This window comes from Geovibrio thiophilus, from assembly GCF_004087915.1.
Classification (GTDB): Bacteria; Chrysiogenota; Deferribacteres; order Deferribacterales; family Geovibrionaceae; genus Geovibrio; species Geovibrio thiophilus.
On record NZ_CP035108.1, the window covers coordinates 2,587,963 to 2,703,305 of the forward strand.

Sequence of the window (115,343 nt, forward strand, 5' to 3'; positions counted from 1 at the left end):
GGCAGGGTTCATCGGTATCAAAAACTACTTTTTCTTCAGGCAGATAATGCCCGGCGATGAAGCCAGCACCCACGCGCTGGAACTGGCTTCCACAGGGCTTACAGTCTCCATAATATGTATTCTCACTTCTGTTGTTCTGGCATTTGTGATCCCATTTACGGCTTTCAGAAGAGTGAGCTGCGGAGTCAGGGAATTCGGACTTACGCTCAAGGCGGCTCTCAGCGGCGACCTCACCAGAAGGGTTCCCGTCTCCGAGTGCGCAGGAGAAATGAAGGAACTGGGAGCCGGACTCAACGAGCTGCTGGACAAACTGGACAATACAATCTCCGAGTTCTACCACGCCGCAAACAACATCAGAAGCCTCGCCGACAACCTCTCCTCTGTGAATGCCGAAGTCAACGGGCAGATCAACATTATCAATGACAATGTTAGCAATGTTTCCAGCGCCGCAGAAGAACTAACCTCCACGGGACAAAGCGTTCTCTCCACATGCAAGGTATCCTTCGAGCTTGTTGAGGATTGCAGCGGCAGGGTTAAAACAGGCATAAACATAATCACCAGCAACCGCAAAAGTATGGAGAACATATCCTCCAGCATCTCATCAATATCCGCCGTGGTTGAGGAGTTTCTCAAGCAGTCCGAGAAAATAGAAAACATAGTAGTCTCCATAAAAGAAATCGCCGATCAGACAAACCTTCTGGCGCTCAATGCAGCAATCGAAGCCGCCAGAGCGGGCGAACACGGACGCGGTTTCGCCGTTGTTGCAGACGAGGTGCGCAAGCTTGCCGGAAAAACCACCGACTCCACAGAGCAGATCGGCACGGTTATCAGAGAGCTTCAGTACAAAATAAACGATGTTTTCGGCAAGGTTCAGGAAGGTGTTGAAAACGTTGAGAAAGGCATTGAGTTCTCAGGAGAATCAGTAAACTCCATCAACATCATTGCGGGCAGCATCAACGAACTCACAAGCCAGCTTAACGGAATTGTACGCGCTATGGAGGAAGAAAACCTCGCTCTCGGCGAAGTATCAAACAGCACAGTCGAAATATCCGATATGTCTTCAAACATTCTCCACATGGCAAACGAGTCCGTAATAGCGGGCAGCAACCTTCTGGATGTCACCAAAGGACTGACGGAAAGTGTTTCCGGATTCAAAACATCCGGCGGGGACGAGTTCATAAAATGGTCTTCAGTCCTTGAAACAGGCGTTCACCAGTTTGACGACCAGCACAAAAAGCTCGTCAGCATAATCAACAACCTCTACAACGCCATCAGAGAAAATAAAGGCAGGCAGATGCTTGAGCGCACGCTGAACGAGCTTGTGGAATATACTGTCTATCACTTTGACTCAGAAGAAAAAGCATTTCAGAAATACGGCTTCCCCATGAGCGCAAACCACATAAAATCCCATGAGAAACTTAAGGCTGCCGTCGGGCAGTTCCTTGACAACTATAAGAAAGGAAAAGAGGTAATAGGCTTTAACCTTATGAGCTTTCTTCAGGATTGGCTGAAAAACCACATAATGCACGAAGACAAGGAATACGGCAAGCATCTTGCCGCGAAAATGAACGGAAGATAAACCCTGCATCCCGTTTTTAAAGCGTGGTTTTTTATTAAGTCTGTTAACAGAAAAGACGGTTTAAATATTTGAAAAGTTTTTTAAATTTTATTGTTGACACGAAAGGATAAAGCTGATAAAAATTCGTTCTCGCTTGAGAGATTATAACTCGCCGAGGTGGTGGAATTGGTAGACACGCAGGACTAAGGATCCTGTGGGAGTTAATCCTGTGGGGGTTCGAGTCCCCCCCCCGGCACTAGGTTTCAGAGCCCCGCACATTTGCGGGGCTCTTTTTTTACACTCGTATTACACTTACTACAGCGTTCAATTACAGCGTTCAATCAATTTTGCGACCAAATTCAATATAATCTGCGACCATCTTAAAGGCAGAATCAGCCGAAAATTCAGCCAATTCTGCGACCTTTTTACATTTTCCCGAACCTCGCCTTCACTTCCGCCACGTGGCTTTCCCAAGTTCCGGCATACTGCTTATCAAGCTGCTGTTGCCAGCTTCCGTATGCCCCTCTGCGGAGCGCGGCATAATGCTCAATGCGCACAGCCTCCACAGCCTCCGCTGTCGGTTCGTAAGTAACGTTCCCGTCATCGTCATATTCAGTCAAATGCGCTGCTACCGCCCCATTTATCTTTTCATCCGTCATTGACGCCGCAAGACTCTCAAACCATTTTTCAAAAGCTTCCATATCTCCTCCCTACAGTTTGTTGGTGTATGCGCTCAGTGCCCACCACTGCGCACCGTGCGCACCATGCCGAACAGCCAGTACCTTTTCATGGTTGTTCGGCACACCAAGAACAACTCCGTTCGGAGCCAATACGCAGCCCCACCATTTTGCACTGCCGCTGAAACTGCCCATGATCTCGGTAGAGTTGTCTGTCGGATTGATAACCAAAATCTGCTCTGCATTATAAGGCACACAATATATCTTTCCGTCAGGAGCGAGTACCCCGCCGAACCACCTTGCTGAACCGCTGAAACTGCCGAAAAGCTCGGTGGTGTTGTCCGACGGATCAATGACCAGAATTTGAGAAGCCCCGCCCGGGACACAGTATATCTTTCCGCTCGGGGCGAGAACGCATCCGTACCACTTCGCCGTGCCGCTGAAACTGCCGATGATTTCGGCGGAGTTGTCTGTCGGGTCGATAACCAAAATCTGTGCTGAGTTCAGCGGAGCGCAGTATATTTTCCCGTTCGGTGCTAAGGCTCCTCCGAACCACTTAGCACCACCTTCAAAACTGCCGATAAGTTCAGTTGAGTTATCTGCCGGATTTATAACAAGTATCTGCGCTGCATCGTAAGGAATGCAGTATATCTTCCCGTTCGGAGCAAGCACCGCACCAGCCCATTTTTTTGTACCGCCGAAACTGCCGATAAGCTCAGTTGAGTTATCTGCCGGATTTATAACAAGAATCTGCGTGGAGTTATAAGGCGCACAGTAAATCTTCCCGTTAGGCGCAAGCACTCCGCCGAACCACCTTGCTGAACCGCCGAAACTGCCGATAAGCTCGGTGGTGTTGTCTGTGGGATTGATAGCAAGAATCTGCGTGGAGCTATAAGGCGCACAGTACACTTTTCCGTTCGGAGCCAATACCCCCCCTCTCCATTTCCCCGTGCCGCTGAAATCCCCGAAAAGCAGCCCGCCGCTCAATGCACCCGCCGGATCCGTTGATGCGTATGCTTCGAGAGGGTTAGAATGCGGCGCACCGCCGACAGCCCCTTCCAGATTAACCTTAAGCCTGCCGGACTGCTGATCAAAAACAAGGTTCAGCACCTCATCCTCTGTTTTATATTTTGCTTTAAGGCGGGAATCAGCCGAGTCGAAAACGCTGTTCAGTATCTCCGCCGATGTTTTTCTTTTTGACATATCTTCCCCCTAGAGCTTCTTTTTCACTTCGCCGAGATCCACCATACCAAGCGAGGCGGCAACCTCGTTAACTATGCGGTCGTCTATCGCTGTTTTTGTGGATGCGGCAAGCTCCTTGAGCACTCCGATCACAACCATGGTAATTATCTTTTCCGTCAAAAAAGCCTTCGCGACGCCGAGCATTGCGCCCGAAAACATCTTAACCAGTATCGAAATCATTTTCCCTCTCCCGCGTGTTTATACGCTTTTTCAAAACTCACATACTCACCGCCTATCCTTCCCCAGCGGGCACTGTAGCCTCTTATGTCCAGATGAAAGCCCGGCGTGTTCCAGTCCGGGTAGATCCCAAGCCCAACGTACGCCGCACTGACCTGCCCCAGAAACTCAGTCTCATGCAGCGCCCTGAGCAGGCAGTCCACCGCCTCAGGGAAGCTCATTCCATCTATATGGAAGTCCGCCGCGTCTCCTCTGTAATGCCTGCTGCCTGAGGCATGCCCGCCCTCTTCATAGCCGCAGTGGATGGTAAACGGTTTTCCCGTCTTTTCTCTCAGTTTGTCCAAGAGCAGCAGCAGTGCAGGGTTCATCCTGCCCGCGTCCCCCCATTTTTCGTTTTCGGTAAAATATTTAAGGTTTTTCCAGATCATCACTCCCTCCCCCGTTTCTCACCTTTATCAGAACAGCCGAAGCCGAAGCCTCACCTATGCCAAAATCAGCCCTGCCGTCCGAGCAGGGAAACACCTGTTTCTGAAGTCCGTTTCTGCCGTACATATAAACGGTAAAACCAGTATCCTCCGTGTTTGTTCCGGTGACGCAGGAAGTGAGGAGAAACTCCCCACCGCTGTTTCTGCCGCCGTAAAAGCCGCTGAATGAGCGGATCTTCTCACCGCTGTAGACAGGATATACGAACCAGTCCTCCCGCAGATGCGCCGTTTCGTCATAGTCAGACCCGAAACCGAGGCGGTATGAACGCTCCACAATCCATCTGTCGCCGTCTATGATTTCCTGAGCAGTATGCTCGTAAATACAGGCGCTCAGTCCCGCATAGCCTCCCTGACTGCTGAGAGTAAGCCGCCCTCCCCATGTATCAAGCACGCAGAAGTCGTAATACTCCTGCTCCTCTGTCAGAACAGTTCCGTTCAGGATGAGTTTGTGCGAGGTAATGCTGAGGCAGGCGTCAACCTCTGTTTTTACAGATTCAGTTGCGTATCCGCCGCTGTCGGCAAGGGGTTCAGCCCTTGTATAACCGCTTTCAAAGTCCTCATCCGAAACAAACTCATCGGGAATAATCTCCCCGTCCTTTGCTATGTACCAGCCGCCGTCAGCCTGATATGCCGTCCGGTACGTGAAGCAGGGTCTGGCGCCTCCGGTGAAGCCGATTACAAGAGGAATACCTCTTATAAAGCAGACAATGACATCATCCCCCGCTGTAAAAACCGCAGCAGAGCCCCTTACCGAGCCGTCAGGATATGCTTCCTCAATGCCGGTGCATTTATAGAATACCGGCACCGAAGTATATATATCTCCGTCCACATCAACTTCAGCCTTATCCGTTTCAGTATTTACTGAGAGAACCACTCCTTTTCTGAACTCTGTGCCCGAAACTGCGGCGCCTATGTTTTCCAAAGGATATTTTTCCATCAGACCCCCCCGTAAAAGACGAAAGGAACTATCATGTCCCCCTCCTCCAGCACATCTCTCACGGAACCGGAAGATGCCTTGCCCGTGGTCGGGGCGCTTCCGCCCAGACCGTTTTTCACCACCGCCGCCCGTTCGTTCATGACAAAACGGGTGAAATCGGCGGCTTTCAGTGCATACGGCATGCCCCTGAACTCCACTGCCCAGCGGAAATCCTCATGGGTGAACCTTTCCCCGTCAAACTCCGCACCCTCTCCCCCTTCGTAGAAGGCATCGTCTTTATAAAGCCCGCAGCCTGTAATCTTTGCAGAAGTCCAGACGGATGTTTCAAATACTGACGATCTGTACATGAGCTCCTCTCCGCCTCCAAGAAGCGTGAATGAAACAGAGGCGGTTTCACCCGGAGCTATGCCTGTGTCCGTGAACCTCAGAGTGAGCGTTTCGGGGCTTGAGCCTGTGAAGCCGGGCGCTGTTCCCGTTATCTCTCCGATGCGGGCGGGTGTGAGATAGCTTACGGAAGCCGCACCGAAACGGATTACATATCTGCTGAGCCCGCTGAATGCCAGCCTCGGAAAACTGAAAACAAGCTCGCCGTCCTCCGCCGCGTAGCTCAGAGAGCCTTTACGGACAGGCGATTTGGCGCATGGCGGATTATGCAGAAGAAACTCGTCACTCTCCGTTCCGTCAGAAAGGAGAACACTCATCGAATCCGCATGGGCAGTGCCGTCAGAGTCCAGATAGACATCCAGAATTTTCGGCAGTGCAAGACTCCCTTCCGCTTCACTGAACTCCGTTCCGTCGCTGCGTCCTCTGACAGTGCAGAGCCCTTCCGGCTGCCAGTTTTCCCTGCTGAGATAGACATTAAGCTCCATCACTCCACCCTGAAACTGTCGTTTTTCAGATTGTCCTTATCCGTGTCCAGATAACCGTCCCTGCGCACAAAAAGACTGTATAATCCTTTTTTCAGTCTGCCGAGATTCAGCATCCCGCCGCCGTCTGTAACCCCTCTGAATGTACCGTTGAGAAAAACCTGAGCATAGGGAATGATCTCCCTTGAGGCTGCGTCTCTGGCGGTAAGTATCACCATGCGGGAGGAGAGATCCGTCTCGTCACCCGTATAATCCAGTTCAAGGTAATCCGTTCCTGCGGCGCTGACTGCCTTAACAATCACATAACCTGCCGAAAGACCTGTTACCTCTATGAGATCGTAGAGCGTTTCATACTCCACGGACACGCAGTCCAGCCTGCTTTCCCTGAACCTCACAGAACGTCCGCCGACAAACGGTGCCGTGCCGTCCGCCGCACGGGATACGCTGATCACTCTCACCACCGGATATTTCAGCTTGCCTGCGGACTGATCGGCAAAGGGGATGTATTCCCTGTGAGTCTCGCTTATGCCCCTTGCGGCGTATTTCCATGTTCCGCCGGAGACGGTGACTTCCACGTCCGCACCCGCCGGATACACCCGCACGTAGGATTTTTCCCCTGCGGCATAAAGGCTTTTGTTCCCGCCGCGCTCGTAATCCTCCGCAAGCATGAGCGTTTCTTCCCCGCTGCCTGTGCCGAAACTTACTGAAAGCAAAGCCATGACTCTATTCCTGAAAAACGTAGATAAGCACTGGATATTCCGCCCTGCTTTTCTTGGGCAGGGTTATCCCGAACCGTTTGAAGCCCGATGAATACGACAGCTCAAGCAGCCCGACCCCGCTCTCTCCCGCAGCGTCCGGCACAATTTCGCAGGATACGGAGTAAGCGCCGCTCTTCTTCACGTTGCCCAGACTTTTCCCCAGCCAGACAGCGGAGACTATGTCCCGCACAGGGTACTTTGTTCCCGCCTCATTTGACTCCGTGAAGGGAATGAACTCCACGTCCGGAGCCGCCGTTCCGAGACCGTGCTCGGTGACGACCCCGTCGGACGATACAGCCCGCACTGAGGCAGGCAGAGGGGAATATACCCTGAAATACGCAGTTTCACCGTACCGGAAAAACTTCTTCGCGCTGCCGGAGGAATCAAGGTTCATTTCATCGTCCAGTTCTATTACCGTCTTCTCCCCGCCCCTTGCGGGTGTGACAAAACTAACTGTAACTTCAGCCATTTATCTTCTCCCTGATATGAAGTTTCGTTTTCTGGATTATTTTCAGCGGGCTTGAGGTTATTTCCACGGAAGATGCTATGCAGTGTCCGTCTCCCGCTGGCGTGCGCATGAACAGGGCATCCCCTGAAGCAGCCGCAGGGCTGAACAGATGCGTTATCTCCAGATAAGAACCGCCGCCATATGTCCGGTGAAGGTTTTCCGCCCTCAAAGCCGCGGCGGACGGATCATCGGTTAAGCTCTGCCCAAATTCCCTGATTGCGGTTCCCGAACCTGCGCAGTGGAGTGTCTTAACCGCTTCCGCCCTCAGAACGGAGTCCCCTTCAGTGCCTTCATAAAGGAGGCAGTCATGCCTTACGGTTTCATATCTGACAGTGCGTACAAAGCCAGCTGTATCACGGACATAAACACTGCGCCCTTCCGCTGCGTCCGCTCCGCTGATAACCCTGAAAACAGGATAAGAGGTTTTCCCCGCACCGTCTGAAAAACGGACTTTTTCTTCCGTTTCAATCACTCTGCCTCCGGCTGATTTAAGCAGGGAGGCGTCCGAGCTGATACTCACACTGCCGTTCACATAAACGTGAGCGGAGGCGAAGCTGCCTTTTGCAACCTTCTTCTCCTCAAGCTCAAGCACAGGCTCCGCAGAGAAACCGGACAAGACTCTGATCCCGCTGTATTTAGGCGCCTCAGATGTTTTCACAGCCTCAAAAAAAGTGTTAAGAGTCATGGTGTTCTCCGCTGAATAAGGATTCACCGCACGGGTTATTCCGTCTGCGCAGATGCGGACGGAAGCTCCGCACTCCTCAGCAAGCTTTTTCAGAATCCCGGTTTCTGACCAGCTTCCACGTATCAGCGGCACGGAGTAGTCCCGCAAACCCCAGAGGGCATCCCCCGCCAGAGCCGAGGCTGTGGTATCTGTCTCAAAAACGGTCATCTGTCCCGCGTACGGCGATTCATAAAGCGCCTGAACCGCCCGTCCGCTGATTTTCACGGTGCTTCCGCTCCTCTTTGTCTTTTCAGTTACGAAAATGTATGAACGACCCTCAATGACAAATTCAGCCTTTGACCCGCGCACGGCGGGCTCCGCAATAACTGCGCTGAACGACGAAAACGATTCCTTGCCGTAGAAACTGATTGCGGCACTTGCGAGTCTGTCTGTAAGATCCTTTCCGTTCAGGAGAAATCTGAGAGAGCATTGAATGACTCCTGTTTCCTCATCCGCTGACGATTTCAGAAAAACAGAGCCGCAGAGAGCATTTAAAGAGATTTCACCCCGAAGGGCGATCCCGTCGGCAAGTCCCGAATCACCCACTGTATTCACGGATTTGAGAGCCCCCGAATAACCGCCTGAGATACTCAGCACAGCCACCAGAGCGCCATCAGAGGACACGGAGCCTGCCGATTTCAGATTTCCGGCAGCCATGTCAGTAATTGCGCCTGAAAAGATGATCTCATTTCTCAGTTCTGCGCTGTATTGAGCTGATACATAACAGTAATCATCAAATCCGCCGGAATTGACCGCATCCACGGAAGCGCTTATAGACAATGAACCGCCCAGCAGCCGGAATGAGCCGCAGCCCAGTGCCAACCCCAGAGAAACCCCGCCGCTTACACCCGCTGCCGATGCTGAAAAGCCGTCCGTTCCGGGAACAAGAGCCCCCGCCACCCTGTACATGGCTTAGTCCGTCATCCAGTCAAGGCGGATGAAGTTGTCCGCCTCACGTTCGGTTCCCGCTGGCACAACCTCTTTCAGCCAGAAGCCCTTTGCGGAGGCACGGGTGCTGAACGTTAGCCTGTCCCCTGCCTGCCACGATCCGCCCCAGCTCTGGTAGGTTATGGCGAAATAATAATCCCCTGCGGCGGTGTTCATCGCCTGATAATTGGCGGACGTGCTCCCCGCCGGAAGGCTGCCTGTGAACGCCCCTGAGACAGTGAACGCTGACGGGGATATGAATATTACTGTCCAGTCATCCTCTGCCGCTCCTGCGTTGGAAATGATCAAGCCGTCCGCCGAGAAGGTTCCCGCTGCGGAGGTAAGGCTTATGTTTTCCGCTTTTGCTTCCAGATTCCCAAGCTCAACACATATCCCCGCATGGGTTTCTGATGCGGCAAAATTGTCCGACGCCTGTGAGGAAAGTTCTATCTCCGCCACATTCCCCGTCCACTGCACACCTGCTGTCCTTGCGGAAAACATCGCCCCCGAATCCGCCTTGACCATGAGAAGCGCGCCCTCCGGCACCTCATAGTCGATGCCCTCAAAAAGCACCTGCACGGAGGTGTCTCCGGCTGTTATGTCCGCATACAGCCTGCCGCCCCCTGTCCATCCGTCTGAAGTAAGCTCTCCTTCGGTCTCGGCGTGGCTTGAGGCAGCTTTTATGTAAAACCTGTCGCCGCCCGTGCTTGGAACTGTGAGAGCGACCGCCGCATCAAAAGCAGGCTCCGCTCCCGCCGCCCTGTTCGCCATGTATGCCTTGCGCAGGCGTGTCTTGCCGTTTGTCCGCTCAAAAGATGTAACTCTGGGGAAAAGATTAAACTTCACCCCGCTTATGATCTCTCTTGATATATCCATGTGTCCGCCGTTATCCGCCGTGTCCGTTACGGTTTTTGAGCGGTAGAATCTTATGTCCTCAGTCTGCATCATTCCCCCCTAAACTGTTTTCAGCTTTATCTTTCCGTAGAAGCAGTCCTTCTCCCCGTAACCGCTTGCGGGGCGGACCGGTGTTAGAATCAGCGCTGGTTCATCCTCATGCCGAAAGCGGACCCTGTATTCTCTGTCCCTGAAAACGAACAGATATACAGCACCCGCCGCCGAAGCCGCCTCCCTGAGAAGCTGAGCCTCAGCAAGAGTAAGCCAGCCTGAGCCTTCGGCGGATTCGAGATCAATGGCGAAGCCTTCCGCTGTCTGCGTAAAAACCACCGTGGTTCCGTCCGCACAGGGCACAGCCTCCGCAGAGGGAGCACCGGCAGAAAATTCGTTCGTCCACACCATGCCGTCAAGGAATATGCCGTTAAGATAAATCATCACCGCACCTCCTAAACCGTGTACCAGTCGGTGCCGTTTGAGATAAGCTGCACCCTGTCCCACTGAGAAGGCAGAAGAATATCCGCGCTCTGTGTATCTATGAGCTCGCCGGACTTGGCAGAAACCCGCACCTCGGCTGCGCCGGCGTCTATGCGCTTCACGATGAAAACCCTTCCGGTGTTCGCTGCCGGCTCCGGCAGAGTTATCCTCACTGCCGATGCTCCGGCGTTGACGATCACAGCCCTTTCCGCACCGTTCATGGAATAGTCTGCGCTTTTAACGCTGACTGTGCCGATCCTCTCCGCCGATGCTGTGTCCGCTTTCAGCCCTATCTCCGCCTCAAGCTCATCGAGCTTTCCGGCGGTTATCACATGCGCTATCCTGCTGCCCGCTGCCCAGTTTCTCTTCTGTGTCCCCTCTTTGCCGCCGTAGCAGTTAAAGGTGCTCTCAAACCCCGGAAACCCGAAGGGGACAAGCTCCACTATCTCCCTTTCGGGATCGTCCAGAGGGGAAGCCGTGCCTCCGCTCCATATCACCGCCATGAATCTTCCCGATTGGGAAAAGCCCGTATAGTCAGTCACTATGAGCTGCGCAGGCTGCCCTGTCTGGTCAAGATCATATGCCAGAGCGCTCACGGCAAAGTTGGTATTTTTCAGAACAATTGACATATCATCATCCTTTCAGTCTCAGACTGAGGTCTATCCGGTACAGGCTTTCTCTCCCGCCGGAGGAGAGATCCGTCACCCGCCAGAAGGCAGGGGAGAGTCCCCTGAGCGCTTCCAGAACTCCGTCAAGAGCATCTCCCGAAGCCTTCATCGCATTCTCTCCCCTGCCCAGTGTAAGGGTTTTCAGAACCACGGAAAAAACAGGCTCACGTCTGAGCGCGCTGCCCGCAGGCTGCCCCTCCTCCCCCGTGTAGATCACGGCTGCCCCCGGTTCCCTTAAAATCTCCTCCGCCGCCTTCTCAGGCGGTCCGCCGTGAATAAACACCTGTCTGAACAGACCTGTCGCTTCCAGAAGCCCCGCTATCATCCGTGCCGTTTCGTAAACCATAGTTCCTCAACCTTTTCCTTTATCAGTCAAAACCTTTCCAGCTTTCAGACCCGGCGGCGGATGCCACCTCCGGATATACTGCGGGGGCGAGAGGCTTCAACACTGACGCCGCCTCGTCACGGTAGCTTTCCGCTGTAACCCAGTCCGCCGAGTATGAATAAAGCTCGCTTAGCGCCGCTTTAATTACCGCAAGGCGTATCACAGTGTCCGATTCGTCATACTCCACGCCGTAGCCTGTGAGCACAGCCTTCACCCTGTCTCTGCCGTTTTCAAGGAAGGTCTCAGCGGCTGTGTCATCTCCGCCTGTCACAGCGTCGTAGTCCTCCGGCTGGATATGCTGTCTGAGTTCGTCAACCGTTATATCCATAGCCCTAACCTGTAACTGTCGCCCAGTTGATAGCCTTTGTATAAGGCACGGGAAGCGGTTTGCTCTCCGCAACAAGCTCTATTGAGGATGTGCGCTTGTCCTCCACGGGCTTCACGAAGAAGGGCATGGAAACAAGGTTGCTGTCCAGATCATCCAGCACGGCGTAAATGAGCTCGAAGGGAGCGTCCATGGCAACTGCAAGGAGCTTTCCGTCATCCACCACCTTGATGGGACTGCCTGTTGCGGGGTCGACGTAGGCGGAGTTCATAAGCTCTATTCTGTAGCCGCCTATGAGGATCGATTTTTCATCCATGGAAGCGATAACGCTTCTGCCGTCAAATTCCTGAACAAGCTTGGAAAGTGCCATAAATGACTTTTTCCCTGCCCAGAATTTGACACCTTCGCCGTACCTGCTGGTTTCCTGAATGCCCGCTTCCATTTCGATGAGAGTTTCAAGAATGTCGTCTATCGCCACCTGAGAATCGTCCCAGAGGACTGACGGCGTGTAGGAGAGTGTGGAGCCGAAATCCACCTCATATGTGCCGTAGCCGCCGTCCATCACCATGGGATAGCTTATCTTTCCGGTGAGGCTCTGAGCGGCGAGAGCTTCCGTGGATGCACGTATGACCCTTCTGAGTCTGTCTATCTTGTTGTTGATGAGAAGCTGAACCCCTGTCCTGTCCAGAAGCTTGAAGTTGTTCACCTCAACACCGTTAAGCCTCTCGGAAGGTCTGAACGGCTGGGGCTCTATGTGGGTTATCTGTCCGCTGTCGCCGTAGAGCGGCGTGGGGGCGGAGCCTCTTCTGCTGACCGCTATGTTTGTGATCGGCTGCTGAAGGTCGCTCACTGCCACCGTGGGCAGAGGATGGTTTCTTCTCTTATCCGTTTTATAAACGGAATCAAGCACGGGCGACTTAAGCTCAGGCATGTCCGTGAGGGTTCTGATCAGCGAATCCCTCGAAAAAAAGCTGTTTATATCAAACTGAAGCATGTTTCAAACCTCCTAAAACGCCCATATCTGCGTATTTGTTTCCAGCACCTTAACAGCCGCCGCTTCCGCCTTTATGCCGTTGTTTTTAAGCGCGCTTCTGATAACAGTGCCGTGTACAAGGACGCTGCCGAGACTGTCCTTGCCCGTATCCACGGTGAAGATGCTCACTCCGACGGGCTCTCTGAGTGTGCCTTCGTCTTCCGCGTCATAAAAGTCAGCCTTGCCTTCGCTGTTGAGGGCGATTATCTCCCCCGCTTCGATTTTTCCGTTGTCGGGCATAAAGGGCATTACCTTCACCACCGCAGGGTGGCGTCCGTCGATTACTCCGGCGGAACCCATGTCGCGCCTGTCGATTACTCCGTCAAACTTTGCCATTTTCTCCTCTCCTTAAATTTTTCCGAAGATTCCTTTCGTATCCGCCGCCGCACGGGCTTCGGGAAGATTCATTTTCCCCGCCCTCACCGGTTCCGGCAGTGACGAAAACACGTCCTTAAGCACACTCACAGCGTCCGCTCCGTGTCCGTCGGAGAAGTTCACCGTACCCTCAAGGTTTTCCGCAAACTCCATCACAAGCTCCAGCTTTGCGGCGGGGATTCTCCCTTCGCATGCAGTTCTCAGCTCGGTGAGCCTCTTTTCCCTCTTCTCCCGACGGAGCGCCTCAAGCTCGCTGAAATAGGCGGGTATCTCGCCGGAGAAGGTAATCACACCGTCGCAGTCGCCCATTTCAACAACTTCAAGTCCCCGTATCTTGGGCGGCAGAGCGCCCAAAAACGCAAGATGATGCAGGTAAAGCCTGCCGTCGGCGTCTCTCTTCGCTCCGATTGACCAGTTGCGGTACTCACCCCTGCCGTACGCTTCCTTCAGCCAGTCACCCAGCTCTGCCTCACCCATGAGGATGCCGCTCTCCGCCCAGATATTTTTTACCCATCCGGCGGCGGGCATATCTCCGGCTATTTCGTGTCCCACAGTCACGGGAACCTTTCCGCCGAAGCTTTTCTCCATCTGCTCCAGATCCGCCTCGGTCAGGGTTACCTCGCCGTATCTTCCTGTTTTAGCCATTTCAAGAATCATCACATTCCTCCTTAGCCGATGAGGGAATATAAACGTTCCACAAATATTACTTGTTATTATGTGTAACAACTACAAAGAAACATTGTTGAATTTCTTTTAAAAAACTTCTGTTATTTGTGAACGAGGGGTAATATTATTAATGAAGCTGAATAGGAGATATTATGAGACTTTATGTATTGATCCTTGCCGCCGCTCTGGCTGCGTGCGCGCCTAAGGCGGCTCTGGAATTGCAGAAGAACGGTCGGGAGGCGCTTGCCGCCGGAAACGCGCCATTGGCGGCGGGCTATCTGGAAAAAGCCGTACAGGAGCATGACTCAGGTGAAAACAGAGCTCTTCTCGGCGATGCCTATTTCGCCATGAAGGAATACGACAGGGCTTTCTACGAATACACCAGAGCCGTGAACAGGAATAAAAACACAGCCTACCTGCATTATAAAAGAGGCGAGATTCTCTTCATCCTAGAGAAATACAATGAAGCGATTATGGAGCTGGATGAAGCCCTGACGCAGAAGCCCCTGAGCTTCGCCCGCGCCAACACTCTCATTGGCTTGGCATACGCTGAGCTGGGGAACACCAAGCAGGCTTTCTTCTACCTCAACAGAGGAATAGAGGCTCAGGAAAACAGCACGGAGGCATACCTCGGCAGGTCAAAGGCATACATGAAAGCAGGCAGCCCTGAGCAGGCAATAGTGGATGTGACCCGTGCGATACAGCTTGATCCGAAAAATGCCGAAGCCTATTTTCAGCGGGCGCAGATACTGTTTGCCGTATCAAAAACCGGAGACGGCATAAAGGATCTGGAAACTGCTCTGATCCTCGATCATAACATGGAAAAAGCCTTCTCTGAGGCGGCTTGGGTTCTCTCCACTCACCCCGATCCTTATTTCAGAGACGGAGCAAAGGCGGTAATCTACGGACGCAAGGCGTATGCCCTCAAACCGGATAACGAAAACGCTGTGCGCCTCGCCGCCGCCTTCGCCGAAAATGATCAGTTTGACAAGGCAGTCTCCGTCATTGATGAACAAATCTCCAAGGAAAAAGATCTTGTGGAGGTGGACGGACTGAGGGTCTGGAAGGAAATGTACGGTAAGGGAATAAAATACAGACGAGATAAATAGGGTTGCCCGAAAAGGCAAGGTATGTTAATTTTCAGACTGTATTATTTTCTTCCGTAAGATAATCTGCTGATAAGGAAATCTAAGCCGTATGTACAATCTTTTTAAAGAAGATTTTCTGGTTACGGGCGAAAAAGCCGATGCGCTCCGGCAGAAAATGTGGGGCAAAAAGGTTTTTTACGTTAATAACCTCCATATAAACTATACTGATATATGCGTGAGCAAGTGCCGTTTCTGCGCCTTTGCGAAGGATGAGGGCGACGAATCCGCCGTGTTCATGGATGTTGACGACATCATAAAATATGTCGCCGCCAAGGCTCCGAACGCCAGCGAGCTTCATATAGTCGGCGGTCTGCACCCCTCCAAAAAATTCAGCTACTACACAGACATGGTTAGGGGGCTTAAAACAGCCTTCCCTGAAAAAACCATCAAAGCTTTCAGCGCGGTTGAGATAGACTATTTCGCCTCAATCTCAGGACTCTCTGTTTCAGATGCGCTGAGTGCCCTCAAAAAAGCCGGGCTTGAGATGATGCCGGGCGGCGGCGCCGAGATCTTCGAGCCGAGAGTGCGAAAAGAGATCTGCCCCGAAAAAATTCCCGCTGAAAAATGGCTTGAGGTGCACGAAACCGCCCATAAGGAAGGTATTCTTACCAACGCCACAATGCTCTACGGTCACATAGAAACCGGAGAGGACAAGATGCGCCACCTTGAAAAAATCAGGGAGCTTCAGGAGAAAACCGGAGGGTTTCTTGCGTTTATTCCCCTCTCCTTCCACCCTCAGAACACCTTCCTCAGCCATATAAAACCCGCAACAGGCATGGATGACCTTATGACTGTTGCCGTCAGCCGCCTTGTGCTGGACAATGTGCCCCACATAAAGGCATACTGGGTTATGCTCGGCGAAAAAACAGCACAGGCTGCCCTCCGATTCGGCGCTGACGATCTGGACGGAACAATAATTAAAGAGAATATTACCCATGCCGCCGGCGCGAAAAGCAGTGCCGGACTCACGGAGGACGAACTGAAAAATATGATAACCTCAGCGGGGCTTGAGCCTGTTAAGCGGAATGCCTTCTACGGGACTATAAACTGATTATGGCAGAGTTCATATTCCTCAACCCCACCCCGAACCTGCTGAAAGTGGCGGATTATGTGAAATTCTCCGGCAGAAGCGTGCGGATCGCCTCCAATAACCAGTTTCCGCCCATTACCTCCGCTAATCTTCATATATTCCACGGCGGAACCTACTCAACAGCCAGAAAGAACGCAAACCCTGAGGAAGTTCCCGCCGATTTCTGCATGAAAATGAAGAAGAACATCTTCAACTTTCTCTACGGAGGGAAAATCCGGGGTGAGCTCGCGAATCTCGGAGAAAGCTTTGAGCACGGAAATATAACCGACCTCTGTCTCATGAAAACTCTGGGAATATACTCCCACGATATAAAAAGCACACAGGATGAGTCTGTAACCCACCAGACTCTCCTGAGTGAATATCCCAAGTCGTTCATCGTCACAGGCTATATGGAATCACTGAGCGGAACCGAAAAAATGCAGATGTACGATACGGATTTCGATCTTAAGGAAGCCTTCGGGAACGATTTTTTTGTTGTTTTCACAAAAAACGACAGGCTTGAGGTCTGCGCCCACGGGAACAGACTGATAACCATAGGCAGAAAGAACACCGAGCATATCAACACACTGGCGGAATCATTCCCCATGCTGAAACAGTTCTCTTTCAAGAGAGTTAAAGAACTGGTAATATCAAGAAACAGGCAGCCTTGGGCATATAAGGTGATAGACAAACGTATAATCCTGCTGAACGATTTCAGCTACTTCAGCCTTTCCCTTAAGCTGCCCGATTTATGGTATGAAAAGGCGGGTAAGCTGTTATGTTCAGAAAAGCTGCGGTAAGAGGGCTCTTTTATCCCGCGTCGCCCGAAGAGGCGGAAGGGTTTATTTCAGAAAATATGTCCGGCGCTCCATTGTGTGAGGCTCTCGCGGTTATGCTCCCCCACGCAGGATGGATATACTCAGGCAGAACAGCGGTAAACACCGCTTCAAGAGTGAACATCCCCGATAAAGTTATTCTTATGGGTCCCAACCATACAGGGCTGGGCGCGCGTATCTCTGTTTATCCGGAGGGAAGCTGGGAAACTCCATTCGGCGATGCGGCTATCGACTCGGAAACTGCGTCAAAGCTCACAGCCTCGCATCTCTGCACGGCAGACACCGCGGCGCATATCAATGAACATTCTCTGGAAGTCATTGTTCCTATATTAAAATACTTAAATCCGAACGTGAGAATAACCCCGGTGACAATGATGGGGCTGAGCACCGAGACATGCAGGGCTCTTGGTGAGCTGCTCGCGTCAGTTTGCGATGATAAAACTCTTGTGGTTGTCAGCTCGGACATGAATCATTTCGAGAATGCGTCCGCAACCGAAAGAAAGGACGGAGCCGCTCTTCAGGCTGTTCTGGCGCTTGACGAAAAAGCGCTTGCGGTAACTGTGTCAGGGATGAATATTTCTATGTGCGGGGCAGTGCCCGCCGCCGCCGCGATCAGCTACTGCAAGCTCAGGGGCTGCACAAAAGCGGAGCTCACCGAGCACACTCACAGCGGTTTCGTCAGCGGAGATTATGACAGAGTTGTCGGCTATGCCGGCGTTATTTTTCATAAATAAATCAAGGATGATGCGATGAAGGTAAAAAGCGCGGTTTTCCCCGTGGCAGGCTTCGGAACAAGGCTCCTGCCGGCAACAAAGGCTATCCCCAAAGAGATGGTGACGCTTATTGACAAACCCCTGATTCAATACGGGGTGGAGGAAGCCCTGAACGGCGGCATAGAGCGGATTATCTTCGTGACGGGGCGCACAAAAAAGTCCATGGAAGACCACTTTGACCGTGACCCGAACCTTGAGACTGCACTTGCGGAAGCCGGAAAGGAAGAACTGCTGAAAGAGGTTCGCAAGATTTCTGATATGTGCGATGTCGTGTACGTTCGTCAGAAAGAGCCCAGAGGATTGGGACACGCCGTACTCTGCGCTAAGGATATTGTCGGGCGTGAGCCCTTCGCCGTTATTCTGCCGGATGATATAATACTCGCGCGGAAATCTGTGATAGGGGAAATGACAAGGGAATTTGACAAGGTGAAGGCGCCGGTTATCTCCATAATGCAGGTCCCAATTGCCGATACCCACAAGTACGGAATAGTCAAAGTGGAACAACAGATAGATGAAAGGCTGTACAGGCTCGGCTACATGGTGGAAAAACCGAAAGCAAATCCGCCCAGCGACCTTGCCATAATAGGCAGGTACATTCTTACGCCGGAAATAATGGATGAGCTGGAAACAACAGCGGCAGGCGCCGGCAACGAAATCCAGCTAACGGACGCTATACACGCGGTTGCGGAAAAAAGCGGCGTCTACGGCTACCGCTTTGAAGGGCAGAGGTTTGACTGCGGCAACAAGCACGGACTTATTGAAGCCACAGTCCATTTTGCCCTCTCAAGGGAAGACACCAAAGACGCCATGATGAACTTAATGTCGGTTCTTTGCAGAACAAGGTGAAATAATGAGCAGTGAAGGCGACTCTATATCGAAGATACGCTTCATCCACGGACTGATGAAGAAGGAAGTGGAGGAGCTTCTCAAGCTTATGGAGCGTACCAAGAGCCCCATAGCAGAAACGGGAACCCCTCCTCTGGATGCGATGATCAGAGGAGAGGAGGTCATAATCACAGCGGAACTGCCGGGTTTGACCTCTGATGAATTTACTGTGTATCTTTACGAAAATCTTCTTATAATAGAAGGAATAAGAAAAAGGTACTGTACGGATAAGCAAATCTTCTTCATCCGCGCCGAAAGGGAGTTTGCGCCTTTCAAGAGGATAATGCAGCTTCCTTTTCCCGTGGATAAGGACAATACTCAGGCGATGCTGAAGAACGGTGTTCTTACGGTAACGCTGATAAAAACAGAAAACTGAAATACAGGAGAGGGTGAAGTGGAACAGTTTGAATCGGATATAAAAATACCGGAACAATTACCCTTGCTGCCTGTGAGGGATATAGTTGTTTTCCCATATATGGTTCTGCCTCTCTTTGTAGGCAGAGAAAGCAGCATAGCGGCAGTAAATGACGCTCTCAGTGCGGACAGACTTATATTTCTCGCCTGCCAGAAGGACGCCTCGCAGGAGGAACCGGCGGAGGATGAGATAAACCGTATAGGCACTGTGGCGGTTATTCTGCGCATGCTGAAACTGCCTGATGAAAGAATCAAAATTCTTGTTCAGGGTGTAAAAAGGGCAACAGTTGAAGAATATGTGCAGATGAAGCCCTTCGCGAAGGTGAGAATAAGCACTTTCAGTGAGGAGCCGGGCGAAGACAACCTCGCCTCGGAAGCGCTGATAAGGCACGTAAAAGAGCAGCTTCACAACGCTGTAAGCCTCGGCAAGCCCATGCTTCCCGACCTTCTGGCCGTGATCGAAACAATAGATGACGCAGGCAAACTCGCCGATATAATAGTCTCCAACCTCGGTCTCAAAATGGATGAGGCGCAAGAGGTTCTGGAAGAGGACGATACCATTGAACGCCTGAAAAAGGTCAGCGAATTTCTCACACGTGAGATCTCGATCCTTGAGGTTCAGCAGAAGATCATGAATGAGGCTCGGGGTGAAATAGACAAAAGCCAGAAGGAATACTTCCTCCGTGAGCAGCTCAAGGCTATCAAGAAAGAGCTCGGCGAAGAGGACGACTTTCAGATAGAGATAGAAGAATACGAAAAGAAGATTAAAAAAGCCAAGATGCCAAAAGCAATAGCCGAAGAAGCGGATAAGCAGCTCAAACGCCTTGCCCGCATGCACCCTGATTCCGCCGAATCCACAGTGGCGAGAACCTTCCTCGACTGGCTTGTGGAGCTCCCTTGGAGCAAAGCCAGCAAGGAAAAGCTGGATCTCAAAACCGCCAAACAGATCCTCAATGACGACCACTTCGGTCTGGAAGAGGTGAAGGAGCGCATTCTTGACTTCCTTGCCCTGCGTAAGCTGAAAAAGGATATGAAAAGCCCCATCCTCTGCTTCGTGGGACCTCCCGGAGTGGGTAAAACGTCTCTCGGAAAATCCATCGCCAGCGCCATGGGCAGGGAATATGTCCGCATGAGCCTCGGCGGTATGAGAGATGAAGCGGAAATCAGAGGACACAGAAGAACATACATCGGTGCCCTGCCCGGCAAGATAATTCAGAGCATGAAAACCGCAGGCACAAACAACCCGCTCATCATGCTGGATGAAATAGACAAGCTCGGCAGCGATTTCAGAGGAGACCCTGCGTCCGCACTTCTTGAGGTGCTTGATCCTGTGCAGAACGTTAATTTTGTAGATCATTTCCTCGGCGTGCCGTTTGATCTCTCCAAGGTGCTGTTCATAACCACGGCGAACTACCTTGACCCCATTCCTCACGCCCTGCGTGACAGGATGGAGATTATCCAGCTCCCCGGCTACACAGAGGAAGAGAAGCTGAAAATAGCAGAAAAATACCTTGTCCCCAGACAGATAAAGGATAACGGGCTTACACCTGAGCAGATAAAATTCTCTCAGGCGGCGATAATGCACATTATCAAAAGCTATACCAGAGAATCCGGCTTAAGAAATCTTGAGCGCAGCATAGGAACAGTCTGCCGCAAGGTCGGACGCAAAATTGTGGAGGGGAACGGCAAGGTTTTCCACATTACCCCGAAAATTGCCGAAAAATTTCTCGGAGCAGTAAAATACATCGGTGAGGACGAGCTGAAGGAGAACGAAGTCGGCACGGCGACAGGTCTTGCGTGGACACCCGTCGGCGGTGAGGTTCTTTTCGTGGAATGCAGCAAATATCAGGGCAAGGGAAACCTTCTCGTCACTGGACAGCTTGGGGATGTTATGAAGGAATCCGCACGGGCGGCATACACTTACGTGAGAACAATTGCCGGCAGATACGGCGTTGATCCGGAAGATTTCAATAAGTTCGATATACACGTGCACGTGCCCGCAGGCGCCATCCCCAAAGACGGTCCATCAGCAGGCATCACCATGGGAACCGCCCTGCTCTCAGTTTTCACGGGGAGGCAGATTCATAAATCCGTAGCAATGACAGGAGAGATAACCATCACAGGCAAGGTGCTCCCCATCGGCGGGCTCAAGGAAAAACTCCTCGCCGCCAAAAGACACGGCATAACCAAGGTAATCATTCCCAAAAAGAATGAGAAAGATATTATCAGCATGCCTAAATATGTTAAAAGCTCTCTGGAAATAATTCCTGTTGAGAAGTTTGAGGAAGTGACTGAAATAGCTCTGCTTCCCGCTCCGCCCAAACCTGCTGAGGAAAAAGAGGCTCCGGCGGAGAAAAAACCGAGAGCAAGCAGAAAGACTGCCGAAAAGCGGGCTTAAGATAACGCATGGAGTGGATTGCTTCGCTTCATTTGCAATGACAGCAAGTTACGTCACCGCAAGAAGCAAAGAGGCAAGGCAGTCTCAGATTTTGCGCCTTTGACCAGAAATCAGAAGCCCCCGGTTTTTCGGGGGCTTTTTTGCTTTACTTCGCTTCAATCTGTATTTTCTTCTCTTCAGCCACAGCTTTCAGAGGAATTCTGACTTCTAGAACTCCTTTTTTGAAAACTGCCTTCACATTCTCAGCGTCTGCACCCTTGGGCAGCGCAAACTGCCTCACAAATTTGCCGAACACCCTCTCACGCCTGTGAAAGCCCTTTTCGGTTTCTTCTTTTTCCTCGGTTCTCTCACCTTTTACGATGAGCACACCTTCATTGATGACAACTTCGATGTCTTTTTCCTCCATTCCGGGGAGATCCGCGGTCACTACAAGCTGCCCGTTCTTTTCCACAATATCCACATCGGGTCTGAACCCACCGGGCATGGACTCACCGTCACCGAACCTGTCCATAAACCTGCCCATCTCCCTGTTGAGATCCAGAAGGCTTCTGAAGGGAGAGAAGAAAATTTCATCACGTTTTTTAAGCATTTTTCCACCTCCATGAGCATTGTGCTTTTACAATATAAAAAATATATCTTAGCCTACTCGTGTCAAGTTATTTTATACAAATAAGTCATGCTGATTTTTATCGGAACATATAATTATATTCTGGCTAATTCTGTGCTTTTCTCTATATTACGTAATTTGGGTAATATGATATTTACAAATAATAAGTTAGCGTGTATCTAACTATCCGATAAGAAACGGAGCATTTCATTGAAAAGCGACACGGAGACAAACGATTCCAGACATGCCGATAATATGCCGGAAAACTTCGCAGCGGCGGCTGCGGCTGAATATTTCCGTCTGTTCAGTCCGGCTTTCTGCGTTTTGGATGAAAAAGGGAACATACTCCGCTCAAACTCAAACTTCCGTAAGGTGTTCGCCCAGAAGAAAAACTCCCTCACATTTGACAACATAATGAACCTGCTCACTCCAAAAAGCATTCCGACAATGAAAAAACTGCTGAAAGAACCGGACGGAAAAACGGCAAAACTCAAGGCTCACAATGTCCATGAGGAAAAGCTTTATCTGAAAGTCTGTATTTCGGAGCTGAGCGTCAGCGGTAAGCTTTTCATTGCATTCTTTGAGAATATATCAAAAATTAAAAGACTTCAAAATAAACAGAAAAAACAGGAAAAACTCCTGATACAGCAGTCTAAAATGGCTGCTATGGGAGAGATGCTCGGAGTTATAGCCCACCAGTGGAAACAGCCGCTCAATACTCTCGCCATAATAGCGCAGACCATAGGGGACGACTTTGACCACGGCGAGCTGAACGCCGATTCCGTCGAAGAGCATATAGACGCCATCAACTCCCAGATCCTTTTCATGAGCACCACAGTGGATGATTTCAGACGCTTCTTCATCCCCCAGAAAACACCGCATAAATTCAGAATAAAGGACTCGGTGGAGGAGATTATCTCCATAATCGATCCGCAGCTTAAAACCTGTAATATAACTGTATGCCTGACTTCAGAAAATGACAGCGCAGAGACCATAGGCTACCGTAACGAGCTCAAACAGGTTATCCTCAACCTTATAGTGAATGCAAAGGACGCAATAACCCACAGAAGGGAAAAGGATGAAAAATTCAGGACGGAAAAAGGAATTATCGAAATTAAAATCTCAAGTATGGCAAATATATGTACCATCAGCATCGGAGACAACGGAACAGGCATCAGCTCCGGAGTCATGAAAAAATTGTTCAAGCCCTATTTCACAACCAAAAATGATAACGGAACCGGAATCGGGCTTTATCTTTCCAAAACCATAGTCGAAGACAAAATGCACGGAACCCTCAGTGTGGAAAACTCCGCCACAGGAGCCGTGTTCACAGTCTCACTTCCCCTGACCTGAAAACAAAAAAAGCCCTCTCTCCGTGGCGGAAAGAGGGCAATGTAACGGTCAGGTAGTCTGCCCTCAGGCAGACTATTCTATGCTATTCTGTTATTTTATAAGTGATTTAGCGTATTCAGGGTAAGCATCCACACCATGTTCGTGTTTATCAAGACCTTCAAGTTCTTCAGTTTCAGAAACTCTGACTTTGATGAAGATGTTGATGATTTTGAAAACGATGAAGGATATGCCGAATGCCCATACGAAAGCGGCTACTATGCCGATTATCTGAGGCAGTATTACAGGGCTGAGTCCGCCTGCTTCAAAGTCATAGTTGAAGAGACCTGCCGCAAGAGTACCCCACACACCGCATACGCCGTGTACCGAGATTGCGCCCACCGGGTCGTCAACTCTGATTTTATCGAAGAAGATTACGCTGAACACAACAAGCAGCCCGGCAACAGCACCGATGAGCACCGCATAAGCGGGCGTGACGTTAGCGCAGCCTGCGGTAATTCCCACGAGACCCGCAAGAGCACCATTGAGAGACATGCCAGCGTCAAATTTTTTGAAAAGAATAACTGTGGTAAAAAGAGCAACAAGAACGGCTGTCGCAGGAGCGAGAGTGGTGTTGACAGCTATGAGAGGCAGCGCTGTGTCCGCGGCGGTTTCCGAGCCCACGTTGAATCCGTACCAGCCGAACCAGAGTATGAAAACTCCTATTGTAGCAAGAGGTATGTTGTGCCCCGGGATGGCTCTTGCCGAACCGTCCTTAGCAAATTTACCGATCCTCGGTCCGACAACTATCGCACCGGCGAGAGCAGCCCAGCCGCCCACGGAGTGAACAACTGTGGAGCCTGCGAAGTCTATGAAGCCGAAGCCTTCAAGCCAGCCTTCACCGTGGAAGAGCGAGCCCCATGCCCAGCTTCCGAATATGGGATAGATTATTGTAGTCATTGCAAGGCTGAAAAGGAGATACGCCTTAAGGTTAGTTCTCTCTGCTATAGCTCCTGAAACTATTGTAGCCGCTGTGGCGCAGAAAACTGTCTGGAAAATCCAGAAAGCGAGTGTCCAGTGATCCTGCATGTCCCAGTTTGAAAGGAAAAAGCCTTCAGTACCGAAAAAGCCTGTAGTAGTCGCACCGAACATAAGAGCGAAGCCCACTGCCCAGTATCCGATCGCGCCCATGGAGAAGTCCAGCAGGTTTTTCATAATTATGTTAACGGCGTTTTTTGCTCTGGTGAAGCCTGTTTCGACCATAGCGAAGCCAAGCTGCATAAAAAAGACCATGAAAGCGGCAATGAGTGTCCAGAGCCAGTCTGCGTTTGCCTGTACCGCATCTACGGAAGCCTGAACCCCTTCAAGAGTGAGAGGTTCGTCGTCTGCGAAGCCGGACGCTGCCATAAGCACCAGTCCGAGCATTATAATAATTTTTTTCATATATCCTCCTTGCACCTGTATGCGCAAATTAAAGCGACTCTATTCCTGTTTCACCTGTTCTGATCCTTACGGATTCCTCAACAGGGATTACGAATATTTTGCCGTCACCGATTTTGCCAGTTTTAGCTGAATCGTTTATGGTTTTTACGACCTTCGCCGCGATGTCGGAGGAAACCACTACTTCCATCATAATTTTGGGAACGAAATCTATACGGTATTCCGCGCCTCTGTAAAGTTCGTTGTGCCCTTTCTGTCTGCCGTAGCCTTTAACTTCGTATACGGTCATACCAGTAATTCCAAGCTCAGCGAGAGCTTCCTTAACTTCTTCAAGCATGTGAGGCTTGATGATCGCTTTTATCAGCTTCATAAAAACTCCTCCTTATTCCGGTGATACTCTTAAAGAAAGCAACAGGTATGCCAAGATAGGTTTTACGATTAATAACAGATGTTTAAGGATTATTGAAAAAACTGAACGGGAAGGTGGTGATTATTTTTTAATCACCTAGTGACTAAAAACAGAACTGAAAAGGAAGTTATTCATTAAGCATGAAATAAACCGCGCCCGTTTTGCCCAGCTTGCCGATATTCGGCAGAAACATAGCCGTGTCTCCCTCGCCGTAAGGGTATTCTCTGTATGAGACCTTCACTTTTTCCGTGCCCTGAGGGATAACCAGCCTGTATTCCCTGACGTCCCCGGGTTCCAGAGCAAGACCCACGCTGGTGAAGGAGCCCACGACATCCTGACCTTTTACATATTCAGCGCTTATCTGAAGTCTGGAAACCTTTTCAAAGTAAGTGTTTTTCACAGAGAGAACGCCTTCCTCAAGCTTCAGCTCAAAGCCGCGAATATCGTAGACAGAGCCCTGTTTAATAATCTCAGGATCCTTCGGGGCGCATGACATAAGCATTAAAAATACGGATAAAAGTATTAAATTTTTCATAAGAATAAAATAATACCTTTGCTGTCTTTTTCAATAGGTGTTTTGAGATTATACTCTTTAAGGATATTGCAGTTTTAAATAATGAGGAGTATGCTTCTCAACTTATAATATAACTTCAGGTGCAGGTATGGACAGGACATCACTAAAACCCAGTCTGCTCACCGAACTTAAAAAAGGTTACGGCGCAGAAACACTGAGACGGGACTTATTCTCCGGACTCACTGTAGGCATCGTTGCGATCCCCCTTGCCATGGCGTTTGCAATCGCCAGCGGAACCACGCCCGATAAAGGGCTCTTTACCGCAGTTATCGCAGGTTTTTTCATCTCACTCCTAGGGGGCAGCCGCTACCAGATAGGCGGACCCACCGGAGCGTTTGTCATTATTATATATGCCGTGATAGAGAAGCACGGCTACGACGGACTCGTACTCGCTACTGTGATAGCGGGGATACTCCTTATTATACTTGGACTTATCAGAGTCGGCTCGTATATTAAGTTTATCCCTTATCCCGTCACCACAGGCTTTACCGCGGGCATAGCCCTTGTAATCTTTTCCACTCAGGTTAAGGACTTCTTCGGGCTTTCCATTGAGAAACTGCCTCCGGAATTTCATGAGAAATGGATGGAGTATTTCTTCAGCTTCCATACGCTCAATCCTGCGGCGACGGGTGTCGGGATAGCCACAGTGGCAATAATCGTCTCTGTGCGCAGGTTCGCGCCGAAGATTCCCGCCCATGTCGCGGCGATCTTCACTCTTACCGCGGCAGCGTGGATATTCGGCATCCCCGCGGAAACAGTGGGCGACCGCTTCGGCGCACTTCCCACAAGCTTTCCCATGCCTCAGATACCCTCATGGAGCATAGAAAAAATTCGCGCCGTGTTCCCCGATGCCATAACAATAGCCCTGCTCGCCGGAATAGAGTCACTCCTTTCCGCAGTGGTGGCGGACGGTATGACAGGGAGCAGGCACAGGTCAAACACAGAGCTTGTCGCGCAGGGCACGGCAAACATCATGTCCGCCTTCTTCGGCGGCATGCCGGCAACGGGAGCCATAGCCAGAACGGCGACAAACATAAAAACAGGAGCGAGAACTCCTGTATCAGGCATTATTCACGCATTTACAGTCCTGATTTTTGTCCTGTTTCTCTCTGACGTTGCCGAAAAAATTCCTCTTGCCGCCCTCTCCGGCGTGCTGTTTGTGGTTGCGTGGGATATGAGCGAACTTAAGAGCTTCCGCAGGCTGCTCAATGCTCCCAAAAGCGACAGCGGCGTGCTTGTGCTCACATTCCTCCTCACTGTGCTGGTTGATCTGACAGTCGCCGTTCAGGTCGGCGTTGTTCTTGCCGCACTCCTTTTCATGAAGCGCATGAGCGATGTTACCCATGTGGATTACCTCACGGGCAACGGAGGAAATGAGGACAAATACGATCCCGACAGAATTTCTCTTTATAATGTTCCCGACGGTGTTGAGATATACGAGATAGACGGTCCCTTCTTCTTCGGCGTGGCGGACAGGCTGGCGGGGATGCTCGCCTACCTCCAGAAATCTCCGAAAGTATTTATATTAAGGATGCGCAAGGTTCCCGCTATAGACGCAACCGGCATACACGCACTTGAGGAATTTCATCACAAGTGCATGAATCACAATGTGCCTCTCGTGCTTTCCGGTGTTCAGGAGCAGCCTCACAAGGCTCTGAGAAAATTCGGCTTTCTGAATGAAATAGGCGAGAAGAACGTCACTGACCATATCTCCAAGGCTCTCATCAGAGCCGAAGAGATCATGAGTAAAGAATAGAGCGCCTCAAAATAACCGCAAATGCCGCTCTGAGAAGGGCGGCATAAAAAGCGGTTGACAGACCCGCCCCTTTCACATATAAATTTTAGTTCCCGCATCCACACGGGAAAGGTGCGTATTTTTGCGCCCTAAAGTGTCAGGAAGGTAAAAACGGACAATGTTCAACACTTTGAATGAGAAACTCACCGCTGTATTTAAGGGTATGCGCAAGCAGATTCGCATATCTGAGGAGAACATTCAGGATGCCCTGAAACAGGTGCGCATCGCTCTTCTGGAAGCGGATGTCAACTTCAAAGTAGTGAAACGGTTCATAGAAAATGTTCGCGAAAAAGCCCTCGGTGAAGCGGTTCTCAAAAGCCTCACACCCGATCAGGTTTTCATAAAGATAGTCCATGACGAGCTTGTTAATGTTCTCGGCGGCGACGATGCCGCCGCCAAAATAAACCTCAACTCTAAACCGCCCACAATTATTATGATGGCGGGTCTTCAGGGTGCGGGTAAAACAACCACCTCAGGCAAGCTGGCAAGGTTCTTCATGAAAAGCGGCAAGTCTGTTCTTCTTGTCGCTGCGGATGTTTACAGACCGGCTGCGATCGATCAGCTTGAGATTCTCGGCAGGCAGATCAAGGCTGATGTCTACACGGACAGAAGCACTAAGGACGTGGTGAAAATCGCCTCGGACGCCCTCGCCTACGCGAAAAAAACAGCAAAAGATCTTATGATTATAGACACCGCAGGTCGTCTCCATATTGATGAAACGCTCATGGACGAGCTTGTGCGTACCAAAGACGCTGTTAATCCAGATGAAATCCTTTTCGTAGCAGATGCTATGACCGGACAGGACGCTGTGACTGTCGCCAAGACCTTTAATGACAAGCTGAACGCCACAGGCATCATCCTCACCAAAATGGACGGGGACGCAAGAGGCGGCGCGGCGCTCTCTATCAAGGAAGTTACGGGCAAACCCCTTAAATTCATAGCCATAGGCGAAAAACTGGAAGACTTTGAACAGTTCTATCCGGACAGAATGGCATCCAGAATCCTCGGCATGGGCGACATTGTCTCCCTTGTTGAAAGAGCTCAGGACGCCATAGACCCTGATGAGGCGGACGACCTCGCCAGCAAGATCCAGAAGAAAGGTATGGATTTTGAAGATATGCTGAAGCAGTTTAAGATGATAAAACGTATGGGCTCCCTCGAAAGCATTATGCGGCTCATACCCGGACTCTCGGCTGCGGGTCCGATGAACGTGGACGACAGGCAGATTAAACGCATAGAGGCTATCATCCAGTCAATGACTCCTCATGAGCGCAAAAACGCGAAAATCCTCAACTCCAGCAGGAAAAAGCGCATAGCCAGAGGAAGCGGCTCGTCGGTGAACGAAATCAACAAACTCTGCACACAGCTTGAGCAGATGAACAAAATGATGAAGCGAATGAAACAAAAATTAGGCTCCGGCAAAGACCTGAGCAAAATGAATATGAAAGATATTTTTAAAAATATGTAAATCACGGAGGTACATCTAGTGGCAACAAAGATCAGACTCATGAGAATGGGTCGCAAAAAAAGACCTTTCTACAGAATAGTGGTAGCAGACAGCAGAGAGAGAAGAGACGGAAACTTCATCGAAATCCTTGGGTACTACAACCCCGTTACTGAGCCCGCGGAAGTTAAAATCGATGAGGAAAAGGCTCTCAAATGGCTTAAAGTTGGCGCAGTGCCCACAGACACCGCTAAAAATCTTCTTTCAAAAGAAGGTATTATAAAAAAATTCCACGAAACCGGTGCCTGAGTAAATTTATATCAGAAGAGGTGAAGCCGTGAAGGAACTTGTAGAATTCATCGTCAAATCGCTCGTGGACAAACCGGACGCCGTCAGAATCGAAGAAGTTGAAGGGGAAAAAGCTTCTATCATTGAACTTCGCGTGGACAACGGCGACCTCGGTAAGGTAATCGGAAAGCAGGGCAGAACCGCAAAAGCCATAAGAACTATCCTCAATGCCTCAGGCGTTAAGGCAGGCAAAAAAGTGGTTCTGGAAATCCTCGAAGATTAATACCGGAAACATCCTTGTATAGTCAGTCGGCGGGACTGATGATAAAAGGAATACGGCATTTGAACAACAACGGTAATTCAGCCGGAGAAAACTCCGGCTGAATTTTTTCCTTAAAAGCGGCTTCCTCTTTTGAAAACATAAGTCTTTTATATTCCAAGGTTAAAAATGAATTTTATCAGAGTCGGGTTTATAACCGGTTCGCACGGACTGGACGGAACAGTTAAGATAGCTCCCAACACGGATAATCCGCAGATTTACGCGGATATGGAATATCTTATGACCGCCAAAAGCGGAACAGTCAAAGGCTCATACGAAATAACATCCGTACATGAGCACGGCAGCGCCATACTCATGCAGCTCAAGGGCGTGGACACAAAGGAAAAAGCCCAAGCTCTCAAAGGGCTTGAGGTTGTTATACCGGAGAACGTCCTGCCCGAAGAGGGTGAAGGCGATATATACTGGCACAAAATCGACAACGCCGAAGTTGTTGATGAAAATGGAATTTATATCGGAAGACTCACAGATTACCTAGAAACCGGAAGCAACGATGTTTTCGTAATCACCGAAGGCGGCAAAAGCTGGATGATTTCAAACAACGAGCATCATGTGCTTAAAATAGATACAGCAAACAGACGGATCACCGTCGACAGAGCGGGACTTGTAAGTGAAGATATATAACATCCTCACAATCTTCCCGAAAATGTTTGAGTCCGCCCTCTCCTTCGGAGTCGTCTCCAAGGCGGCGGACAAGGGCATTCTTGAAATAAACCCTGTAGACATAAGAGAATGCGCCTACGACAGGCACCGTTCCACTGACGACTGTCAGTACGGCGGCGGACACGGGCTTGTTATGAAAGCCGAGCCGGTTGTGGAATCTGTCAGAGCTGTTAAGGCAAATGACCCTTCCACACGTGTGATCATGCTTGACCCGAGAGGAAAAACCTTCAGCCAGAAGGATGCGGAAAGGCTTCTGGAATATGAAAGCCTCACCTTCATCTGCGGCAGATACGAAGGCGTGGATGAAAGAATCTACGATCTCGTCGTGGACGAATCTATCTCTCTCGGAGATTTCATACTCACAGGCGGAGAGCTTGCGGCTATAACGATAATAGATGCAGTCGCGAGACTTATCCCGGGCGTTCTGGGTGATGAAAACTCTCCCGTTGAAGACTCCTACTCCACAGGTCTGCTGGAATATCCGCACTATACAAGACCCGCTGAATACGAAGGTCTCAGCGTGCCGGAAGTGCTTACTAACGGTCACCACGCTGAGATAGACCGCTGGAGAAGAGAGCAGTCACTCAGACTCACCTTTGAAAGAAGACCGGATCTTCTTCGTGAAGCCCCGCTGAATGATCATGACAGAGCTTTTTTACGCAAACTAACACTTGACAAAATAAAATCCAGAAGGTTATATGTAGCTCTTCTTCATTATCCTATGAAAGATAAGGAGAAGGATGTCGTCGCCACATCCATCACAAATATGGATCTGCACGACATCTCCAGAAGCTGCACCACCTACGGTGTCAGAAAATACTTTGTAGTCACCCCCCTTTCAGCTCAGCGTGAAATCGCAGGCAGGGTCATAGACCACTGGCTGGAGGGCTACGGCGCGACTTACAACGCAAACAGAAAGCAGGCTTTCATGGGCACAGCCCTAAAGGAAAGCCTGATGGAAGTTTTGGAAGAAATCGAGCGTGTGGAAGGGCAACGACCCCGCATTGTTGCCACTACCGCACGAACCGATAGAGCCAATATAAGCTATCCGCAATTGGCGGAAGCCACCCTCAACCAACCATGCCTTCTCATGTTCGGTACAGGATGGGGCTTCACGGAAGATATTTTCCGCATGGCGGATAATATACTCCAGCCTATTGACGGCACAGGTGAGTTTAATCACCTTTCCGTGCGGAGCGCTGTGGCAATAATACTGGACAGATTGAACAGGAACTCAGGAGGTCTGTTGTGAAGAACAAACTGATCGCGTCAATCGAAGCTGAACAGATGAAAAAGGAACTTCCTTCTTTCCGTGCCGGCGATACTGTGAAGGTTAACTTCAGAATCGTGGAAGGAAACAAGGAACGTGTTCAGCCTTACGAAGGACTTGTAATAAGAATCCACAGAAACGGCGCTTCATCCACTTTCACAGTCAGAAAGATGGTGGGCGACATAGGTGTGGAAAGGATTTTCCCTTTCTACTCACCCAGAATCGAAAGCGTTGAGGTTAAACGTGCAGGTAAAGTAAGACAGGCTCGTCTCTACTACATGAGAAACCTCAAGGGCAAAGCTGCGAGAATCAAAGAACGCAGGAAAGGCTTCTAAGCTCCGGCTTGGAAGAAATTAACGAATTTCCGCAAATGCCCGCGATTCTTTTGAGCTGCGGGCGGCTGTAATAAAGAGGATGTAAAAATGAAGAGCTATTGGGCAAAACCTGATGACCTCGAAAAAAAGTGGTTCCTTGTGGATGCTGACGGACTCGTTCTCGGCAGGCTCGCAAGTAATATAGCCATGATCCTTATGGGGAAAAATAAACCCCAGTACACTCCCACTATAGACACGGGAGACTTCATTGTTGTCATTAACGCCGAGAAATTCGCAGTTTCAGGCGATAAAATGGTCAGCAAAAAATACTACAGACACTCAGGCTACATCGGCGGTCTTAAAGAAAGAAGACTTGAAGAAATGCTTGATAAAAAGCCTGAGGACGTTATCAGACTTGCCGTTAAACGTATGCTTCCCAAAACTAAGCTCGGCAGCGCCATGCTTAAGAAGCTTAAAATCTACAGCGGCGAAGCTCACCCCCATGAGGCTCAAACGCCTGAAAAATTAGAGCTTTAGGAGGCAGTTCATGGCTGGATACAACTACGGAACCGGTAGAAGAAAAACCTCTATCGCAAGAGTTTTCATAAAACCCGGAAACGGTGCTGTTACTATCAACGGAAAAGAACCCTCAGCTTATTTCCAGAGGGAGTCACTGATTCAGATCAGCCTTCAGCCCCTTGCAAAACTGAATGTTGAAAAGAAGTTTGACATTCTTGTTACTGTAAAAGGCGGCGGTAAAGGCGGTCAGGCAGGAGCTATCAGACACGGTCTCGCAAGAGCCCTCACTGAATTTGATGCCGAATTCAGAGCTCCCCTCAAAAAAGAAGGCTTCCTCACAAGGGATGCAAGAGCCGTGGAAAGAAAGAAACCCGGTCTTCCCAAAGCAAGGAAAAGCCCTCAGTTCTCCAAACGTTAATCACTGCCAAAAAAAACACTCAGAAGGAGCCGGAAACGGCTCCTTTTTTTTGTGATAGTTCAGAAAAATGAATATCTATGTTGTTTTGCTTCACCCGCAGCAACTCCATTGTCGGAGCTGCAAGGTTTCCCGTGTCATCGCGAACTATTTAATAACATGAAACTGCACATCCTATCAGTTTCATGTACACGCTCGCGGCGGGATAAACCCGCCTTCGCTTCGCACGGCGCAACTCCATCCTTGGAGTTGTATACGTCAGTTTTAATAACATGAAACTATACATCCTGTCAGTTTCATGTACACGCTCGCGGCGGGATAAGCCCGCCTTCGCTTCGTACGGCGCAACTCCATCCTTGGAGTTGTATACGTCAGTTTTAATAACATGAAACTATACATCCTGTCAGTTTCATGTACACGCTCGCGGCGGGATAAACCCGCCTTCGCTTCGCACGGCGGAACCCCATCCTTGGAGTTGTATACGTCAGTTTTAATAACATGAAACTGCACATCCTGTCAGTTTCATGTACACGCTCGCGGCGGGATAAACCCGCCTTCGCTTCGCACGGCGCAACTCCATCCTTGGAGTTGTATACGTCAGTTTTAATAACATGAAACTGTACATCCTGTCAGTTTCATGTACACGCTCGCGGCGGGATAAACCCGCCTTCGCTTCGCACGGCGCAACCCCATCCTTGGGAAGCCGAAGGATCTCACAATTATCCAGCGGCATGATGGACGCATATTAAAAAAAATATTGATTAACCGGCGGAGAAACAGCCGCACATTTTCAAGTCTGTTTCAACAGACAAAAATAATCAGCTTTCTGATTACGTTTATCAATATCCAGACAGACACGGATCCCTGCGGATGCTAAGGAAATATTGGATTTACGTTATTTGAACGCCTGAAAGTATGTAATAATTTTTGTCGAGTTTTCAACAATCCTTATGTGGAAAGCGTGTGGAAAAAAAAGTCTCAACATTACAATAAGTTCTGCTTAACATAACTTAACATGCGTTTTTTCCACATGTTATCCGTAACTTATAACATATTCAATATTACTGCGGGGTTTCCCGTGTCAAGCTTTTTTTTCTCCACAGATTTGTGGAATCTGTATTGAAAATTATGTATGATAAATGTAAAAACCCCTTCAAATCTGGCGTTGAGCTTAAGTGACTCATTTTTAGGCAATCAAAATACGCAAAAAAATAATTACCCTTGTCCTCTAATATTGAGATATTAGAATTATGCGATATTATTAGGTTTTCTAATGATACAATTTTTCATTTAGTTGCATTTCTTTAATGTGTAATTTACCGCTGAACGATGTTGAAACTATGTTGATAATTTTCAGTCCAAAATGCCCTGTATACAGCGATCACAGAATATATCAGATTATATCCTATTGTATCAGCCACATACAATGAGGGCTGATTATCAGGGGGTTTAGCATGTCAAGCTTTTTTTTCTCCACAGATTTGTGGAATAGTTGTTTAAATCAAACTTTTTCATGATGCGGATTTGCTTGTGAAAAGGCTTCCCGCAGATCGGCTAAATTTTAGACAGTTTGAGCCTTCTAAGAAAAATTTTCATTTTTTGGAATCACAGTCAGCAATATTACGCATAATTCCACTCAAAAATACTAAACATCACTTCACGAATACATATTGACAGATGAAGAAAGCTGCTCAGGCTCACGGGGACATGTGCGGTTCGCTAATAAAGAGGGTGTGTTTATTCCATGACACAAGTCAGATCAATTACCTTAAAATCAATTCTCAAAAGCGCTGTGCTGTCCGCAGGCATAGATACCATCGGGTAAACGGAGGTTCTTTTTAAGTCCTAGTTTACGCTGCTTCCGCAAGCGGAGAACGCTCATTCAGCCACGCATAAAAGTGTGGTGTTCTGCCTTCGACCGCATAAAAAAAGCCGCAGGAAGCGGCTGTGGGAATATTGCATTTTTTGAGTGTTCAGTTCAGTCCGAATTCTGCCAAAAGCATATCTATATCGTCCTGCGTGGCTCCGCTTATGCTTTCGCCTGTTTCGTCTTTTTTGGCTTTTATGATGCCGAGTATGGCGCCTATTCTTGCCCCAACTTCTTCAACAGACTTGATCACCTTTCTGAGTTTCTGCTCTGTTATATCCTGAAACTCAAGAGCATGGAGGATGCCGAAACCGAGATTTTCAGCCAGTGATATGTCCGACTCAATATGATCTATGCTTTTCAGCAGTCCTTTGGAATCCTTTTTGTAGACAAGGTCTTCAAAATCCTCAATATCATTGAGGAACTGTGAATAGAAAGCGGTCATTTTGTCTGCCGCCTCCATGAGGTTCATGGTGGCTTCCTCTGTCTTCTCGTTCACCTGCTCAAGGGACTGCACAACAACCGGCATGCTCTCTTTGGACATGACAATCGTGGGGTCAACTTCATCGACCTTGGTTTTAGTATCAAGGATTAATCTGAGGAGCTCGCCGATTTCGCCTTTGATGTCAATGCCAAGATCAACTGCGTCACCGTTGATTATTTTCTTTGAAAGGTGTTTGAGTTCTTCAAGAGAATCCGCTTCAATAAACATCCCTTTCACTGCCTGAGCAGGGGGTTCATCTCTGAATTTGGCAGCCGCAGGTTCGTCTCTGACTTCAAAAGACTCAGCCTCACGGAGAATATCGTCTATATCGTCCGTCTGAACAGTTTCAGGATCATCAAGAGCGACTGTTGTGCTCTGAGCAGTGAGAAGCTCCTCCATGGATGGTCCGAAGAACTCTTCATTAACGGCTTCGGCGGTGTTTTCTTCTGCTTCAGCGACTTCCGCTGCCTGATCAGCGAAGAAAGAGGACACGTTAAACTCCTCTTCCCCTAATTTTTCATTTTTTTTTTCCTGCTCTTTTCTTTGGCGGTTAAGATCGTCAGTCTCTTTTTCCCTTTTCGCAAGTTCCATCGCAATGAGGGCGTCAAGTTCGTCCTGAACCACGTGTCCTTCGTCTCCGCTCACCACATGGTCGCTCTGGCTGAGTGCGTCTTTAAGTATATCTTCAACGTCCGCATCCCCCTCAGCTTCATGGAATTCGGGCGTCAGCTTTTTTTTGTTGAGCTCGTCTGTTTCCTGCTCTCTTTTGGCAAGCTCCTTGGCAATGAGGTCATCAATGCTGTCAAGAGCGTCGTCAGATGAATCATCGTCAGAGGCGGCTTCTTCAGATCCGGTCTCATCCTCATCGGTTATTTCACTTTCAACCGCTTCGGCAACGTCATCATAATTGACAACAGGCTTCGCCTCTATTGCCGCCTGTCCGAGGAACCGTCTTCTCAGATCGCTCTCGGCAACCGCTTTGCCTTCGGCTATAACAGTATCTATATCAAGAAGAATTATAAGCCTGTCATCGTATTTGCAGATTCCCAGAATGTATTCCTGACCGATGGAACCTACAAGAGGAGGGGTGGGGTCAACCATGTTTTTGCTGATGCGGATAACTTCCGTAACCTCATCAACAACAAAACCGATATGTTCTGTATCAAAACGAACGACGATGATTCTCGTCTCTTTATCGAAATCCATTTTGTCGAGATTGAACCTTACCCTGAGATCCACAACAGGAATAACCTTGCCCCTGAGGTTCATCACCCCTAGAACGAAGGAATCAGTCCGCGGGACGGAGGTAATCTCCACTGTGCGGATGATCTCCTGAATCTTGAGAACATCTATGGCGTACTCCTCATCTCCGAGTTTGAGACCTACAAGCTGGATTATCTCTCCTTCTTCAAGTGAATCAAACTCTTCATCCAATCCAGCAGGATTTACCGGCTTAAGATTGCTCATTGAACACCCCTTTACAGCTTTGCGAGAAGCTGCTGTCTTACGTCATCAATGCAGGAGTTCACTTCCCTGCTGACGAGGCTTGTGTAGAAAGGCTTTAAGAGCTTAATGCTCTCGCTTACCTTAACATCATAAGGTATGAAACCTATTTTTTCAATATCTATACTAAGGTATTTTTTCGCAACGGTTTCGAAACCGTAAAAAACATTAAGCTCTTTTTTGGTTTTCAGCATATTCAGGATTATCCCCACCTTATATGAGGAAGCGATCTCCTCCGTTTTCGGCACATAGGCGGGATCAATTTCTCTCACTGCCTCTCTTATTGAGGCGAGGCTGGGGAAGTTCATGCTCTTGCTGCGTATTTTTTTACATATCTCGGCGAAGCGGTAGTCCTTTCTTAAGAGCTGCTCGACTTTTCTGTAAAGAGCTATTTTCAGAAAGCCGTAAGAGTTTTCCAGAGAGGTGGGTTCACTGTTCATTATCATGATTTTTTTATCGGCAGAATTGAAAAAATCTATCATGTTATAACTTGTCCCAGCACCAAGGTCCATTACAACATATTCGTATTCAAGGGTTTTAAGTCTGTTGAGTATTTTCAGTTTTTCGTAGTTGGTTATATGAGCCATACCGAGAACATCTCCGGTACCGCCAATGAAATCAACCCCCGCGGGGCTTTTCTGTATGATGTCGCCGATGCGGAAGCTTTCCTTCAGAAAATTATAAAGCCCTGTTCCCGGAAGCTTAAGCCCGACAAAATCGTGGAGATTCGCGCCGCCCAGATCCGCGTCAACAAGAAGAACCCTTCTCCCTGCCGCAGTGAGCGACATAGCTATATTCGCGGAAAAAAAACTCTTGCCTACTCCGCCTTTACCGCTGGCAACGGAAACTATCTCAGCCATAACTCCCCGCAACAATGTATTTCAGGTGTTTTGTCTGTATTTCACAGCAATATAATATATCACAAAATATGTTATAACGCCAAATATTAATCCTATCAGGTGTGTGCCGGCGAAAAAAGGGAGCAGTATGGTTCTCGCCGCTTCAAAGAGCTCTGTCAGCGAGGTATTGGTCCAGTCAATGTCTATAGGGGTATCATCGCGAAGAATCCATCTGCCGACCTTATAACAGAGAGCGTAAATAAAAACCATTGTAAAAGGATTTGTGATGTAAGCGCCCAAAAGCAGCGGATACATAGGCAGGCTGAATATAAAGGATATGCCTATGGCAAGAGCGGTGTGGAACCCCACATACGGGGAGAACCCAATCATTACCCCCACTGCTGACGAAATAGCAAGAATCTGAGGAGAGCAGTCAAGCTGGAACAGCTTCCTGAGTTTCTTGCGAATCATATTGAACGCCATATATATTAACCGCCGCTTTATATCTCTGTGAAAACTGCGTGCATACACAGCCTCAGAGATTATAAATGAGCGGAGCGGAATTTAAAACTATATTTTCTGCGGCAGCAGAGACTTTTTGCTGAATACCTCTGTTACTGTGCCGACATGGCGCACAGCAGGATCGTCCGCTTTCAGAACTTCATAGCCTCTGTTCTCAGGAACAAGAAGCCCCTCTCCGTCAGCAAGAAGGTATTTGCGTATGAACGGTCTGCCGTCCGAGCCGATGAGGAATACAAAGCTTTCGTGCCTGAGTATTCCGTCATCCTTGATCCATAAAGCTATATCCCCTTCAGAGATCACGGGTTGCATGGCGTCGCAGACCACGATATGGGCATATCTGTCCGGATTGTTAAGCGTAAAGGGAGTTTTGATAATTTCCGCTGCCGGCAGGAAAATATCCGAATCAGATTTTCTGAAAAGCGGCTGAAACATTTCTCCCGTGCCTTGATAAATCCAGTCTGCCGACACTCCGTACTCATCAATAAGAAGGCGAAGATTGCTTTCGCTGATGAACCTGTCACCAGATTCCCAATTCTGGACAGATCTGTATGACGAGTAGATTCTCTCGGCAAATTCCCTCTGAGTAAGCCCCAGAAAATTCCTTAGCTGCCTAATTCTTTTTCCGATTTCCGTATTTTTTCGACACATCTATTCGTTTTATTCCTTGACACCCTACACTCATGGGTGTACCTTATACACATTAGTTCTATAGCAGAAATATATATTATTGCAAAATGAAAACTTTTACAAGAGAATAGCTTGCGGTATGAGAAAAGGATATAGTCTGTTCACATTTCAGGAACCGTTAAGCAGAAATAAGCCGGAATTATGGCAGTGTTAATTTTAATAAGAAGCGGAAGATTGCCAGCTTAGCCAAAAAATAATCGGATTAATCGGGATGGGGGGATTTGAACCCCCGACCCCTGGTTCCCGAAACCAGTACGCTACCAAGCTGCGCTACATCCCGTACGATTGATAATTTAGCACATTTTCTCTTTCTTTTGCAAGAATATATACGAAGAAACGACTGGGTGTAAATATATATTTGATATTGGCGGCACAAACAGAAAAACTTTTTTTGTTTATCTGATGTCTTCATCCCGGTTCCTTTTGCGTGATTTACACTATGTGGATGCAATCGGCTGCCAATAACAACTAGTATATTTACACAAAAAATATTATAAGGTAATGTTAGGCTATGATCGGAGAAAAACTTAGAAGACTTATTAAACGTAAAGGAATCAAGCAGGTTGAGGTATGCAGAGCCGTGGGGCTTTCCCCGTCCAGACTCTCCAATTATCTCAGCGGCAGCAGAGAACCGGATCTCGAAACCCTTTCTAAAATTGCCCGCTTTCTTGAAGTTAAGCTTGATTACTTCGCCTTCGGCGACTCCATCAAGAATACCAAGGAAATAGGCGAAAGAATCAAAAAAATCAGAGAGATGAGAGGGCTTACGAAAAAAGACCTCTCCGATTCCACCGGCTATGACCTCACTTTTTTCGCCGCCCTTGAACTCGGGCACGGCGAATTTGAGAGAGAAACCATTGAGACTATCTCGCAGATACTTAAGTACGGCGCTGATGAGCTCATCGGAACCAACGAACAGAACACGGAAGCTCTCTCGGCAGTTATGGAAAATGAAGTTGTGGATTACTTCCCCGCTTCACCGGAAACCCAGTACCATCTGGACGACATAGCATCCGGCAGAACGGAGGCTCTCAAAACCCCCTTCTGGACTGTGGTTACTGACGGCAGATTCGCCCCGAAAATAAACGAAAACGAACTGGTTTTTGTTGAAAAAATCATCGGCTTTCCCGAAGACAGGGAATCAGTTCTGTTCGCTTCGGAAGGAACGCTCAGGCTTATGCGCTGTTTTGAATACCATGATTCTGTGCTTCTCGCGCCTGAATCAAAAGCCGGAGAACCCATCAGCCTCAACAAAAGTGAGGAGATGAAACCCGGAAGCCGCTGCTACAAAATCCACTGGATTGCCAAAAAACCGGACTGATAATCAAGGAGCCTCAGGGCTCCTTTTTTTGCATCCCAATGATTCACACTAAGAGAATCTTTATTGACAAAAGGTCTATCCTGCGCCATAATCCATCCATGATTGGGAAAAGACTGAGACAGTTGTTAGCATTACACAACATGACGCAAGCCGAGCTTTGCAGAAAACTGGGTATCTCGCCGGGGAATATGTCTAACTTCATAAATGACCAGAGAAACCCCAGCCTTGAAACATTATCCCGCATTGCGGGTTATTTTTCTGTTAATATTGATTCTTTTGTTTCGGAGACTCCGTATGTTCATTCCGGACCAAAACTTCTTTCCTCTGTTAAGGAAAGCAACTTAATATCCTCCGGCAGACTTTGGATTAAAATTGACACAAACGCTTTTTCGCCCGCTTTCAGGGAGCAGACTCTCATATTCGTTGACAGAGCAGCATCAGTTCACCACAGGGACTGTGTTCTTATATACAGAAACGGGAAACCCGAGATCTACAGGTATCTTGTGAAAAGCAGAGGTTCTATTCTCATACCATTCAGGAAAACAGAAATGCCTCTTGAAATAAATAAACAGAGTAAGGAAAAGCTTTATAAAATAACTTTTTCCGCCTCAGCTCCCTAAACCACTTCCGTTCCGCTGCCCATAAGAAAGCCGGCTAGAAACTTGGTGAAAATTCTCCGATCCCCCTCCTCAAAGCTGACAAACTCCAAGGCTGCAAATCTTGATATATCATTGTTCTTTTCGGTATCGGGCTCGATACGCCAGACCTTTGCCTTCGCCGCGATTCCTTCGGGCTCAGAGCAGCCGTGAAAGCAGATTTTCAGATCATAAAAGTCATAAATATTTATCACTTCATCGGTGCGGATTTTTATTCCGCCAATGCTTATGTCTTTAATTTCCGCATCGATAGACGCGAAGCACTCTTCTTTTCTCAGCCTTACTCTGACCGGAACATCTTCAAATCTGTGAAACCTTCTTCTTTCGATCATACCGCACCCGATAACTGTTTAGAAATGATACCCCGATCCTGTACGGACTTCAAGAGCATAAGCCCTTATCTGCTCACGCAGAAGCAGCTTTCGCTGTTTTTGTCTGCGAGCCTGACGATAAGACTTTTGCCGTCCGGAACGGTAAACCATTCGCAGCAGTTAATCTCATAGCTTCCCGTTATAAGCTGCGCACTGATGCTCAGCCCTCCGCCCGTGTTTTTCATGCTGACGGACTGCTTCGGCTTAACCAGCACGTAATTTTCATTTCTGTTGGACTGACTCTGCACACGTACTCCCAGAAGCAGCTCGGTTCTGTTTTCAAATCTTACATCAGCAAACGCCCCGACAGAAAAAAACAGGACGCACACCGCGCAAAAAGTAATGATTTTCTTCATAATCACCCAAAATTAGCATGACGGCGGCATATTGTGAAGAAAAAAAGTCCTCACTCTGTCTTATTTCAGCGGTATTCCGAATCTTCTTGCCGCTTCGGTGAAATCCACATCCATTCCAGCCTGCGCCGCTTCCCTGATTGTAGTCCAATCCGCGTATTTTTTCTCCTCAAAAACAAACGACGGAAGCTTGCATCCGCTGCCGAAGTTAAGCTCCGCTATCCATCTGACCAGAGTGGAATTTACCGTACCCGCCAGTGAGGCGGCGGTCTTTGCCGCTTTTATACCGAATGTTCTGGAGTGCTCCTTAGCAAGGGCGTATGATGCGCCTGAGCCGGTGTCGCTGGTGAGTATTTCTCCTGTTACTGCCTTTGAGATCTCTCCGTTGCAGACCTCAATCAGCTTTGCGAAATCCTCCGAACTTCCCCTGCTTTCAAGCACCTGAACCTTTTCCACGTTGGCTAACGCCACTGCGGCATCGTTCTGTATGCCGCTTAAGGATTCAGCCAGAGCCTGCGCCCTGCGCCTCGTTTCCTCTCCTCCGTCCGAATTGAACATGGCAAGGACTGTCGGAACACCGAATTTCTCCGCAACGGTGAGCCAGAAGCGAAACCCTGCCTTCTTGAACATCCACGGCCAGTAGCATTTGGACAGAACCGGGCTGCCGTAGGGGTTTTCGTTTCTGGGCATATGCCTGTGGATTATAAACTTGTATTTTTCATCAAGTTCTGTCTTCCCTCCTCCGTCCGCCATGAAAAGACCGCCTTCCGAATCAAAAAGAAATCTGGCTGGATTCCGGTTCAGAAGCTTTTCCGCCAGCCAGTGAGCCCCCTCCTTCCTCCACACTATTTCCGTAACGGAAAAACCGTATTCCACGGCGGAAAGCATCTCCTCAAGCTCCTGAAGAAAGTTCGGCATGTCTTTGAGATTTCTCCGCACATAATCAGCGGTCTTAGCCGCTTCCTTTGTGGAGTCTGCGGGAATTATGCTCCACTCATACGCAAGCACGCCGTGCCTTAGCTGCTCAAGTTTTGCGGAAATATGCGCATCCGCCAGCATTTCATCAAAGATCGACAGACGGAGACCGTTTTTTGACAGTATAACGTCAGGATTCGGCATAAAGCTTAAAAATGTTGAAAATTCCGCCGCTGAAGAAACGGCTTTTGTAAGATTATTCATAATGTTCCCCCTTAATATCCTCTGAATATGGCGCCTGCCTGTCTGGAGGTTCCCGAATGAACCCCTTCGGGCATTGCCCTTGCTCCACCCTCACTCAGCGCCTGAGTGAGAGCGTCAACCATGTCGTCATGCCTGCCGAAGGGGAAAGCCGCAGCCTCCTCCACCAGTTCAGCGCTGAAAGCCTTGTCCTCCGGCAGATAAACATTTCCCGCCTCAAGGAGGGGCTGAACCGCATAAGCCCTCGAAATCTTTGAGCCTTTCGGCTCCACGGCTATCATTCCCTGAATCTCCTTTCTGAGAGCCGAAAGAACAGCAGAGCCGTTCGCCTTGTCCTCAACATATTTCGCCCCCGCCTGCGGCCATCGGACAGTGAGGTTTTTTACCGCTCTTACAGTTGCGGAAAAATCCATTCTGTCCCGCACCATATCGGCAAGGTATCTGCACGAGCCCTTAACAGCCCAGACCTGTCCCACAACATAGTCGGCTCCTTCGTTACCCTTGAAGCTCATGTCCCATGACTGAAACCAGCAGTCCGGATCGGCTGGAAGGGTTCGGTAATAACGCCACCATTCCCGTTTGAGCACTGTTCCCGAATCAGGCGCCGGCTCCTGCATATAGAGAGCGTTCCACACCCTTGAGCCCACGGACTGCCTTATGCGGTTCAGTTCTTCCTCCCCGTATTTCGCAGCCCAGAGAGGCTCACCATGTTTTCGGAAGGATTCGTCCGCTTCGGCGACAGCGGGGAGCTTAAGAATCCTCCATTCCCCCGGGTATTCCTTGAGGAGCCTGCCCGCAAGATCGTCCTCGTGCCATCTGGTCTGCACCAGAATTATCCGTCCGTTTTTTTCCAGCCTCGTAAACAGCGTAGAGCGGTACCAATCCCACAGCTTGTCCCTGTAAAGGGCTGAAGACGCCTGTTCGGAGTTTTTAACAGGATCGTCAATGATGATCAGATGCCCGCCCTGACCGGTTATTGAACCTCCGGCACCCGCGGCGAGATAACGTCCGCCCTCCTCCAGCTCCCATCTTGACGCGGAGCGGGCATTCGCTCTCAGACCTTTTCCGCCGAATACATTTAAAAAGAGTCTTGACGCTGCAAGATCCCTCACCCGCCTGCCGAAACTCTCGGCAAGCTCAGCACTGTATGAACACGCGATAACGTTCAGCTTGGGATTCCGTCCCATGAACCATGCGGGAAAGCGTACCGAAGTAATTTCGCTTTTGCCGTGTCTGGGCGGCATCATCACCATCAGTCTGTCCGTTTCGCCTCTTTCCACAAGCTCAAGCTCACGGGCAAGCAGCCTGTGGTGCCAATTCGGGAGGAAGTCTCTGAAGCTCAGCATGCAGTAAGAAATAAGCGACTTTTCCGCCTTCCGGCATGCAGCGGCTCTCGGATCAGTCTTCATCATCCTCCGTTACCCTTGCGGCGTCCTCAAAAGAGATGTCGTACAAATCATCCAGAGCATTGTTGGTTTTGACGGTGCCCATTATTTCCTCAGGCTTTGTCAGTCCCACATCCCTGTACGCCTTCAATGTTTTGGAATGAGTTTCCAGATCCTTCATGTTCCCGCATTCATCCAGCATGCTGTCCGCCTTTTCTATCCCCTTAAGCGCAACATCCTGCACAGCCTTAAGAATCCTGATCCGTTTCCTGCGTCCGGTTTCAAGACTGTTCTCCCATTTTTCTTTTTTTGCTCTTTTTTTAATCTCAACGGAACTGCATCCGAATATCCCTGCGAGATTGTCCGGATCTGTGTTGCCGTTTTCATATTCTTCTCTGATTTTTACCCAGTCGAACCCCATCTCCCCACCGAAACAGTCATTTTGTTACGGACAGAAATATAACGCATAAAGGGGAAGGCGTTGTTACGCCATGTGACTGATAAGGATTTTTTTAAGGAATGATTATTTTGAAAAGAGTGCCCCTGTCGGAAGGAACAGCCTCCACCCTGCCGCCGAAGTTTTTCTCCAGAAGCTTGTTGGAAATATAAAGCCCCATGCCTTTTTTCAGGCTGGATGTGCTTAAAGGATCCTCAAGGGCGGATGTGCACGCCTCCCTGAACTTGCCGGTACTGTCTTCAATGGTTATCACGCAGGCTCCGTTTTCCGTGACCATGCGGAGCACTATAGTTCCCACGCCCACACCGTTTGTTTCCACCAGCTCACGGGAAACCATGAGAACATTAAGCAGAACCTGCTTAAGGACAGAGGCTGAGCCTGTGACCTCCGTTTTTGAGTTATCGCTGTGGAATACAAAGCCGACTCCGTCCTTTTCATAATATGTGGAAACAAAGGAATGCACCTCATCAAGCAGGGGCATGACCTCAAACCTGTTGTTCAGTGTCTCCTCTCCGGAGACAAAACCGAGGAACTTATCCACAGATTCCTTCATAAGCTGTATCTGATTCCGGCATGCTTTTATACATTCGGCAAGGTATTTCTCGTCCTCAATGCCGGAGGAAATCTCCTCTTTAATATTCTGCATGTTTATATGCACGAGACTCAAGGGCTCACGCCAGTGGTGGGAGACCGAAGCCACCATTTCACCTATGGAGTACAGCTTCATTTGCTGAATCATGAATTCCTTCTGCTTTTCAAGCCTTTCAGCCTCGCCTTCGGATCTCTTTTTCAGCTCCTCCTTGTAGTTTTCAAGGCGTTCGAGCACATTTTCAGTTTCCTCAAGATGCCTGTTGTATTCATGGACAAGCTCCTCAAGCTCCGACACGTAGCCGCTGTCCGGCTTCAGGCTGATTTTTTTCGACTCGCCGAAAAGCCGCATGACCTCAGAATAGGGTATTTCAAACCTGCGGCGGAAAATGCCGAAAACGTAATACATGAACAGAGCGGAGAGCAGCAGAGTCATTACGGCAAGCAGCATAGAGCCCTGCTTCATCCTGTTTATTCCTTCCGGGCTGAGCACGGCTTTGATGCCGATTTTTTCCCACGGGAACAGCTGCCCTGCGTCACATCGGAATGTTTTATATACCGAAGCGTCTCTGAAAACAGCAGTATCCCCGTCCGTGACCCCGAACACGGTAAAATCATCAGGACTCAGTTCCCCGCCGTAAACCGCCGATGACTCCCTGACGGAAGCACCCAGAGAATATATGCCTATATCGGTGAACAGGCTGCTTGCGCTCTGTATGTTTTTAATCCGTGAGGCAATCTCATCACCGAAGGAGTATTCCGTCATAACCGCAACGTATTTCCCCCTCTCCGGAGACCACTCAAAGTTCATTATTTCGGAAGACTGTTTGGAATACGAATATCTTATGCGGTTTACCCCGCCCGGGTTCTTTCTTGCGAAGTCAAGATCCTTCGCTGAGGGGGTAATCGACCACCTGTCCGAGGCGCCGCTGCTTTTTCCGCTGAAAAGCATGCGCCCTTCCGTATCAAAAATCATCACTGCGTAAGGTCTTTTTGTTGAAGCGGCGTAGCTGTCAGCCAGAAACGCCGCCTCCCTTTCATCTGCCGGAAAACTGTGCAGAACATCATGTGCGTGATGCTTTGAAATATCCGAAATTGAGTTCAGCCGCATGCTGAAGGTGTCCGCAGCCGACTTCACAGTCTCCTCCAGCAGTCCGGCCAGCCCCTTGTATGTGTCCTCTGTTTTGGCGACAGCCAGACGGACGCTGAGGTAATGATCCGCAAAGACAAGACATACAAGGAAAAAAAACAGCAGGATAAAACTGTGAACCAGAAGCTTCTTCAGCGGTATCTTCATTTAGGCACGCTCTTTTCAAGCCCGCAGGCGGACGTGTTTTTATCGAGATAAATATCTATGTCCAGTCCGTCGGCGGAGCTTATTATATCCACCTTGCCGCTCATTATTGTTCTGAAAAGCTCCACAGCCATATAAAGGTTGAAATGTCTCATATTATCAGCCGTGCCGGGGGAGTAGGGATCGTTCACAGCATTAAGATCGGCTGCGCTCATGCCGCCGCTGTTGTCTCTGATCCTGATGCGCACAGCTTCTCCCTCATCGTATAAATCAACATCTATCAGCGGTTCAAACCCGTCGGTTTCCATGCTTCTTTTCTCATCCAGCAACCTCTTGCTGTTGTGGAAAACACTGAGCACGGCAAGCTTGAATTCCGCCGGAAAGCCGCAGACCGTAAAACCGAAGCCGGGGCACTCCGGCACGCATTCCTGATAGCCTGCGCCGCAGCATCTCTCAAGATTTTTAAGCACATCCACCCTGACAGGCTCCTCATAGCCCTGAAGGCGGCAGGTGAAGCTGAGCCGTATATCACCGGAAAGCATATGAGGAGCGACCATCCGCATCGTGTCTTCAAGGGTCTGGCGGAGATCGAAAAGCTTTTTCTCCAGCGAGGGTCTGAAAAAATCTCTCAGCCCCTCAATAGTGGAAGACATGTAAAGAACCTGCTCCATACAGTCTGAGGCTATTTTTTCCAGTCTGTCTCTGTTTTCCTCAAAGTTTTCCGCCATGGAGGAGATGCTTTCCACATATTCGCCAAGCACCCTGAGAGGAAGCTGCCAGAGATAAGCCACAGAGTGGGTCATTTCCCCCATTGTGGCAAGCATCGACTGTCGGATTATCAGCTGTTCGTTGGCTTTTCCCTTGGAAACCTCCAGTCTTACCCGCTCCTCAAGTTCCTCATTAAACTTCTCGGCATATGAAAGCAGCTCAAGCTGTCTGTCTCTGTGTCCGTTGTAAAGCTCCGCCAGCCGCGCCAGATCCTTTTCACCCGCGAGTATGCTTTTCTCGGTGATTTTCTCGGATCTTTTGACTCTCTCAATCATGCTGCCGAAAGGGATCACAAACCGGGAGTTCAGCCTTCTGTAGAAAAGAATAAGGGCAAAAACTGCAACAGCCACGGAAAAAAGTTTGATGAAGAAGCTTAAAATGCCGTAGCGGCGCTCATCCGTCGTATCGAAAATTATGCGGTAGACTATTCTGTGATCAAGGTCCTTAAGATTCTTAGCCGAATCCGGCACACGGGCTATCACATAATAGCTTTTGCTTGTTCCGGTGAACAGGCTGCCCGATGTTTTCTCGGTCATTTCGCCCCGTTTAAGGGTCTCAAGAACTATTTCGGAATCAGTATCCGTCTCGGGCTCATCAGAGCTGATATTGAAAATGAGGTTGCTGCCGCCCTCCATGCTGTTAAAAACAAGAATGGCGTCCACCGACTTTATATACTCCGAGAGAGCGACAATCTTCTCCAGCCTCTCCCTAACCACTTTCAGATCGGCGAGAAAAAGAGCAGTCTGGAGATAAATATCCCTCTCCTTTATGTAAGACATGGTGTAAGCTCTCAGTACCCTGCCTGAGCGCTCATATACAGGGTAATCCAGCAGAATCCCCCCCTTCTCCTTCGCCCTGCGCAGGGTTTCCATGGCGTTGGGAAACCTGCTTATATCAAGCCCCAGTTCCGTTGGGTAGGTTGTGTTGAAAATCACTCCCTTCCCTGTGAGCAGGGCTATTTCTATTTCTGTGTTAAGCTCTTCCTCGTGTTCCTTTTTTCGGTTCATCAGGTATTCATAGGAGGGGATGCCGTACTCGGCTATGAAGTCGTGGAGATTTTTATGGTCATCCACCATATGAAGGCGCACATGTATATTCGCGGGAGATTGAAACTCCTTATAGTAGCCGATATTTTCATCGACCATCCGCACTGCCTCCGCCGTTATGCCGCGAACGTTCAGCTCGAAGTTTCTGTAGTTTAGAAAATAATTGACAAGAATCAGGAATACGGACGCAAGCACAAGAATCAGGCAGTTTACTGCTAAAAGCTTACGAAGACTTATCCCTTTTTTTTCACCCGCAGACATATTTCTCCGAAATAATAAACCTAACTAAAAAACGATAATAAATATTAGCAGATTTACATTTATTTTCTAACCATATTTACAAAAGTATCATAATATGCGACTCCGTTTCCCGAATCCGTCAGAATAACAGGGGTTGCGCAGTTGATATAACCTTTTGTCATTTTACGGTTTTTATAGGCAAAAATGACATTGCCCGCTATGTTTGCGCTCACATTTATTACCCCTGTGAATGAGCCGGAGGGACTGAAAACTTCAACGTTACTGCCGTCCGTGAGCTGCTCTTTTTCCGCAGTTTCGGGAGATATGAATACAAACGCGTCATTTTCACCCATAGACGGCGGAACCTGAGAATTGAGATAAGATGTGTGGGAACCCGTGATAAGCCTGTATCCTTCTGATTCGTGAGGATATGCGCTTTCAAGGGGCTTTTCCGTGTATTTCCTTGAGGGCGGAGCCTTCCTTTCCACCGTTTCGGGATCTGTTATGTCCAGCCTGACACCGAGAAGCCCCGCCAGCTCCGCCGCAAGCTCACTGTCGGATGGGAGAGCGGCGAATTTGCCGCGCACAGACGGTCTGTCATTGAAGAAGTAGCTGCCCATCACGTCATTCTGTGCGAACATGCCCCCCGCGCGGATAAAAACATCGGCATGCTTTGATGTCTCCGTGATATTGGTATCGATGCTTATCAGCTTCACCTTTTCGAGTGCTTTATGCCATTTGTCCGTCTCGGGAAATGTCACGGCGGGGTTTGCGCCGACAATTATCATAAGCGGAAACTGCTCAATAATATCCGGCAAAAGCGAAATATTCACCCTGCGCACAGGCTGCTTCGGTACAGAGGCAAGCTCCGTCTTGGAGCCTCTGGCGTAATACAGCAGGCTTTCATTCCCTGTTTTCACCGCCAGCCTGTTTATCCAGCGCACCATCGCCATTCCGTTTTTATAGCGCTGAAGTCCGAAGCCCGTGATGAATGCTGTTCTTCCCTTTTTTATGTAACCTGCGAAGAGATTATACTCCGCTTCCGTCAGTCCGGTCTGCGCAATGAGCTCTCTGCGTCTGCCTGAATCTTCAGTGAGGTACGCCTCGCAAAGAAGTCCGTCGCAGGCAGGATTGATCTGAATGAAATCAGTAGCGGAAGGAGCCGTTTCCGTACGGATGGGATCTATATACAGAATCCGTTTGCCCGCTTTTTTCAGCCTGAGAAGGTATGAGAAGAAATGCTGACTCACAACCTTGGCGTTTCTGCCGAAGATAATTATGCTGTCCGCATTTTTAAGGTTTTCCGCGGGAGGATTGTCACACACGCCGAAGTCAAACTCGTGGGCGGTTTCGCCCGTTATATCGCACGGGCTGCCCTCTATGAAGACTGCGTCCTTGATGCCGGAGAAGAGGACATCCCACCACCCCATTGCGTAGCCGAGACTGCCGGAGCCCCGCATAAACAGGAACTCGCTTCCGTTCAGCGATTTAATCAGCTCCGCCGCTTTTGAGAGGCTTTCGGGGTCAGACTCAGCCCCGTGGGTTATCTCCCTTTCATAAAAGTCCTTCAGCTTGGAACAGACAAAACCGTTGCGCCCGTTTTTCTCTTCAGCGGATTTGAAAACCGGCTTGCCGTTTTCCTCCTCGATGTAAAAATCACAGAAGTCGGGGCAGTCTTTGGAGCAGAATGTCTTCATAAAATATCTACCTTATGTCAATCACGTATTTTTCGGTTATATTATCCTCGTTCATCCCCATTCCGGGCAGAACCTGAGAACCTCTTATGGCGGCGTCCAGAGGAATGCAGAGCACGCCCTCATCCTCTTCAAAGCGGAGATCAGCGGAAAGAGACGCGGATTTGACCGCCTTAAAGGTGAAGACGGACGCCTTCGCCGTTCTCACACCGATCACGTTCCCTTTCTCTATGTGGCATTTCAGGGTTTCCCCCGTGCTGGCTTCCGCCGAGCAGGCTTCGTAATATTTATAGTCCATATTTCTTGTCATTTTTTCAAACTCCTTCCTGTCGGGGAAGAGATAAAAGTTCAGAGGCTCTCCGGCGGAGAACTCCACTGTGTATTCACCCCTGCCGCTGCCCCCTTCAAAGGTTGCCGCCCATGCGGTGTCGGCGGGAAGAAACGTTCTGGTGTCGGACACTGTGAGACTGCCCGCGTATTCCTGTGTCACAACATTTTCAAACCTGATCCTGTCTATGCCGCATACTCTGGAATACATATGCGTATCGGTCGCCACAAGCTGCGTTTCCACACCGATATTCCAGAGGAGTGACGAAACGAGTATGCTCAAATCCTCGCAGTCCCCCGCCATGAGGGCAAGGGTTTCCTCCGGCTTCTGTATCAGCTCAAAGCCCGCCGGATCACTCAGGTAGCTTACCTTCTGCTGAACAAAGGCATAAACGCGCGCCGCCCTGCACTCTGTGTCATCACAGCCGGCGGTGAGCTCCGAAGCAAGCCTTCTAAGCTGCGGGCTGTTTTTATCCACAGCGCTGACATAAGGCTGAAAGCCCTTCCGCATATATCTTTCAGGTATCTCATCTTTATAAGCGGAGGTCTCCCGCTTTTCGCCGAAAAAAAGAGCGGCGAAGGCTGCAATGAAAAGCAGCATGGAGAGCGCAAGCATCTTCGGGCGCATTAAAGCTCCATATCTACAGTCATTTCTTTTCCGTCACGCCTGATTTTCAGGGAGACCGTGTTCCCCTGCTTCATATAGAAAAGGGCTATTTTCAAATCTTCCAGAGAGCTTACCTCAAAGAAATCTATCCCGATGATCACATCCCCTGCCTTGAGACCCGCCTTTTTCGCCGGAGTATCATCACCGACTTCGGTCACCTCGGGGGACACTTCGGGATCCTTAACACCCACGCCGAGCTTAGGGGCGGAGGCTCCGTCCAGCCTGCCGGGATAAAGCACGAAGTCAGCTATCCCTTTTTCCGCTGATTCATCCTGCACTATGGAAATATATTTCAGACCGTTACGCCGCTTCACCCTGTCCGGCACGCCGTAGCCTCTTCTTATGTGTCCGTTTCCGGCGAGAACAACCATTATGCCGTCATTATTTTTTATGTAGTCCGCAACGGTTTCCGCCATTGTCTCATCCCAGAGAAGCTGCGCCTCAAGAAAATTTTCAAAAACCTGTCTTGAGGGGTGCATGTTGTATACCCATCTGAGATCCTCCCTGTAGTCAGGGTCTGTGTAGTCCAATTCAGACGCCGTGTGCTCCCGCTCAGCGGCGGAGAGCGTGAAGAGCCCGTCAGAAGCGGTCTTCTTTGTCGCCTCCATAGGAGCATTCAACGCAACTACCCTTATCCCGTGTTCTCTGGCATAGGTAAGTATCGGCTTATACAGGTGATAGTCATACCGCCAGCGTTTATAATACTCCGTCTGCTTCAGCATCATCCGTTCATCAATCACGCCTTCAATGTAATCATCCAGAACCTTCTGAAACGGACGCTGGAACATCTCCATTCCTATGGCGATTTTGCCGTATTTTTCATGGAGCAGCTTAATCACGGCAAGCTGACCTGCGTGGTGGGAATGCTGATCGTGGTTTTCACCGATATAGATAAGCCTTGTGCCCTCAGCCTCAGCCGCTATATCCTCCAGACTCATGGCAGAAGACACCCGGAAGGCGTATTCTTTGTTCTTTATTTCATAGATGACGCCGTCTTCAGTGCGTTCGGTTTCTTTTTTCACATTGCGCCCCTTCACAAAAACAAGTTCGCTGTATTTGCCGTAATGCGGCAGCCTGCGGCAAACGCCGTCAAGCCCTTCGGTCTCCCCGCTGACGGAGATCACAGCATTGTCTGCGCTGAAAGGGTTTTTATACGCCTTCACCAGAAGTCCCGCCCCTTTTTCCGGCGCGCGTCCGAAGTATTTGCCGTAAAAGCCTTCCGGCACACCTGCAAGCATCACGGAGTAATCCTTGTAATCCTCAAGCCTGAACTCCTCATAGGGAACACGCTTAACCTCACCCTGCCCGTTTACGTCCGCAAGGCAGTCAAACCCTTCCGCACCTGTTACAAAAACCTTCCTTGATGCTCCTATATAGGTTGCCAGAACAGGCGGAATCTCCGAGGCATAGAGCATTCGCGGCACATCGTAGTACGGATCAATCGCGAAGCTCAGCGGCTCCGTATCTGTGGCAAGCTCAAACATTTTGCTTGCGTTGTCGCTTCGGAGTATGAAATCCTTCTGTCCTGTGATGGTTTTCACGCTCACAGGAACATCGGCAACGAAATCCCCTCCCTTCCTCACAAGGTTAAAGGAGGTTATATAACGTCCGTTTTCCGATTTTATATCGATTTTCTCAGCCGAGTATTCCGGCAGACCCTTAGCTGTTATCCATGTATCGAAAAGCTGCGCCGCATTCTCTCCGGCTACAGTGACAAAAGCTTTTCTCCAGTCGTCCCATGAGGCTCTTCTTCCTGTGTTGTCTTTTACAAAAAGCCGGACAGCGTCTAAAAATTTGTCATTTCCGTAGGTGCGCTTAAGCATATGAAAAAACATCATAGACTTGTTGTAGCCCACAGCGGAACCGGTCTTTCCGTGGCGGGAGCGGAACTCGGTGAGCGGAAAATCCGTTTCATTATCAGTGTATGCGGCGAAAGAGATCAGGGCGTTCCTGCGGTATTCCTTCCCTTTCCACTTAAGCTCGTCATAGTAGTAATCAGCCATGTATGTGGTTATGCCCTCAGCCCAGTTGCCTTTGTCATAATCGATCCCGACAGAGCCGCCGAACCACTGATGCAGTATCTCGTGCCCGAGAGAGGTTTCTGTTATGAAAGGCAGGGGTATAACGGCGGAACCCAATGTTGTGAAGCCCTCAAAGGCGTAGCCAACGGGATAGGGAACCTCAACCGCGGTGAAAGCCTTAAACGGATACCCGCCTATGAACTCGCTGTACATTTTTATATATTCAATGCTCTTCTGTATGTATTCATCAGCGAAAGCTGCGTTTTTCTTTGAGAAAGCAGTGCGTACGGCCACACCAGCCGCTTCAACGGATTTCACGGAAACATCCCTGACGATAACCAGATCAGGCTTTACGACCTCACCCCTGCTGCGAAAGGTATAAACATTATTAAACGGCTCAGATGTTTCCTCCCCTTCAAACAAAGGGAAATATCCTTTGGGAACAGTCACCTTAAGCATAACATAAGCTTTTTCCTCCGGAACGGGAAACCAGTCGCCGAAAATGCTGTGCGGCGCACCCTCAAAGCTTATCTCGCTCCTGCCCGCCGGAAGGGTGAAAGAGCCGTCTGTCACCTCAGCGCCTTTAATATCAAGCCCGGCACTGCTGAACTCAGCCGGCGAATCGGACTGCCACGCCGCCCTGCCCTTGACTTCCGTGCCGGAATAAGTCAGCTCAAGGCTGTATATGTTCGCCGCAAAAGCGTTAACAGACAAAAAAACACAAAAAAGAATCAGAATACGTTTCATTTCCCACCTTTATATCGGTTAATACCTATTAGTTTCACACATTTGAGTGTCAGATCAAAGACAATTTTCATCATATTTATTCTTTGATTTTTTTATTTTTGTTTTGCAGACGGTTATAAAAATAAGCGGGCTAAATTCGGCTTGCAAATGCAAGCTTTTTAAGTAAAAAATAAGTAAAGAAATATTCAATCTTATTCAGGGGTCAAATCATGCAGTTTTTCAGGGATGTTTCCCTTAAGGTCAAACTTCTGGGCATTTACTTTTTCGGTCTTATTCTTTTGGGGGTAGTGGGTTACGGTCTGTTCATCTACACCGAGGTACAGAACTACTACACGGACAAATCCGTTTTCAGCTCACAGGGGCGGTATTTTCAGGAAAAATCCTTCCGCCATATGAAATATACCATGGATCTCCACGGCATACTCACCCGCCTGTACTCCGCCGCGGGGGATCCGGCGAACAATAAGGAAAACATAGTTAAAGAATTCATCAGCAATGTGCTTATTCTCAGTGATGACAGCTACTCCTTCGCCATATTCGATTTCAGCGGGAATCTGGTTGCGGCAAACGGGAGCGATTTCAAAAACCTCATAAACTCCGGCACAACCAACCGCAGCAAGCTTAACTTACTTATCAAAAAAGCCTTTGAAGCACGCATGCACGGTGCGTTCGCGGACTTTTCATCGGACGGGAAAAATGTGAGCTACTTCATAAATACCATGTACTTTGAGCCGCTTGACTACTATATCCTCTCCCTTGATAAAACCCAGCGATCGGAGGAAAACATAGACAGTATTCTCCTTGAAAAGCGCATGCGCATCATAAAATCCGTTGTGATATGCTTCATACTCGGTCTTGCCGCCACCACAGTCGTGGTCGGCATACTCTACACATACCTCAAGGGGATGACAAAAAACATCAACCGTATAACCCGCAGCATAGGGGATCTCGGTTCCGCAGGGGTGATAGAAACCAAGCTGGAGGCAGTGAACAGAGACGAGATAGGACGGATGATAGCCGCCTTCAACGATTATCTCCAGAAGCGTCTGAACATGGAGCAGTTCAAGCAGCTGATAGAAGAGGATAAAAACATTCATGACGTTTATGTCAGGGTTTTCGGACTGCTGAACAGCTTCGGCTTCCACGATTTTGCGATATACGAGGTGGACGAGGCGAAAAATAAAATCAATTATCTCAACCACGAAATCTGCGGTGATGTCTGTACCCTTGAGCCCATGCCCTGCTCTGACGACATACTTATAAGTCCTGAGGAATGCAGGTGCAAGAGGCTGGCGCAGACTGTCTTCGGCTCCGCCGATTTCAGAGCCTGTCCGAAGTTTCTGGGGTATGACAAAAACAGAAAGCACATGTGCATGCCGATCATAATCGCAGGCTCGGTTGGCGAAGTGGTGCATGTCACAGTTAAGCCGGAGGATGAGGAGATGCTGAAAAAAGCCCTGCCGCTGCTTCAGGATTATCTGAAAAACGCGTCTCCGGTTATAGAAAGCAAGAAACTGCTTAAAAACCTCCGTGAAACAACGCTGAAAGATCCGCTGACGGGTCTGAACAACCGCAGGTTCCTTGAGGAGTACACAGAGATTCTCACCGCGGACACCAAGCGCAGGCAGAAAAACATGGGAATACTGATGTGCGACCTTGACTACTTCAAAAAAGTGAACGATGACCTCGGACACGAGACAGGGGACAGAGTGCTCCAGATTCTCGCCACTATAATGAAGGGCTCGGTACGCTCATCGGACATAATAATACGCTACGGCGGTGAAGAGTTCCTCATAATCATCAAGGATGCTGAGGACGACGAAAGCGTTATGAGGGTGGCGGAGAAGATAAGGGAGAACATGGAAGCCCACGAAATGCGCCTGAGCCCGAATGTGACCCTGAAAAAGACACTGAGCATCGGCGTTTCCATATTCCCGAAAGATACGGAAAACTTCTGGCAGGCGATCAAATTCGCCGATATTTCACTCTACAAGGCAAAGGAAGCCGGAAGAAATAAAGTTATGCGCTTCACAAGGGATATGTGGACGCACGATACTGAATATTAACCGTGCACCATGCACAGGGCGGCGGCGCCTAAGAGCCCTGCCCTGTTCTTTGCCGCTGCGGTTTCAATCACGACCTTATCCTTTAGCGCGGGAAAGACTATCTTTGAAAACACCTTGACCGCTGTATGCAGATAAGCGTCGGACATTTCCGAAAGCCCGCCGCCTATCTTTATCTTAAGCGGAGCAAAGAGATTGGCTATGCTCGCCATACCGTGGGCAAGGCTGTTGGCGTATTTATCGAAGGCAAGCTCAGCCACCTTGTCGCCTATTTTAAACTGTTTATATACATCAGCCGCCTTGAGAAACTTCACATCAGCACTGAGCTCGTTGTAGCTGCGCACAAGCCCGTTCATGCTGCAATAATACTCAAAACAGCCCCGTTTGCCGCAGCCGCATTTCTCACCGTTGAAATTCAGCGTGATATGCCCCACCTCAAACGCCGCGGATTCGGATGTAACGAGTGTTCCGTCCAGTATCAGTCCGCCGCCCACACCCGTTCCCAGAGTGAGCAGGATCATGTTTCCCGTGCTCTCCGTTTCGAAGAATATGTACTCGCCCAGAGCGGCAAGGTTCGCGTCGTTCTCCACGCTCACGGGAAGCTCCGTGAGCGCCTCAATATCTGTCTCAAGAGGGTGTCCGTTCAGAACAGGCAGATTGGGGCAGTAGGCGCTGCCGTCGCTGACATTCCCCGGAATACCTATACCCACGGCAGAGCAGGAGTTTCCAAGGGAAAAATCACGGATCCGCTTTATCAGCTCTTCATAGGTATAGGGTGTTTTTTCGGATTCGTACTCAAGGAAGATGCCGTTTTCATCAACCACTCCCATTTTAAGGTTTGTGGCGCCTATGTCAAAGCAAGCGTATTTCATTATTTCATCCTGATAAACGGGAAGAGAGATTCCAGCTCTTCCCTTTCGCCCGGGTCGAAGCCCATAAGCTTTTCCCAGAGAGAGGAATGCTCCATGCAGAAATACAAGAAGGCGTTTTCCCATCTCTTTCTTACAGATCCTACCACACTTCTCAGCATGTGCGCCCGAAGCGGCTTAAAATAGCGCATTTTGCCGTCCAGTCCCTTTGTGTAATCGCCCTTGAGGAGCATACTTCCGCCGAACTTGTCCCGCATTGCGGAGAGCAGTTCCGGCATGAAGCGGAATGTGGAAACACTCACAAACTGAACAGAGGATTCATCCACATACTGCGCCAGCAGCTCTATAAGTTCATCGTAGTCTTTTTCAAAGCCTTCGTAATATATCACCGGATCAAAATGGAAGGAAACTTTATATCCGTATTCGGCAAGCTCCTTCGCCGCACTTAGTCTCGCTCTGAGAGGCGCGGCGCCGTGCTCCTCCATCTTTATCACATGCTCAGGGTTCAGGCTCCAGCTTACCACAATATTCTTAGGATTTAAGTTAAAGAGTTTTGAAACATTCGCGGATTTTGTCTTAAGCTCAAACTGTATATTGTCATATTCATTCACAACGGGCACGAGGATTTCGCTCAAACCAAGCACATTATCCAACGCCAGACTGTCCGACAGCTCGCCTGTGCCCAGACGCACACGCTCACCCTTTGCGCCGAGCGCCCGCATCTCGCTTACTATGGCGTCAGTGTCCCCGTAAACTTTTATGTATGAGTGATTAAGGTATGACTGGAGTATGCAGTACGAACAATCGAACGGGCAGCCTTCGGCGGCATCGGTTACATAATAATTGCAGCAGCGGTATATTTTCGTTGCGGGGCATCTGTGCACGTAGTTGTTGCGTGAGGAGGATATGAGGATGTTCCTTTTGGTGTCCTCCGGCGTGAAGCCGTCCTCAACAAGCACCGCTTCGTTCTCCCTCGCGATTCTGCGGGCAAGGGGCAGATTTTCCGCAGATTTTTCAATATATATCATTTTCTTTCAGAAACCTGAAAAGCCCGAAGACTTTTACCCTGTTTTCAAAAAGCTTTTCGCATTTTTCCATATATTCCTCAGCGGAGGAGGCTGTGAATGACACTGTTATCTCCGGCGTTTCAAAACCTGACACGCTGGATACGCCAGCACAGAGTTCCGACGCAAGCTCCCTGAACTCCGCTCCGAAATCCGTTCTTCTGCTTATGCGCTCTGTTTCAAGCTTTTTCACCAGCGACATATCAGACGGATCTATCTCTCTGTCCGCATAATCGGTGAGGGTTTCAGCGGCATTCCTGAAGGCGGATACGGAGGGCTGGGAACAGGCGTATGAGTGCAGAAACTGCCTGTGGGATTCCGGCAGGGAGGCGTACATACCCACGGTCTTCATAGAAGGCTCCTTTGATCTTATATACTCAAGGAAAGCTTCCGGAGCCCTGCACAGTGTTTTGAGGGATTCGGCGTTTTTTGCGCCTTTGACTCTTGATGAAAGGGCTTTTACTTCCTTCGATCCGCCAAAGGATTCGGCAAGGATAATCATCCGCCCCGTGTCTATCAGATCCGGTTCGCCGTGGATGCTCAGAGAAAGATTAAATGCCTCGTTGAGGCTGAGCGCGCCCGCATGGAAAAATTGCTCCGCATCCCTGCCGAAACCGCTGAGCCTGTATGCTTTTCCCTTTATCTCCGCAACAGCGGGAGGGAAAGGGTTATCCGCCTCTTTATCTTTCCAGCGGAAATCAGCGGGACAGAAATCAGCCTTTATCAGCTTCATTGCCGTCCGTGCGAAAAAGCGCTTCCACAAAGCTTTCAGCGTCAAACGGACGAAGATCGTCCATACCTTCGCCGAAGCCGATAAACTTAACCGGAATCCTGAGTTCATCGATGATGCCTATGATGGCTCCGCCCTTGGCTGTTCCGTCCAGCTTGGTGAGAACGATTCCGGTAATACCCACCTCTTCATGAAACTTTTTTGCCTGCGCAAGGGCATTCTGACCGCTTGTAGCGTCAAGAACCAGAAGCACCTCATGAGGGGCTGACGGCATCTCTTTTTTGATTACCCTGAATATTTTGTCAAGTTCCTTCATCAGATTGAACTTGTTGTGAAGCCTGCCCGCGGTATCTGCTATGAGCACATCAAAACCCTTCGCTTTGGCGGACTGCACGGCGTCGTATATTACCGCCGCAGGGTCTGAACCCTCCGCCTGACGGATTATGGGAACTCCTGCCCTGTCCGCCCATACGGCAAGCTGATCCACTGCCGCCGCGCGGAAGGTATCTCCGGCAGCGAGGACGGTTTTAAGTCCGGAATCCTTGAACATCTTCGCCAGCTTGGCTATGCTGGTGGTTTTTCCCGTTCCGTTCACGCCTACTACTATCACCATGTAAGGCTTTTCTTCAACCTGATTCAGGCTGTTGTCCATGCTGATTATCTCAAGAATTTTTCTTTTCAGGCTGGTTCTGAGCTCCGCTGGATCCTTCAGGGTTTTTCTGGAAACCTCTTCACGAACACTATCTATAATTTTCACAGAGGTCTGCACTCCCATGTCGGAGGTTATGAGAAGTTCCTCAAGCTCTTCAAGAAGGTCTTCGTCTATGGTTTTACGTCCGAGGAAAATATTCTCAAGACCGCCTGTGAACTTGTCGGATGTTTTTGAAAGCCCCGCCTTAAGCTTTCCGAAGAAGCCTCCGGAAGGATCATCAACGGGAGCAGAAACCGTTTCCCGCCCCGTTTGTTCCTCCGGCTGGGGAGTGTCGTTTTTCTTCTTCCTGAATATATCGAAAAATGCCATTAAATAATGCTCCGCAGACTTTTTTATAAGCCCAACAAGTAAAAACTGTTGCCGATTGTTTGTCAATATGATTTATTGGGTTAATTGTGTATTTAAAAAACATGTTTGCTTAAATATTAATTGTTTATAAATCAGACTGCCCGGGGTATAATAAGCTGAATTTCTGTTGCCGGCATTGAAATATCATTCATAATTTATAGATAATCACCTCATGGAGTAGCATATGAAACTTACTATCAAATACAAAATTATTGTTGCTTTCAGCCTGCTTTCGCTTGTAACTATTCTTTTTCTGTCCATGACCACCTACAACAACGCTAAAAAGATGTCCTACTCCATGATTGAAAACGACCTGACACACACCACCGACACATTCGCCTCCATTGTGCTCTCCTCCATAAACTCATCGGCAAAGGGCTATCTGGACGGGACCGTGGATTCGGGCTTAAATATAATAAACCTTACTTATATGAACTCCCTCAGAGGCGGTTACAGCGAAAGCACGGCTATGTATGACGCTTCTCAGGCGCTTCTGGAACAGAATATAATTGAAAAAGGCTACTTCATAATCCTCAGCGAATCGGGCGAAATCCTGTACGACAGAAAGAGAGACAACATCGGAAAAAACCTTTCTTCCTCAGCGGGCTTCACCGAGCTTATCAAAGAGCGCGGCGGTTTTGCCCCTGTGACCCAAGACGGCATGCCCGCACTGGCTGCGGCAGGGTACTTTGAGGAATGGGGCTGGATAATCATTGGAACCGTCCCCGTATCCGACTTTAAAACAATGCTCAACCCCAAGGATTTCAGAGACTTTATCCTCTCCGTAAAAATAGGCGACACTGGCTACGGCTATGTGCTTGATTCTGCCGGAACCCTGATGGTTCACCCCGCTATGGAAGGTAAAAACCTTATGGAGAGCAAAGATTCCGACGGAAGGCTATTCATTAAAGAGATAGTCAGCAACAAAACAGGCAAGATAATCTACCCTTGGAAAAACCCGGGCGAAGATAATGCACGTGAGAAAATCGTTATCTATAAATATATACCGGAGGTTGACTGGATAATAGCCGCCGGAAGCTACATTGAGGAGCTCGAAGCGCCGCTAATCCGCATGAGAAATATAATATTAATCGAAAGCCCCGTTATTCTGGCGCTTTTCATCATAACAAGCTATTTCGCCGCCTCCACGATCACCAAGCCGCTCCTCGGGTTTGTCGCGGTTTTCAGAGAGATAGCCGGCGGTGACCTCACAAAGAAAATTCTGGTTAAATCCGGCGATGAAATTGGCATTGTTGCCCGTGAGTTTAACATATTCGTGGACAATATCAGAGAAACCATGCTCAGCGTAAAGGACGCGACGAATACTGTCGCGTCCGCAACTAACGAGCTTTCCAGCACTGCGGAGGAGCTTTCAGCCACCGCTGATTCCCAGTCCGCTCAGGTGGGTGACATAGCAAACGGAATGAGGGATGTAACTCACTCCGCAGAAGAGGTTGTCCTTCATGTGGAAAGTACGGGAAAAAGGGTTGAGGAAGCCCTTGACGTTACTGAAAAAGGAAAAGAGTTCGTTCAGCAGACCGTCCGCAGAATATCAGGCATCAAAACCACAACGGCCGGGCTGTCTGAAACCATCGAAAAACTCGGCAAATCATCCGAAGAGATAGGAAACATAATAAGCGTAATCAACGATATAGCGGATCAGACAAACCTTCTGGCTCTCAACGCCGCAATTGAGGCGGCCAGAGCAGGCGAAGCGGGAAGAGGCTTCGCCGTGGTTGCGGACGAGGTTCGCAAGCTCGCCGAACGAACACAGAATGCCACCAAAGAAGTCGGCAACATTATAACCTCACTCCAGAAAGAGACAGAAATGGCTGAAAAAGGGATGCTTGAAGCTGAAAAGAGTGTGGATCAGGGCATAGGCGCAGCGGAAGAGACAAGACACGTGTTTGATAATATCGTTACCGCAGCAGAGCAGATTCACCACGAGACATCCTCCGTCATGTCTCTCGTGCAGCAGCAGACCAAATCTACCCTGAATGTCAATGAAAACCTTCAGGGCGTTGCCACAGCGGTTGAGCAGAGCTCAGTGGCTTTTGCCGAAGTCACTCAGACAGTGAACAACCTTCAGGTGCAGACGGAGAATCTCACTATGCTGATAGCAAGGTTTAAAGTTTAGCAGGGCGTCATACCTGCATGTGAAAACAGTTTGAATTTAACGCGATATACTTTACAATCTCTCTATGCGCTTTAAATCCATCACACTCCAAGGTTTTAAATCACTACGCTCTGTAACGGAGCGTAAAAGATACACGGATGTATCTGCGGAGTGCGTACCACAGCGAACGCGAGGAACGCAAGCGGAGCGAGAGCAGCAAGAAGCTATGCTTCGCAGGCTGCGAGTTCGTAAAAACTAAAGGACGTAGGTTTTTACGAACTACATGAATTTTGGATATGAATAGATTCCGGATTGATATAAGATTGTTTCATGCGCTTTAAATCCATCACACTCCAAGGTTTTAAATCATTTGTCGACAAGACCGTCGTGGATTTCCCTGACGGCATTACCTGCGTTGTGGGACCGAACGGCTCCGGCAAAAGCAACATCATGGACGCCATACGCTGGGTTTTCGGTGAGCAGAGCCCAAAAGAGCTCCGCGGGAATGACATGGAGGACGTCATCTTCGGCGGCTCCTCCAAGCGCAAGGCCTCCGGTTTCGCAGAGGTTTCCCTCACTGTCAGCGACCTGCCTGAAAGCGTAACATCAAAATGGGGAACTCTCTCCGAAGTCACTGTCACCAGAAAATTTTACAGAGCAGGAGACAGGGAATACAAAATAAACAACCGCAAATGCCGTCTGAAAGACATCCGTGAAATCTTCTACGACACAGGCATGGGCGCAAGAAGCATATCGATCATAGAACAGGGCAAGGTGGAAAAAATCATTCAGGCAACTCCTGAGGAGCTCCGCCTTTTCCTTGAAGAGACTGCGGGCGTTGTGCGCTTCAAGGAGCGCAAGAAAGAGGCTGAACGCAGACTCCACCAGACTAGAGACAACCTCGGACGTGTTAACGATATTATCAGCGAGATCCGCAGCCACATAGATACCCTCACCAGACAGGTTGAGACGGTGAAAAAGTTCCGCGAGTTTGCGGGGCGTAAAACCGAGCTTGATAAAAATATCATCCTTTATAAATACTTAAAACTCAGAGAAGACTCCGCAGCCCTCACAGAAGAAATCAACCGTGAAAAGGTCGGCATGGCGGGAATAATCGCCGAATTTGAAAACCTTGTCAAAAGTGAAACAGAGAAGGAAAGAAATCTCAACACCCTGCGGGGAAGCTTCAGGGAAACTAATGAGAAGATGCTTTTTCTCGGTGACGCCATTGCGAACATCTCCGGCGATGTGCGGCTTCTGGAAAGCGAAATCGCAGGAGCAGAAAGCACGAAAGAGCGTCTGCACAGAGAGATAGAAGACTATGAGCGAAAATTCAGGGAGCTTACCGCATCCCGGGTGAGGATCCTTTCATCAAAGGAAGAGACCGAGAAAAACAGGAATAAGCTCAAGGAAAACCTTGAGGAGCTTGAAGAAAAAATAGAAGAATATACCCGCATGCGGGATGACCTCAAATATGACATTGACGGGCTTGAGGACGAATACCTTGAGCTTACCCAGAAGCTTACATCCATAAACAACTCCGTGTTTGAAAAGGAAACCACTATCAACCGCCTTGAGGCGGACAGAAAACGCTTTACCCTTGAGAAGGATGACCTTGAGGCTGAGATAGCCAAAGCAGCTCAGAGAGCGGAAGACGCACACCGTGAGTTTGAAGAGACCCGGGATGCCCTTAAGCTGATCACCGATGAGATTAAATCGGTCAGAGCCGAGCTTGCGGAGATTAAAACCCTTGAGGCTGACTCAAAAACGGAAGCGGACAGTCTGCGCCTTGAGAAAAACTCCCTTGAAAGCAGAACCGCTGTGCTTAAAGAGCAGATAGAAAACGCCGCAGTGGGTGACAGCGGGGAGTATCTCAAACGATTTGATTCAAAGCTTCTCATTGATCTGATTGACGAATCCGCCGAACCGCCCATGCACGCGGCGGACATACTCGTTTTCAGTGCGGAACAGAAATCAATGGTTCTCGCTACCGTCCGTGAAATGACAGGCTCCCTCCGATTCACCTTCTCGGGCAGCACGGACGAACTGATAAACGAACTCGGGGAACAGGAAAAAATAACCGAAAATATCATAAAGACCGGCAGCCTCTACCGCAAGATCGGCGACGATGACAAAGGCGTCGTGATCCTCAAGCTCAAGACTGAGCTTAAAACTGCGGAAGACAAGCTGGAGACCGTCACATCGGACTTTGAAGACGCAGAAGCCAGATACGAAGGGCTGGCGGCAAAAACAGCGGAGACGGCGGAAATCCTCACCGAAAAAGAGAACCGCAAATCCACCCTTGAAACCGAGGCAAAAAACAGCTCCCGCATGCTTGACGAGGCTGTCGCCGTGAAAGAAAAGCTCTCCCGTCGGGGAGAGATAATCGACAAGGAAACTGAGTTTGTTGCCCGTGAGCTTGAACGCATGGAAAAAGACCTTTCCTCCCTGCGGGAACAGCGTGAAAAAACCGCTGAGGAGCAGAGAGAGAAAGAAGACGAGAAACAGCTTCTGGATGAGCGGCTTGAGGATATAAACACACTGTATGAGGATGCCAAGGATGAGCTCAATGCCCTCAAGATAGAGGAAAGAGGGTTCACTGAGCAGCTTAACGCCCTTGCCCGTGAGCTTCACTTCACAGACAGGGAGATTGGCGAAACCACACAGAAAACAGGCGATGCCAAGCAGCGTCTGAGCAAGCTGCTCACTGTTGATATAATCAATTTCCGTGAGCGTCTGGAAGCCAAAAAAGGCGAATACGCCTCACTCATGAAGCAGCAGCAGGAGCTCCGAACCAGCGCAATAAGCACTGACAGGGAAGTCGCCGAGCAGGAAAAGGAGCTTGAAGGGCTCAAAAAAGAGATAGAAAAGGCAAACAGAGAGGTGGAAAAGCTCCGCAGCGTGGTTACTGACTCGGAAATAAAGCGTGAACGTGTTCTCGCCGAAATGCAGAGCCTTTCTGAGAACTTCACCGAAAAATTTGAAACGGATATAAATGAGGAAAAGCCAGACCTCTCAAACTTTCAGCCTAACAAAGCAAAGGCGGAGCTGGACGCTGTGACCAAGCTTATAGACGAGCTCGGTCCTCTGAACATGGCGGCAGAACAGGAATATGACGAGGTCTGCAAGCGCAACGAATTTCTCTCTCAGCAGAGAAAAGACCTTGAAGACGCAATTGCCAGCATCCATGAACTCATAAGCGAAATAGATGACAGCACCGCAGCTCTTTTCAGAGACACGTTTGAAGGCGTGCGTGACAACTTCAAAAAGGTTTTCGACATTCTCTTCGGAGACGGAAGGGCGGAGCTGCGCCTCAGCGAGCCGGACAACTTCCTCACCAGCGGAGTGGAAATCTTTGTTCAGCCGCCGGGGAAAAAGCTTGTGAATATGAATCTGCTTTCAGGGGGAGAAAAGGCTATGAGCGCATGCACGCTGCTTTTTGCGCTGTTCCTTTACAAACCCACGCCTTTCTGCTTCCTTGATGAAATAGACGCGCCTCTGGACGAGGCGAATATAGATAAATTTATGAAAGTGGTTAAAACCCTTTCGGGGGACACCCAGTTTGTCATAATCACCCACAGTCAGAAAACCATGGCAGAGGCTGACAGCCTCTACGGAGTGACAATGCAGGAACCGGGCGTCTCCAAGATGCTCTCGGTGCGCCTCAGCGACCTTAAGCTTTAGTATCCCCCGTTTTTCTTCGGGGTTTTCTTCCGCCGGGTTTCATGGGTCTTGCCCCTGCCCTGCCGGAAGTTTTTATCACCGGTCTTTCTTTTTTCTCAGGCTTCCTCACCTGCGCAGGCAGTTCCGCCAGAAGCTCTTCATCGGGGTATATGTAGTTCATCTTAACGCCTGTGTGCTCTTCCAGAGCGGGAATCAGCATTGCTTCCTCTTCACATGCGAAAATCACCGATATTCCGGATGCTCCGGCTCTCGCCGTACGTCCTATTCTGTGGACATAGCTGTCCGGTTCTTCGGGCAGGTTATAGTTGAAAACATGGGTAACGCCGTCAACGTGTATACCCCGCGCCGCCACGTCTGTCGCAACGAGAACCTGAATCGTTCCTGTCCTGAACTCCTCAAGAGTGCTGATCCTTTTGGTCTGGCTTACATCGCCGGAGAGCATTCTGCACTCTATCCCAAGTGAGTAAAGCTTGTCGGTGAGATTGCGGGTCTGGTCTCTTCTGTTGCAGAAGATGATCACGCTCTTGAGATCGTTGTGTCTGATATAGTTGTAAAGCACCTTGAACTTATCGTCACTCTCGATTATGTAGGCGAGCTGCTCGATCCTGATGTTGGTTACGTTTTCGGGCTCTATCTCCACCGTGAATGGTTCCTTGGTCCATCTGGACGCAAGCTCCGCAACAACAGGGGTCAGAGTGGCGCTGAAAAGCATCGTCTGCCTGCTCTCTTTCTGGGGCAGATAGTTGATTATCCTTCTGATGTCGGGGATGAAGCCCATGTCAAGCATTCTGTCCGCCTCATCGATGATGAGAATCTCCACAGCAGAAAGGTTTACCTTGCTGTTCTGGCGAAAGTCAAGGAGCCTGCCGGGCGTAGCCACCACTATATCGACAAGTTTTTCCTCAAGGGCTCTCTTCTGCTTCTCATAGCCCATGCCGCCGAATACCGCCAGCACCTCTGTATCAGTATACTTAGAGAGTCCGAGGGCATCCTTTTCTATCTGGAGCACAAGCTCTCTTGTCGGAGCGAGTATAAGCACTCTGGGGCTGCCGGTCTTGCGGTTTTCCAGCGGATTGCGCTGAATATGCCTGAGAGCGGAAAGAAGGAATGCCGCCGTTTTGCCGGTTCCTGTCTGTGCTTTTCCGCTTACATCCCTATCCTCAAATGCCTTGGGGAGTATCTCTGCCTGAATATCGGTGCAGTACTGAAAACCGAGATCATACACTGCTCTCAGAAGTTGTTCGGAAATATCAAGATCCTGAAATCTTGTTTTTCCTTCTGCGGGCTCAACATTAAAAACCGCAGGATCCCACGGTTCAAAAACCTTGGGTTCTTTTTTCGGTCTGGGCGGAGCCTGAACAGCTCTGATTTTTTCCTTAGGAGGCGCAGTTCTCACCTTCTCCCTTGTCGGCTTTACAGCAGCCTTGTGATGCACTTCGGGCTTACGGTGCTGCTGCACTTCTTTTTTCGTATCCGGTGTGATCTCTCTCACACGGATCGCCGCTGCCTTTTTTGTTCCGAAAAGGGAGCGGATTTTCTGTTTTAAACGTCTTAGCAAATGCCACCTCTATTTTATAGTTCGTGTTTGCCATCCATGGAAACACTCACCACACGCTCGCGCCGTGGTAAACACGGCTGCGCTTCGCACGGCGGACTTTTGCGCCGTACATAAACCATTGTTTTAATTTATTTCATAATCCGGTTAAACCTGATGATCGGTCAAATCACAAAATAATCCAGCAGGAGTTTAAAACTATATGGAAAAAAAGCAAAGACTTTTATCAGATCACGAGTATAATAAGTTTCATAAATATCCTCTTTAAAAAAATAAATAACTTCCTAAACTTATAATTCTGAACTATATCTATCAAAATAACCAATTTTGTGATGTTTAATGACTAATTTAAATGAACTTATAAACACAAACAAGCTGAAAAAACAACTGGAGCAGTTTTCGGAATTTTCCGGACTGCCCGCCAGCATACACGGGGCGGACGGCAACATACTCGTAAAGGCGGAAGGAAACACTTTCGCCGATATGCTCCCATCCGTTTTTAAAAATGCAGAAGCTGAAAATATAATAAAAGGCGTTCTGAAAACAGAAAATGGCGGAATTTTCGCCATAAATTCCATAGAAATCGACAATTTCCCGACAATTTTCTCCGCAGTATACTCTGACAGAGACATGCCTCTGAAAAAACTGAAATCAGCCGCAGCCTACGTATCAACTCTAACAGAGGGCTGTCTCGCTGGCAACCTCGTCAGCGCCGCCCACTCCGACCTCTACTGCGATAATGTCAGAATGCTGCGTACATTTTACGCCACAGTCGAGCAGAGCCCCATCTCAATCGTTGTTACAGACAAAAACGGCACGATAGAATACGTAAACCCCTTTTTCAAGGAGCTCACAGGCTTTTCCAGAGAGGAGATAATCGGTCTCGGCTTCAGCGGGCTTAAATCAGGCGAGCATGACAGGGAGTTTTACAAAAACCTCTGGCAGACGATAAGAAACGGCAAAATCTGGACAGGCAAGTTCATAAATAAAAAGAAAGACGGCTCCAAATACATCGAACTTGCCAAAATTGCCCCGATCATTGAAAGCGGGGAGATAACCCGTTTTATAGGTATAAAAACCGACATAACCGAGCAGGAAAGGCTCCAAGAACTTCTGGAGGAGTCCAACCTAATGCTTGAAGCCACTGTGCGCAAGCGCACGGAAAAGCTCCGCTCCGCCTACATCCGTCTGAAAGAGAACAGAGACCTGCTTAACAAAACACAGAAAGTAGCCAGAATGGGCGGCTGGATGCGTGATATGCGCACCAGAAAGGGCTTCTGGACTGATGAAGCCTTCGCTATATTCGGCATGGAACGCGGACCGGAAGCACCCACAGTAAAAGAAATCCTCACCGCTACGCACCCCGAAGACAGAGACAAGGTGCGTGAGTGGCTGGAATCACTGTTCAGATACTCCCCTGAAAGAGAGTTCAGCTTCAGAATAATCCGTCCGGACGGTGAGGAAAGAATAATTACCTCCATATATTCATACGATTTTGACGCAAGCGGCAAGCCCTACAGAATAAACGGCATCCACCACGACCAGACTGAACGGATTCGCACGGCGGAACGCATTGAAAAACATGAAAAACTTCTCAGCTCCATTCTGCTTTCCGCTAATGCGGGTATATGTGTTCTGGACGGCGACTGCCGTATTGAGATGGTTAACCCTGAATTTGAAAAGATTTTTGGGCACAAGAACCTTACCGCAGGCAGCCTTTTTGTGGATGCCTGCCCTGAGATTTTAAACAGCAGGGACGCCGGGATTCTCAGTGATGCTCTCAGAACAAAAACACCTATGACAAGAATGGAATACTCCTTCTCTCTCCCTTCAGGGAAGGAGAAAATACTCATAATGAACGTTACCGTGCCCAGAGCCGATCATGATCCGGTCACCCTAATAACAGTATCGGACATTACCGAGCTCAGTGAGCTTCACAACAAGCAGAAGGAGCAGGAGGCGATGCTGATTCAGCAGTCCAAAATGGCAGCCCTAGGGGAGATGATCGGCGTGATCACCCATCAGTGGCAGCAGCCTCTGAACGCTGTGGGCATGTTCAGCCAGCTTATCGAAACCGAATTTAAAAGCAGTGAACTGAACGCTGAAAATCTGCGGGAATATATATCAGCTATCATGGGGCAGCTTGAGTTCATGTCTCAGACAGTGAAGGACTTCAGAAACTTTTTCAAGCCCGGTCAGGCTGATGACAGGTTCGAGGTTTCCGCCGCTCTTGAGGAGATTATAAGCCTTGTCGCCGTGCACTATGCCAACAGCCGTATTGAGATACTCCCTGATCTTCACTGCACGGACAAGCCTCTTGTTTACGGCTCCAGAAACGAGTTTAAACAGGTTATTCTCAACCTTCTGGCAAACGCTAAAGACGCGATTACCGATAAGCTGAAGGGAGCCGCGGGCGGCGTTATCCGTGTAAGCTGCACTGAAACCGGCGACGAAGTCATAATCAGAATCAGAGATAACGGCGGCGGCATCCCTGAAGGCGTGAAGGACAGCATATTTAAATCATACTTCACCACCAAGGGCAGCAGCGGAACAGGCATAGGACTGTATATATCCAAGCTGATCGCCGAAACCCATATGAAAGGCAGCATAACAGCGGAAAATGAAGAAGGCGGCGCCGTATTCACTCTGCGTCTCAAAAAACCTTTTCAGGATCTTTAATTTTTTCTGTTATAATTGAGAACTTATGTTTGGGTATGCGGGGAGCGGATGATACGTCAGATAATTACCGAGCGCTTCGAGCGCATCACTTTCAGCGGCAAATACGACGAAGAGGCTGTTGCGTCCCTGATGAAGGAAGCCGACGCGCGGTTCGCCATCCTGAGCAGCCTCCCTGTTACCCCCTATTCCTACTCCTTTCTGGATGAGATTCATAACAAGTGCATTTACTCGTCCCTCACTGTTCAGAAAAATAATATGAAAAGCGAGGACGCGCTGAACCTGCTCAGAATCCTTCAGGACAGCTATCACCGCCCTGCGGCGGAAAAAGCTCTAGCCAATCTGCGGATAGTCTACGGACTGATCGATTCCATAGTGCCCTCTGCCGAGCCTTTTGTACTCACTCCGGACTTTGTAAAACGTCTCCACATGCACATAACCTTTGATGTGCGCACGGAAGGCAACATCCCCGGAAGTTTCAGGACAAAGAGCGCCGATATTAAATATTTCAGACCGCCGGAAAAGGATATAGCAAAACTTATCAAAGAGTTCTGTGACTGGTTCAACACCGAGTTAAGATCAGCGCATCCGCTGATAAGGGCATGTCTTGCTCATTATCACCTCAGTCTGCTCCACCCTTTCGGGGACGGAAACGGGCGCACTGCCCGCAGCGTCGAGGCTGCTATTCTCAGGAAAGCAGGTTACAGATACCTTTACCGCTCCATCGGCGTTTATTACAAAGAAAACAGAACCGAATACTACCGCAGCTTCCGTAAAAGTGAAAAAACCGGAGGCTTTGACCTCACAGCGTTTGTGAGCTTCTTTCTGGAGGGCGCCTGCAAATCCTTCATTATTGTGACGGATGTACTTCTGGCTGGTTTAAGAATCTGCGCGGTCAAGGATTTCTTTGAGTGGCTGAAATCGGAAGAAAAAATAACAGAACGCCAGTACGGGCTGCTGCATATTCTTTTTGAGGCAGACAGAATGATCTCCGAAGAGGAGCTCTTCAGAAACAAGGCATTTGCGGGACTTTATGATGATGATTCAGCCGATGCGCGGGATAAAGACTTAAGGAATCTGGCTGATACCGGAATAATTTTCAGGTTGGAGGGAGGCTTTGAGCTTAACAGGAACCTGCCGCAGAGGTAGATTTCATATGCCTGTCCAGAATGATGCTGAAAACAGCGCCGGCTTTTCCGTTCCGTACACGCACCTCACCGCCCATATTATTTTCCACAATAGCACGAACCATATAAAGTCCTATACCTGAGCCCTGCTCGGAGCTTTTTGTAGTAAAATAAGGGTCGAAGATCTTTTTAATCAGTTCTTCGGGAATACCGCCGCCGTTATCCTCAATGTCTATGGAGATTCTGCCTTCCAAATCGGCTAAGCGAACTGTTATCCTGCCGCTTTCAGTGAGTGTGCCCTGTTTCTTAGCGCTTGCTATGGCATCCTTGGCGTTGTTGAAAATATTGAGAAGAACCTGCATAAACTCGTTGCGGTAGCCCTCCACATATACATCGTTTCGTCCGCAGTTCTCACAATCTACAAATATATTAGAGCTGCTGACACTCTTTATGCGCACGGACATTTCCTCGCTTGCGTCTCTTTTCAAGCCGCATTTCATCTCAATGCTCAATTCGTGGGAAATAGCCTGATGAGAGAATATTTTAAGAGTCGGCCACAGGGCATCTTCTATGGTGAACAGGCTGCGCTCTTTGGACGGACGGAGAAAATCCATAAAATCCCTGACAGTTTCGGTCATATAAGAAATCTGCTCAGAAGCAGTATCATGCACCCAGTCGATATACTCCTTATCGAGCCCGCCGGAGCTGAAAGTACGTGTCATATCCTGAAGAAGCATGCCCACTGCGCTGAGAGGCTGCTTCCACTGGTGGGCTATGGAGCGGAGCATAGCGCCCATCTCCGCCAGCTTTGACTGCTGCACAAGGAGCTGCTCCTGCTCATAACGCTTAAGGGTTTCTTCTCTCACCTTTTCCTCAAGCCCGTCCTGAAGCTGCTTAAGGTCTGAAATATCTATGGTGCTGCCTATGCCGGCAAACTCTCCGTCTATCATCACAGTGTTGGTAGCCACTCGGACTGTTCGTATTTCACCGGATTTGGTTATGATTTTGCGCTCGTGATATTTCTGGTCGAAAACCTCTCCGGCGAGCCTGCGGAGAACATTCTCCTTAACAAACCGTCTGTCGTCCTCGTGAACAAGCTCCCACGGAGACATCTGCTTAAGTTCATCCATGGAATAGCCTGTTTTGGAGAGATACTCGGGATTTGCGTAGATGTATTTGTCTTTGTAAATGTAGATGCCCGCAAATGAGTTTTCTGTGAGAATACGGAAAAGCTGTTCAGTCTCGGCGAGTTTTTTGACCTGTTTGTCGGCGGGAGAGCTAACGTCAAAGGTCACCATACAGGCGCTTCTGCCCTCAAAATCTATACTTCTTATCTCGCTTTTCAGCGCTGCGAGCGCACCTGAGGCGGTCTGGAAATTGAATTCGCCACCCATTTCACAGTCATAAATCTCTTCAAAAAGGCATGAGCTGAGCAGTTTTGAATCAACAGGAAAAATCTCGCTGGGGTCTTTGCCTTCAAGACTTCCGGCAGGATAGCCAAGTGCTTTTTCAGCGGCTGAGTTACAGTAAATAACCTTACCGTTAAAAACAAGAATGCCTTTTCCGATGGAATCAATAACGGAAAGAAGCAGAGCAGCATTATTTCCTGAAGAACAATTTTCACCAATCATTAAAAATGTTCCGTCCTAAAAGCTGATTTCACATTATTATAACAATATTATATATGATGTACAGTGTTTTTAATTGCTTATAATGAATTTTTTGAACCTGATAAAAACTTTTATTGTTAACAAGTACCTTTTTCAACATATGTTCTGTATTTTTTGAATTAAGATTTATAAAAATCAACAAAAAAAAGGGGTGTCCGACGGACACCCCTCTAGGCATAAGCCTGTTTAATCCTACATTGCAGCTTTTGCGAGTTCTGCGCCTGCTGCGAGTGCTTTTCTGTTGAGCTCTTCCGTTCCTTTGGGAACGCGGCTGAGAACCGCTTTCTCAAGAGTGGCAGGGTCAACAAGATTGCAAATAGTGTTGAGCGCACCGAGAGTTACAACGTTTGCAACCATAGCTTTGCCCACTTTTTCAGCGGCTGTGACGATTATGTCGAGACCGATAATCTTGAATTTCCCTTCGGGAGCTTTTTTAACCATGAGGTTGTCAACTATGAGAAGACCTGTGTCTTTAAGGTCTTTGCAGTATTTTTCAGCAGCTTCCTGAGTAAGAGCCACAACAACATCAGGATTCATAACCTTGGGGTAGTAGATAGCCTCATCACTGATGATGACCTCTGCCTTGCTCGCGCCGCCCCTTGCTTCAGGTCCGTATGACTGGGACTGGATGGCTTTTTTGCCTTCGTAAACGGAGGCAGCCATGGCGAGGATGATACCTGCCGTGATCATACCCTGTCCGCCGGAACCGCTAAGTCTTATCTCACTTCTAGCCATTTCAATCACTCCTTACTTCAAACCGACCTGAGCGTCGTAGGCTTCTACGTACTCAGGTTTATGGACTTCATGCAGAACGCCGATGGCGAATTTGCCCGCCATCTCTTCTTCGCTCATTTCCTTGGCCTTGTTTGCGGGAACAGCGTTCTCCTTCTGCCAAAGGATCATGTTAGCGGGTGAGCCCTGTTTGTTTTTACGTCCGTAGCCTGTGGGGCAGCCTGCCATGATTTCCACAACACTGAATCCTTTGTGATCGAGTGCCTGCTTGATAAGCTTTTCCATGGGAACAGCGTGATAAGTTGTTGTTCTTGCGACAAAAGTAGCACCTGCGCCTATGGCGAGCTGAGCTATGTCAAACTGGTTGTCGGCGTTGCCGTAGGGTGCGGTTGTAGCCTTGGCGTTTTTAGGCGTGGTGGGTGAGTACTGACCGCCTGTCATGCCGTATATATAGTTGTTGAATACGAAGCATGTTATGTCGATGTTCCTTCTGCACGCATGGATGAAGTGGTTCCCGCCTATGGCTGTCATGTCGCCGTCACCGCCGAGAGCGATAACTTTAAGCTTGGGGTTTGCCACTTTCACGCCTGTGGCGAAAGCCAGTGAGCGTCCGTGTGTGGTGTGCAGAGTGTTGAAGTCCATGTAGCCGGGAAGACGGCTTGCGCAGCCTATGCCTGAGGTAAGAACGATTTCGTCCTTGTCAAGACCTGTAGCGTCTATCGCCCTGATGAGAGACTTCATAATTATGCCGTAGCCGCAGCCCGGGCACCATATATGGGGAATTTTACCTGATCTGAGGTATTTGCTGTAATCGTAAGCCATTACTTAGCCCTCCTGATTTCATCGATGATCTCAACGGGCGTGATCGGGTCTGAGTCAATTTTATTGATTCCCACAACCTTCGCCTGTCCTTTCACGACTCTGTCGACCTCAAGCTTCATCATACCGAGGTTAAGTTCGGGAACGATAAAGCTCTTAGCTTTGCCGACATATTTTTCAAGATGCTTCTCAGGGAAAGGCCACAGGGTAAGGGGTCTGAAAAGACCGGCTTTTATGCCTTCGGCTCTTGCCTTGATAACGGCTTCTTTAGCGGAGCGGGCTGAGCTGCCGTATGCGAAGACTATTATATCCGCATCCGCACACTCAAACTCTTCAACTTTCACTATGTCGTCATAGTGGTGCATTACTTTGTTTTCCTGACGGATCTCATCGGCCTGCGCCATTTTACCGTTGTTGGAGGGGAAACCGTCCTCAGCGTGGTTAAGACCGGTGATGTGGTATCTGTAGCCTGAACCGAAATCAGCCATGGGGGGTACAAGGTCTGCATCGGGTTTGTAGGGTTTATAGTCTTTCGGATCGCATGTGGGTCTCTTGCGGTCAATGACCTCAAGCTCGCCGGGTTCGGGAATTTCTATAGCTTCCCTCATGTGACCGATAATTTCATCAGTGAGAATGATTACTGGCATTCTGTATTTTTCCGCGAGGTTGAATGCGCGTACAGTTTCGTTCAGCTGCTCCTGCACTGTGGAAGGAGTGAGAACTATTGCCGGGTGGTCACCGTGAGTTCCCCATTTAGCCTGCATAACATCAGACTGACCGGGACCCGTGGGAAGACCTGTCGAGGGACCGCCCCTCATAACGTTAACGATAACACAGGGTATCTCCGTGAGATAAGCATAGCCGAGGTTTTCCATTTTAAGGGACATACCCGGACCTGAAGTTGCCGTCAGTGATTTTTTACCTGCGATTGAGCCGCCTATTGTCGCTGCCATAGCAGCAAGTTCGTCTTCCATCTGGATGAAGCGTCCGCCTACCTTGGGCAGTGAAGCCGCAAGACCTTCCGCAATTTCGGTGGAAGGCGTTATAGGGTAACCTGCATAAAACCTGCAGCCCGCGTAAAGGGCTCCTTCACATACTGCTTCGTTTCCCTGAAGGAATCTTATTTCTCTAGCCACAAATTCCTCCTGTTAGCCTTTTTTATAAACTTCGATTGCAAAGTCGGGACACCTAAGCTCGCACTGCATGCAAGCTATGCACTTGTCAAGGTCGGCGACATGCGCTTTAAAGTCCTTCATATCAAGGACTTTGGTAGGACAGAGTTCCACGCAGATTTCGCAACCTTTGCAGTACTCTACAATAATGTTAATGCTTTCTGCCTTACCCATTAACTTCTCCTTTTGTAATTGCCGTAACTTAAAATTACTGCGTTCAGAACGCGCAGACCGCCTCAAGCCGCTGAGATCAGGCTTTTATACGCGTCTTTTACTTTATATTTAGACCGCCCGCATACCCCAATGCGGACGGTCTTTTATTTCTAAATTTTTCCGAGAACCTCGGCAACTTTTTTACCGATGTCCGAAGGTAACTCCACAACATGAACACCGCATTCGGCAAGCCTTTTCATTTTGGATGCCGCCGTATCGTCTCCGCCGGAGATTATTGCTCCCGCGTGTCCCATTCTTTTACCCTTGGGCGCGGTCTGTCCGGCTATGAAGCTGACTACGGGCTTTGAAAAGTTGTTTTTAATCCATTCCCCTGCCTTAACCTCTGCCTGACCGCCGATTTCGCCGATGAGGACAACAAGTTCCGTCTGAGCGTCATACTCAAACATTTCAAGCAGGTCGATATATTTAAGACCTATTACAGGATCTCCGCCTATTCCCACACAAGTTGACTGACCGAGTCCGTAAGCGCTGACCTGCTTAACGGCTTCGTAAGTCAATGTGCCCGATTTTGAAATAATTCCCACTGTTCCGGGAGTGTGTATTTCACCGGGCATGATCCCCATTTTGCATTCGCCGGGCGTGATAACGCCGGGGCAGTTGGGACCGATGAGCATGGTTCTTGAACCTGTGGTTTTTATCATTCTTTTAACCGCCAGCATGTCCTTTACGGGTATGCCTTCGGTAATGCACACGCATACATCGAGGTTAGCGTCCACTGCTTCCATAATAGAGTCGGCAGCGTAAGCAGGCGGAACATAAATAATCGACGCATTGGCTCCGGTTGCTCTCACCGCTTCTTCAACAGTATCAAACACAGGAGTGCCGTCAACGCTTTCTCCGCCTTTCCCCGGAACAACACCGGCTACGATATTGGTTCCGTATTCTTTCATTTTGGCTGAGTGGAATTTCCCCTGACTGCCTGTAAGTCCCTGTACAATCACCTTGGTTCTGTTATTTATAAGTATGCTCATTTGTTACCCCCTTTCTTCCTAGCAGGAGCATCGGGCGCCGGTTCATTCGCGAGTTTGACGGCAAGCTGGGCGGCGTCTGCCATCGTGTCTGCGGCGTAGATATTCAGTCCTGATGCGCTGGCTTCTTCGTTGATGATTTTTTTACCTTCAGCAACGTTTGTGCCGTCAAGTCTGAGTACCACGTGCTTATCGCTCGGAACCTCGTTTGCTGCCTTAAGGACGCCTTTGGCTATTAAGTCGCAGCGGACAATACCACCGAAAATATTCACGAAGATAACCTTCACGTTCGGGTCGGTAAGGATGATTCTGAAAGCTTCCCTTACCTTGTTTTCGTCCGCTCCGCCGCCGACGTCGAGGAAGTTAGCGGGCTGACCGCCGAAGGACTTGATAATGTCCATGGTGGCCATTGCAAGACCGGCGCCGTTAACCATGCAGCCGATATTGCCTTCCATACTCACATAGGACAGGTCGTATATGGATGCCCTCACTTCCTGAGGCTCCATTTCACCGTAGTCCTTCATCTCTTCTATCTTGGAGTGACGGAAGAGTGCGTTGTCGTCAACAGTGATTTTAGCGTCAAGGCAGACGATTTCGTTGTCACTGTTTACAACAAGGGGGTTTATTTCAAGCAGCATGCAGTCATAGTCCATGAAGACCTGATGCAGCTTAACCACAACCGCGGAAAACTTATTGAGAAGATTGCCTTTAAGCCCGAGTTTTTTGGCAATTTTCCTTCCCTGATAGAAGCCCATGGCTTTTATAGCGGAGAGTTTCTCCTTTATAATAGCGTCCGGTCTGCTTTCGGCGAGGGTTTCAATTTCTGTGCCGCCCTCTGCGCTTGCTATTAAGATGTGCTGCTCGTTATCTCTGTCGACCATGATACTCAGGTAGATTTCCTGTCTGATGTTAGTCGCCTTCTCAACGAGAATCCTGTGGACGATTTTGCCCTCTTCTCCGGTCTGATGCGTGATAAGCTTCATACCGAGCATATGGGTTGCTTCGTCATAGACATCTGAGAATGACTGAACAATCTTGACACCGCCGGCTTTTCCCCTTCCGCCTGCGTGTACCTGAGCCTTAATGACCCATTTTTCTCCTTTCAACTCTTTTGCAACGCGAAGCGCGTCGCTGGCCGTGGATGCCACTCCTCCGTCCGGTACGGGAAGTCCGTACTCGCGAAGAAGCCCCTTAGCCTGAAATTCGTGTAAATACATGGCTCACCTTCCAGCTGTTTTGTTTTACTTCGGGCTTAAAACACGAAAATAGTATTCCAAACCAATGCTAACTTCAAGCCTTAATTGGTGAGCCATGTTAATATAGCCTTAAAATATAACAGTTATTCTAAAGGAAACCGAGGCGTGTCATCGCTTCAACAAGATCTTTTACTGCATTGACAGAATTATCCATCAGAGCCTGCTCTTCAGCGTCAAGATCGAGTTCTATTATTTTTTCAACGCCGTTCTTGCCGAGGACAACAGGCACACCGACGTAAAGGTTGTCTATGCTGTATTCGCCTTTAAGAAGCGCGCATACGGGCAGAACTCTTTTTTCATCCTTCAGAATGGCTTCTGCCATCTGGATTGCGGAGGAAGCGGGAGAATAGAACGCTGAACCTGTTTTAAGAAGCTTCACGACTTCGCCGCCTGCCTGCTTGGTTCTTTCAACCATAGCAACCATAACTTCTTTGGCTTTTGCCTTGTCGTTGTACTTTTTCTCAAGGAGTTCCATAACAGGGCAGCCGTTTACGTTTGCGTAGCGAACGAGGGGAACCATTGTGTCGCCGTGACCGCCGAGAACCATAGCGTTTACGTCTTTAACGGATACGCCGAGCTCCCATGCTATGAAGGAAGCGAATCTTGAAGAGTCAAGAACGCCCGCCTGACCGATTACTCTTTCAGCGGGAAAGCCCGTTATCTTCTGCATAAGAGTAACCATAGCGTCCAGAGGGTTGGAGATAACGATTACGTATGAATCGGGAGCGTATTTCTTGATGTTTTCGGCAACGCTTTTGATAATGTTCGCGTTTGTAGTAAGCAGGTCGTCTCTGCTCATCCCGGGTTTTCTGGGAAGACCGGCTGTAACGATAACTATGTTTGCGCCTGCTATGTCTTTATAGTCGTTTGTTCCCCTGAGGCAGGCGTCAAAGCCGTCCACTCTGGAGGCTTCGGCTATATCAAGGGTCTTGCCCTGAGGCATATCCTCTACTATATCGAAGAGAACAACATCGCCGAGCTCTTTAAGAGCGCTGAGCTGAGCGAGAACGCCGCCGATCTGGCCGCCGCCTATGAGGGCAATTTTAGGTCTGGTAAAGCACATATCAAACTCCTGTATAAATTATAGTTTCAGAGCCTTCAGCTCCAATTTCTTCACAGTACACGCTTTTCAGTCGATAATCAGCAGTTTTTACAAAACCTGTCCTTAAAAAACTGTTTTCACACAGCACATTCACACCCGAAAAACGTTTTTAGAACTGCTTTCTGATGTATACTGTATACAGTTATAATTAAACAAAGATTTTTGTCAAGTATTATTGGTAACGCCGATAATAAAACATTTTTTAAATTTGATAAAGCGGAAAATAGAATTTTTTGCATATAATAAGAGACAAAAAAAATACCTCAAGGTTCACCATATTTCAGAACCCTTGAAAACACCTGCTTTCATCACTAATAGCAACAGGATGCGTTCTACCCTGTTTTTCGATATGACGGTTTAAAAAAATTGCGGAGATCGCCTGAATATTCCCTTAGCGGACTTAGTATTCATACGGCAGATCCGCCGATTCATTATACCAATAACCGTATCGTTTTTATCTATCAATTTTTCAAAACGGTATTTTATGAACATAAATCCATTTGAAGCATAGTGAAATGACATACGACCCCGCTTTAACCCTCTTTCCATACCACTCTGAATCCAATGAGTGAAGGACCTCAAACCGGATGTACATCGTTGGCTTGTTTTCAGCGCCTGAGACTGCTTCACTCCCGCGGAGTTCGCAATGGCGCCATGTTCCATGGATGGAACTGCGCCGTGCGAAGCGAAGCCGCATTTACTGCGGCGCGAGCGTGTGCGTCAAACTGACAGGATGTGCAGTTCGATGTTATAAAAAAAGGAGAGATTGATTCACCCTCTCAGGGTTCGCAATGAAGACTAGATAAATGGAAACTGCTCCATGGATGGAGCCGCGCCGTGCGAAGCGAAGCCGCATTTACTGCGGCGCGAGCGTGTGCGTCAAACTGACAGGATGTGCAGTTTGACGCCATAAAAAAGGAGCCCCGAAGAGCCCCTCAAAATCCTTTTAGAATGCCACTCTTTCGATGTATGAAAGCTCAAAGTCTCCCATTTTATCGAATTCAAGGTACCTGTACACCTCAGCCTGTTTCGGCTCAATCTTGCTTTTATACAGCATGAAGTATTCCGCCGGAGTGGGAAGCTCGCCCATCAGGGCGGTCACAGCCGTGAGCTCCGCGGAGCCGAGGTAAACCTGAGACTCGTCCCCGATACGGTTGGGGAAGTTCCTTGTTGACGTAGAAAGAACGTGAGCCTTGGGCTGCACTCTTCCCTGATTTCCCATGCAGAGTGAGCAGCCGGGGATCTCGGTTCTTGCGCCCACACTTGCGTATATTGAGTAGTAGCCTTCTTCCATAAGCTGCATCTGATCCATAAGGGTCGGAGGAGTCAGCCATATTTTGGTTTTGGGATAGGCGGCGCCTTCCCAGATTTTACCTGCGGCGCGGAAGTGACCTATGTTAGTCATGCAGGAACCGATAAAGATCTCATCTATTTTGTTCCCCGCGACTTCGCTGAGAAGCTTAACATCGTCAGGGTCGTTGGGGCATGCGAGAATCGGCTCAGTGATTTCGGCAAGGTCGATTTCTATAACAGCCGCATATTCGGCGTTTTCGTCTCTTTCAAGAAGAACGGGATTGGCAAGCCATTTTTCAGCGTCCTCAATGCGTTTTTTCAGCGTGTCCGCATGCCTGTACCCTGCCGCAATCATCTTTTTCATCAGCGCTATGTTGCTTCTGAGAAAACCGGAAACAGACTTCTCGCTGAGCTTTATCGTACCGCCGGCGGCTGATCTTTCCGCTGTAGCATCAGTGAGTTCAAACGCCTGCTCAACAGTAAGATCAGGCAGACCTTCCATCTCAAGAATGCGTCCGTTGAAAATGTTCTTTTTATTCTGCTTGGGAACAGTAAGCAGCCCCTGCTTGATCGCCCAGTAGGGGATAGCGTTTACTGCGTCCCTGAGAGTTATGCCGGGGTTGAACTTGCCCTTGAACTTCACAAGCACGGATTCGGGAACATCAAGAGGCATAAAGCCGAGAGCGCCCGCAAAAGCGACAAGACCTGAGCCCGCAGGGAGAGAAAGCCCTATAGGGAAGCGTGTGTGAGAGTCGCCGCCTGTTCCCAGAGTATCGGGAAGAAGAAGCCTGTTAAGCCATGAGTGGATAACACCGTCACCGGGGCGAAGCGCCACGCCTTTTCTTAAGGTGACGAAATCGGGGAGAGATTTGTGCATAGCCACATCGGCTTTCTTGGGGTAAGCGGCAGTGTGGCAGAAGGACTGCATGAACATAGACGCCTGAAACTCAAGGCAGGCAAGCTCTGTGATTTCATCCCTTGTCATCGGTCCGGTGGTGTCCTGAGAGCCGACAGTTGTCATTACGGGCTCGCAAGCGGTTCCGGGAAGAACGCCTTCCACTCCGCATGCTTTTCCGATAATTTTCTGCGCAAGCGTGAAGCCCTGACCTTTTTTGGGAACAGGATTTACCGTTGCGGTGAAGACTGTGCTTTCAGGAAGACCGAGTGCCTTGCGCGCCTTAACAGTAAGCTGGCGTCCGATGATGAGGTTCAGACGTCCGCCCGCTCTGTATTCGTCTTTTATAGTGGCGGGGCTGAGCTTGAAAGTGGAGATCACTTTGCCCGCTTCGTCCCTGACTTCGCATTTTTCTGTGTCGACTATTACAACATCGCCGGTTTTGATATTGTTCACATCACAGATTATGGGCAAACCGCCGGAATCTTCGGTGGTGTTGAAGAAGATGGGGGCTATTACGCCGCCGAGGATAACACCGCCGCGTCTCTTATTGGGAACGAAAGGAATATCCTGACCTATTTTCCACATAACGGAGTTGCACGCTGATTTTCTGGATGAGCCCGTTCCTACAACATCGCCCACGAAGCCTGCCTCAAAGCCTTCCTCACGGAATTTGTCTATAGTGGTATTACCCTGCGGCCATGAGGTTTCACCCATGGCGAGAGCATGCAGCGGAATGTCCGGACGGCTCCACGCGTGTTTAGCGGGGGAAAAATCGTCCGTGTTTGTTTCGCCGTCTGCTTTAAATATTTTCAACTTGAATGATTTTGGAAATTCGGGCTTGGATGTGAACCACTCGGCATCCGCCCATGACTGAATAACAGCCTTGGCATTGGCGTTGGACTTGGAAAGAGCAAGCACATCTTCAAAAGAGCCGTAAATGAGTATGGTCTGCTTAAGAGCTTCGGCGGCATCAGCACCGAGTTCGGCGTCAGTGAGAAGATCCACAAGGGGTTTTACATTGTAGCCGCCGAGCATTGTTCCGAGGAAGAACACAGCATCTTTTTTTGTGATTACGGGGCATTTCACAGCGCCTTTGGCGACTCTTTCAAGCCAAGCTGCCTTGACTTCCGCAGCGGGGTCAACACCGGGAGAAACACGGTTAACTATAAGTTCCTTAAGGAAATCCGCCTGCTCCTTCGCCGGATTTTCCAGCATTTTACACACTTCTGCGGTAAATTCGGGTGACAGAGGAAGAGGAGGTATCCCCTGAGCCTTTCTTTCTTCAACATGCTTAAGATAGTCTTGCATCATAAATATTTCTCCTTAGTAGAGGTATTCTCTGCGCAGCCTCAGCTCCGCTTATTTTCACATTAATGATTCCGAACCCGCAAGCTTTCGGAGCGGAACCGTTCATAACTTAAGATTGTATTCTGTATACAATTTTGAGCGCTTTTTGTCAAAATATTTTAGAACATATTTTCGTATGCGCCATATATAAGCTTAAGCATAAATCAGACTCCCAGTAAATACAATGCGAAACCCTTTAATATAAGGCGTTACCGGGCACACGCAAATGAAAACTGCGGTTACTTGTACAACGACGCATATTTAACCTGCAATAACTATCAGAAGAAATGAGAGCCTATTGTTCATAAACAGACCGAACATCAACGGAGATAAACAGTATTCGCGACATCTTTCCTTTTAATTGTAAAACAATTACCGCCTTATATTATATTTTAAAACCATTCAGGTATTTTAACAAAGAAAAAGATAGTGCGTTTATAATTTTTACCGGATTTTATTAGAGAAATTTTATTCATAATAAAATTTTTGAATTTGTAGTCCAAGCTACTATAATTTTCTGCACTTTATTTAAAATGCACATCTCAAAAGCTTTCATTTTTATACAGGTTAACCGTGAAAACTAGCTCTGCCTGCAAAGAGAAACAGTAAAATGTTTCTCTTTAAACAGCAGCAACCCGTAAAAAAGCTCTGTCTGCGTATATTTAAGGAGGTAGAAAGTATTTGATTATTTCAAACATAGTGAAATATTAGATAAGCAGACATATTTATTAAGGAGCATTCATTTATGGCAGGTTGTATTTGCAACAATTTTATTTCCGGTTACCACAGTCACAGTAAAGCATGTATCGGCAGCACATGGATTTTTCAGAATCTCTCTCCTGATGAGAAATCCTCTCTCGCTTCCTTCGCCGTGAGAAAGGAGTACAAAAAGGGCGAAGTCGTTTTTTCTCAGGGGGATACTGCGGATCAGATGTTCCTGATTAAAGCCGGGCTCGTGAAGATCTCCAAGGTCTCTGAAAACGGCAGTGAGATGATACTTGATATAAGAAAAATGGGTGACTTCATGGGTGAGCAGATATTCTGGGACGATTTTGAGTACCCCGGAACGGCGGTCTGTGTGGAAGACTCGTTCATATGCACTTTTTCAAAGAACGCTTTTGAAAAGCTGGTGCTGAGTAACCCTAACATCGGGCTTAATGTTGTTAAAAACCTCAGCAAGCATATCGAATTTCTAAGCTCAAGAAACTGCTATCTGCTGATCAGGGATTTGAAGGAGAAGCTTTACAACCTGCTTCTGAATATAGGAAACGAGCACGGAACAAATCACAGTGATCATTTTGAGATCAATATACATCTCAGCCACGAAGAGCTTGGATTTCTGCTCGGCGCTCACCGTGTAAGCATTACCAAAACAATGAAAGCTTTGAGAAAAACAGGATTGGTTAAAAAAGAAGGTAAAACTCTTTATGTTTACCGAAGTTAATTTTTTCTCTGAACAGGAGGTTACGCATGTTCAAACTGAAAGCTTTCATTCTGATCGTAGCAGCACTTTTTATTTTTTCATCTGACGTTTACGCGGCACAGTACCCCATAGCGGGCAAAGTGGTCAACACAGCGGAAGAGCCTATTGAAAAAATCACAGTAAAGCTGATTAATGCCAAAGATAACTCCGTTGCTGCCTCAGCAATGACAGACAAAAACGGAAACTACACCTTCAAAAATATTATGTCCGGAACAAAGTACTTTGTACAGACAGACAAATCCGCAGACGGCAAATACATACGCGGCGGGCTGAGAATGTCGGTGGAAGCCGGAATAAACACCGCTTCCCTCAGAAACATTCAGCTTTCCGGCAGACCGGGTGACAAGGCGGAATATGTGGGAAATAAAATCTGCATGGATTGCCATATGGACATGGATAAAAGCCACGATATGGCATCCGGTCACTCAGCATCCGCACATATGCGAATCATAATGCCCGGTCAGAAAGATGTCATTGAACCAATGAGCGGCTGGGGAGCGGATAATGATCCGCTCGGTAAAAAAACAGGCGTTTCGGCATCTCCCCCTGACGGCAGCGACAATGACCCTGTGCCGGTAACCGCATGTACCAAAAAAGGAATCAAAGGCTTCGCGTTCGGCGGAAATGGAAAGAACCCTTGTGTTACAGGTGTTTTTATACCCATAGCCGCCACAGTCGGCGGACAGGGTGATAAATACATTATGCCCGGGACAGACGAGATGCACACGAATGTAGGAGTATTCAAACAGCACTATCTCGCCAAACTCAAGGATGTTCCGGCTACCTCCGGTCCCAGCTGGGAAATGTATCCTTATCCGGGCGCAGATAAGGATTTTATAATGCTTCCGCTTTATGTGGCTCAGTCTGGAACTGATTCACCGAAATTCAAGCCCTTCCGCGCAGTACGTGCCGGCGGTGCGGCCAAAGCAGTCCAGAACGACGCTGTACAAGCCTTCCGTGCCAAAGGAACAGGCAATCTCCGGAACGCATGGGTTGATCAGGGGCAGCAGTATTCACAGGCATGTGCGGGGTGCCATGTTCTCGGCATTAAGATAAAAACCGGCGGGGAAAAAGGGGTCTACACCTCCGAATTTGACTTCCTTGAATTCGGTGTCGGCTGCGAAAACTGTCACGGACCCGGCTCACAGCACACTGAAGATCCCGGAAAAAGCAAACACATAATCAATCCCGCAGCACTCACTGCAACTGATGAAAGAGAGATATGCGCCCGCTGCCACGGACTCGCTCTGCCCGCCAGCGCCAGCCCCGCCAATGCTCTCCTTTATCCGTGGAATGATAAATACGCAGGTTCCGTGGGTCACGGCAACTTCATAGCCGGAATCCATAAGCTCGCTGATTTTATGCCCGGGTGGGAAAACGGAAAAGGTTTCTTCAGCTGGGACGGAGTGCACGGCAGACACCACAAGCAGCAGTCATATGAGTTTGAGCTCTCCGTACATGTAAACAACACAACCAGACCTCTGACATGCACAGCCTGTCACTCCTCGCACAGTCTCTATCAGGGACCTGAAAACAGACGGGAAATGTCAATAGACGGAAAGGAATATAACTATCGCAACACCAAATTTAATAATAATACGGTATGCCTCGCCTGTCATGCGGAATCAGGCAGCTTTGCATCCCTCTCCAAAAATGACATTGCCCTGCTCAGCGCAGGATACGGTCAGCCCACGTTCCTAAACGGTGATGCCAAGCCTCTCTACGAAGTCGGCGCAGCAGGAATAGGCAAGGCGCAGAACAAGACTGCCGCAGCGGTAATCAAACATATGAAGGATAAGGCAGGCATGGTCACTGCCGCCTATAACCCTTTAGATGAGTCCAATCCTGTGGGCAGATGCCAGAGCTGTCACATGCCGAATACGGGTATGATGGGCGACTATACTTATGATGATGATAAGACGAACTCCTCAAGAGCAATGATTGAGGGAGATGTCGTGTCTCATGTGGGTGATGTGGTGTGTCCTGCCGATGTGTATTCCATGTTCAGAGGAGTGGAAGAGAAAAAGGCCGCACCTCTCACGAGATGGAGCAGTGTAATGCCAACCTCATGCGGTAAATGCCATAAAAGCAGCCGTTATTATCTTAAATAAAACCTAAATTTACGCGCTGTCCGCCCTCCTTCGGGCAGCGCGCCTTTTATTACCTTATGCACAGTGTGATGTTAAGTATGAGATTCAGAAAGACACAGCGACGTTCACAGCTCTCTGACATAGCAACTCCACGGATGGAGCTGCGCCGTGCGGAGCGAAGACCTGTCTTGCAGGGCGTGAGCGTATATACAAAATTTCCATGGAAGGCAAATTTTGGATTATCAAGACAAGACACTGCGCCGTGCGGAGCGAAGACCTGTCTTACAGGGCGTGAGCGTATATACAAAATTTCCATGGAAGGCAAATTTTAAGCGGTAAGTCAGTAAAAATCTATATTCATTGAATTCCTTTTCTGCACAAACTCCGCTATGCTCTGTTTCGCTATGCGCCAGTGCCCCTTGCCATCTGTCCGTGTATTCCAAGCAGGAAGCTCCACCCGCCAGATCCATCTTTTAACAGTAAGGGGGTTCACCTGAAGAATCTCAGCCGCCTGTGACACAGATAAAAAACCGTGCGGTATCTTCGCCAGTTCCTCTTTTATACTTTTTTCCTCCCACTCAAGCTCCCTGTACACCATCCGCCTCCATAATCACAAATAATATTTGTTATTACACAAATTGTGCGTAAAAATCAACAATAATTTTTTGTTATAATTTTACGCAAATTTCATGTATCTTAATTTTTATGGATTTAGCAGAAAGATTAAAAACCCTCAGAAGACATTTCAAGATTTCCCAGTCCGATATTGGAGACATACTCTCAGTGCGTCAGCAGGCTGTATCTCACTATGAAAAGTCCGGCAATATCGATGCCGCGAAGCTTGAGGTGCTGGCAGACCACTTCGGTCTGGATATAAAGTTTTTTTACGAAAAAGCGCCTCTGGAGTACTATCTCAACTCCAACAGACAGACAGTCCACCTGCTTTCCTCGGACAGCGGCGGCTGTGTCCCCGTTGGGTGGGAACCTCTTTTAGAGAGAATATGCGGTCTGAGGCACACGCATATAAAAAATATTGAAAAAATACTTACACCGCTGGTTGAAATCTTTGAGGGTTCAAAAGAATAAAATCCGGTCGCTTTGAAGCCGCATTTTTGCCGGAGTCCGAATAATGGGGAAAATCTTCAAAAACCCCATACTATTCATGGAGTTTTCTGAAAACTTTGTAAAAGCGCGCCCGGTGTCCGGTGTTCCGGTTAAACCCAGAATGTCGGGACATCCGCCGCTCAGCCGCGGAACAATTGTCCGCATGATGGAGGAGGGGTTCGGCTTTTACAGAAATTTTGAGTACAACAGGGGGCTCTCTGTTGTGGAAAAATTTGTGCTGAGGGAAAATTCTCTCGCAAAATCCCTGCGCTACAGCTTTCTGGAAACCGCCAAAATCTCCCTTATCGGCTCTGTCGGGCAGACAGGCTTCCTTTTTCCCGTTGAGGATGATTCCGAACTGGCAAGAATCAGCACGGTGCTCCGCTTCAGCAGAAGCAAATCACTCGACGCTTCCCTGACCCATATTGAGAGCATCGGCGGGTTTTACCCCAACGAAAAACTGGAGCTCTCAAAAAAGTTTGTTCAAAAAGCCGTTTTTGATAAAACACCGGACAGGCTGATACGCTTCCGCTGCTTCCCTTTTGCGGACGCGGCGGAAAAGGTAGCCGTATTTCTCGCCCATCTGGGGGCGTCCTCAATAAAAATATATCCGGACATCACTGATTCGATCTTTATAGAAGCTCACATCACGGACTATAAACCGAAGCTCACCACAATACTCAACCACAGCTACATCAGCGAAATCTCCGAGCCTGAAACAGTGGAAATAACAGAGCACTACCTGCGTCATGAGGATCTTTTCGCAGACTGTGTCATGGAGAAAACAGCAGGTGAAAGCTATCCGACTGTGGGAATAATAGATTCCGGCGTGGCGGAAAACTCCTTCCTCCGCAAATGGGAAGCAGGTAGGGAGCTGTTTGTGGAGCCAGAGCAGATGGACACCGCTCACGGGACGTTTGTGACCGGACGTGCTCTTGCCTGCGGGGAAAGCTTCGGCGGGACTGAGTTTCTGGATGTGGCTGTAATGCCCGGGCGCACGGGCACCCCGCCGGATCTTGCCCGGCTTGCGGAGATACTGCGGATTGTTGTACCGAAATACAGGGATAAAATCAAAATCTGGAACCTCTCTCTCGGGACTAATATTACCGCAGGGGAAAACGTCAGCCTGTTCGCGTACCTGCTGGACTGCATTCAGCGGGAGCAGGATGTGCTGTTCGTGCTGCCCGCGGGAAACTGCTTTCCGCTAAGAACATGGAGTACGGAGGATCTGAAAGACAACGACCTCATAACTGTTCCCGCCGAAAGTCTGTTCGCCCTGACCATCGGCTCCGTCAGTCACATGGATACAAACCTCACTCCGCTTCACGCCCCCTCCCTTTTTACAAGACGGGGCAGAGGAGTGTTTTCCTCCGTGAAGCCGGAGCTTGTGTACTACGGCGGAACACATGAATATAAATTCGGCAAAAACATACCAAAAGGGGTCTTCTCCATCGGCAAATACAACGAAATCGCCGAAGACACCGGAACAAGCCACGCATCACCCGTCATAGCGGGAATTGCGGCGAAGCTTCATCAGCTTCTGGGCAAAGCGGCGACAGTTGACGCTGTGAAGGCGCTGATCATCCATAAAGCCTCCGGCGGATGCGCCGACGGAGTTTACACAGGCTGGGGTTTGCCTGAAGCTCCGGAAGAGATGATGAGAACGGATGATGACACAATCACCATAATCCACACAGGAATATACGAAAACGGAAGCCATATCGAGACCCCGCCCGTACCTGTTCCGCCGGAAATGATAAGGGGCGGCAGATTTACGGGCACAGTGCGCATCACCCTTTCATATCGTCCGCAGGTGAGCATAAGTTACTGCGGCTACTACACATGCGTAAACCTCAAGGCTTCGCTGGGATTTTACAGAAACGGCAGATGGAAGGGACTCATAACGGACAGACACCTGAAGTTTGCGCCGGAGGAACCGAAGAACAAGGCTGAGTTTCTCTGGCTGCCGCTGAAGGATTACCATGCTGAACTGAACACCGCCTGTGCTTTCGATAAGCTTTTCCTGCGGATTACCGCCTCAAAAAGAGACTTCTGGAAAGAAGCCTCTCCCGTGCCCTACGCCGCTGTAATATCCTTCATATGCGGCAGCAAAGGCAATTACGCCAGCTTCAAAAAAATCATGGAAGAGAAATCTGACGATTTTAAATTTTTAGGGATATAATTGTATACAGACACAAAACGCATTGAGCAATGTTGCAATATCGTTGATATATTCGCTTTTTCATATTATAATTGTGAAATATATCATCAGGAGTGATGGATGACAAAAGATTTATCAAGTCTGAGCATACTTTATGTCGAGGATGAGTCCGTCACACGAATGGCGGTCACCCGGGTTCTGCAAAAGCGGGTGGGAAACATATATCCGGCAAAGGACGGAAAAGAAGGGCTCTCCATGTTTCTGGAGCACAGACCGGATATGGTGCTGACAGATCTCCAGATGCCTGTTATGGACGGCTGGGAGATGATCTCGGAAATACGCAAGGTCGCTCCGGCGGTGCCTATCATCGTCATATCAGCCTATGAATACGACAACAGTGACCGAACTGTGAGCGATTCAATCGTCAAGCCTGTTATCAAAGACACTCTCTTCGAGAAAATTGAGTGCTGTTCCAAATAAAAGAAGCTTTTCCTCAGCCCCTAACCGATGACAAATGTTGAATTTTGCATTGCAGCACATAAGGAACGCGGCAGTCTCAAACAGTTCCAAGGATGGAACTGCGCCGTGCGAAGCGAAGCCGCATTCATCGCGGCGTGAGCGTGTATGTGAAACTGACAGCATGTGCAGTTTCACATTAATAAAAAAGGAGCGAATCTGCTGTAGACAAGGATAAAACACCCCTCTTTAACAAAGAGGGGCTAGGGGAGATTTAAAGAAAATTGTTCCTTTGTTCCAATGTCCCGACTTTGCCGACAAAATCGGGCTGCCATGCAGACCGGCATTCAGCTCTATTCCTTCGGAGTTACCATTTCTTCGGGTATCACGTACTTTTCAAACTCTTCTGCCGTGAGAAGCCCAAGCTTCACAGCGGTTTCCTTCAGCGTTGAATTTTCCTTGTATGCGGTTTTGGCTATCTTCGCCGCATTCTCGTAACCTATGTACGGATTAAGCGCAGTCACAAGCATCAGTGAGTTTTTAAGATAGCCTTCTATCACATCCCTGTTTGCCTCGATTCCAACAGCGCAGTGCTCATTGAACGAATCCATGCTGTCCGCCAGCAGCCTCACCGACTGGAGAAAGTTGTAGATTATCACAGGCTTGAACACATTCAACTCAAAATTGCCCTGACTCGCGCCGAAGGCTATTGCAGTATCATTGCCGAACACTTGGCACGCAACCATAGTCACCGCTTCCGACTGTGTCGGGTTCACCTTTCCGGGCATGATAGAACTGCCGGGTTCGTTTTCGGGTATGCGCAGCTCACCGATACCGCATCTGGGACCGGAGGAGAGCCAGCGTATATCGTTTGCTATCTTCATCAGGTTAGCTGCCAGAGATTTTACCGCGCCGCTGGCGTACACAAGCGCATCGTGAGAGGTGAGAGCCTGAAACTTGTTCGGTGCCGAAACAAAGCGTTTTTCGGTAAATGCGCTTATCTCCTCCGCAGCCATAACTCCGAGCTTGGGGTGGGCGTTTATTCCCGTTCCCACCGCTGTTCCGCCTATTGCGAGTTCACGCACATACTCTAGTGAGCGCTCAATCTGGGTATAATTCGTCTCAAGCATGGCAGCATAGCCGCTGAACTCCTGACCGAGAGTGAGCGGAGTTGCGTCCTGAAGGTGCGTACGCCCTATTTTCACTATATCCGCAAATTCGTCGCGCTTTTTGGCGAGTGTTTCCGTAAGACGCTTGAGGGCGGGCAGAAGAAGATCCTCTACCTCCGTAACCGCTGCGATGTGCATCGCCGTGGGGAATGTATCGTTTGAACTCTGAGACATATTTACATGGTCATTAGGATGGATGAGTCTTTTCGTGCGGAAATCACCGCCGAGGAGTTCCGTTCCTCTGCTGGCAATGACTTCATTGAGGTTCATGTTAGTCTGGGTTCCGCTGCCTGTCTGCCATACGGCGAGAGGAAACTGATCCGACAGCTTTCCGGAGAGTATTTCATCGCAAGCCTGAACTATAGCTCCTGTCTTTTCGGCGTCAAGCTTGCCGAGCTTATTGTTTACTACGGCGAGTGATCTTTTCAGAACGGCAAAAGCCTTAATCAGCTCTGACGGCATTTTTTCTATGCCGATACGGAAATTTTCAAGGCTTCTCTGGGTCTGGGCTGCCCAGTAATTTTCATTGGCGACTTTGATTTCGCCCATCGTATCCTTTTCAATTCTGAAACTCATCGTTTTCCTCCGATGTTTTATTATAAAAAATCTGATACCTGCTCCCGCAGAATACAAGACTTATCAGTCGGGCTGAAAATTTATTATACTTAGATAAGTCTAACACCAAAAAAGCATTGTTTCAAAAGGAAATTTTAACTTTCTTCACCTGCTTCCTATAATATAAATTAATACCTCATTAAAGCCGTTATTGAAATATAACATTTTTTGGGTTACATATGAGTATAAGCGCAAAATAACGCTATTAATTTTTTCAATAGCTGAATAATGAGGTGGCTATGGAACTCAAGAATGCTATGCTGGAACTGCTCCGCAGAGCCTCCACTGACCTTGCACCGGATGTGGAAAAGGCGATCAGGCAGGCCCACAAAAACGAGGACGAGGGAACATCCGCTAAAAACGTTTTCGGCACCATAATCGAAAACATCGAACTGGCAAGAAAAGCCTCAACGCCTCTCTGTCAGGACACGGGTTCGATAATCTGTTACGTCGATTTCCCCGTGGGCGAAAGCGAAAAAAAATACCGTGAGGCCCTTGAATGGGCAGCTATTGAGGCTACCAAGCTTCAGTATCTCCGCCCTAACGCAGTTGATCCTATCACAGGGAAAAACACTGGCAACAACATAGGCATAAACGCTCCCTACATGCACTTTCACCAATGGGACAAGCCCGAAGTCAGGGTGAGAGTCATGCTCAAAGGCGGCGGGTCCGAAAACGTCGGGACACAGTACAGGCTGCCAGACGCTGCCCTTAAAGCGGGACGTGACCTTAAAGGCGTACGCAAAGTGATAATCGATGCCGTGCACAAGGCTCAGGGTTACGGCTGCGCACCCGGAATAATCGGCGTGGGCATCGGCGGAGACAGAGTAACAAGCTACGCTCTCTCCAAAGAGCAGTTCTTCCGCGCACTCGGCGAAAAAAGCGACAACCCCGAACTCGCAAAGCTTGAGGAAAGCCTTCTCGATGACCTGAACAAGCTTAAAATAGGACCCATGGGCTTCGGCGGCAAAACCACCGTTCTCGGAGTGAACATTGGTCTTCAGCACAGACACCCCGCCACCTATTATGTTGCAATATCATATACCTGTTGGGCTTACCGCAGGAAAACCATGATAATCAAAGGAAGTGAGGTGAGCTATGATTAAGCTGAAAACTCCTATTTCTGAGGAAACTGCGAGAAGCCTCAAGGTCGGCGACGAGGTTCTTCTCACAGGAACGATAGTTACAGCAAGAGACGCCGCACATAAGCTTATGGTCGAGGAAAAACCCGATTTCATAAGAGAGCACCTCTTCGGCTCAGTCATATATCACTGCGGTCCAGTTGTAAAAAAAGACGCAGACGGCACATACTCCTTCGTAGCGGCAGGTCCCACTACATCCTCAAGAGAGGAACCGTATCAGGCTGATGTTATGGAGGAATACAAAGTGCGCGCAGTAATAGGCAAGGGCGGGATGGGACCCAAAACGGCGGACGGGCTTAAGAAAACCGGCGCAGTCTATCTCCACGCTGTCGGCGGCGCAGGCTCTCTCATCGCCAAGAAAGTTACAAGCGTTGACACAGTCTACAAGCTGGAGGAGTTCGGAACTCCTGAGGCTTTCTGGGTTATTCAGGTTGAGGACTTCCCCTGCGTTGTGACAATGGACTCCCACGGCGGCAGCCTCCACAAGGACATTATGGAAATGTCCGGCAGCATAGCCAAAGAACTCATGGAAAAATAAAAACTTTCGGAAATATAAGCGCAGAGCCCTGTTCAGGTTTTGTGAGCAGGGCTCTTTTTTTTACGGAAAAAACGGGCTCCCCGTAATCCGAGAACCCGTTTCAAGCCTTCGACTGGTTATACCTATAACCGTATGATAACTGACGGTTTATAATGAAAAATGTACCGTCACTATGGTTATGGGGATAACCACCGCAATAACATAAGCAAAATGAGCCGCAAAAATTGTCAGCCCTTTGCCGAAGCCGATGGGAACGCCGTTCTCCTCACGGCTGAACGACCTGCCGTATATCCACCCCCCGACCGGAATAAGAAGAAAGAAAGTAAGAAACATAACCCCTTTCACTGCGTATTCCGAAATGTCTTCTCCTGCGTAATGCTTCTTGAAGTAATGAGCGGCAGTCGCTCCTGCCACATATATTCCGCCCGCAGTGAGGGTTATCTTCCTGAAAGCTGTGTACTTGTCCGGCTCAAAGCTGCAAAGCCTTCTGCATAATCTGCATATGAGCAGAACGTTGCTGTAAAGATACACAGAAATCAAACCCATTACTACTGCCATCAAAAGCATTCCGCCGATTGTTGTCAGCAAACCCAATTTTCACCTCCTGACATGTGATATTCCGGGTTCTGCCGATTTACGGGTTTTCAAACATCGTCCCGTAAGCGTGCAGACTTGCGGGTGAATGATTATAGCAGGCACGGAGGGGATGTCAAAAGAAACCGGATAAGTAGCTGTCAATAAACGGATAAAAGAGAGAGTCGCGGGAGGGGATTCGGATATAAAAAAACCCCCGCCTCGGCAGAGACGGGGGGTTTCCATATATAAAAGGGGCTTAATCGCCCCTCTGGGTTAACAAATGAATGTTAACTTACTTTACTACGGATTTGATAAGTGTCAGCACATAATCGGGATGTGCGAATGAACCGTGCATATCGGGGAAATTTTTGTAAAGCATGCCGTCGAAAATTTCCTGCTCGCCTTCAAAAACCTTAATCTTCACAGCGGGGTTGTTCTCCTCACCGGATCTTGTTGTATATACGCCGTCGCCGTCAATGACGAATTCGGGCAGATAATGTTCAACAAGCACAGTGAAGGGAGTTCCCTGAATTTCGGATTTCTGACCGATAAGGACTTCCGTCTGCACATCTATACCCTGTTTCTCGTTCTTTACGCCGATGATGACGCTTTTGAACTTGTCAGCGATTTCCTTAGGGATAGATACTTTCTTATCCTTGGAAACTTTGATTCCGTGAGCGTCGCCTTCGGGCATGCCTGTGCTGCCGTTTTCGGACTGCTGTTCCTGCGCCATGGGGGCGCCGGTTTCTTTCTTCTCATCAACAACACCCTGAGAGCAGGCGAAGATGACAAAAGAAACGAGTACCAGATAGAGTGCTTTTAACATAGTTTTTCCCTCTTATGCTAATTCAAGAATTAGTTAGCAGAAGCGTTATCAGCTGCGGGTGTGGCGTTGTCAGCCATACCAGCTTCAGCTGAAGCGTTGTCTTCTGCCATAGCAGGAGCTTCAGTAGTAAGGTTGTCAACTGCAGTGTAGTTATCTGCAACCTGTTCCTGAGTTACTGCGGGAGCTGCCGGCTCCTCTGTTTGTGTTTCTTCTGCTTTCTGTGAGCAAGCGAAGATAACAGCCGAAATGAGTAGTACATAGACTGCTTTCAACATAGTTTCTCTCTCCTTTATATAAAGTAACGGAGGGGGAGGGATTTGAACCCTCGGTACGGTATAAAGACCGTACACTCGCTTAGCAGGCGAGCGCCTTCGACCTAACTCGGCCACCACTCCTTTCCTTACGTACAAAACGGAGGAGGTAGGATTCGAACCCACGGATGGCTCACACCATCAACGGTTTTCAAGACCGCCTCCTTAAGCCAGACTCGGACACTCCTCCAAAGAACAAGTCTTATAAAACAACTTCCCTTATTTTGCAAGCGGTATCTTTATTAATCCCGATTTTTTTTAAGGCATCTGTCATATAAGAACTAAGTTCGGCATTTAGGATAACACGAGCGCCGTCCATGTCAATAAAATTCATATTATTTGCAAAAAGACTTAAACGTCTGTCCTCCGACTTGTCGCCGTAAAGCCAGTCGGATACGAGCGGATGCCCGTGGGCTCTGAGGTGAACCCGTATCTGGTGGGTTCTTCCCGTGTGCAGCTTCGCAGCCACGAGTGACGCGCCGCCGCAGCAGCCCAGAGGAGAGAAGGATGTGCGGGCACTGCGCCCGCTTTTAAAATTTATGCGGTATCTGCCCTTCTGATTTTTGGCGGCAATGGGAAGCATTATCGAGACAGGGTAAGGGAAAACCCCTTTGACAATGGCAAGGTATGTTTTTTCTGCCCTGCCCTCCTCCATCACTGTATTAAAATAACGGTGAGCGGCGGCATTTTTGGCAAGGAGAAGAACGCCTCCTGTGCCTGAATCAAGCCTGTGGACGATGAAGAGCCGTCCGAAACGCTCACTGAGAATATCTGTTACGGTCGGGATTGACCTGTCGTATCTGTCGGGGAGAACATGAAGCCCGTGAGGCTTGCGCACTGCCACCCAGTTTTCCGTTTCGGCTATGATGTCAGTCGTGAGATCAATCATTTATATTTTATCTCTCACAAATTTTTCGATCACTGAAGCTATTTCATCCGTGCCGGATACGGACGGCGCATCAGGCACAAGGTCGGCTATATAGCGGAAGCGTGCCACAGTCTTCTGAAGCAGACTGATCAGCGAGTCTTTCATATCCTGATTACGCTTGAGTTCTATATGGGTTCTCACTCTGGCAAGGAGTTCTTCCGAGTTGAAAGGCTTGGAAATATAGTCCACCGCACCGGTCTGAAAACCTTTTTTTATGTCCTCGGCAGAGGCGCGCCCCGTGAGAAAAATTATCGGGATCCCCTCCGTGACAGGGTTAGACCTCACCCTTTCGCAGACCTCAAAGCCATCCATACCGGGCATAACTATATCAAGCAGAATGAGTTCGGGACTGATGCTCTCAAGCATTTCAAGCGCCTGCTCTCCGCTAACGGCGAAAGCTATCTCATAGTTCTTTCTGGAAAGAACAAGACTGAGAAGCTGAATATTTTTAGGAACATCATCAACAATAAGCACAAGAGGCTTACGTTCGTTCATTTCTTCCAGAAGGTCGCTTACTTCATACATGCTTCACCGATCGTTTTTGAATTATCCATAAAATAGTCTAAGGCTATCAAAATTACAAATATATTTGGATAACTGAGCAGCTTTTTCTCACATGTCACTTTTCTTCACTGTTAAATTAAACAAATTTAATGTAAAATAATTTATAGTTAAACAGTTTTACTTTTGCACAGTTCTTGCTCACTAATCCTTATACTATCTTTAAGGAGATTACACCTATGTTCAAAAAAGTATTACGTAAAACAGTTTCTTTAACTGCCTTGTTCTCATTTATTGTCTTAGTGTTCAGCGGTGCGGTGATCATGCTGACCCCTCCCGGGCGTCTTGCCGAGTGGACAGTGTGGAGGGTTTTCGGACTTACTAAAGAGCAGCACACTGATATGCACCTCACCACTGCCTGTCTTTTTCTTATCACCATGATTCTGCACCTGTGGCTCAACTGGAAGTCCGTCTGGGCGTATCTGAAAGGGAAAACGGCGGTGAAAATAAGCAGAGAGCTGGCGGTTTCAGCAGCGCTCACCGTGCTCATCGTATGGGGTACGCTCGCGGCTATTCCCCCTTTCAGCACAGGTCTGAAAGCTCTGGCGGATTACAAGGAAAACTATGAGGACACCATTGAGAATCCTCCCTTCGGTCATGCGGAGCTTGCGCCTCTTGACGGGCTCATAACAAAAATGGGCTTTGAGCTTGAACAGTCGTTAGTGCTCCTTGAAGAGGAGGGAATAAGTGTCGGAAATCCTTCGGACAGCCTGAAGAAAATAGCTGCGGCAAACAGGACAAGTCCCGCTAAAATATACCGCATAATAAAATCAACAAAAAAAGAGAATGACGAAACTCCGCTGCCGGTTCAGGAAGAGCCGATTTCAGGGTTGGGCAAAATGAACCTTGACACTCTGGCAGGCAAAATCGGCATGGAACCGGAAAAAGCCGTTGAGTTGCTGAAAGCCAAAGGCATTGAAGCGACAGCGGATGAAAAGGTCAAGGATATTGCGGAAAAAGCAGGAATACTCCCTATGGATATTTACGATTACCTGAAAGAGAATATGTAAATAGAAGCCGACTTTCGGGGCGGCTTCACTATCCAGCTTTAGTGTGGTAGATCTGCTTCATAAGCAAGGCTGACTTATAAAGCTTGCCTTTATCCGCCAGTGAAGGATTGATAAACGGAGTGTAATCCCTGCTTTTAATATACGCTTCAAGCGCCGCAAGGGACGCGGTAAGTTCTTCCGGTTCGCTTCCGCCCCCGGTGGGTGAAACAAGAAATTCCATGTATTTCAACGCTTTTTCAGTGTAGTCATTCACAAGAGCATCAAGCTCCGGATCGGCGGAGCAGTTCGCCACAAGCTTTTTAAACAGCCTCAGAACCTCAGTCCTGCGCCGTCTGCTCCTTAAAAGAAAAAAAACAAATACCCACGCCACCATAAAGACGGTGAGCGCCTGAATAATGAAAAAGCCCAGTGTAAACTGAGTAACGTCCGCTCCCTGCATTTATCCCCCGTTAAGCCGTTTTCCAGACGGTTTTTATTATATCCTCAATATCAATGTATTCCGGCTGCCAGCCTAGGATGCGTCTCGCCTTGGCGCTGTGGGCAACCAAAGAAGCAGGATCGCCCGCTCTTCTGCCTTCGGTTTTTACTTTAAAATCCATACCGCTGACAAGCTTAACTTTATCTATAATCTCTTTGACAGAAAACCCGCTGCCGTTGCCTAGGTTGAAATCCTCCGGGGCACCGCCGTCCTCCAGATACTTTACCCCCGCCAGATGCGCCGCACATAGGTCAATTACATGTATATAGTCCCTCACACAGGTTCCGTCCGGCGTATCGTAATCATTGCCGTAAACCGCAATGTGCGCCCTCTCACCCTTAGCCGCCTGAACAACAAGAGGGATAAGGTGAGTTTCGGGGCTGTGGCGCTCCTTCAGCTGACCTGATTCGTCATGCCCTGCGGCGTTAAAATATCTGAATACAACATATTTCAGACCGTACGCCTTGGCATAGTCGCCCAATACCTGCTCGATAACCAGCTTGGTTCTGCCGTAGGGATTTACCGGCTCCTTCGGATGCTTTTCATCTATGGGCAGATAGTCAGGGTTTCCGAAAACCGCGGCAGTGGAGCTGAAAATAAATCTGTCGCAGGCGTGCCTGCGCATGGTCTCAAGTAGATTCAGGGTGCCGGTCACATTGTTGCGGTAGTATTTTTCAGGTTTTTCAACGGATTCTCCCACGAGAGAGAACGCCGCAAAGTGCATAACCGCGGAGGGGTTGTATTTCTCAAAAATTCTGCCCATACGGACGGAATCAGCTATGTCGCACTCCTCAAAATCACCGTAAAGCACCGCATCACGGTGTCCGGTGGATAAGTTATCGACAGTGACAGGATTAAACCCCGCCAAACTGAGCATTTTCACCATGTGCGAACCGATATATCCGGCGCCGCCCGCAACTATTATGTTTTTCATTGTTTCACCTCAGCCTGTCACGCTGAAAAGGGAAAAAGCGCCTCGCCTCGGCAACGGTTTCAATATCAATCTCCGCTGTGAATATTCCTTCAGCGCTGCCGCACTCAAGAACTGCCTCCCCGAGCGGGCTGTACACGGCAGAATCACCTGAATAATTAAATTTCGGGTCATTCCCCGCCCTGTTTACACCTATGACAAACGCCTGATTCTCTATGGCTCTGGCACGGAGAAGAGATTTCCAGTGGAGACTTCTTGATGCCGGCCAGCTTGCGTTTACTATAAATATATCAGTTTCCGCAGCCTTCTCCCAGAAGAGATAGGGAAAACGGAGGTCATAGCATACGAAAGGGGTTATGTTTGCGCCGTTCAGCTTGAAGGTCAGGGCTTCTGAGCCTGCTGAGTAGAAGTTATCCTCCCCTGCGTAGCTGAAGAGATGTATTTTTCTGTAACATGCGATGCTTTCGCCGTCTTTATCAAGAGTACGCTGGCAGTTGAAGCCGTTTTCCACCGCTCCGTATATCACTGCGCAGGAAAAACGCCTTGCGATGGAAGCGAAAAACTCCATATCGGCATCATCGCATGATGTTTTGTCCGCGTTCATGGAAAAACCCGTGAGAGTCATCTCCGGAAATATCATCAGATCCGTATCGCTCCCGCAGGAGCTCAGCAGGCTTTCAATCCGCCTCTTAGTGGCGGCTTTGTCTTCCCAGCACATGTCAAGCTGGACAAGGGAGGTTTTCATAATATCAGATACCGTTCATTGTTTTCCTTTTATTATTCTTTCGACCAATTCCAATTTTTGATGAATCAGTTCCGGTTTCCCCGCCGATTCCATGTTCAATCTGAGCATTAGTTCAACTCATTGTCTCCACTAACAGACACAGAGCTCTTTGCCCACAAACTTCATGCCGTTGTAGTCCTTGGGGTTGTGGCTAGCAGTCACCATTATTCCGCCGTCTGCTCCTTTGTGAAAAGTGTTGAAATATACTTCCTAAGTCCCGCACAGACCTATATCAATCACTGAAATCCGGCAGAAGTCAATCCGAGCATCAGAGCGTCGGCTATTTCTCTGCTTTCCAGACGAACATCGAAGCCGACAACAACCGACTTTGCCCCTTTCTCTTCTGCAAAAGCTCTTCCGATAAGATAAGCGAGGTCCGCATCAAGCCTTCAAGAACTTTCTTCTTATATCATATTCCTTGAAGCAGGCGAGTTGCTCAGCGCCCATAAATATCGTCTATCCTCACAATATCATCCTCACCGACATATTCTCCGACCTGCACCTCTATCATTGCGAGATCCACTTTCCCTTCGTTTTCGAGGCGGTGCACCTGTCCGGCGGGAATGTATGTCGATTCGTTCGGGTGAACATAAAAGCGTTTATCACCAACGGTTACAGTTGCTGTTCCGCTCACCACCACCCAATGCTCGCTGCGATGAAAATGTTTCTGGAGAGAAAGCTTTCTGCCGGTTTTAACCACTATTCTTTTGATTTTATATCTGGAGGACTCAAGCAGAACTTCGTATGTACCCCACGGGCGGTGAACAAACCTGTGGGTTTCTGTAAGTTCAGGTTTAAGCTTTTTGATTGCTTCTGTAACTGCCTTAACTTTCTGCGAGCTGCCTTTTTTTGAAATAAGCAAAGCATCAGATGTGTCCACGACAAGAAGTCCCTCAATATCAACAAGGGCTATCTGCCTCTCAGAAGAGATCACAAGGTTGTCTGTTGAATCCACACAAACCAGCTCAGGAGAACCTTCAGAATAAGCAATTACAGAATTCCCATTTTCACCTGCTTCCGTCTCGGCATAAAGAGAGTCAAAGCTGCCGAGATCAGACCAGCCTATATCACAGGGGACAACCTTCACCCGATCCGATTTTTCCATCACAGCATAGTCGATACTGTCTGCGGGGATGGCGAGCATATCCTCATGCTTTATTCTGTACTGGCGCTCCTGAACTGTGACTTTGTTGTTCAATGCCGCTGCGGAGGTCTCAAATATGGCAGGAGAGTATTTTTTGAGTTCATCAAGAAATACACCTGCTTTAAAGCAGAACATGCCTGAATTCCAAAGATATTTCGCTGGGAGATTTTTCGCTGCAAGCTTTGCGTTTGCGTGCATATATCTTTCAGCTTTTTCCATTGCGGGCTTTTCTTTGAATCTCAGCACGTCCGCCCCGTCCGCCTCTATGTAGCCGTAGCCTGTTTCCGGATAGTCCGGGGTTATACCGAAGGTAACAAGGTAATCCTGTCTGGCGAGATTTTCTGCTGTTTTCACAGCTTCCTCATAGGCGGACTGTTTTTTGATGAGATGATCAGACGCAGTGACAAGAACAATCTCCTCCGGCTCAAGCAACATGCACGCCAGAGCAATAGCTGGAGCGGTGTTTCTGCCAATTGGCTCAAGGAGGAAAACCGCTTTTGAAGATTCCTCAAGCTGATCGGATGCCAAAAAAAACTGCTCTGCGTTGCAAACTATGAGTGAGGACGAGCAGAGTCTTCTGTTGCGCTCTTCCGTCATCTGAAAAAGAGATTTTTCACCAAATATTTTAACAAACTGCTTAGGAAGCATAGTGCGGCTGAGAGGCCAAAGCCTTGTCCCTGAACCACCGCAGAGAATAATATTGTTCATCTCTCCCTCATTATTTTTACTTTTTCTTTTACTACTGCATAAACAAACAATGGCGTAGATACCAAGTTCCTTTCCCATAATCTTTTCGGCTCTTTGAGAAACCTTATAAGCCATTCAAGGTGAAGCTTAATCCAAAAATTGCTGGGTCTTTTTACTAAACCAGCATAAAAATCGAATACAGCCCCGACTGAGCACGCCGTAGAAAAAAAGAGTTTATCTTTATGAATATGCAGCCATTTTTCTTGTTTCGGTGCCGTCATTCCTATAAAAAGAATATTCGGTTTAAACTCATTTACTTTTTCAATCATCAGTAGGTTATCACTTTCCGAAAATTGAGCCTTATAAAGCGGTGAATAAACACCGACTTCGATCTTGGGATATTCCTTATCTATTCTTTTCTTTATAAGCTCAAGGCACTTCTCACTTGCTCCCAGATAAAACACCCTGCCGTCGATCTTGTTCATTTCCTCAAGAAGGTATTTGTGAAGATCGAACCCGGATATTTTTCTTATTTTTCTTTTTTTTAAAAAAGATGCGGCAAAAACAATCCCGCTGCCGTCTGGTAGCAGAATATCAGACTCCTGCAATGCTTGAGTAAAAACCTTGTCTTTTGTCGCAATAATATAGGAGTGCGGATTAATGGTATTAATTATCTGCCGTTTTTCATTGCTCCCGATAGAAGTTATTCCTTCATCAAATACATTATATCCGAGTATTTCCACAAATGGACTCCTTATAGATTACATACTGAATTACTAGCATATAACAGCTTACTTGAAATATAGACAATACCGGCTCGCTGAACATGCTTGAAATAAACACTCCAAGGAGTATCGAAGAAAGTATTTTATATGAATACGGAGATTTCTTTAAAAAAATTCGATCGAGATATAGGTAAAGTGCCGCATAAACCAAAAGACCAAGCAATCCCATTTGATAAAACAATGAACCGATAAAAGACTCTCCGCCACGTGCCGCTTTGGACAGTTCGCTGACAATACCTTGTTGACCGACCGTTCCTCCAGTCCCAATTCCATTACCCATCAAGAAAGTGACAGGAGAATTCAAGGAGTTTAAAATAGGGTAAAACAGCCCCCAGACATGCTGAATTGCTCCACTGCTTGAAAAAGCAACCACTTTCGCATTTAATGCCCAAATAGCCATTAAAATAATCATAAATAATGCAACAGATGTTCTTTTAATAAGACTTTGTATATTAAATATTCTGATCAGAAAATACGAATAAAAAAAGACCATCAAGTTTAATAAAATAGCTTTAACATGAAAGAAATAGAGCGGTACAACCATGAAAGCTGAAATAAACATCAAAAGAAATACCGAGAGTTTCTTTTCGATCCAAATAAATAAAAAAAGCAGAATGCCGTACATAACATAGGCGGCTTTATCAGGAGAAAGAAAAATACCCAGCATTCGATGTGAGGTCTGTTGATTGATGATGTCATAAGTCGCAATCCCAATCGGAATTTCACCTATGCCGGAGATATTGCGGCTGTAATAGAAAATATCATAGCCAAAGTTTAAAAAGAATTTTTCAAAACCGTAAATGTCCTGTATTCCGTTTACAAGAAACGAAAGCAACATAACGACTACAAATAGCCAGAAGTTATTCTTACTGCTGCTTAAGTCTGTTCTATATCCAAGAATCAGCAGAGCAGGAAATATAAGCAGGTTTTTTATAAACGCCACTGCACCAACAACCGAGCCAGAATTAGTCAGACCGTAAACGGTTTCTACAAGCGTGATTAAAAGCATTACAAAAAAAAAGTTATTATTATAAACGTTATATTTGAGACAATATAAACTAATTATAATCAGCATTATTGCCTGAAACAAAATTGAATTAAAATCTGAGCCAGAATTCAGAAGCAGGAGCGTCATAAGGTCATACAAAATAAAATAGGAATACAGATAAATGGGTAAATCCAGTTTAAACGGCACGAATGCAAAATAAAGCAAAAAGAGCAGTATAAATACATAATGCACCGCCATCAAAAAAGGAATTATCAGGAGAAATAGATAAGACAAAACTGTTATTAAAGACAGATTCCTGCTGCTGGAAATATCCATAATATATTATGACCTGCTCAGCTTCCATTTTGTGATAATAAATGCCCTAATAAGATAAGGGAAATTCCTAATCAGCCATATTTTAAGCTTTGAGTTGAACCTAAGCCTGCTAGAGAATATATCTCTCAAAGTTAAATCTTCCTTTCTCATTGTTTTATTATATTCATAGACATTATCAAGAATATCAGTGGCATATCCACTTATTATGCGCTCCTCTCTTTTAAAAATCTCAATAAGCTTAATAAGCCTGCTTGCCCTGAAAATAACTTTATCTTTTTCATAATTTAAAATGCCGCCAAAAGTATTCGATGTGTGCTGCCTGTAAAGATAAACTGGGCTCTTTATATGATAAATAGATGCAGCATTTCGTTTAATATTCATAGCTATCCATACATCTTCAAAAGGAAGATTCTCTGGCATAGGAAAGATTATATCTGCTATCCTTCTATTGAACGACCATGACCATTTAGGAAGACTGATTAGCCCGGACAGTACAAACTCATAGCTTTCTGTTAAAATACAAGACGGAACAAGATATTTAGTCATTACACTAAGATTTTGACCTACGATATACGCATTGTGGCAATGGGCTTCATGTTTTTGAAGATTATCGTACTCTTTAAAGAAATTATTGAGCAAAACATCATCAGAATCAATACACTTGATAATATCCCCTTTTGTGAGAGAGTATCCGTAATTTGTTCCGAGGACCTTGCCGACAAACTTATTTCTGACAACTGTTATTCTACTATCATGCTCAGCGTGACAGTAGGCAGCCTCAAATGTCGAATCATCCGAATGATCATCAACGATGATAAGTTCCCAGTTAATTAGATTTTCTTTTTGCAATTCTATGATGGCTTCATCGATATACTTCTCAACATTTTTAGCCATCATAATAAAGCTGATCATGTTTTAGCACCCCCATGGCAAACGCATCATATTTTAAAATACTTTCTATAACAAGACTGTGAGAGATGATCCCCCTATTCAGCACAGCACTTAGACTGAAATAAGGTGTAAGCCTTCGGGCATACTATCATCTTTTCCCCAAAGTTGAATTCCTAATCCATTATACTATACTTTTTCTATTATCTGATAACTTACTTATAATCTTATTAATGCCCATAAATTTACTTTCTTTAAATATAAAAATACAAGCCAGCCATACAGCAAAGTTTATCACAGCACTTATAAAAAAATTTAGTATAAGTGATTCGATTTTTTGCAAGTTTAATATTGCAATATTAACGCCGATTAAAATCATACCTATGAGAAAAGGGGTTTTTAAATTCATGTAAAAATCAATCAAGCTATTCCCTAACACCTTCACAATCAACAAATAATATAACTGAATGAAATTTATGCACATAGCAACCAATATACCCACCGCAACGTATTCCAGTCTGCCGCCGACAAAAACGCCTAAGGAAATACCGGAAACCATTAAAACTCCGCTGATTAAACTAACCAGAAAAAGCACATCTGTTCTGCCGGCAGCCCGAAATATGGCTCCTCCGCTTCCGGTTATAATCTGTATAATAATTGACAATGAAAGTATTCTAAAGGTAGGAATAATATAGAGCCATTTATCGCCATACATAATGAAAATTATCTCCTTGGCGTAAAAAAATAAAATAACAACTATAGGAACACCAAGCATGGCTAGGAACTTAACGAGCCTTTTATAAACTGAATAAATTTTGTCTTTATTGTCCTGATAATCAGCAAGCAGAGGGTGCAGAACAGGCGTAAGAACATGTGTAAGGTTCATGACAGGATACATCATTAATCTATACGCCCGATCATAATACCCCAATTGTGTGGCTCCTAAAAACTTGCCTATAAGAATGTTATCTATATTTCTGGAAAAATAGTTAACAAAATTATGCAGATATTCAAATGCGGAATAACCTGCTATTTGCCGCAGCACATGAAGGCTGAATGCTTTTTTAATCTTAATTTTGCAGAGAAAGAAATAGGATGAAAACATCAGCACACTTAAGAGGATAGAATTAATCACGATTGAAAAATATGAAAACCCGTGCAAAGCCAAAATGATTGTGGCAATACCGGCGATTAAATTCATCAGTATCGTTGTTATGCCCATTGCCTTGAATCGCTTATCTCTTGTCAGAATTGCTGTCGGCACAATGTTCATTGAATTGAATAAAACTGAAATAGACAACAGCTTTCCGATTAATACGTATACATCGTTTTCATAAAAGTATGCTATAGCATAAGAAAAAAAGAAAAAAGCTGTCGCCAGCCCAAAAGATAGCAATGTGGTGAATTTGAATATATCGGAAATATCCTTGTCAGACAAGGTTTTGTGCTGAATTACAGCCGCCCCAAGTCCCATTTGACTTAACATCTGGAAAAATGTAGTAAAAACAGCAACAATAGCTACTACACCAAACTCATCAGGGTCCAGTATTCTTGCCAGAATAGCGCTTATTATCAGATTGACCGCAATGAACATATACCGGGAGACAAATGTTATTAATGCTCCTGAGATAAATTGCTGCTTTAAGGTTTTGTTTTCCATATAGTTGCTAACCTTCTTGGCGGTCAGCAATATTAAGATTCTTGAGCTTTAATTCAAGATTCGGCAAACGTGTCGCCTCGTAGACACGGGCGGCCTGAGTTAATTTGTCAGCGGCGAGCCTGTTCACCATATCCGTTTCAGAATCATATTCCTGCTCAAAATGGGTACTGAGCAGTTCTTCAACTATTTGCTCTTTATCTTCTATGTCACAGAAAGCAAGTATTGTATATGCTTCGTATATATTTATATTTTCAAATTTGTAAACACTATTTGGCTTTTTAAGACCAAGACTTTCCTCATGTTTTGTAAAATCATTTGAAAAAATGTAGTTAAATGTTGATTTAAATTTTTTAGAATACCAAAAATCATTTTCAGAAAAAACGTTTTTGAGTATCGGAAATGCCCATAGATTAAAACAATGGTATCTGATCGCTCTGATTATCTCATTCTTCCTCTGTTGACCGATCAGTAATTTAAGAGTTTTCAGGTGAGGGATGATTCCTTTTTTCCTGAATGAATGATGCCGGGATACATAATGATATATCAGACCCTTATGCCCGAATTTATGTACATTCATATTCCTGTGCAGAGCATCCAGAAAAAGCCTGACCCTGCGACCGATCTCCTCATTTTTTCCGACCCGCCAAAGCTCCGCCCCGGCTACGGCAAACCAAAGCTGATGATTAAATGTCGGGTCAATAGGCAGATAGGAACCGTCAACAGCTACACTCCGCCACAAAGCGTTTTTTTCATCAAAGGGGTGGAGCAGAAAGACTTCATCGGCAAGATTTTTAACAGCTTCCATTTGCAGCACTTCATATGCCTGAGCGAGTGCGTCAAGTGTAAAAGCCTGCCCCACAGTTCCGTTACAGAAATCCTTATGCGGGTTTTTCCTGCACCAGAAGCTTGCTCCCATCGGGCGGACTTCTTTGCTTAACAGGTAATCCACCGCCTTGGCTGCGGCGATTTTATATTTATCATCATTTGTATATGTATACACCTTCAACAAGATCATCAGCCAATGACTGGTGTTCCTGACTGGTGTTTCGGGATCATTGTAATAGACATTAGTTCCGGGCGGAAATGAGCCGTCTGAATTTTGAATTTCCATTGCAGCATCCGCTGTGCGGCGCAATAGATCATATAGTTTTATGTTAGTCTGCATTTGTCATTATTCTCCTAAGACTATCAATAAGTACTTGTATAAAATAACGAATGTTTCATGGCGGCAGGCAGTGGTGTTGTTACATTATTGAACTTAAACCTATACAAATAATCACCGTAAGCTGGTACTGCAATTATGCTGCCGTCGTCCGTGGTTACACCACCTGCACACTTAGCTTTACCCTGTTCTTCTACACTGCTTACGTGCGTCAGTATATCCTTTCCGGTATCATATTCATATATAATAGATGACGCACCGGGCATACTGTATAATTTACCGTTCAGCCCGTGTTTTGTGCCGTAACTTCCAAAAATAATGTCATTGTGAAGCATTTCTGTTGTTTGATTTTTAACGTCAATTTTGAGGATTCCTTTTTTATTACTAAATCCGTAAATGTTGCCGTCTCCACAAATCTGTGCTTCAAAAACATAGCAGTTTAATTTATTTCCGATATAACGAAACGATTTTGTTTCAGGATTCAGCACAAGCACTTTCTCATTATTTTCCGGGAAAAAATAAATATTTCCATCATAATGTAAAATTCCATTCTGGTAGCGGAATTTTATTTTCAGCGTCGATGGACACAAGGGTATCTTTTCTGCTGAATATGTATTCAAGTCCACAGCGAGTATATGATTTTCGTCTCTTGGGGGAAGATACATAAGACCGTCGGCAGTTACAGCCCCTGCATAATGATGCTCCCCTTTGTAACTTGTGTTTAACGGCACTAACGATACAGTCATTTTTTGCGGATCTATCTCTAACAGGCTGTTTGATGATCTTGGAAAACCATATATTTTATCTTTGTACACACAGCAGCTTGTCCATTTGTACGATTCACTGCCGACATCTCCGAAATAAGAGACATCATCATTTTTTATGTTGTAAACCATTACACAGTCGGCACTGTTTGGAATACAAAAAAGCATATCACCAAAAAGAGTGCCGCCGACCCATTTTGCCTTGTACCCCATTTTTTTTACTTGTATTTTTTTGATACAATCCAATAACATACTGCTATTACTGTCAGCAAAACGTAAATAATCGCCAAGGTCAGCATACTCCTTTTGTTTGACAGTGCAAACGGTACTTCGTTGTTGATAACAGTTAATGGCAGCACGGTTTGCTCTCCGCATAAACAGATCTGCCAATTTCCGAATCGATTTGTTTATTATCAAAGAGATACACCTTTATTTTTAAACTTTTCCACCAAAAACAAATATGTAGTTTCAGGCACGTAGTTTTTTATCTCTTCCCATTTGTTTTCCGCCATCAGTGCCCTGACCTTGGATGCGCTGACAACCTGCTCTCCGTCAACTGTTTTTCTCGGTATTTCGTGAAACTCAACACCCATTTCAGGCAGCAGTAACTGCATGCTTCTGTTGTACTCTGCTGTAACAACATCTATCGGCTCTTCACCTGCAAAACGTATTTTAATGCCCAACCCCTTTGCAATGTAGTTTCCGAAGGTGTGCAGGTCTTTGGTCGCATCAAAATCAATGCTCTTTTTGTAGTCCTTCATAAAGTATTCAGGGAACGTCAGAGCAGATATCATAAATTCGCCGCTCGGAATAACAAGAACGTTTTTCAGATCAGCCGTTCCTTTGCGAACAAGCACGATCCTGTCATCAAATTTGAAGAAGGATCTGTCCTCCTGAAGAACAAAGACATACAGTCTGTGCACTTTTTTAGAGGCGTATTCGATCAGGTATCTGTGCCCCAGTGTAAAAGGATTGCAGTTCATCACGATAGAACCGATTGTTTTTTCATTTTCAGTTAATGGGAAATCAGCCTTAATACCGTCTACATACATCTGTAGATTTCGTTGAAACTCTCCGGAAGTATGTTCGTTCAGATAATCGCTGATAAAATCGTGTCTGATATCCAGCACATCGGATGGGGCATCTTTCGCTTGATACCCGGTTTTTTCCAGCATGTCAAAGATATAGTTTGTGGAAATATCGTACCCTTCAGCATTCATGTGTCCTGCATAGTCGTATATGCACCATCTGCTTCTTTCATCATCATGGAAAGGCTTTGTACAATCAAAATAATACATACCGAGTTTCTCAAGCAGAGCCACCTCTTCTTTCAAAGGCGCACGCTCATAGAACACAACGATGTCTCTTTCTCCATAGGTCTCAGATTCGATGATAAGATTATTTAAGATTAAATTATCATCTGCTCCCCAAAGTCCATGGTTTATAACTTTAATAGGTTTTGAACACTGATTGAGCTTTCGCTGCAACAGGCTTGGTACAGTGTTTCTGTCATCAACAGCATACCCGAAAGCTCCGCAACGACCGTAAACATGAATTGTTTTTTCTCCATTATTGACCGCATCAACGACCACACGACGACCATTAATAATATTGACCAGCTCAGACTGCATATCCTCATGCCCAAATAAACTGCCGCGCTTGATCACCTGAGTAATAGCCTTTAAGGCATCAACATACTCTTTTGATGCCTTTTCACCCAGTATTTCTTTAAAATGTTTTTCATATTTATCGTAATCTTCAGACATTGTAGGGAAATCAAGATGTTTTTCTCTTCTTTCCTGAGCTGAATCAGAATAATATTCCTTATCAAGAGAGTCGGTACGCCCAAAGAAATAGCATGGAACCCCCTTTTTTGCTAATTTCTGCATTACCTGATAAAGCAGAAAGAAATATTTGGCATCCTCAATCCCTTTTTTCATCGATTTTGCAGGTAACCCAAGCATATTTAATATTTTTCTGAGATATCTGTTATCTTCAAGACAAACAAATTTCTTGCGGTTTCCGCTCAATGCCAGCATCAGTCTTTTAAGAGAGAAACCGAAACATGCCTGCTTATCCTGCACCGTGTTGTAGTAAAATTCTACCATCTCTCTTTCATTCATAGTTTTCCCCTTTGTTGCGCAAAATTTTTATTATAAGCTTACCAAATGGATTCAGTTTTGCAATTTTTCTTGCTATGCTTTCTTTACGCCTGAATTTAGAAAAGGTGGCATGAAATCCGCTTTTCTTCATATGGCTTAGAAACGCATTTCTATATTTACTTTCCTCAGGCGCTTTAGAGAGGTGCCTGCAACTGTTTACAGCCTCTTCCAATGATGATGGTTCAATCAATAATTCATGTTTTATCTTCTCAATGCAGGCTACTCCTTTTTCAGAGGAACAAACAACAAGTGAAATACCCAGATTTTGATTATTTTCCCTGAGCCCGCCCTTATATTGCCAATAATCGGCTAAGGTAATGTCTGCCGCGCGTGGCAGGCTCGCGTATCTGCATCCGCCGCATGAAGGGCGGCTGTAATACCCTGACAGGTATCCCCTGTGAATCGGCGTAGTACTGGACAGGTCCGCCTCTGATGTCCCATCCGTAAAGCATATCCTGATGCAGTTTTGGTTCCAGCCCCTGCTCTTGTCTCGGTATATTATTTCCTGAACTTTTTTGTTCCTCAGCGCTTCCAACTCATGAATATATGTTTTAAAAACATTCATGGAGGGCACACCGTGACAAACGACTTCCGCGGTCACTAAGTTCGGATAAGTTTTACAGCCGAAAAAGCCGTACAAACCAGCAACCTGACAGCCTGTACCGGTGAACAAAACCTGCCTGCCTTGTTCGAGATCTGCTTTTATCTGCCTGAAAGTTTCTTTTGTATTGCTCTCCAGATACTTTGACCTGCGGAACGGTACGCACTGCTCAAGAGATTCCGCCCGCCCGTGGTGAACATCGAATAATGACTGATGCTCAACCCCGTAAACAACGCCATGCTGTTCGATAGTATGCCTCGCAAGAGCCCAGAACACCCCGCCGGAGGAAACACTGTACAGCTGGCTCAAATCCGGCAGATAAGCGGCATAAACCCGTAAGGTGTTCCGGTTTGCTGTTCTTTCCACCAGCATATGACAACGCCGCCTGCAAAGCCCGCATCCGCTGCACAAGGAATCGTCTTTTACCGGGTATAAAAAACCCTCATCGTCATACTCCATCGAAAGGGCGCTGTTTCCGCAAACCTGAGCACAAGCGCCGCAGCCCGTACACATTTTCTTTTCATCGTATATGCGATACCCGCCGCAGTTATCTGACGCTGTATTCAAATCAGTTAACCCCTTTCAGACAGTCAAACACACTGTTTTCCTGAATTATCCCAAGCTGAGTCTTAATTTTTTCCCTGTTTATTCCCTGATTGGTTATCATATCGTTTATAGCATATGTTATCTTATTCACATCAATCTGCTGCCGCACATCAAACAAATATGCTGCCTGATTAAAGGCTCCAAGGAGTTCTTTGTACTTCTCAGCCCAGCCCAGCGTTATTACCGGTATTGATTCCAGATATGCGTGAACTATTGAATGATACCTTGATGCAACAATAAAATTAAATTTAGAAATCAGGTTTTGAAGTTCAATACAGTTGAATTCTTCAGAAATCAGGATAACTCTATTGTCATTTGAAAATCCGCTTTTCACTTTTTCGCAGATAGATAAGTCTTCGGTCGAATGCGGAATCAGAAAAACATTCAGATTATTTTTTAATAACTCTTTAGTAATTTCATTGAGCAGCAATAAAGTTTTTCCCCCGTTTCCGTGTATGAAGGTTTTCTCATTAGGAACAATTGCCGCCGAGTTTTGCGGAATATCCGGAAGCTGCTTTTCAGATATTCCTTGTTTAAAAATAATGCTTTTATCAATTTCATGCTTATTCTGCAAAACAAGATCAGGGCTCAGGCGAACATTTTTACAAAATTTCTGAATACTGTTCAAACCTTCTTTTTCCCGGGCAAAAACCGCTTTCGGGTAACTCAGGAATTTTTTCATAAGAAAGTTAATAAAGAGTCTTTGATAAGTCTTTGGATAATTAAACGGACCGAAGGATTGCGGAAAAATATATACAGGCACATTATAATTTTTCGCAGCAGCAATACCAAGTAAGTAGAAAACAGATTTTCTGAATCCCATCTGTGACGACAATGCCAATCCGCTTATGTCTATAAGGCAATCCGCATTTGCGAAATACTCTTTAAGCTGAGCAGCAGCATCTTTATATTGTGTTTTAAATTTTCCATAATTACGGATTTTGTTTAACAGGCGAAAAAATCTACCTGACAATGCAAGACGTAATCTTAAACCAAACTCCATGATAACAAAATTATACCTGTCTGTGTCGCCTTCTACCCGTTTGTGAGGGACAGATGAAAGCAAAACCGGAGTGGAATCAGGAAAATATCTTTTACATTCGTTAACCACTGTAAAAGTCATAGCCTGTGCGCCTTTGTTGTACATCTGTCCGCCGGTTATCAGAACATATCTCATCTCTTAAATCCTTCTCGGCAATATTACAGAAATCATGTTAAATATTTTTTCTGTTTATTGTGTTCACTTTTGTAATGGATAAGTTTTTTTAATGTTCTTAAATTCAAATCCCGCATTCTGAAAACAGGGATTTGATGCTTTGAAAATAGCTTATAAGTTGAAATGGCTTTTATTACACCAAATTCATAATTTATTGCTTTCAAAATGAGTCCTCCGCTCCTTAAGCTTTGCTTTTTTATATACCATTCGGGGGCATTGTCGTGCAGAAATTTGCAATAATCGATATGTACAGCGACTCTCGCATCAAAAACTTTTTCGCTTGTATTTTTTGTCAATGTCCCCACATCTTTGGTAACAGAATAGATTATTTCATCAGATACACTGAATAATTTCATATAATGCCCTGTTTTCGTTGAGAACATCAGATCATTTGACGCGATTGTTTCATCAAAAAAAATTCCGTTATCCTTAACAAATGAACGTCTGAACAGCTTTGACCACGGAACATAAAATTTATACCTGAGATCCAGAAGTGCTTCATCATCAGGATTTTCAATATAATTCTGAACTAGTTTCTTGTAACGTAAATGCCTATCTGAAGTTTCACCGGTTAAATTGTCTCTGCTGGTCGGAGGGAAAAAGACTATATCATTATGAGTATCAAAAAATTTAGCGACATAATCATAAAAGCCGCCAATAAAAAAGTCGTCAGCATCAGCAAAAAGAAGCCAATTTCCCTGAGCATTCATCAGACCAATGTTTCTGCAAACACCAGCTCCTTTTACACAGGAAGCATTATCCAAAAATGCAACATGTTCATACGCCTTACTGTCTCTTAAATAAGTATAATCTTCAGTAAACTTATCACTTTTATCATCAATGACTATTACCTGAACATCTTCCTGATCGGGAATAGAATTCAATAACTTAATGAGTGAATCGACAGAGTTATAATGTGGTATGATTATTGACAAATTAATCACTATAACCGCCCCTTCTATGACGCAATTTCCAGCCTCAGTAACTACCTAAATCTGTTTTCAAAAACAGGAGTATCTTCCAAAATAATTTTGTTATCGTTGTTCACTCTTTTGTTAGAATCCGTAAAAGTCTCTCTTATGAGCCTACAGACGGGACATTCTGTTTCAAAAACCGATTATAAGTACACACAACCCCTTCTTCCAGTTCAGTTTTGTACTGCCAGCCAAGCTCTGACAGCTTGGAAACATCAGTAAGCTTAACCATTGTCCCGTCCGGCTTTGAGGGATTGAACTTAAGTTCGCCCTCAAAACCGACAACCTCTTTTATGAGTTCAGCAAGTTCCCTGATACTTATGTCTTTTCCTGTGCCGATATTTATGTGTGTGTTTCTGATTTCCGTTTTATCCTTGACCAGATCGCGAAAATCGATCCTCTCCATAATAAAGACGCAGGCGTCCGCCATATCCTCGCTGTACATAAACTCACGCTTGGGCTTACCGCTTCCCCATATTTCAACAGAGGCGTCCCCGCGCTCTTTTGCTTCGTGAACTTTCCTGATTAAGGCAGGTAAAACATGTGATGTCTCAAGATCAAAATTATCATTAGGTCCGTAAAGATTTGTAGGCATAACACTAATAAAGTTTGTTCCGTGCTGCAAGTTATAGCTTTCGCACATCTTTACGCCTGCAATTTTGGCTATAGCATAGGGCTCGTTGGTATATTCAAGAGGACTCGCAAGCAGATATTCCTCTTTCATAGGCTGCGGTGCTTCCTTTGGATAAATGCACGTACTCCCAAGAAAAAGAAGCTTTTTTACATCGTTCATATAACTCTGATGAATAACATTATTCTGAATCATCAGGTTTTCGTATATAAAATCAGCCCTGTAGGTATTGTTTGCCATTATGCCGCCGACTCTTGCTGCTGCAAGAAACACATAATGCGGTTTTTCCGAAGCGAAAAAAGCAGCAACGGCATCCTGATTCACCAGATCAAGCTCGCTTCTTGTCCGGATGATGATATTGCTGTACCCCTTCTCCGTAAGTTTTTTCATAATCGCGCTGCCAACAAGCCCTCGGTGACCCGCAACAAATATCTTTCCGTTTTTATTCATAATAGCTCATAGTTTTGTACCCGCCGTCTTTGAGGTACACATCTTTTGTCATAAGCTTAAGATCGCTTTCCATCATCTCATTCACAAGATCCTGAAGTTCAAACTCTCTTTTCCAGCCGAGCTTCTGCTCCGCCTTTGTCGGATCGCCTAAGAGAAGATCCACTTCCGTAGGTCTAAAATATCTGGGATCAACCGCAACGACCTCCGTTCCGATCGGTATCTGATAAAGCGGGTTTGAACAGGAGGCAACAATGCCTTTCTCATCAACACCAACAGCTTTAAACTCAAGCTCAATACCCGCACAGGCAAACGCCATACGGACAAAATCCCTCACTGTTGTTGTTTTCCCGGTTGCAATCACCCAGTCTTCAGGCTCAGGAGCCTGAAGGATCATCCACATCATTTTTACATAGTCTTTGGCGTGTCCCCAGTCTCGTTTGGCATCGAGATTACCTAGGAAAAGCTTGTCCTGAAGACCTAGAGCAATTTTGCTGGCAGCTCTGGTAATTTTTCTTGTAACGAATGTCTCCCCGCGAACAGGGCTCTCATGGTTAAACAAAATACCGTTGCAGGCAAACATATTGTATGCCTCACGGTAGTTTACTGTTATCCAGTAAGCGTACATCTTAGCAACGGCGTAAGGGCTTCTGGGATAAAACGGAGTGGTTTCCCTCTGAGGAATTTCCTGAACTTTCCCATAAAGCTCAGAGGTACTCGCCTGATATATTTTTGTTTTTTCAACTAAGTTAAGCAATCTTACTGCTTCCAGAATCCTTAGTGTTCCAGTTCCGTCCGCATTGGCAACATATTCAGGAGTTTCAAAACTCACATGAACATGGCTCATAGCAGCAAGATTATATATTTCATCAGGCTGAACCTCCTGAATAATACGGGGAAGATTCATGCTATCTGTCATGTCTCCGTAATGAAGGATCAGTTTTCTGTTCTCGACGTGAGGGTCTTGGTACAGGTGGTCAATCCTGTCCGTATTAAACAGAGATGCTCTTCTTTTTATTCCGTGGACTGTGTAGCCTTTCTTAAGCAGGAACTCTGCGAGATAGCTGCCATCCTG

Annotated in this window: 105 protein-coding genes, 4 tRNA genes and 2 pseudogenes (2 of these 111 only partly in view); 34 read left to right on the forward strand and 77 right to left on the reverse strand. The window is 47.5% G+C overall.

Going from position 1 to position 115,343, the window contains the following annotated elements:
• On the forward strand, positions 1-1,579 hold the 3' portion of the coding sequence (locus EP073_RS11960) for a bacteriohemerythrin (protein ID WP_128467397.1). Its footprint begins 59 nt before the window's first position; 1,579 of the gene's 1,638 nt are visible here — the last part of the coding sequence; its start codon lies beyond the left edge, outside the window; the stop codon is at positions 1,577-1,579.
• 150 nt (positions 1,580-1,729) lie between these two features.
• Positions 1,730-1,814: transfer RNA gene (locus tag EP073_RS11965), tRNA-Leu, on the forward strand.
• Positions 1,815-1,983: 169 nt separating this feature from the next.
• Here the strand turns inward: EP073_RS11965 and EP073_RS11970 are convergent.
• From EP073_RS11970 to EP073_RS12050, 17 genes are read right to left on the reverse strand one after another with little or no spacing between them, the layout of a single operon-like run.
• The gene (locus tag EP073_RS11970) at positions 1,984-2,259 is read right to left on the reverse strand and encodes a hypothetical protein (protein WP_128467398.1); all 276 of its coding nucleotides are present in this window, start codon (positions 2,257-2,259) and stop codon (positions 1,984-1,986) included.
• A gap of 9 nt (positions 2,260-2,268) precedes the next feature.
• The gene (locus tag EP073_RS11975) at positions 2,269-3,438 is read right to left on the reverse strand and encodes a Vgb family protein (RefSeq protein ID WP_128467399.1); all 1,170 of its coding nucleotides are present in this window, start codon (positions 3,436-3,438) and stop codon (positions 2,269-2,271) included.
• Positions 3,439-3,447: 9 nt separating this feature from the next.
• Complete coding sequence (locus tag EP073_RS11980) at positions 3,448-3,657, reverse strand: hypothetical protein (RefSeq protein ID WP_128467400.1); 210 nt, start codon at positions 3,655-3,657, stop codon at positions 3,448-3,450.
• A complete protein-coding gene (locus EP073_RS11985) occupies positions 3,654-4,085 on the reverse strand; it encodes a hypothetical protein (protein ID WP_128467401.1) in 432 nt (143 codons plus the stop codon). Before EP073_RS11985 ends, EP073_RS11980 begins: the two co-directional genes overlap by 4 nt.
• Positions 4,063-5,076, reverse strand: coding sequence for a hypothetical protein (locus tag EP073_RS11990; RefSeq protein ID WP_128467402.1), 1,014 nt, complete (start codon positions 5,074-5,076; stop codon positions 4,063-4,065). Before EP073_RS11990 ends, EP073_RS11985 begins: the two co-directional genes overlap by 23 nt.
• Positions 5,076-5,945, reverse strand: coding sequence for a hypothetical protein (locus tag EP073_RS11995; protein ID WP_128467403.1), 870 nt, complete (start codon positions 5,943-5,945; stop codon positions 5,076-5,078). The genes EP073_RS11990 and EP073_RS11995 overlap by 1 nt, the downstream gene beginning before the upstream one ends.
• On the reverse strand, positions 5,945-6,661 hold the full coding sequence (locus tag EP073_RS12000) for a hypothetical protein (RefSeq protein WP_128467404.1): 717 nt from the start codon (positions 6,659-6,661) through the stop codon (positions 5,945-5,947). Before EP073_RS12000 ends, EP073_RS11995 begins: the two co-directional genes overlap by 1 nt.
• Before the next feature lie 4 nt (positions 6,662-6,665).
• Positions 6,666-7,169 carry a hypothetical protein gene (locus tag EP073_RS12005; RefSeq protein ID WP_128467405.1) on the reverse strand — a complete coding sequence of 168 codons (504 nt, stop codon included), beginning with the start codon at positions 7,167-7,169 and terminating at the stop codon, positions 6,666-6,668.
• Positions 7,162-8,841: a hypothetical protein gene (locus EP073_RS12010; RefSeq protein ID WP_128467406.1), complete on the reverse strand. Its 1,680-nt coding sequence runs from the start codon at positions 8,839-8,841 to the stop codon at positions 7,162-7,164. The genes EP073_RS12005 and EP073_RS12010 overlap by 8 nt, the downstream gene beginning before the upstream one ends.
• Before the next feature lie 3 nt (positions 8,842-8,844).
• Entirely contained in the window at positions 8,845-9,807 is a 963-nt protein-coding gene (locus EP073_RS12015; RefSeq protein ID WP_128467407.1) for a hypothetical protein, read from the reverse strand.
• A gap of 6 nt (positions 9,808-9,813) precedes the next feature.
• On the reverse strand, positions 9,814-10,188 hold the full coding sequence (locus EP073_RS12020) for a hypothetical protein (protein WP_128467408.1): 375 nt from the start codon (positions 10,186-10,188) through the stop codon (positions 9,814-9,816).
• An 11-nt stretch (positions 10,189-10,199) separates the two neighbouring features.
• Positions 10,200-10,856: a hypothetical protein gene (locus tag EP073_RS12025; RefSeq protein ID WP_128467409.1), complete on the reverse strand. Its 657-nt coding sequence runs from the start codon at positions 10,854-10,856 to the stop codon at positions 10,200-10,202.
• A gap of 4 nt (positions 10,857-10,860) precedes the next feature.
• Entirely contained in the window at positions 10,861-11,241 is a 381-nt protein-coding gene (locus EP073_RS12030) for a hypothetical protein (protein WP_128467410.1), read from the reverse strand.
• 22 nt (positions 11,242-11,263) lie between these two features.
• On the reverse strand, positions 11,264-11,608 hold the full coding sequence (locus EP073_RS12035; RefSeq protein ID WP_128467411.1) for a hypothetical protein: 345 nt from the start codon (positions 11,606-11,608) through the stop codon (positions 11,264-11,266).
• Between the two features lie 4 nt (positions 11,609-11,612).
• On the reverse strand, positions 11,613-12,599 hold the full coding sequence (locus tag EP073_RS12040) for a major capsid protein (protein ID WP_128467412.1): 987 nt from the start codon (positions 12,597-12,599) through the stop codon (positions 11,613-11,615).
• 12 nt (positions 12,600-12,611) lie between these two features.
• Complete coding sequence (locus EP073_RS12045) at positions 12,612-12,974, reverse strand: hypothetical protein (RefSeq protein ID WP_128467413.1); 363 nt, start codon at positions 12,972-12,974, stop codon at positions 12,612-12,614.
• A gap of 12 nt (positions 12,975-12,986) precedes the next feature.
• Positions 12,987-13,670, reverse strand: coding sequence for a hypothetical protein (locus EP073_RS12050; protein WP_128467414.1), 684 nt, complete (start codon positions 13,668-13,670; stop codon positions 12,987-12,989).
• 161 nt (positions 13,671-13,831) lie between these two features.
• On the opposite strand from EP073_RS12050, the gene EP073_RS12055 reads away from it, so the two are divergent.
• From EP073_RS12055 to lon, 7 genes are all read left to right on the forward strand, one after another.
• Entirely contained in the window at positions 13,832-14,788 is a 957-nt protein-coding gene (locus EP073_RS12055) for a tetratricopeptide repeat protein (protein ID WP_128467415.1), read from the forward strand.
• An 88-nt stretch (positions 14,789-14,876) separates the two neighbouring features.
• The gene (gene mqnE / locus EP073_RS12060) at positions 14,877-15,878 is read left to right on the forward strand and encodes an aminofutalosine synthase MqnE (protein WP_128467416.1); all 1,002 of its coding nucleotides are present in this window, start codon (positions 14,877-14,879) and stop codon (positions 15,876-15,878) included.
• 2 nt (positions 15,879-15,880) lie between these two features.
• The gene (locus EP073_RS12065) at positions 15,881-16,696 is read left to right on the forward strand and encodes a hypothetical protein (RefSeq protein ID WP_128467417.1); all 816 of its coding nucleotides are present in this window, start codon (positions 15,881-15,883) and stop codon (positions 16,694-16,696) included.
• Positions 16,675-17,466, forward strand: a complete 792-nt coding sequence (gene amrB, locus EP073_RS12070; RefSeq protein ID WP_128467418.1) for an AmmeMemoRadiSam system protein B — start codon at positions 16,675-16,677, stop codon at positions 17,464-17,466. Before EP073_RS12065 ends, amrB begins: the two co-directional genes overlap by 22 nt.
• Positions 17,467-17,481: 15 nt before the next feature.
• Positions 17,482-18,351 carry a UTP--glucose-1-phosphate uridylyltransferase GalU gene (galU, locus tag EP073_RS12075; RefSeq protein ID WP_128467419.1) on the forward strand — a complete coding sequence of 290 codons (870 nt, stop codon included), beginning with the start codon at positions 17,482-17,484 and terminating at the stop codon, positions 18,349-18,351.
• A gap of 4 nt (positions 18,352-18,355) precedes the next feature.
• Complete coding sequence (locus tag EP073_RS12080; RefSeq protein WP_128467420.1) at positions 18,356-18,766, forward strand: Hsp20/alpha crystallin family protein; 411 nt, start codon at positions 18,356-18,358, stop codon at positions 18,764-18,766.
• A gap of 18 nt (positions 18,767-18,784) precedes the next feature.
• Complete coding sequence (lon, locus tag EP073_RS12085) at positions 18,785-21,202, forward strand: endopeptidase La (protein WP_241653999.1); 2,418 nt, start codon at positions 18,785-18,787, stop codon at positions 21,200-21,202.
• 145 nt (positions 21,203-21,347) lie between these two features.
• Here lon and EP073_RS12090 read toward each other — a convergent pair whose 3' ends face one another.
• Positions 21,348-21,791, reverse strand: a complete 444-nt coding sequence (locus EP073_RS12090) for an Hsp20/alpha crystallin family protein (RefSeq protein ID WP_128467421.1) — start codon at positions 21,789-21,791, stop codon at positions 21,348-21,350.
• 228 nt (positions 21,792-22,019) lie between these two features.
• Between EP073_RS12090 and EP073_RS12095 the strand changes: the two genes are divergently transcribed.
• Positions 22,020-23,162 (forward strand): sensor histidine kinase, encoded by a 1,143-nt coding sequence (locus EP073_RS12095; RefSeq protein WP_128467422.1) that lies wholly within the window; start codon positions 22,020-22,022, stop codon positions 23,160-23,162.
• Positions 23,163-23,252: 90 nt separating this feature from the next.
• Here EP073_RS12095 and EP073_RS12100 read toward each other — a convergent pair whose 3' ends face one another.
• From EP073_RS12100 to EP073_RS12110, 3 genes are all read right to left on the reverse strand, one after another.
• Positions 23,253-24,581, reverse strand: a complete 1,329-nt coding sequence (locus EP073_RS12100) for an ammonium transporter (RefSeq protein ID WP_128467423.1) — start codon at positions 24,579-24,581, stop codon at positions 23,253-23,255.
• Between the two features lie 28 nt (positions 24,582-24,609).
• Positions 24,610-24,948, reverse strand: a complete 339-nt coding sequence (locus EP073_RS12105; RefSeq protein ID WP_128467424.1) for a P-II family nitrogen regulator — start codon at positions 24,946-24,948, stop codon at positions 24,610-24,612.
• A 166-nt stretch (positions 24,949-25,114) separates the two neighbouring features.
• Positions 25,115-25,522 carry a hypothetical protein gene (locus EP073_RS12110; protein ID WP_128467425.1) on the reverse strand — a complete coding sequence of 136 codons (408 nt, stop codon included), beginning with the start codon at positions 25,520-25,522 and terminating at the stop codon, positions 25,115-25,117.
• A gap of 127 nt (positions 25,523-25,649) precedes the next feature.
• Here EP073_RS12110 and EP073_RS12115 point away from each other — a divergent pair, with 127 nt between their 5' ends.
• From EP073_RS12115 to rpsI, 9 genes are all read left to right on the forward strand, one after another.
• Complete coding sequence (locus EP073_RS12115) at positions 25,650-27,317, forward strand: SulP family inorganic anion transporter (protein ID WP_128467426.1); 1,668 nt, start codon at positions 25,650-25,652, stop codon at positions 27,315-27,317.
• A 157-nt stretch (positions 27,318-27,474) separates the two neighbouring features.
• Positions 27,475-28,824 carry a signal recognition particle protein gene (gene ffh, locus EP073_RS12120; RefSeq protein ID WP_128467427.1) on the forward strand — a complete coding sequence of 450 codons (1,350 nt, stop codon included), beginning with the start codon at positions 27,475-27,477 and terminating at the stop codon, positions 28,822-28,824.
• Between the two features lie 18 nt (positions 28,825-28,842).
• Positions 28,843-29,109 carry a 30S ribosomal protein S16 gene (gene rpsP / locus EP073_RS12125; RefSeq protein ID WP_128467428.1) on the forward strand — a complete coding sequence of 89 codons (267 nt, stop codon included), beginning with the start codon at positions 28,843-28,845 and terminating at the stop codon, positions 29,107-29,109.
• A gap of 28 nt (positions 29,110-29,137) precedes the next feature.
• A complete protein-coding gene (locus tag EP073_RS12130) occupies positions 29,138-29,371 on the forward strand; it encodes a KH domain-containing protein (protein WP_128467429.1) in 234 nt (77 codons plus the stop codon).
• A 165-nt stretch (positions 29,372-29,536) separates the two neighbouring features.
• Positions 29,537-30,049: a ribosome maturation factor RimM gene (gene rimM / locus EP073_RS12135; RefSeq protein ID WP_128467430.1), complete on the forward strand. Its 513-nt coding sequence runs from the start codon at positions 29,537-29,539 to the stop codon at positions 30,047-30,049.
• Positions 30,036-31,340, forward strand: a complete 1,305-nt coding sequence (gene trmD / locus EP073_RS12140; protein ID WP_128467431.1) for a tRNA (guanosine(37)-N1)-methyltransferase TrmD — start codon at positions 30,036-30,038, stop codon at positions 31,338-31,340. Before rimM ends, trmD begins: the two co-directional genes overlap by 14 nt.
• Positions 31,337-31,693, forward strand: a complete 357-nt coding sequence (rplS, locus tag EP073_RS12145; RefSeq protein ID WP_128467432.1) for a 50S ribosomal protein L19 — start codon at positions 31,337-31,339, stop codon at positions 31,691-31,693. The genes trmD and rplS overlap by 4 nt, the downstream gene beginning before the upstream one ends.
• A gap of 87 nt (positions 31,694-31,780) precedes the next feature.
• The gene (gene rplM / locus EP073_RS12150; RefSeq protein WP_128467433.1) at positions 31,781-32,209 is read left to right on the forward strand and encodes a 50S ribosomal protein L13; all 429 of its coding nucleotides are present in this window, start codon (positions 31,781-31,783) and stop codon (positions 32,207-32,209) included.
• Positions 32,210-32,219: 10 nt separating this feature from the next.
• On the forward strand, positions 32,220-32,609 hold the full coding sequence (gene rpsI, locus EP073_RS12155) for a 30S ribosomal protein S9 (RefSeq protein ID WP_128467434.1): 390 nt from the start codon (positions 32,220-32,222) through the stop codon (positions 32,607-32,609).
• A 1,970-nt stretch (positions 32,610-34,579) separates the two neighbouring features.
• Here rpsI and EP073_RS12160 read toward each other — a convergent pair.
• From EP073_RS12160 to EP073_RS12180, 5 genes are all read right to left on the reverse strand, one after another.
• Positions 34,580-36,424, reverse strand: a complete 1,845-nt coding sequence (locus tag EP073_RS12160) for a chemotaxis protein CheW (protein ID WP_128467435.1) — start codon at positions 36,422-36,424, stop codon at positions 34,580-34,582.
• A gap of 11 nt (positions 36,425-36,435) precedes the next feature.
• Entirely contained in the window at positions 36,436-37,320 is an 885-nt protein-coding gene (locus EP073_RS12165; protein ID WP_128467436.1) for a nucleotide-binding protein, read from the reverse strand.
• Positions 37,321-37,341: 21 nt separating this feature from the next.
• Positions 37,342-37,770, reverse strand: coding sequence for a DUF2062 domain-containing protein (locus EP073_RS12170; protein WP_241654000.1), 429 nt, complete (start codon positions 37,768-37,770; stop codon positions 37,342-37,344).
• A gap of 99 nt (positions 37,771-37,869) precedes the next feature.
• Positions 37,870-38,469: a helix-turn-helix domain-containing protein gene (locus EP073_RS12175; RefSeq protein WP_128467438.1), complete on the reverse strand. Its 600-nt coding sequence runs from the start codon at positions 38,467-38,469 to the stop codon at positions 37,870-37,872.
• 245 nt (positions 38,470-38,714) lie between these two features.
• Positions 38,715-38,788, reverse strand: a tRNA-Pro gene (locus tag EP073_RS12180).
• Between the two features lie 231 nt (positions 38,789-39,019).
• On the opposite strand from EP073_RS12180, the gene EP073_RS12185 reads away from it, so the two are divergent.
• Complete coding sequence (locus tag EP073_RS12185) at positions 39,020-39,829, forward strand: helix-turn-helix domain-containing protein (RefSeq protein ID WP_128467439.1); 810 nt, start codon at positions 39,020-39,022, stop codon at positions 39,827-39,829.
• A gap of 98 nt (positions 39,830-39,927) precedes the next feature.
• Entirely contained in the window at positions 39,928-40,449 is a 522-nt protein-coding gene (locus tag EP073_RS12190; protein WP_283808368.1) for a helix-turn-helix domain-containing protein, read from the forward strand.
• On the opposite strand, the gene EP073_RS12195 is transcribed toward EP073_RS12190, so the two are convergent.
• The 10 genes from EP073_RS12195 to EP073_RS12240 form a co-directional block, all read right to left on the reverse strand.
• Entirely contained in the window at positions 40,446-40,817 is a 372-nt protein-coding gene (locus EP073_RS12195; protein WP_128467441.1) for a PilZ domain-containing protein, read from the reverse strand. The genes EP073_RS12190 and EP073_RS12195 overlap by 4 nt on opposite strands.
• A gap of 65 nt (positions 40,818-40,882) precedes the next feature.
• Positions 40,883-41,212, reverse strand: a complete 330-nt coding sequence (locus EP073_RS12200; RefSeq protein ID WP_128467442.1) for a hypothetical protein — start codon at positions 41,210-41,212, stop codon at positions 40,883-40,885.
• 60 nt (positions 41,213-41,272) lie between these two features.
• A complete protein-coding gene (locus EP073_RS12205; RefSeq protein ID WP_128467443.1) occupies positions 41,273-42,388 on the reverse strand; it encodes a phage portal protein family protein in 1,116 nt (371 codons plus the stop codon).
• Between the two features lie 11 nt (positions 42,389-42,399).
• Entirely contained in the window at positions 42,400-43,797 is a 1,398-nt protein-coding gene (terL, locus tag EP073_RS12210) for a phage terminase large subunit (RefSeq protein ID WP_128467444.1), read from the reverse strand.
• On the reverse strand, positions 43,784-44,191 hold the full coding sequence (locus EP073_RS12215; RefSeq protein ID WP_128467445.1) for a hypothetical protein: 408 nt from the start codon (positions 44,189-44,191) through the stop codon (positions 43,784-43,786). Before EP073_RS12215 ends, terL begins: the two co-directional genes overlap by 14 nt.
• A 91-nt stretch (positions 44,192-44,282) precedes the next feature.
• Entirely contained in the window at positions 44,283-46,112 is a 1,830-nt protein-coding gene (locus EP073_RS12220; RefSeq protein ID WP_128467446.1) for a sensor histidine kinase, read from the reverse strand.
• On the reverse strand, positions 46,109-48,184 hold the full coding sequence (locus EP073_RS12225) for a sensor histidine kinase (RefSeq protein ID WP_128467447.1): 2,076 nt from the start codon (positions 48,182-48,184) through the stop codon (positions 46,109-46,111). The genes EP073_RS12220 and EP073_RS12225 overlap by 4 nt, the downstream gene beginning before the upstream one ends.
• Positions 48,185-48,243: 59 nt before the next feature.
• The gene (locus EP073_RS12230) at positions 48,244-49,860 is read right to left on the reverse strand and encodes a molybdopterin dinucleotide binding domain-containing protein (RefSeq protein WP_128467448.1); all 1,617 of its coding nucleotides are present in this window, start codon (positions 49,858-49,860) and stop codon (positions 48,244-48,246) included.
• Between the two features lie 7 nt (positions 49,861-49,867).
• Positions 49,868-50,812 carry a transglutaminase-like domain-containing protein gene (locus EP073_RS12235; protein WP_128467449.1) on the reverse strand — a complete coding sequence of 315 codons (945 nt, stop codon included), beginning with the start codon at positions 50,810-50,812 and terminating at the stop codon, positions 49,868-49,870.
• On the reverse strand, positions 50,812-53,619 hold the full coding sequence (locus EP073_RS12240) for a ChaN family lipoprotein (RefSeq protein ID WP_128467450.1): 2,808 nt from the start codon (positions 53,617-53,619) through the stop codon (positions 50,812-50,814). The genes EP073_RS12235 and EP073_RS12240 overlap by 1 nt, the downstream gene beginning before the upstream one ends.
• Before the next feature lie 209 nt (positions 53,620-53,828).
• On the opposite strand from EP073_RS12240, the gene EP073_RS12245 reads away from it, so the two are divergent.
• Positions 53,829-55,685 carry a sensor domain-containing diguanylate cyclase gene (locus EP073_RS12245; RefSeq protein ID WP_128467451.1) on the forward strand — a complete coding sequence of 619 codons (1,857 nt, stop codon included), beginning with the start codon at positions 53,829-53,831 and terminating at the stop codon, positions 55,683-55,685.
• Here EP073_RS12245 and EP073_RS12250 read toward each other — a convergent pair.
• The 4 genes from EP073_RS12250 to ftsY are packed head-to-tail and all read right to left on the reverse strand — an operon-like array spanning position 55,682 to position 59,366.
• On the reverse strand, positions 55,682-56,554 hold the full coding sequence (locus EP073_RS12250) for an ROK family protein (RefSeq protein WP_164885371.1): 873 nt from the start codon (positions 56,552-56,554) through the stop codon (positions 55,682-55,684). The two genes, EP073_RS12245 and EP073_RS12250, sit on opposite strands and share 4 nt — an antisense overlap.
• Positions 56,554-57,579, reverse strand: a complete 1,026-nt coding sequence (locus EP073_RS12255) for an SPL family radical SAM protein (protein WP_128467453.1) — start codon at positions 57,577-57,579, stop codon at positions 56,554-56,556. Before EP073_RS12255 ends, EP073_RS12250 begins: the two co-directional genes overlap by 1 nt.
• Entirely contained in the window at positions 57,566-58,348 is a 783-nt protein-coding gene (locus EP073_RS12260; protein WP_128467454.1) for a hypothetical protein, read from the reverse strand. The genes EP073_RS12255 and EP073_RS12260 overlap by 14 nt, the downstream gene beginning before the upstream one ends.
• Complete coding sequence (gene ftsY, locus EP073_RS12265; RefSeq protein ID WP_128467455.1) at positions 58,329-59,366, reverse strand: signal recognition particle-docking protein FtsY; 1,038 nt, start codon at positions 59,364-59,366, stop codon at positions 58,329-58,331. The genes EP073_RS12260 and ftsY overlap by 20 nt, the downstream gene beginning before the upstream one ends.
• A gap of 223 nt (positions 59,367-59,589) precedes the next feature.
• Here ftsY and EP073_RS12270 point away from each other — a divergent pair, with 223 nt between their 5' ends.
• Together EP073_RS12270 and EP073_RS12275 are read left to right on the forward strand one after the other, a co-directional pair.
• Positions 59,590-61,542: a methyl-accepting chemotaxis protein gene (locus EP073_RS12270; protein WP_128467456.1), complete on the forward strand. Its 1,953-nt coding sequence runs from the start codon at positions 59,590-59,592 to the stop codon at positions 61,540-61,542.
• Positions 61,543-61,851: 309 nt separating this feature from the next.
• Entirely contained in the window at positions 61,852-65,205 is a 3,354-nt protein-coding gene (locus EP073_RS12275) for an AAA family ATPase (protein ID WP_128467457.1), read from the forward strand.
• Here EP073_RS12275 and EP073_RS12280 read toward each other — a convergent pair.
• On the reverse strand, positions 65,195-66,763 hold the full coding sequence (locus EP073_RS12280; RefSeq protein ID WP_128467458.1) for a DEAD/DEAH box helicase: 1,569 nt from the start codon (positions 66,761-66,763) through the stop codon (positions 65,195-65,197). The genes EP073_RS12275 and EP073_RS12280 overlap by 11 nt on opposite strands.
• Before the next feature lie 336 nt (positions 66,764-67,099).
• On the opposite strand from EP073_RS12280, the gene EP073_RS12285 reads away from it, so the two are divergent.
• Positions 67,100-69,439, forward strand: a complete 2,340-nt coding sequence (locus tag EP073_RS12285) for a PAS domain S-box protein (RefSeq protein ID WP_128467459.1) — start codon at positions 67,100-67,102, stop codon at positions 69,437-69,439.
• Between the two features lie 48 nt (positions 69,440-69,487).
• Entirely contained in the window at positions 69,488-70,585 is a 1,098-nt protein-coding gene (locus EP073_RS12290; RefSeq protein ID WP_128467460.1) for a Fic family protein, read from the forward strand.
• On the opposite strand, the gene EP073_RS12295 is transcribed toward EP073_RS12290, so the two are convergent.
• The 9 genes from EP073_RS12295 to acnB form a co-directional block, all read right to left on the reverse strand.
• Complete coding sequence (locus EP073_RS12295; RefSeq protein WP_128467461.1) at positions 70,560-72,194, reverse strand: PAS domain-containing sensor histidine kinase; 1,635 nt, start codon at positions 72,192-72,194, stop codon at positions 70,560-70,562. The two genes, EP073_RS12290 and EP073_RS12295, sit on opposite strands and share 26 nt — an antisense overlap.
• A gap of 231 nt (positions 72,195-72,425) precedes the next feature.
• Positions 72,426-72,968 (reverse strand): 2-oxoacid:acceptor oxidoreductase family protein, encoded by a 543-nt coding sequence (locus EP073_RS12300; protein WP_128467462.1) that lies wholly within the window; start codon positions 72,966-72,968, stop codon positions 72,426-72,428.
• Between the two features lie 12 nt (positions 72,969-72,980).
• On the reverse strand, positions 72,981-73,787 hold the full coding sequence (locus EP073_RS12305) for a 2-oxoacid:ferredoxin oxidoreductase subunit beta (RefSeq protein WP_128467463.1): 807 nt from the start codon (positions 73,785-73,787) through the stop codon (positions 72,981-72,983).
• A complete protein-coding gene (locus EP073_RS12310; protein ID WP_128467464.1) occupies positions 73,787-74,920 on the reverse strand; it encodes a 2-oxoacid:acceptor oxidoreductase subunit alpha in 1,134 nt (377 codons plus the stop codon). The genes EP073_RS12305 and EP073_RS12310 overlap by 1 nt, the downstream gene beginning before the upstream one ends.
• A gap of 12 nt (positions 74,921-74,932) precedes the next feature.
• Positions 74,933-75,130, reverse strand: a complete 198-nt coding sequence (locus EP073_RS12315) for a 4Fe-4S binding protein (RefSeq protein WP_128467465.1) — start codon at positions 75,128-75,130, stop codon at positions 74,933-74,935.
• A 149-nt stretch (positions 75,131-75,279) separates the two neighbouring features.
• Positions 75,280-76,161, reverse strand: coding sequence for a succinate--CoA ligase subunit alpha (gene sucD, locus EP073_RS12320; protein ID WP_128467466.1), 882 nt, complete (start codon positions 76,159-76,161; stop codon positions 75,280-75,282).
• The gene (gene sucC / locus EP073_RS12325) at positions 76,158-77,375 is read right to left on the reverse strand and encodes an ADP-forming succinate--CoA ligase subunit beta (protein ID WP_128467467.1); all 1,218 of its coding nucleotides are present in this window, start codon (positions 77,373-77,375) and stop codon (positions 76,158-76,160) included. The genes sucD and sucC overlap by 4 nt, the downstream gene beginning before the upstream one ends.
• Before the next feature lie 127 nt (positions 77,376-77,502).
• On the reverse strand, positions 77,503-78,477 hold the full coding sequence (gene mdh, locus EP073_RS12330; protein ID WP_128467468.1) for a malate dehydrogenase: 975 nt from the start codon (positions 78,475-78,477) through the stop codon (positions 77,503-77,505).
• A 985-nt stretch (positions 78,478-79,462) separates the two neighbouring features.
• Positions 79,463-82,018: a bifunctional aconitate hydratase 2/2-methylisocitrate dehydratase gene (gene acnB, locus EP073_RS12335; protein WP_128467469.1), complete on the reverse strand. Its 2,556-nt coding sequence runs from the start codon at positions 82,016-82,018 to the stop codon at positions 79,463-79,465.
• A 781-nt stretch (positions 82,019-82,799) separates the two neighbouring features.
• On the opposite strand from acnB, the gene EP073_RS12340 reads away from it, so the two are divergent.
• Positions 82,800-83,498 (forward strand): Crp/Fnr family transcriptional regulator, encoded by a 699-nt coding sequence (locus EP073_RS12340; protein ID WP_128467470.1) that lies wholly within the window; start codon positions 82,800-82,802, stop codon positions 83,496-83,498.
• A 26-nt stretch (positions 83,499-83,524) separates the two neighbouring features.
• Positions 83,525-85,648, forward strand: a complete 2,124-nt coding sequence (locus tag EP073_RS12345) for a carboxypeptidase-like regulatory domain-containing protein (RefSeq protein ID WP_128467471.1) — start codon at positions 83,525-83,527, stop codon at positions 85,646-85,648.
• Between the two features lie 319 nt (positions 85,649-85,967).
• On the opposite strand, the gene EP073_RS12350 is transcribed toward EP073_RS12345, so the two are convergent.
• Positions 85,968-86,225 carry a helix-turn-helix domain-containing protein gene (locus EP073_RS12350; protein WP_128467472.1) on the reverse strand — a complete coding sequence of 86 codons (258 nt, stop codon included), beginning with the start codon at positions 86,223-86,225 and terminating at the stop codon, positions 85,968-85,970.
• Between the two features lie 107 nt (positions 86,226-86,332).
• Here EP073_RS12350 and EP073_RS12355 point away from each other — a divergent pair, with 107 nt between their 5' ends.
• The 3 genes from EP073_RS12355 to EP073_RS12365 all read left to right on the forward strand — a co-directional run bounded on the left by EP073_RS12355 (position 86,333) and on the right by EP073_RS12365 (position 89,372).
• Complete coding sequence (locus tag EP073_RS12355; protein ID WP_128467473.1) at positions 86,333-86,713, forward strand: helix-turn-helix domain-containing protein; 381 nt, start codon at positions 86,333-86,335, stop codon at positions 86,711-86,713.
• A gap of 43 nt (positions 86,714-86,756) precedes the next feature.
• The gene (locus EP073_RS12360) at positions 86,757-88,913 is read left to right on the forward strand and encodes a S8 family peptidase (RefSeq protein ID WP_128467474.1); all 2,157 of its coding nucleotides are present in this window, start codon (positions 86,757-86,759) and stop codon (positions 88,911-88,913) included.
• Positions 88,914-89,012: 99 nt separating this feature from the next.
• The gene (locus tag EP073_RS12365; RefSeq protein WP_128467475.1) at positions 89,013-89,372 is read left to right on the forward strand and encodes a response regulator transcription factor; all 360 of its coding nucleotides are present in this window, start codon (positions 89,013-89,015) and stop codon (positions 89,370-89,372) included.
• Positions 89,373-89,701: 329 nt separating this feature from the next.
• Here the strand turns inward: EP073_RS12365 and fumC are convergent, their stop codons facing one another.
• Positions 89,702-91,093, reverse strand: coding sequence for a class II fumarate hydratase (gene fumC, locus EP073_RS12370; protein WP_128467476.1), 1,392 nt, complete (start codon positions 91,091-91,093; stop codon positions 89,702-89,704).
• A 278-nt stretch (positions 91,094-91,371) separates the two neighbouring features.
• Between fumC and EP073_RS12375 the strand changes: the two genes are divergently transcribed.
• The gene (locus tag EP073_RS12375) at positions 91,372-92,238 is read left to right on the forward strand and encodes a fumarate hydratase (RefSeq protein WP_128467477.1); all 867 of its coding nucleotides are present in this window, start codon (positions 91,372-91,374) and stop codon (positions 92,236-92,238) included.
• The gene (locus EP073_RS12380; RefSeq protein WP_128467478.1) at positions 92,231-92,812 is read left to right on the forward strand and encodes a FumA C-terminus/TtdB family hydratase beta subunit; all 582 of its coding nucleotides are present in this window, start codon (positions 92,231-92,233) and stop codon (positions 92,810-92,812) included. Before EP073_RS12375 ends, EP073_RS12380 begins: the two co-directional genes overlap by 8 nt.
• A gap of 147 nt (positions 92,813-92,959) precedes the next feature.
• Here EP073_RS12380 and EP073_RS12385 read toward each other — a convergent pair whose 3' ends face one another.
• From EP073_RS12385 to EP073_RS12415, 7 genes are all read right to left on the reverse strand, one after another.
• Positions 92,960-93,406, reverse strand: a complete 447-nt coding sequence (locus tag EP073_RS12385; protein WP_128467479.1) for a hypothetical protein — start codon at positions 93,404-93,406, stop codon at positions 92,960-92,962.
• A gap of 274 nt (positions 93,407-93,680) precedes the next feature.
• Positions 93,681-94,214, reverse strand: coding sequence for a hypothetical protein (locus tag EP073_RS12390; RefSeq protein WP_128467480.1), 534 nt, complete (start codon positions 94,212-94,214; stop codon positions 93,681-93,683).
• A gap of 29 nt (positions 94,215-94,243) precedes the next feature.
• Complete coding sequence (locus EP073_RS12395) at positions 94,244-94,489, reverse strand: hypothetical protein (protein WP_128467481.1); 246 nt, start codon at positions 94,487-94,489, stop codon at positions 94,244-94,246.
• Between the two features lie 27 nt (positions 94,490-94,516).
• Positions 94,517-94,609, reverse strand: a tRNA-Ser gene (locus EP073_RS12400).
• Positions 94,610-94,626: 17 nt separating this feature from the next.
• Positions 94,627-94,715 (reverse strand) — tRNA-Ser (locus EP073_RS12405).
• Positions 94,716-94,727: 12 nt separating this feature from the next.
• On the reverse strand, positions 94,728-95,414 hold the full coding sequence (locus EP073_RS12410) for an RluA family pseudouridine synthase (RefSeq protein WP_128467482.1): 687 nt from the start codon (positions 95,412-95,414) through the stop codon (positions 94,728-94,730).
• Positions 95,415-95,978 (reverse strand): response regulator, encoded by a 564-nt coding sequence (locus EP073_RS12415; RefSeq protein ID WP_128467483.1) that lies wholly within the window; start codon positions 95,976-95,978, stop codon positions 95,415-95,417.
• 215 nt (positions 95,979-96,193) lie between these two features.
• Between EP073_RS12415 and EP073_RS12420 the strand changes: the two genes are divergently transcribed.
• Entirely contained in the window at positions 96,194-97,024 is an 831-nt protein-coding gene (locus tag EP073_RS12420; protein WP_128467484.1) for a DUF4405 domain-containing protein, read from the forward strand.
• 28 nt (positions 97,025-97,052) lie between these two features.
• Here the strand turns inward: EP073_RS12420 and EP073_RS12425 are convergent, their stop codons facing one another.
• From EP073_RS12425 to gmd, 18 genes and pseudogenes are all read right to left on the reverse strand, one after another.
• A complete protein-coding gene (locus tag EP073_RS12425; RefSeq protein ID WP_128467485.1) occupies positions 97,053-97,463 on the reverse strand; it encodes a hypothetical protein in 411 nt (136 codons plus the stop codon).
• A gap of 10 nt (positions 97,464-97,473) precedes the next feature.
• Positions 97,474-98,436 (reverse strand): UDP-glucose 4-epimerase GalE, encoded by a 963-nt coding sequence (galE, locus tag EP073_RS12430; protein ID WP_128467486.1) that lies wholly within the window; start codon positions 98,434-98,436, stop codon positions 97,474-97,476.
• A gap of 4 nt (positions 98,437-98,440) precedes the next feature.
• The gene (locus EP073_RS12435; protein ID WP_128467487.1) at positions 98,441-99,178 is read right to left on the reverse strand and encodes a nitrilase-related carbon-nitrogen hydrolase; all 738 of its coding nucleotides are present in this window, start codon (positions 99,176-99,178) and stop codon (positions 98,441-98,443) included.
• A 144-nt stretch (positions 99,179-99,322) separates the two neighbouring features.
• Positions 99,323-99,664 (reverse strand): annotated as a pseudogene (locus tag EP073_RS14160) (phosphomannomutase); the annotation flags it as partial.
• Positions 99,654-101,069 carry a mannose-1-phosphate guanylyltransferase/mannose-6-phosphate isomerase gene (locus EP073_RS12445; RefSeq protein WP_128467488.1) on the reverse strand — a complete coding sequence of 472 codons (1,416 nt, stop codon included), beginning with the start codon at positions 101,067-101,069 and terminating at the stop codon, positions 99,654-99,656. The pseudogene EP073_RS14160 and the gene EP073_RS12445, both read right to left, overlap by 11 nt.
• Positions 101,066-101,791, reverse strand: coding sequence for a WecB/TagA/CpsF family glycosyltransferase (locus EP073_RS12450; protein WP_128467489.1), 726 nt, complete (start codon positions 101,789-101,791; stop codon positions 101,066-101,068). Before EP073_RS12450 ends, EP073_RS12445 begins: the two co-directional genes overlap by 4 nt.
• A complete protein-coding gene (locus EP073_RS12455) occupies positions 101,772-103,157 on the reverse strand; it encodes a hypothetical protein (protein ID WP_128467490.1) in 1,386 nt (461 codons plus the stop codon). Before EP073_RS12455 ends, EP073_RS12450 begins: the two co-directional genes overlap by 20 nt.
• A 6-nt stretch (positions 103,158-103,163) precedes the next feature.
• Entirely contained in the window at positions 103,164-104,069 is a 906-nt protein-coding gene (locus EP073_RS12460) for a glycosyltransferase family 2 protein (protein WP_128467491.1), read from the reverse strand.
• A gap of 160 nt (positions 104,070-104,229) precedes the next feature.
• The gene (locus tag EP073_RS12465; protein WP_128467492.1) at positions 104,230-105,705 is read right to left on the reverse strand and encodes a lipopolysaccharide biosynthesis protein; all 1,476 of its coding nucleotides are present in this window, start codon (positions 105,703-105,705) and stop codon (positions 104,230-104,232) included.
• Between the two features lie 7 nt (positions 105,706-105,712).
• Positions 105,713-106,816, reverse strand: coding sequence for a hypothetical protein (locus EP073_RS12470; RefSeq protein WP_128467493.1), 1,104 nt, complete (start codon positions 106,814-106,816; stop codon positions 105,713-105,715).
• Positions 106,817-106,893: 77 nt separating this feature from the next.
• Positions 106,894-108,048, reverse strand: coding sequence for an NHL repeat-containing protein (locus tag EP073_RS12475; RefSeq protein WP_128467494.1), 1,155 nt, complete (start codon positions 108,046-108,048; stop codon positions 106,894-106,896).
• Positions 108,045-109,754 carry a nucleotidyl transferase family protein gene (locus EP073_RS12480; protein WP_128467495.1) on the reverse strand — a complete coding sequence of 570 codons (1,710 nt, stop codon included), beginning with the start codon at positions 109,752-109,754 and terminating at the stop codon, positions 108,045-108,047. The genes EP073_RS12475 and EP073_RS12480 overlap by 4 nt, the downstream gene beginning before the upstream one ends.
• Positions 109,747-110,766: a Coenzyme F420 hydrogenase/dehydrogenase, beta subunit C-terminal domain gene (locus EP073_RS12485; protein ID WP_241654002.1), complete on the reverse strand. Its 1,020-nt coding sequence runs from the start codon at positions 110,764-110,766 to the stop codon at positions 109,747-109,749. Before EP073_RS12485 ends, EP073_RS12480 begins: the two co-directional genes overlap by 8 nt.
• Positions 110,767-110,778: 12 nt before the next feature.
• Positions 110,779-110,961 (reverse strand): annotated as a pseudogene (locus EP073_RS14190) (4Fe-4S dicluster domain-containing protein); the annotation flags it as partial.
• Between the two features lies 1 nt (position 110,962).
• Positions 110,963-112,177 (reverse strand): polysaccharide pyruvyl transferase family protein, encoded by a 1,215-nt coding sequence (locus EP073_RS12490; protein ID WP_128467497.1) that lies wholly within the window; start codon positions 112,175-112,177, stop codon positions 110,963-110,965.
• Positions 112,178-112,209: 32 nt separating this feature from the next.
• Positions 112,210-113,160, reverse strand: a complete 951-nt coding sequence (locus tag EP073_RS12495; RefSeq protein ID WP_164885372.1) for a glycosyltransferase family 2 protein — start codon at positions 113,158-113,160, stop codon at positions 112,210-112,212.
• Positions 113,161-113,293: 133 nt separating this feature from the next.
• On the reverse strand, positions 113,294-114,271 hold the full coding sequence (locus EP073_RS12500; RefSeq protein ID WP_128467499.1) for a GDP-L-fucose synthase family protein: 978 nt from the start codon (positions 114,269-114,271) through the stop codon (positions 113,294-113,296).
• A protein-coding gene (gene gmd / locus EP073_RS12505) for a GDP-mannose 4,6-dehydratase (protein WP_128467500.1) crosses the window boundary here: on the reverse strand, positions 114,264-115,343 show its 3' portion. Its footprint extends 33 nt past the window's final position; only the last 1,080 of its 1,113 coding nucleotides appear in the window; the start codon falls outside the window, past its right edge; its stop codon occupies positions 114,264-114,266. The genes EP073_RS12500 and gmd overlap by 8 nt, the downstream gene beginning before the upstream one ends.

Excerpts from the sequence above, each read along its gene's own strand:
- EP073_RS11970 (WP_128467398.1), bottom strand. The coding sequence starts at position 2,259 with ATGGAAGCTTTTGAAAAATGGTTTGAGAGTCTTGCGGCGTCAATGACG.
- EP073_RS11975 (WP_128467399.1), bottom strand. The coding sequence starts at position 3,438 with ATGTCAAAAAGAAAAACATCGGCGGAGATACTGAACAGCGTTTTCGAC.
- EP073_RS11980 (WP_128467400.1), bottom strand. The coding sequence starts at position 3,657 with ATGATTTCGATACTGGTTAAGATGTTTTCGGGCGCAATGCTCGGCGTC.
- EP073_RS11990 (WP_128467402.1), bottom strand. The coding sequence starts at position 5,076 with ATGGAAAAATATCCTTTGGAAAACATAGGCGCCGCAGTTTCGGGCACA.
- EP073_RS11995 (WP_128467403.1), bottom strand. The coding sequence starts at position 5,945 with ATGGAGCTTAATGTCTATCTCAGCAGGGAAAACTGGCAGCCGGAAGGG.
- EP073_RS12000 (WP_128467404.1), bottom strand. The coding sequence starts at position 6,661 with ATGGCTTTGCTTTCAGTAAGTTTCGGCACAGGCAGCGGGGAAGAAACG.
- EP073_RS12005 (WP_128467405.1), bottom strand. The coding sequence starts at position 7,169 with ATGGCTGAAGTTACAGTTAGTTTTGTCACACCCGCAAGGGGCGGGGAG.
- EP073_RS12010 (WP_128467406.1), bottom strand. The coding sequence starts at position 8,841 with ATGTACAGGGTGGCGGGGGCTCTTGTTCCCGGAACGGACGGCTTTTCA.
- EP073_RS12015 (WP_128467407.1), bottom strand. The coding sequence starts at position 9,807 with ATGATGCAGACTGAGGACATAAGATTCTACCGCTCAAAAACCGTAACG.
- EP073_RS12020 (WP_128467408.1), bottom strand. The coding sequence starts at position 10,188 with ATGATTTATCTTAACGGCATATTCCTTGACGGCATGGTGTGGACGAAC.
- EP073_RS12025 (WP_128467409.1), bottom strand. The coding sequence starts at position 10,856 with ATGTCAATTGTTCTGAAAAATACCAACTTTGCCGTGAGCGCTCTGGCA.
- EP073_RS12030 (WP_128467410.1), bottom strand. The coding sequence starts at position 11,241 with ATGGTTTACGAAACGGCACGGATGATAGCGGGGCTTCTGGAAGCGACA.
- EP073_RS12035 (WP_128467411.1), bottom strand. The coding sequence starts at position 11,608 with ATGGATATAACGGTTGACGAACTCAGACAGCATATCCAGCCGGAGGAC.
- EP073_RS12040 (WP_128467412.1), bottom strand. The coding sequence starts at position 12,599 with ATGCTTCAGTTTGATATAAACAGCTTTTTTTCGAGGGATTCGCTGATC.
- EP073_RS12045 (WP_128467413.1), bottom strand. The coding sequence starts at position 12,974 with ATGGCAAAGTTTGACGGAGTAATCGACAGGCGCGACATGGGTTCCGCC.
- EP073_RS12050 (WP_128467414.1), bottom strand. The coding sequence starts at position 13,670 with ATGATTCTTGAAATGGCTAAAACAGGAAGATACGGCGAGGTAACCCTG.
- EP073_RS12055 (WP_128467415.1), top strand. The coding sequence starts at position 13,832 with ATGAGACTTTATGTATTGATCCTTGCCGCCGCTCTGGCTGCGTGCGCG.
- mqnE (WP_128467416.1), top strand. The coding sequence starts at position 14,877 with ATGTACAATCTTTTTAAAGAAGATTTTCTGGTTACGGGCGAAAAAGCC.
- EP073_RS12065 (WP_128467417.1), top strand. The coding sequence starts at position 15,881 with ATGGCAGAGTTCATATTCCTCAACCCCACCCCGAACCTGCTGAAAGTG.
- amrB (WP_128467418.1), top strand. The coding sequence starts at position 16,675 with ATGTTCAGAAAAGCTGCGGTAAGAGGGCTCTTTTATCCCGCGTCGCCC.
- galU (WP_128467419.1), top strand. The coding sequence starts at position 17,482 with ATGAAGGTAAAAAGCGCGGTTTTCCCCGTGGCAGGCTTCGGAACAAGG.
- EP073_RS12080 (WP_128467420.1), top strand. The coding sequence starts at position 18,356 with ATGAGCAGTGAAGGCGACTCTATATCGAAGATACGCTTCATCCACGGA.
- EP073_RS12090 (WP_128467421.1), bottom strand. The coding sequence starts at position 21,791 with ATGCTTAAAAAACGTGATGAAATTTTCTTCTCTCCCTTCAGAAGCCTT.
- EP073_RS12100 (WP_128467423.1), bottom strand. The coding sequence starts at position 24,581 with ATGAAAAAAATTATTATAATGCTCGGACTGGTGCTTATGGCAGCGTCC.
- EP073_RS12105 (WP_128467424.1), bottom strand. The coding sequence starts at position 24,948 with ATGAAGCTGATAAAAGCGATCATCAAGCCTCACATGCTTGAAGAAGTT.
- EP073_RS12110 (WP_128467425.1), bottom strand. The coding sequence starts at position 25,522 with ATGAAAAATTTAATACTTTTATCCGTATTTTTAATGCTTATGTCATGC.
- EP073_RS12115 (WP_128467426.1), top strand. The coding sequence starts at position 25,650 with ATGGACAGGACATCACTAAAACCCAGTCTGCTCACCGAACTTAAAAAA.
- ffh (WP_128467427.1), top strand. The coding sequence starts at position 27,475 with ATGTTCAACACTTTGAATGAGAAACTCACCGCTGTATTTAAGGGTATG.
- rimM (WP_128467430.1), top strand. The coding sequence starts at position 29,537 with ATGAATTTTATCAGAGTCGGGTTTATAACCGGTTCGCACGGACTGGAC.
- rplM (WP_128467433.1), top strand. The coding sequence starts at position 31,781 with ATGAAGAGCTATTGGGCAAAACCTGATGACCTCGAAAAAAAGTGGTTC.
- rpsI (WP_128467434.1), top strand. The coding sequence starts at position 32,220 with ATGGCTGGATACAACTACGGAACCGGTAGAAGAAAAACCTCTATCGCA.
- EP073_RS12160 (WP_128467435.1), bottom strand. The coding sequence starts at position 36,424 with ATGAGCAATCTTAAGCCGGTAAATCCTGCTGGATTGGATGAAGAGTTT.
- EP073_RS12165 (WP_128467436.1), bottom strand. The coding sequence starts at position 37,320 with ATGGCTGAGATAGTTTCCGTTGCCAGCGGTAAAGGCGGAGTAGGCAAG.
- EP073_RS12170 (WP_241654000.1), bottom strand. The coding sequence starts at position 37,770 with ATGATTCGCAAGAAACTCAGGAAGCTGTTCCAGCTTGACTGCTCTCCT.
- EP073_RS12175 (WP_128467438.1), bottom strand. The coding sequence starts at position 38,469 with ATGTGTCGAAAAAATACGGAAATCGGAAAAAGAATTAGGCAGCTAAGG.
- EP073_RS12185 (WP_128467439.1), top strand. The coding sequence starts at position 39,020 with ATGATCGGAGAAAAACTTAGAAGACTTATTAAACGTAAAGGAATCAAG.
- EP073_RS12190 (WP_283808368.1), top strand. The coding sequence starts at position 39,928 with ATGATTGGGAAAAGACTGAGACAGTTGTTAGCATTACACAACATGACG.
- EP073_RS12195 (WP_128467441.1), bottom strand. The coding sequence starts at position 40,817 with ATGATCGAAAGAAGAAGGTTTCACAGATTTGAAGATGTTCCGGTCAGA.
- EP073_RS12200 (WP_128467442.1), bottom strand. The coding sequence starts at position 41,212 with ATGAAGAAAATCATTACTTTTTGCGCGGTGTGCGTCCTGTTTTTTTCT.
- EP073_RS12205 (WP_128467443.1), bottom strand. The coding sequence starts at position 42,388 with ATGAATAATCTTACAAAAGCCGTTTCTTCAGCGGCGGAATTTTCAACA.
- terL (WP_128467444.1), bottom strand. The coding sequence starts at position 43,797 with ATGATGAAGACTGATCCGAGAGCCGCTGCATGCCGGAAGGCGGAAAAG.
- EP073_RS12215 (WP_128467445.1), bottom strand. The coding sequence starts at position 44,191 with ATGGGGTTCGACTGGGTAAAAATCAGAGAAGAATATGAAAACGGCAAC.
- EP073_RS12220 (WP_128467446.1), bottom strand. The coding sequence starts at position 46,112 with ATGAAGATACCGCTGAAGAAGCTTCTGGTTCACAGTTTTATCCTGCTG.
- EP073_RS12225 (WP_128467447.1), bottom strand. The coding sequence starts at position 48,184 with ATGTCTGCGGGTGAAAAAAAAGGGATAAGTCTTCGTAAGCTTTTAGCA.
- EP073_RS12230 (WP_128467448.1), bottom strand. The coding sequence starts at position 49,860 with ATGAAGACATTCTGCTCCAAAGACTGCCCCGACTTCTGTGATTTTTAC.
- EP073_RS12235 (WP_128467449.1), bottom strand. The coding sequence starts at position 50,812 with ATGCGCCCGAAGATGCTTGCGCTCTCCATGCTGCTTTTCATTGCAGCC.
- EP073_RS12240 (WP_128467450.1), bottom strand. The coding sequence starts at position 53,619 with ATGAAACGTATTCTGATTCTTTTTTGTGTTTTTTTGTCTGTTAACGCT.
- EP073_RS12245 (WP_128467451.1), top strand. The coding sequence starts at position 53,829 with ATGCAGTTTTTCAGGGATGTTTCCCTTAAGGTCAAACTTCTGGGCATT.
- EP073_RS12250 (WP_164885371.1), bottom strand. The coding sequence starts at position 56,554 with ATGAAATACGCTTGCTTTGACATAGGCGCCACAAACCTTAAAATGGGA.
- EP073_RS12255 (WP_128467453.1), bottom strand. The coding sequence starts at position 57,579 with ATGATATATATTGAAAAATCTGCGGAAAATCTGCCCCTTGCCCGCAGA.
- EP073_RS12260 (WP_128467454.1), bottom strand. The coding sequence starts at position 58,348 with ATGAAGCTGATAAAGGCTGATTTCTGTCCCGCTGATTTCCGCTGGAAA.
- ftsY (WP_128467455.1), bottom strand. The coding sequence starts at position 59,366 with ATGGCATTTTTCGATATATTCAGGAAGAAGAAAAACGACACTCCCCAG.
- EP073_RS12270 (WP_128467456.1), top strand. The coding sequence starts at position 59,590 with ATGAAACTTACTATCAAATACAAAATTATTGTTGCTTTCAGCCTGCTT.
- EP073_RS12275 (WP_128467457.1), top strand. The coding sequence starts at position 61,852 with ATGCGCTTTAAATCCATCACACTCCAAGGTTTTAAATCATTTGTCGAC.
- EP073_RS12285 (WP_128467459.1), top strand. The coding sequence starts at position 67,100 with ATGACTAATTTAAATGAACTTATAAACACAAACAAGCTGAAAAAACAA.
- EP073_RS12290 (WP_128467460.1), top strand. The coding sequence starts at position 69,488 with ATGATACGTCAGATAATTACCGAGCGCTTCGAGCGCATCACTTTCAGC.
- EP073_RS12295 (WP_128467461.1), bottom strand. The coding sequence starts at position 72,194 with ATGATTGGTGAAAATTGTTCTTCAGGAAATAATGCTGCTCTGCTTCTT.
- EP073_RS12300 (WP_128467462.1), bottom strand. The coding sequence starts at position 72,968 with ATGGCTAGAAGTGAGATAAGACTTAGCGGTTCCGGCGGACAGGGTATG.
- EP073_RS12305 (WP_128467463.1), bottom strand. The coding sequence starts at position 73,787 with ATGGCTTACGATTACAGCAAATACCTCAGATCAGGTAAAATTCCCCAT.
- EP073_RS12315 (WP_128467465.1), bottom strand. The coding sequence starts at position 75,130 with ATGGGTAAGGCAGAAAGCATTAACATTATTGTAGAGTACTGCAAAGGT.
- sucD (WP_128467466.1), bottom strand. The coding sequence starts at position 76,161 with ATGAGCATACTTATAAATAACAGAACCAAGGTGATTGTACAGGGACTT.
- sucC (WP_128467467.1), bottom strand. The coding sequence starts at position 77,375 with ATGTATTTACACGAATTTCAGGCTAAGGGGCTTCTTCGCGAGTACGGA.
- mdh (WP_128467468.1), bottom strand. The coding sequence starts at position 78,477 with ATGTGCTTTACCAGACCTAAAATTGCCCTCATAGGCGGCGGCCAGATC.
- acnB (WP_128467469.1), bottom strand. The coding sequence starts at position 82,018 with ATGATGCAAGACTATCTTAAGCATGTTGAAGAAAGAAAGGCTCAGGGG.
- EP073_RS12340 (WP_128467470.1), top strand. The coding sequence starts at position 82,800 with ATGGCAGGTTGTATTTGCAACAATTTTATTTCCGGTTACCACAGTCAC.
- EP073_RS12345 (WP_128467471.1), top strand. The coding sequence starts at position 83,525 with ATGTTCAAACTGAAAGCTTTCATTCTGATCGTAGCAGCACTTTTTATT.
- EP073_RS12350 (WP_128467472.1), bottom strand. The coding sequence starts at position 86,225 with ATGGTGTACAGGGAGCTTGAGTGGGAGGAAAAAAGTATAAAAGAGGAA.
- EP073_RS12355 (WP_128467473.1), top strand. The coding sequence starts at position 86,333 with ATGGATTTAGCAGAAAGATTAAAAACCCTCAGAAGACATTTCAAGATT.
- EP073_RS12360 (WP_128467474.1), top strand. The coding sequence starts at position 86,757 with ATGGGGAAAATCTTCAAAAACCCCATACTATTCATGGAGTTTTCTGAA.
- EP073_RS12365 (WP_128467475.1), top strand. The coding sequence starts at position 89,013 with ATGACAAAAGATTTATCAAGTCTGAGCATACTTTATGTCGAGGATGAG.
- fumC (WP_128467476.1), bottom strand. The coding sequence starts at position 91,093 with ATGAGTTTCAGAATTGAAAAGGATACGATGGGCGAAATCAAAGTCGCC.
- EP073_RS12375 (WP_128467477.1), top strand. The coding sequence starts at position 91,372 with ATGGAACTCAAGAATGCTATGCTGGAACTGCTCCGCAGAGCCTCCACT.
- EP073_RS12380 (WP_128467478.1), top strand. The coding sequence starts at position 92,231 with ATGATTAAGCTGAAAACTCCTATTTCTGAGGAAACTGCGAGAAGCCTC.
- EP073_RS12390 (WP_128467480.1), bottom strand. The coding sequence starts at position 94,214 with ATGTTAAAAGCACTCTATCTGGTACTCGTTTCTTTTGTCATCTTCGCC.
- EP073_RS12395 (WP_128467481.1), bottom strand. The coding sequence starts at position 94,489 with ATGTTGAAAGCAGTCTATGTACTACTCATTTCGGCTGTTATCTTCGCT.
- EP073_RS12410 (WP_128467482.1), bottom strand. The coding sequence starts at position 95,414 with ATGATTGATCTCACGACTGACATCATAGCCGAAACGGAAAACTGGGTG.
- EP073_RS12415 (WP_128467483.1), bottom strand. The coding sequence starts at position 95,978 with ATGTATGAAGTAAGCGACCTTCTGGAAGAAATGAACGAACGTAAGCCT.
- EP073_RS12420 (WP_128467484.1), top strand. The coding sequence starts at position 96,194 with ATGTTCAAAAAAGTATTACGTAAAACAGTTTCTTTAACTGCCTTGTTC.
- EP073_RS12425 (WP_128467485.1), bottom strand. The coding sequence starts at position 97,463 with ATGCAGGGAGCGGACGTTACTCAGTTTACACTGGGCTTTTTCATTATT.
- galE (WP_128467486.1), bottom strand. The coding sequence starts at position 98,436 with ATGAAAAACATAATAGTTGCGGGCGGCGCCGGATATATCGGTTCGCAC.
- EP073_RS12435 (WP_128467487.1), bottom strand. The coding sequence starts at position 99,178 with ATGAAAACCTCCCTTGTCCAGCTTGACATGTGCTGGGAAGACAAAGCC.
- EP073_RS12445 (WP_128467488.1), bottom strand. The coding sequence starts at position 101,069 with ATGAACAATATTATTCTCTGCGGTGGTTCAGGGACAAGGCTTTGGCCT.
- EP073_RS12455 (WP_128467490.1), bottom strand. The coding sequence starts at position 103,157 with ATGGATATTTCCAGCAGCAGGAATCTGTCTTTAATAACAGTTTTGTCT.
- EP073_RS12460 (WP_128467491.1), bottom strand. The coding sequence starts at position 104,069 with ATGATCAGCTTTATTATGATGGCTAAAAATGTTGAGAAGTATATCGAT.
- EP073_RS12465 (WP_128467492.1), bottom strand. The coding sequence starts at position 105,705 with ATGGAAAACAAAACCTTAAAGCAGCAATTTATCTCAGGAGCATTAATA.
- EP073_RS12470 (WP_128467493.1), bottom strand. The coding sequence starts at position 106,816 with ATGGAAATTCAAAATTCAGACGGCTCATTTCCGCCCGGAACTAATGTC.
- EP073_RS12480 (WP_128467495.1), bottom strand. The coding sequence starts at position 109,754 with ATGAATGAAAGAGAGATGGTAGAATTTTACTACAACACGGTGCAGGAT.
- EP073_RS12485 (WP_241654002.1), bottom strand. The coding sequence starts at position 110,766 with ATGCTGGTGGAAAGAACAGCAAACCGGAACACCTTACGGGTTTATGCC.
- EP073_RS12490 (WP_128467497.1), bottom strand. The coding sequence starts at position 112,177 with ATGAGATATGTTCTGATAACCGGCGGACAGATGTACAACAAAGGCGCA.
- EP073_RS12500 (WP_128467499.1), bottom strand. The coding sequence starts at position 114,271 with ATGAATAAAAACGGAAAGATATTTGTTGCGGGTCACCGAGGGCTTGTT.